The sequence below is a fragment of the Antarcticibacterium flavum genome (assembly GCF_006159205.1).
Classification (GTDB): domain Bacteria; phylum Bacteroidota; class Bacteroidia; order Flavobacteriales; family Flavobacteriaceae; genus Gillisia; species Gillisia flava.
In genome coordinates this window covers 230,686-346,028 of sequence record NZ_CP040812.1, presented here as the reverse complement: position 1 = coordinate 346,028, position 115,343 = coordinate 230,686, and the positions used below count along the sequence as shown (strand labels likewise).

Below are 115,343 nucleotides of genomic sequence, written 5' to 3'. Positions count from 1 at the left end.
TCCAGTTTATTACTTCTTATTTCCTGCACCCGGCTTATCATTGAATTAATAGGTTTAAGGATTTGATTTGCAAAGAGGAGTGAGATCAAAGCTATTATAAAGAGTGCTGTAATAATTATGATCCAAATTGTCCTCTGCAAAAAATTTAGCTGCTCTTCCCCGTTTAAATCCCTGGCAGCGAGCAGAACTATATAATTTCCCTGGTTGTCCTCATAATAAAGGCTACACACCTTTAATTTCCCTACCTCGAAAAAGTTGTAGTCCTCTTCAATGGCAGTTTCGATTTCATTGACATTTGCAAATTCTACCGGAATTTGGGAGTAATTGATCACTCCATTATTAGTCCTGAGGTAAAAAACCTTTTCGGCCGGCAACTTCTGCAAATACCTAAGGGTAATAGCTTCGTACGTACTTTCATTGAGTTCATCCTTTTCCAGAAGAATTTCAGCAGCAAGAACAGCCCTTTGAAGCAACCTTTCCTCAAACCGGTTTTCAAGGTTATCCTCAAATAAAATATATAAAAAAATGCCGGTAAGGCCTATCATAGCAGAGCAAATAAGAGAAAAGATTGCTGCTATTTTGTATTTTATTTTCAAGCTATCGTATTACGTATCCCATCCCTATAACGGTGTGTATAATTTTATCGGGCTTATGGTCATCAAGTTTTTTACGAAGATAATTAATATAAACGTCTACTACATTTGTACCTAAATCATATTGCACTCCCCAAACCATATCCAGTATATTTTCCCTGGAAAGTACCCGGTCTATATTTTGAAGTAAGACTTTAAGTAATTTGAACTCTGTAGCTGTGAGTTTTACCTCCCTGGAATCCTTATAGACTTTTTTTGCAAGATCATCCAGCTCAATTCCTTTGAATTTATATACCTCCTCTTCATCCCTTGGTCTCCCCGTACGGCGTTTAACAGCCTCTATCCTGGCAACCACCTCTTCAATTTTGAAAGGTTTTACGATATAATCATCTGCTCCCAGGTTAAGTCCTTTCACCACCATGTCTGTAGTATCCAACGCTGTGATTAATATTACGGGGGTATTATTTTTCCTTGCCTTTAATTCCTGCAGGACCTCCAGCCCTGTCATCCCGGGCAGCATAATATCAAGTAGGACCAGGTCATACGATTGACTAAGAATAAGGTCCAGTCCCATTAAACCATCCGTGGCAATCCCAATAGAGTGGCTAAGCTCAAGCAAATTCCGGTGAAGGAGGGATGCCACGTTTGGCTCATCTTCAACTAATAAAATTTTCATACCCTCAAATATGGTTAAAACCTGTTTCTTCCTTATTAAAATAGAATTAGAATTTAATTTAAAAAAATAGTTATTAACTTCGGTTTATATTACAACATTTGAAACAAAAAATGTCTCGCCGGCGGGATGGAAAATAAAATATGAGAAAACAAATTATAGAAGTTCTAATAAGTTTAAGGACACTCTTAAGAGAAAAGTTTCATCAATATAATGACAAACTTCCATTTTTTCTCATGATCCTCCTTGCGTTTATAATAATAGTGGGAGGAATTAATTTATTTGTAGATCTTTCCAATACCCTTCATACAGATGTACTGGCCAAATATGACAGTAAGGTCACAGAGTTTGTAATTTCCTTTCGTACGCCGCCTCTCAATAAGGTTTTTCAATTTATTACAGAGATTGGAGATTTTAAAGGCTATATTATTATTACAATAATTACCACGATCATATTTTTCCTAAAGTTCAGGAACTGGCGATTTGTACTTGAAATAATCTTCGTCCAGGTAATTGCCGGACTTGCAAACGTGGCTCTTAAACAGGTTATAAACCGCGCCAGGCCAGATGCAGAACACCTGGTATCTGTTGCTACATTAAGCTATCCAAGTGGGCACGCAATGAGTGCAATGGCCTTCTATGGCTTTTTAATTTATTTGTTTTATAATTTTAAATTAAATGTATGGATTAAGATCCTAACTATCCTTATTTTAGGACTGCTCATCCTGGCTATTGGTATTAGCAGGATCTACCTGGGGGTTCATTACCCTTCAGACATTGCAGGAGGATATATAGCAGGATTCATTTGGGTGATCTTCTGTATTGTCCTTTTTAATGTTGTAGACCTGCTAAGGAAAAGAAGGAAGAAAAGAAGTAGCAAGGCTCAATAGAACAAACACAATAGCAGTTGCTGTACCATAAGATATGTATTTAAAGAAAATCTATTTCTCCCCGGCCTATATGGTCCTTGAATTTCTGTTCTTCTACGTGTTCATACCATTTATTGCCGTAGCTTATCTGGATGGCTGGTTAAAAGTGCTTCCCTTACTGTTAATTGCTGCTTTTTTCTTTTTGATACTTAGAATTGATCCTTACTTTGATAAAAGAACTTTATATAGGTTAAATAAAAAGCATCTCAGGAAAAGTTTGCCCAGGATCATTATTATTTCGATCCTGCTGGTATGGTTTACCTTTTGGATTTTTCCAGACCTGTTCTTCCAGTATCCTTTGGAAAATTTCAAGAATTATGTAATTACCCTATTCCTGTATCCATTAGCCTCTGTCCTGCCTCAGGAATTGACTTACAGGGTCTACTTTTTTCACAGGTATAGAAAAATAGTCCCCGAGAAGTATTTGCTTATGCTTAGCAATGCGATCATTTTTGGGCTCACCCATTGGATATATGGCAATTGGGTAGCACCAATTGCCACTTTTCTTGTGAGCTGGATCTTTATTTTTAATTATCTCAAAAGCCAAAGCCTACTTAATGTGAGCATAGAACATTACATCTATGGCTTCATCATGTTTACGATTGGGTTTGGACATTTTTTTTCCTGATTTTTTACAGGCCAATTCCCCCAAGAAGATACCAAAGAATTATAAACACTATAATAATTCCAATGCAGCCGCAGCCACCACCCAGTTTCTTTGCTCCCCATCCAGCGAGAAGTGCTCTCAATATCTTTTTCATTTTTTAGATTGTTTAAGGGTAAAAATAATGGAAACTACCAGTGCCACCGGGAGGTTTAGGAAAACTTTAGTTTAATGGGCTAAAGATTTATTAAAATTGGGCTTTTAAAAAAATCCCCTGGGAGGAGCAAAGTTTTTGGAATTTTTAAATTACCAGTGTCTAATTAAAAATATTAAAGTTTTCCTTAAGCTTTAATTAATTTGGCTAGAGGAAATATCAACCCAAATTTTGGGGTGGTAATGAATCTAAAATAGTTTAGGATAAACCACGCTTTTTAAAATTGAGTAGAGTGTTTTTTTCTATTCACGTAGATTTTAGTCCAGGTTCTATATTCTAGCAGCGGAAGCGGTCTAAATTCTTTCAACGGATAATAATGGTTTTAGACTTCAAATGCTTCTAATTGCAATTCCATTTTTAATTTTAAGTTTACCTTATAATAATTTCAATGCTAACTTTTTAACTTTACGTTCAACTTAAAAAAGAGAAATGCAAATTAGAGATCGGGACGACAATGAATCTGAGGATTATATTTTACAGGACAATAAGAAAACCAGGTTTGGGGCTACATTCATAATAATAGTTCTCATTATCCTCGCCACAGCTGTAGCCATGACCGGGGTTTATTTTGATTACTGGTAGGCTTAGGAGATTTTTATTTCATTAAGCAATAGGAATGCCTGGTTCACATATTCTTTCTCCAGAAACAGGGCAAAGTAGTTGGATGTTGAGATCATTTCAAATACTGGAATTCCCTCATAGGCCAGTAGTTTAAATATATAGAAGTATAATCCCACCGATTTTGCACTATTCTTGGGAAGTGCTATTGTTAAACTGGATAACTCGCTTTTTACAGATACCAGGATCTCATCCTCAAAACATGCGGCAACCGTCTCTTTTAATTCAGCCGAGACAAGGATATTACTTTCCTGGTAATTACTTGAATAATTAAGATATACACCCAGTTCATCCTTCACTATGTTAAGTAGCTTTGCCTGGCTGGAAAGGATAGTTTTGGAATTAAGATAGGTATATTCTGTAATACCGGAGCGCACTACGATATCTCCCATTTCCCTGAAACTTGTATTTTTCAGCAAATTCTTCTTCGGTGCATACCTGCGCAGGGCCATAATAATGGATCCTTGTTGTACAGGTTTCCTAAGCTCTTTTTCCACATCGGGCTGCAGGTGGGCAGCAAGCGCACTAAAATTTATAAGGTCTTTGGCCAGTGCATCATCAAGAAAGGGCTGGTGCCGTAAAATATTGTGTACCACCGAGGTTATAGTGTTCATTGTTAAATAATGTACATTTTGTGCAAATGTATATAAATTTTGGCGTGTTTTTTTTCTGAAACCAATCTTTGAGTAATTATGCACTTTAATTTTTGAGCAATGAAAGTGTTGAAGTTTGGTGGAACATCTGTTGGATCTGCTGCAAGTATAAGGAACGTTAAGAATATTGTTACCGGGATAGAAGGGGAAAGGCTTTTAGTACTTTCAGCAATGTCTGGGGTGACAAATCATTTGGTACAAATAAGTGACCACTTCAGGAATAATCAAATTACTGAAGCCACAAGACTTATTGAGGAAATAAAGTACAAACATCTTAAGCTTGTAGAAGATTTACTTCCCAATGACAATTCCAGGATTAAAGAACAGGTTAATAGATTATTTGAGCAATTCACAGATATTCTTAGGCAGGAATCCTCAGAGAATGCAGAGGCCAGGATCCTTACTTTTGGAGAGAGCGTCTCTACCTATATAGTCTCAGAATATTTTGAGGCAGAGGGAATAAATAATACCCTGCTGGAAGCTAAAAAATTCATGCAGGTACCAAACCTTGAAAATCCAGATACAGACAGGGTAGGAAGACTGCTGGACCAATATCTTAAAACAAAACCCACAGCCCAGGTATACATTACCCAGGGTTTTGTACGAACAGATAAATTCAACCGAATAAATACTCTTAAGCGAGGTGGTAGCGATTTTACTGCTACCATTCTTGGAGCAGCTGTAAATGCAGAGGAGATCCAGATATGGACAGATATTGATGGTTTTCACAACAATGATCCGCGTTATGTGGAGCATACCCATCCACTTTCACACCTGTCTTTTGAGGAAGCTGCAGAACTTGCCTATTTTGGTGCCAAGATCCTTCACCCACAAACCGTATCTCCCGTAATTGACAGGAACATTCCTATTTACTTAAAAAATACCTTTACTCCTGAAGCACAGGGGACCATGATTTCCAACCAGGTAAAAAGCAGGGGGCTTAAAGCAATTTCAGCCAAGGACGGGATTACGGCAATAAAAATTAAATCCAACAGGATGTTGATGGCTCATGGATTTCTTAAAAGGATCTTTGAAGTTTTTGACACTCATGAAACGGCTATTGATATGATCACCACCTCAGAAATTGCTATTTCCCTTACCATAGATGAAAACCGAAATCTTGAGGCGATCCTGGAAAATCTTAAGGCATATGGAGAGATCACTGTTGAGACCGACCACAGCATAATATGTGTGGTAGGGGAAGGACTTATAGAGGAGAATAATACCGCAAGGCTTTTTGAGGTGTTACAGGATATCCCTGTGAGGATGATCTCCTATGGCGGGAGTATTAATAATGTGTCTCTCCTGGTTGCTACAGAGAATAAAGTGAAAACCTTGCGTGCCCTGCACACCAAGTTATTTAAGATCCCAAGCCACGCAGCAATGGCTTAAAATGCTGTACATCTGTTTTTTGTTTGTTTGGAACCACCTCTTTTGCTTTTAGAGGTGGTTTTTTAATTTTTGGAGTTTCTCGAGCTCATTTTTTAGCTCTATATATTTTGATAAAAAGTAAGTACTTTTCGAATAATGGTGCTTTAGCATGGATCCTGTAAAATTATCATTTCGGTGCTTTTCAAGATTACCCATGATGGTTTTAATCCTTGCCGTTAAGGTCTCGTGATGCTGCTCCTTATTAAATAGGTTATTTACCAAAGTAAATCCATTTCTTACAGCCTCATTCCATTTCTCTTTTGCTGTGTAAAGTGTAATAGCTTTTGCTGCAAAAGCCTCCGGTGTTGAGGCTGTGTGAATCCTCTCAAGGTAGCTACTACCCATTCCTTCTGCTCCGGCCTCTGTGGTGACAACCGGGGTGCCACAGGTCATAGCTTCGGTAAGTTTTCCTTTAAGTCCTGCTCCAAACCTAAGTGGGGCAAGACTTACTCTTGCTTTTTTTACAACCTCTGCAGCGTCCCGGACACGCCCTTTTACCAGGAAGTTTTGGCCGGGGTCATTAAGTTTTAAAATGCCTGGAGAAGGGTAGGCACCATAAATGTGCATTTGTGCCTCAGGAAGTTCTTTATGGATCAAAGGCCAAATTTTATTCTTAAGGTAATACACTGCATCCACATTTGGAGCGTGTTTAAAATTCCCAATACTTATAAAGTTCTTTCTTTCTTCAAAATCTAGAAGTTGTTGTATCTCTTCTGAAGCAAATTGCTTCTGCATAAATGGTAAATATAAAAGGAGGTTTTTGGGAACACCAAATTCATTCGACAGTAGATCTACTTCAGCTTCAGAAATAATTAAACTGAGGTCACAACGATAGATACTGGCGATCTCTCTGCGGGCAAGATCAGAATTTCTCAATGCCGATAGAGGTATTAAAGGATCTTTCAACCTTTCTTCACGAAATTTCCTAAGGAAGTGCAGGTCTTCAGTATCCAAAATGGTTAAGGCGTATGGACAACTTTGGCTAACCCGCCAGCCAAACTGCTCCTCCATCATGTACCGGTCATATACAACTATTGAAGGGGCGAGTTCTTCTACAAATTTATTAAATGAATGACTGTTGAGTTCGATTTTTTTAACTCTTATACCGTATGATTCGAGGTCCTCACTGTAAGGAGTAGGAGTGGCAGTAGTGGCGAAGGTTATTGAATAATCCTGATGCTGAAAATATTCCAGTAGCTGCATCATTCTTGTTCCTGCGGCCGATGATCCCGGCTCAGGCCATACGTATCCAATTACCAGGGCCTTTGTCATTTTTTTTTGGATAAAATTACCTTTAAATAACGAAGTTGACAAACCAATTGAAGTTATAAAATCAAAGCTGGAACCATTGCTGTTTGAGTGAAATAAAGTACAATTTTTCTCACCTGATCCTATGCATAGTCTGGGGGACCGGGGTGATTTTAGTCCAAATTAGTTTAGGAACACTATGTTTTGTCGAAGTGTGAGGATATTAGTGGCATTCAGAAATAAAGCAACTTCTAATTTCCAATAGCTGCGGGCCAGATTCTTTAACTGTAACCACGGGTTTATACCTTATATTTTTTATGCCTTTCCTCAAGAACCTTATAGTTCATATCCTTACGATTCTTAAGTACGGTTTTACCAAACCAGGTATGATAATTTTGCTTTTTCAGGAAATCCATATTGAGTTTATACCACTCCTCATCGGTATAAGTACGGTTGAAAAAATCTTCCCATTCTGCCCGTAATCTTTCGTTCCTGAAGAGATAGCTTTCAATTCCCAGGTGATAAAAATCGGCATCACATATGATCTTTTCTGCTTTGGATTTAGGTCTTTGAGGAAGTTTGGTAGCCATGATACAATCTGTCACTATATTGATCTTCGCCTCTGGATAACCTGCCTGTTTTAAATAATCCCTGGCATAAATAACGCTTTGCTCTTCATGGTCGGCATAAGTTTCAGCCATCCCGGTATCGTGGAAGAGAGCAGCAATAAGGATTGGATCAAGCTCAGATCCATAGACCTCCTCATACTGTGCTATAGTCTTGGAATAGCGGTACACCTCTTTGGTATGCTCCACACTGTGAAACGGCAGCGATTTACAACGACTATTCTCCAGCAGCCCAATACAATGATCATAGGTCTCAGAAAGCAACCCAGATCTACTTAAACCTTTTAAGAAATTGAATGCCATTCGAGGGAATATAATATATTTAAACTATGATTAATTTCTGATTTTCAGGGATTTGTGCTTAGGTTGCAAAACACCCGGAAGCATTTTAACCTGATTCTAAATTTACAAGTTTTAAGCGGATACATAAATTTCTGCACCACTTTAACCTTTTATTATGCTATTGATGCCGGTGCTACTGCCAATACATACTTTGTAGTAGGATTATCGTTTCTTCCAGTCCTCTTTGGACCTAAAAATTTCTTAAACCGCATGCGATTGCGTGGAGATTTCCTAATTTGGAGAAAAAGATAGTATGAGCAGAGGATTTGTTAAAGAGGATGACCAGGAAGAGGCACCATTTATACCACCACGTGCAGCGTTGCCACCGGGGGTAATTAATTATGTCACCCCTGCAGGGTATGAGCAATTACAGGCAGAAAGAAAACAGCTTGAGAACCAGTTGTCCAATCTTAATATTGAAGACGAAAAAGAAAAGCGCCATACCCGGGCAGTCTTAACGGGAAAACTCAATCTTCTTAATGAGCGCCTAAACTCTGCCCGCGTCCTGGATCCTGCCGAGCAGCCTTTGGATGAAGTGCGGTTTGGGGCTACGGTAACTTTTGAAGTTATTGCGGGGGAGCAAATAGGTACGGTTAACAGGTTCCAACTGGTAGGAGTTGATGAGGCCGATATAAAATTACACAAAATAGCATTTGTGGCTCCCCTTGCCCGTGCCCTTACCGGAAAAAAAATGGGAGAGGTCGCAGAATTTAAAAGAGGGCCTGCAGTACAGGAATTCCGCATCACGAAAATTGAATACGACCTCACCTCAGAAAATTAATCCTCTGCAGGTGAAAGTGTAAACTCCAAATCATCCATTAACTAAGTAGCTCTATCTATCAAGATCCATTTTCCCTAAAATATCCTATCTTGAAAACCAATTCAATTTTTAGCACCTATGGTCTATATTTTAAGCGGAGTTTCAGGGGTGGGTAAAACAACAATTGGGTTGTTGCTCTCTGCCCGCCTGGATTTGCCTTTCTATGATGCCGATGATTTTCACCCCAGGGAGAATGTAGAAAAAATGGCAGCCGGGAATCCTTTAAATGATGAAGACCGCGCCACCTGGCTGGAAACCCTGGCTGAGAAAATCCAGGAATGGAATGCCAATGGGGGAGCGGTCCTGGCTTGCTCTGCCCTTAAAGAAAAGTATCGCCGACAACTACAAACAATCCCTGAAAAAGAGTTGCAATGGATCTTTTTACATTCAGATTATGAGGTGATTCTGCAAAGGCTCTCTAACCGCAGCGGACATTATTTCAAGCCCTCTCTCTTGCAGTCCCAATATGAAACTTTGGAGACGCCGGAATATGGTCTGCATATAAATGTAGATAAACCCGAAGAAAATATCCTGGAAGAGATCATGCAGGAGGTTAAGAAGGAAAAACCCGAAATTGGATTACTTGGCCTGGGAGTAATGGGGAAAAGCCTGGCAGTAAATATGGCTTCAAAAGGAGTTCATGTCGCTGTCTTTAACCGCCACGTGGAAAAACTGGAGGTGGATATTGCCAAGAATTTTGCAGCAGAATATGCAGGTGATTTTAGCTTTCCGTGGTTTGATGATCTCTCATCTTTCGTAAAATCCCTAAGCAGGCCCAGGAATATCCTTTTAATGGTAAATGCGGGGAAGACAGTGGATATTGTCATAGACGGGCTTCTGCCTTTCCTTGAAGAAGAGGACCTGATAATAGACGGCGGGAACTCCCATTACAAAGACACCTCCCGTCGTGAAAAGGAGCTTTTGAAGAAAGGGATTCTCTTCCTGGGAGCAGGAATTTCAGGGGGAGAGGAAGGAGCAAAAAAAGGCCCTTCCATTATGCCGGGAGGATCCAAAAAAGCTTATGACCGGGCAGGGAAATACCTGGAAATGATCGCCGCCCGGGACCGCAAGGGAGATGCGTGTTGTGCCTACACAGGACCTGAAGGTTCCGGCCACTTCATAAAAATGCTCCATAACGGGATCGAATACGGGGAAATGCAATTGATAGCCGAATTCTACCATTATTTCAGGTTCGCCTATAATTTCACTCCTGAAAAGATTTCGGCAATTTTCGTCGACTGGAATAAGGAGATGAGGAGTTATCTTCTGGAAATTTCAGCCGATATACTTCTTAAAAAAGAAGAAGAGGGTTTCCTTATTGACAAGATCCTGGATGCAGCCAAACAAAAAGGTACCGGCGGCTGGTCTACCAATGCTGCCCTGGAACTGGGAGTTCCTTTTGATACAATTACAGCGGCGGTGATGGCTCGAAATATTTCAGCTATAAAAGAAGAGCGGGAAAAGGCTGCCTGGCTGTATCACAATCCTTCAGCAGAAAAAAAGACACAGCAACAGAATTTTTCCGACCTGTTTTCTGCATACAAAAGCGCGAGTATTATTAATCACGCTATAGGCTTCAGCTTATTATCTGCAGCTTCCAAAGAATATGACTGGAATTTAAATCTTTCAGAAATCTCGAGGATCTGGACCAACGGGTGTATCATACGCTCTGCCTTTATGGAGGAACTTATAAAGATCTTCAGGGAGGTTCCAGATGAAAATCTGCTGCTTCACCCAAAAATTGTTCAGCGACTTAAGGATTATAGAGGGGCTCATAGACTTGTTGCCCGGGAGGCAATAGAAATGGGATTTCCTATGCCGGTTCTCCTTGCGGCACAAATTTATTTCCTGGGATACACCTCCGGGCAATCTTCTGCCAATATGATCCAGGCGCAACGGGATTATTTTGGGGCACATACTTATGAACGAACTGATAAACCGCGCGGAGACTTTTTTCATACCGAATGGAAACCTGAGCTTTAATGGATATACAATTACTTACGGCAGTCCTTGCCGGGATAGCCCTTTTATTATTTTTAATACTGCGTTTAAAGATCCAGGCATTTCTTGCCCTGCTCATTGTATGTATTGCGGTTGGGATCATTGCGGGAATGCCTGCAACAGAGATCCTGGATACTATGCGACAGGGGATGGGCAGCACCCTGGGATTTGTAGCAACAGTAGTAGGTCTTGGTGCACTCTTTGGCGGGATCCTGGAACAGTCTGGCGGTGCGCAACGGCTGGCGTCTTTTATGCTAAAGAGAACAGGGGAGAAGAATGCCCCCTGGGCCATGATGGTCACCGGTTTTGCAGTAGCGATCCCTGTATTTTTTGATGTGGCTTTTATAATCCTGGTACCTATCACTTATGCGCTTAGCAAGCGTACAGGTAAATCCCTGCTTTTGTATGCTATTCCTTTACTGGCAGGACTTGCTATTACTCACGCTTTTATTCCTCCCACACCCGGGCCTATTGCGGTGGCAGATATCCTGGGTGCCGACCTGGGTTGGGTGATCCTGTTCGGGTTTTTCGCGGGATTGCCTGCGGCTGTGCTTGCAGGTCCTGTGTATGCACGCTTCCTGGCAAAGAAAATACATATAGAACCACAGGTTTTTGAGGAGAAGGAAGATTATAATGAAGCTACAGCACCTTCGCCATCACTTATCATCTCCATAATTTTGATCCCCATACTTCTCATAGTGGCGAACACGCTCCTGGGGAGCCCATTGTTTGACGAAATGGCTATTCCAGCCGGAGTACATTATGCCGTAGAACTGCTGGGGCATCCCTTTACAGCTCTTATAATTGCCAATCTTATCGCCTGGTATTTCCTGGGAGTGAGACGGGGAATGCAGAAGGAATATTTATTAAAAGTCGCTACCAAATCGTTCCAGGCTGCGGGAATAATTATCCTCCTTACCGGTGCAGGTGGAGCGTTCAAGGAGATATTGATCAATACCGGTGCTGGCGAAATGATCGCCGAAGGATTGAATGACACATTTTTTAATCCGCTGGTATTTGGTTTCATAGTCGCGGCCCTTGTGCGGGTGCTACAGGGATCCTCAACAGTTGCAATGATCACCGCTGCCGGGATCACAGCTCCTGTTCTCACAGAAGGATTGTACAGTGTACAGCAAATTTCTGTAATAGTGATCGCCATAGCATCTGGCGCTACAATCCTGTCTCACGTGAATGACAGTGGATTTTGGCTGGTGGGACAATACCTGGGTCTTACAGAAAAACAAACCTTCAGGTCCTGGAGTATCATGACAACTATCATAGCATTTGTAGGCCTGGTGATGTCCCTGCTAATGTGGTATCTTATTTAATGATTAATTTCCTAACTTAAGCCTATAATTAACTCCTATGAAAAAAAGTTATTCTACAATTCTCGAACTGCCGCAAGTGGACTTTGGCCTGCTCATATTTCGCCTGGGTATCTCGGGTCTAATGCTTACCCACGGCATCCCAAAGCTTATCACCTTCTTTGGAAGTGAACCTATTACTTTTGCAGACCCTATAGGCATTGGGGAAGTGGCAAGCTTTACCTTTGCTGTCTTTGCTGAGTTTGTTTGTTCCATCCTGGTGATCCTGGGACTTGGAACTCGTCTGGCGGTTATACCACTTATTGCAACTATGGCAGTCGCAGCATTGATTGTCCACTGGACAGATGGATTTGGAAGTCAGGAACTACCTCTTTTATTTCTATTTGGTTACCTTCTCTTATTTTTTACTGGCGGCGGAAAATACTCCCTGGACTGGTATATTTTATCCTCTAAGAAAAAGTAATTTTTTATTGCTGAAGGTCTTTTTTATTTCTTAACACTTGTTAGGGAAAGGATATCCCTGTTTTGGAGTAACTTATTTTCCTGAAATAGCTAAAGCTGAAATTAAGGAAGAATGAAAAAATACGGGTTACTAATTAATTTACATGCCAAAGAAGGTAAGGAAATGGAAGTGCACAACTACATACAGGAAGCCGTGAACCTTGCGAGAAGGGAACACGGGACGATCTCCTGGTATTCTTACAGGATTGATAAAACTACCTTTGGCATCTTTGATACTTTTGAAAATGAAGAAGGCCGGGAGGCACATCTCCAGGGAGAGATAGCCGGCGGACTTTTAGAACGGGCACCAGATTTCCTTAGCGAGGAACCCGAGATAAAAAAGGTGGAGATCCTCTCTGCTGTCTAATACCCGGCATTGAGTTAAATGTTTACTGCAAAGCGAATTCTTTTTCCTTTTCAGGCTTCATAATTATAATAATGATATTTCCCAGAAGAGACTTTTTAAAGAAAACGGGACTACTTGCCGCCGCAGGTATGATCCCCGGCAGCCTTTCCTCATTCTCCCCTGCAGCTGTGCCTTTACAACAAAATAGATCATTCCTTATAAACAATGCTCACATTCTTACTATGGATCCTACCCTGGGAGAAGTGAAAGGGTCTATCCTGGTGGAAAATGGAGAAATAAAGGCTGTGGGGGAAAAGTTATCTACTCCTGGTGGAATCCATCAAATTGACGGTTCAAACTGTATAGTAATGCCGGGATTCATTGATTGCCATTGGCATTTGTGGACTTCCCTGCTGCGCAGTATGTCTGGTAATACAGAAGAAACAGGTTATTTTCCAATGACCGCTCGCTATTCCAAACATTACACCGTACAGGACATGGCTGTCGCTACCCGCTATGCGGCAGCAGAGGCCATTTTCTCAGGCATCACCACTGTCACAGATTATAATCATAATGCCCGGGGAGTGGAATACGTAATGGCCGGGTGCGAGGTGCTCGCAGATATGGGCTTAAGAGCGAGGGTAGAATACAGCGGCTATAGAAATCGTCCTGCAGATAAACCTACAGATTTTGAAGGGATCGGAGAAGTATTACAACAGTTGCTAAATAATGAAAAGTTCGAGCTTCTTAAACTTGGGCTGGGTTCAAGGGGGGCAGGTTATAAAGACCTTGAAAACGACTGGAGACGGGCAAGGGAGTTGGGTATGGGAATTTCTATACACGCCAGTTCCAACCGGGAACAGGTAGGCCAGATCATGCAACTGCATAACAGAGGCCTTCTTGGGAAGGACATAAATATTATTCATGGCAATGCTATAACTTCTGAAGAACTGGATGCTGTAGCAAAAGCCGGGGCATCCGTTACAATGACTCCTTTTTCTGAAATGCGCATTGGTTTTGGCCTTCCACCTCAAAATAAACTCATTAAGGCCGGTATCAATACATCCCTGGGAGTGGATACTACAGCCCTTAGTGGGAATGCAGATTTCTTTGGTATTATGAAAGTGATACAAAACCTTGCAAATGCTGTGGCAGAAGATGAATTCTTCCTTAGTTCCCAGCAGGTACTGGAGATGGCTACAATAAACGCTGCCCGCACTCTTGGAATTGACCATATTACAGGATCCTTAATTCCGGGTAAAAGAGCAGACCTTATTATGCTGCGTCGCAATGATCTAAACTTTTCCACAGGAAACCGCGAAAAGAACCTGATGATAGAAGCCTCGCAACCTCAAAATGTAGATCTTGTGGCTATAGACGGAAAGATCTTAAAGGAAAATGGCCTGTTATTGGCAACTGATGTTAAAGGCCTGGTTAATGAAGCTGAAGAAGCATTCCATAGAATACACAGGGAAGCAAACAGGTAATAAAAAACCGGGCTACTGCCCGGTTTGGCTGGTTAGGCTTATTTCGTGGGAGGGACTTCCCGATCCGGATTTGGATGGTCCCTTTTCTTTTCCTCATCTTTCCTCACCCCACGTTCGTTATACTGGTTGTTCTCCTCATCTGGAAGATCTGTTCCTCCATGGGTGGTATCGCTTTCAGCCTGCCCGGGAATATCAAGATCTTTTCCTGTAAAATCCACCGGTCTCTTTCTTTCTGAAAGTGGTTTGTCCTGTCCCTGGTCCATACTTAAACCTTCATCATGTAAAGCCTGCCTGTCCTCTTTATTTATATTAGGATCATAGGGGAGGTCATGCTGTTCCATATTATCTGTTTCCCTAATAGGCTTATTGGCTTTTGGCCTTCGGGTTTTGCTTATTGTCTTATCCGTTTCTTTTTTCTCTTTCTCGCTCATGATTTCTATCTTTATTTAAATTTAAAAAATAGTAGGGCCAATAGCACATTCTCCCGGTTAAATTCTAGTTAAGATTGCCCGGGGTTTATTAATGACCCATAAAACATTGTTGTCCTGTGAAAGAGTCTAGACCGGTTCCGCTGCTAGAATATAGAAACTGGACTAAAATATATATCTATGGAAATCAGCGATTTGCTTAATTTTAAAAAGCGTGAATTTTCTTAAACTATTTAGATCCAAAACCACCCCCTGGTTGATGTTGAAATATCCTCTGACTATATAAATAAAGGCTTTACGAGAGTTTCACATATTTTAATCGGACGCCAGTAAACAATGAAAAATAAATTTGATCCTTTTGATATGAAAAAGTCTTCTGTTTTTTACGTTATATTCCTTTTTTTCCTTTTTCTCCTGTTTCCTCTTAACAACTTAAATGCACAGGTGGAAAAGGATTCGCCTCTTTTTCTCACTCTCAAGAAAAATGACAGCCTCTTATTTGAACAGGGCTATAATAGTTGTGATATTAAAGTTTTCGAGGAACTCGTAAGCCCAGATTTTGAATTTTATCACGATAAGGGTGGAATCACTGCGTCAAAAGAAGACTTCCTGGAATCTGTAAGAATGGGAATTTGTAAACCGGGTTCCTCCAAAGATCCACGAATACTTTTACCTGAAAGTGTGGAAGTTTTTCCACTCTATGATAATGGGGTACTTTATGCAGCTATTCAAAAGGGCATGCATATGTTTGGAAATACAACTGCAAGGTTTACTCACCTGTGGGTTAAAGAAGCAAACGGGTGGAAGGTTTCCCGGGTGTTAAGTTATGATCATATAGAGGATTAATCAATACAAATAAAAAAGGGCAAGCCAACCGGCCTGCCCTTTTTTTGTATGTATGATATTATCTCACTGCTCAGATTCCAGCAAAGCAAAGAATTTATCAAGATTTGGAAGAATTACAATACGTGTTCTTCTGTTTTGTGCTCTTCCTTCTTTTGTATCATTTTCTGAAAGTGGCGCATAGCTACTTCTACCTGAAGCGATCAATTTAGCAGGATCTACATTGTATTTATCCTGAAGGATCCTCACAATAGAGGTTGCTCTTCTAACACTAAGATCCCAGTTATCCTGAAGGTGAGAACCAGGAACCATGGTTTGAGAATCTGTATGTCCCTCAACCATAACTTCCATACTTGGTTCAGAATTAATTACATCTGCAAGTTTTTGCAACAGGTTGTTTGCTTTGCTGCTCACCCTGTAGCTACCGCTGTTGAATAATAATTTATCTGAAACGTTGATCATTACAACCGTCTTATCCACGGTAATATCCACGTCATCACTCTCTGAGTCGTCAGAGATAGATTGCTTTAAATTATAAGAAACCGCAAGGTTTATAGAATCTTCCAGGGTTCTTGCCTCAGCAAGTTCTGCAGGATCTACTTTCTTAAGGGTTTCACGCATTTTGCGCTTGTTGTTGGTAGACATGGCAGTAAGATCATTCATTTCCAGCCTGTCGTCATTAGACTCCTGCAGGGAATTTATCCTGGCATTATAATCGGCCACCCGAGCCTCAATAGCATCAAGCTTTCTTTGAGCCTCTTCCTTTTCCATTGCAGTACGCTGCAAATTAGATTGGGTGTTGGATAATTCTGTTTCCAGTTCTGTATACTTCTTTTTGGAAACACATGAAGTTAATATCCCTGCGGACATTATTGCTAATAATACTGTTTTTTTCATTTTAATAGTTTTTAAAGTTAGGTTCGCTATTTAGTTGGTTAATGAACCTTAGGTATAGAAGCGATAATAATGCCAGTACCCGTGGTTCCTAAAAAAGGTAAGAGGCCTGAAAGCCTATTTGACTTGCAAAGCCTGCTCTTCCTGCCTCACAATGTAGGATTTATGTTAAATGGAACACTATAAAAAAATGCTAAATTTCAGTTTCATTGTCCGCGCTCTAAGACCCCACAGCCAAGTGAAGATGGGGAAAAATGCAATAAAAGTGTGAATATTTGCCACAGTTTTTACTTTGAGTACATTTAAAGAAATTCAGCTTCATTATTCGAAATCTATCACTATTATTATGGGTTAAATAATTGAAATTTAATGGTTTAATGACCAATTTGTTGTAAATTCCAGCCTGTTTTTTAGAAAGATCAAAATCAAATTAATATGAAAAGGAAAAATGAAATGAGGAGTATTATTATGGTCCTGTTACTCACACTGGTAATGACAGGATGCAGTGGAACAGATAATGACGATCTTCCAGACCCTGCGGAAGGAATTGAGAACCCCGGCGAAAATGAACCAGATCCAGACCCGGATCCTGACCCAGATACAGGGGAAGGAGCTGTTTTTATTCTCATTGACGAGGAAAGTATAGACAATGGTAATGAACCCAATAATTTTTCAGAAACCGATGTAAATGACCAACTTGCTGAAGTGGGTTTGAGGCAACCCCTGGATTATTTTGAGAATAATATAGGGGAGGAGATCGAACTATATACAGGCCAGGTAGGGGATGAGGGATGGTTTGCTTTTACTGCAATTTCTTCCAGCTGGGTGAGCGCAGGACCTACACAATTGGGAGCACGAAATTTTATTGAAGCTGGTCCAGGCCTTGGGCAGGATGGCAGTGAAGACCTCCTGGATGAGGTTCCAGATGTGATACCTTTACGGGCTACAGGATTAGCTATGTTAACAGGACAAACTGTTCTGGCGGTGGTGTATGACAGTGATATAAGCATAAATTATGATCCAATTGAAGCAAACCTGCAGGGGGATAATTTGGGGATTGTGGCGTTCGAAATTCTGGAGGTAAATGCACGTACAGGAGGATCAGATTCAGATCTCCCTGTAGTAAGGGTTTTAATAAAGGATGCCGGGGAAATAGCTGCAGGGGATCTTTTATTGTTCAGTAATCCACCAATCCCTGAATCATCATCTGAACCTGAAGATATTACACCACCATCCAATGTACCGGATATTGTGGTGATCGAAGCAAATTAAAAATTTTAATGCATTGTTGTCCGCTAAAAGAGTCTAGACCGCTCTGCTACTAGAATATAGAACCAAGACTAAAATCTGACTGCCTGAAAAGTAGTTACTTAAATTTTGCTACCTAACTTGAAATTTCCTAAAACATTTTAGATCCAAAACCACCCCCTGGTTGCAGGTGAAATGTCCCCTAACTATAAATAGCAAGGTTTAACGCACATTCACCTATTTTTAATCGGAATCCGGACACCAATGATTTTAATGTTGCAATTTTGTACCGTAAGACAGATCCCCGGCATCACCAAGCCCGGGAACAATATAACCAAGGTCATTAAGATCCTCATCGATGGTTGCGATCCACAAGTGTGTATCCCGGGGAAAATGACGTGACACAAAATCAACTCCTGGTCTTGCGCCAATTATGGAGACCAAATGTATTTTAGCAGGTGTTCCCATAGGTTTTAGAGCTTCAAAAACATTCACAAAAGAACCGCCGGTTGCCAACATAGGATCTGCCAGGATGACTGTCTTTCCTTCAAGAGAGGGAGAAGCCAGATATTCAACCTTAATTTCAAACTCCTTTTCAGAAATATGGTGACGATAGGCAGATATGAATGTATTCTCGGCAGTATCAAAATAACTAAGTATCCCATTATGCAGGGGAAGCCCGGCACGAAGGATAGAGCATATGACTATTTGTTCATTAAGTTCATAAGTTATTGCCTTTCCCAGGGGTGTGGTTATGCTTTTTTCTTTATAGGTAAGGCTTTTGCTAAGTTCAAATGCCAGGATCTCGCCGAGCCTCTCAATATTTCTGCGAAAGCGCATCTGGTCTTTTTGAATATTGATATCCCGTAGTTCTGCTATGAATTTTGATGCAATGGAATGTTGCTCTAGTAAGTGGTGGATCTCCATATAGAAGCTGCTTATTTTTTTAATTTATGCTGTTGCGTAAGGCTTTTGAAACTTCCCCCTATATTTAACCGGAGTTAAACCGTAAATTTTTTGAAGGTATTCCTAAAAGCTTTGTTGTCATTATAGCCCACAAGATACATCACTTCATTTATATTTTTGAATCCAGATTCCAATTCCTTTTTGGCTGCCTCAATTTTTACCCGTTGTATATACTCTGTAACAGTATTTGCAGTTGCTTTTTTGAATCGGCGTTCCAAACTTCTGCGGCTTAAAGCAAATTTTGGCGCCAGGGATCGCACCTCGATCTTTTTGTTGAAATTCTGCTCAATGTATTCCTGCACTTTTCGAACCGGACGATCCTCATGTTCCCGCTGCCCACTGAAAATTATAAATGGGGACTGGCTGGATTTATCAATATCTATCATGAAGGTCTTTGAGATAAGAATAGCCATCTCCCTGCCTGCATATTTTTCTATAAGGTATAACAACAGGTTAAGATAAGAATAGGCCCCGCCACTGGTATATATACCGCCATCATCTGTAAGTATTTTGTCATCTACTAGCTGAACGTTAGGGAATTGTTTCCTGAAATCCCCTGCATGTATCCAGTGGGTAGCACATTGTTTGCCGTCCAGCAATCCAGTGGAGGCAAGGAAGAAGGCCCCCACGCATAAACTTGCAATTTCTGCACCGGCGGCATATTGGCCAGTGATCCAGGGAACAAAATCCTTATTCTCCTCGTATGCTTTTTTTTGGTCACCGTGAATGGCCGGGATAATAATGAGATCGGTTTTATCAACCTGCCCGGTGAGTTTACCCGGGTTTACTGTAAAAAGACCGGTACTCTGCTTGGTTTCCCTGCTAAGCCCAACCAACTCTATCTTAAACGCAGGTTCCTTGCCCTGCTGCTTTAAAAATTGGTTTACCTGGTTAAAGACCTGGTGAGACCCTTCAATATTGACCAGACTGGTGTGGCCGTAAGGTATGAGTATGGATATATGTTTCATGTTTCCTGAATTATATGAAACTTCAATAATTATACTTCCTGAGAAGGTAAAATAAAGATACTCAATGTTTTTGTCGCAATCAACCCTTTACGTTGTCGTGATCGCACCCTATAGGTTATTATTATCTGGCCTAACTTTATAATTCATTCAAAATGAACAAAATATGTTTGACGGGTCAAAAGCTTTCAGTTCCTTTTCAGTCAACAACCTTCAGCAGGCAAAGGGTTTTTATGGCAATACCTTGGGACTAAAGGTAAAAGAATTGGAGATGGGGTTATTGGAACTCAATTTGGACCAGGGTTTTAGGGTGATTATATATGAGAAAAAGGACCACCGGGCCGCAGGGTTCACAATCCTGAATTTTGAGGTCGTAAAAATTGAAAGTGCGGTTAAGGAACTTAAAGCCAGGGGAGTGAAATTTGAGCAGTATGAGGATCCTGTAGCTACAAATGAAGAAGGTATATGCGACAATGGATATGGACCAAAGATCGCCTGGTTCAAAGATCCTTTTGGTAATATCCTGTCCATTCTCGAAGATGGAAAACAGGATGAAGAGGAAAAAAAGGATAATGATTAAGATAAAAGGGAAGTATCACTTTATCCTGGAGCAGATTAAGGGAGTGCTCAGCGAATGATAAATTTTCACAGCATAAACAGGGAACCTGTCAAAATAGGTCAAACCTAAACACCTTCAGTATGCATTATTGAAACTCCAAATTATGAGAAAGCTTATTTTACAGGTTCAAATAACCCTGGATGGATTTATTGGCAGGCCGGGAGGGCAGCAGGACTGGATGACCTGGGAATGGGATTCCAACCTGGCAGAATATACCACCGCCTTTACTGAGAACGTGGACCAGATCCTCCTGGGGAAAAAACTAGCCCGTGAATTTATCCCATACTGGGAAACTGCCGCCGGTAAACCTGAGGCTGAAGGATATGCCAAACGGTTTCACCTGCTCCCCAAAGTGGTTTTTTCTCATACCTTAAGCGATAAAGATGCAGAAAAGGAGCGTTGGCCTCATACAAAAATTGCAACCGGGGACCTCGTGGAAGAGGTAAGGGCTTTAAAAGAAGAAACAGGAGGAGATATGATCGTATACGGCGGTGCCAATTTCATCTCAAACCTGCTGAAGGATGGTCTTATAGATGATTATTATTTGTTTATAAATCCTGTGGCAATCTCTGCCGGACTCCCAATTTTTCACAATCTCAAAAGAGACCTTAAGCTCAGCCTGGCTGAATCCCGGGGCTTCGACTGCGGAATAGTAGTGAATCGTTATAAAAATCCTGTTCAGAATTAAAATGGATACAATCAACTTATGATGAGTTGGTTTAAAATGAATACTAACCAAAAAAATATATAAAATGGAAAAAAAAGAATATCAAACCAGGATTGCAGCTTCCCGTAACCAAGTATGGGAAGTTTTATGGGGAGAAAATACGTACCCGCAGTGGACAGCTGCATTTAGTGAAGGTTCTAAGGTTGAGACTACCTGGGAAGAGGGGGATAAAGTCCTTTTCCTCAATGGGGAAAATGAAGGTATGGTCTCACGAATAAGAGAGAAAAAAGTGCCTGAAAGAATGGTTTTTGAACACTTAGGAATGGTAGATAAAACTGGAAAGGAAGATACCGAAAGTGAAAAGGTTAAGGAGTGGGCAGGATCGAAAGAAATATATGACCTGGAAGAGCAAAATGGGGAAACCGTTTTAAAAGTAACAATGGATACAAATGAAGAGTACAAGGATTTCTTTGATAACACCTGGCCAAAGGCTTTTGAGAAATTGCGACAACTTAGTGAATAATATAAAAAAAGTGAGATGATCAAAGTAAATCCATATTTGAATTTTCAGGGAAATACAGAGGAAGCCTTTAATTTCTACAGAGAAGTGTTCGGCGGGGAATTTCTAATGCTGCAGCGTTTCAGGGATACGCCAGATTTTGAGAAACTTCCGGCAAGGGATCACGATAAGATCATGCATGTTTCGCTACCCCTGGGACAGGGCAATATACTAATGGGAACAGATTCTCTGGAATCAATGAACCAAAAATTGCATAAAGGAAATAATTTCTATATCTGCATCAGTACAGAGTCTGAAGCTGAAGCAGATAAGGTCTTCAATGCTCTTTCCACAGATGCAAAAGTGGAGATGGAACTTCAAAGGACCTTTTGGGGAGCTTATTTTGGGATGCTAACAGATAAGTTCGGGGTGCAGTGGATGGTGGATCACAGTAGTGAAGAACAAGACCGGGACCAGATTTAATATAAAGCTTCTTGTTTGTTAATTATGTTTTGTTGGATGTTTTCCTGCATTGTGTTATCTTATATATACCATGGGCAGGAAAAATTCTCAAAATGGAAGAGATGTGATCATTATAGGTGGAGGACCTACAGGTCTTTCCCTTGGCCTTGGATTGGCGCGACAGGGAGTGAGTTCTGTGATCCTGGAGAAAAAAGAGGCTATAAGCAGGCACTCCAAGGCTCCTGTTATTCATCAAAGAACACGGGAAATTTTTAGGCAATGGGGCATAGAAGAGGAATTCCTGAAGGATGGGAATTTGGTAAAAAAGCTTACTGTAAATAAAGCCAATTCTCATAAAGTCCTATTCAGCCTTAATTTTAACCACCTTGAAAAAGAAGCCCGGGATCCAGGGATGTTAGTCATTGAACAAAATAAAACCGAGAAGATACTGCTGGAAGCGATAAGGAAGACAAAATTGTGCAGCATCCTGTTTAGTAATGAAGTCGTTCAATTTGAGCAGAATTCTGAAGGAGTAAAGGTATGGTCCCTATTCGGAGAAGAGGAGCAGGTTCATTTCGGTAAATATTTAATTGGCTGTGATGGAGCCTCCAGCTTTATCCGGGAGGGTCTAAACCTTCCGTTTAAAGGAAAAACTTATAATGTACGAACGGTACTGGCTGATGTAAGGCCGGGGGATAAAAGAAACGAACTTCCCTGGCCCCGGCTTTATAATGGGAAAAAGGAATTAACGGTGGGAATTAAGATTGCTGATGATCTCTGGCGGCTTATTCATTTGGAAACATCTGGGGATAAAAAAGAAAATAAGGAAGATGCCACTACTACTGCTGAAGTTGATAAATGGGTGAATCAAACCCTGGGAGATGGAAAATATACCCAGGTGTGGGCAAGTCCTTTTGATATTCACCGGCGATCCAGCCCTGTTTTTAGAAAAGAAAGGGTAATCCTGGCGGGGGATGCCGCACATGTGCATAGCCCTGTTGGTGGGCAAGGGATGAATGCCGGTATACAGGATTCCCATAATCTTGCCTGGAAGCTGGCAGTGGTCATAAACAATACCGCTATGGATGAGCTCCTTGATAGTTATGAGAAAGAAAGAGTGGAAGCGGTAGTGGAGGAAGTTTCGGGAAATACAGATTTCCTCACCAAAACATTTTTACAGTCCCCCAGCTTCTTTCGTAAAACTGCATTTTTCGTCTTACGGCGTATACTTTCTGTTCCTTTTTTGCGTAACAAGTTCCTGCGGCGGGCAATGATGATAAATATAGGTTATAAAAATTCGTCCATATCATCTTATAGGAGCAAGGCAGAAGGTAAACGACTACCCGATGTGCTGCTCATTCCCGGGACAGGAGAAGCGAAGCGGTTGTATGATTATCATTCCGGAAAACCACTGGTCATACTAATAGGAGGCGTCAAAGATGTCTGCAGTCCTTTTGCTGTCATAAGAATATGTCAAAAATTGAAGGATCCATCTGGTTTATTAGTCAAGCTTGTCCCCGGGGATGAGGGATATATTTTTGTGCGGCCAGATTTGCATATAGACTGGGCGGGTAAAAATCGAAAGAAATTTTTAGAGGTGTTGAAGCAGTGGAAACGTATAATACCAAATTGAAGGTGTAAATTTTTTAAAAATAAATGAGATATGGAATTTGGTGCTGTTTTTGATATATTCGCTTAACCTGTTAATTCATCCCGATGAAAAAACTTTTATTCCTTTCAGCCCTAGTTTTGTTGGCCTTCCAGGGTTTTTCCCAGGAACTACCTTCTACTACCAGGAAACCTGTCTTCGAGAGATCTGTTCCGGCAGGTTCTTCCCTGCCTTCTGTATTATTACGGGAAGCACCGAAAGAGGATTTTAAGCTTAAGGATGATCCCACAAAGCCCAAGCCTCTGGAAATGATGACCAAAAAAGAATTACTCTCAGCAGGGGATTTTATCGAAAGAAAATGGGCAGAAGACGAGAAGGCAAAGGCAGCCTATGCTGAAGGTCAGAACCTGGGCAGTTTCACAACTAAAGGAACTTTTGTGGAATTATATGCCCGCGACAATCAATATGTCGATGGCGATAGGATAAGAGTTTATGTGAATGGCAAGGTTGTTACCAATGACCTTTCGCTGGGAGCTAATTTCACTCCAATCCTGGTAGTCCTTAAAAATGGTTTTAATACAATAGAAATCGAAGCGCTTAATCAGGGTTCTTCAGGTCCAAATACTGCTGCTTTTAAAGTTTTTGATGAACAGGGAAAACCTGTGACTGAAAGTGAGTGGAATCTTCTTACCGGTGCAAGGGCCAGCATGATCGTGGTAAAAAACTAGTATACCTTTGAAAATATTTCCCTGGAAAACAATCAGGTATTTCCCTGGACCAGGTTGAATATATTAAATCCAAATAGAATAATTATTGTAATTAACGCCAGTACTGTTAACACAGGGATATTATTGATATTCCAGGGGATCCTGAAAGGCGGTCTTTTTTCTTCCTTTCCTTTCTGGTCACTTCTAAACTTTAAAAGGGAGATATTTACAAAACCAAAGACTATAAAAATAAAGATATTACTTATACTGGCTACCACTTTTAAATTCCCAATTAAGGCAAAACCAATAGATATTACAGCAATGCTTATAATAGCAAAATTAGGAGCGTTCCCAATACCTGAAATGGTGGTAAATCTTTGTAACCATTTTATTTCACTATCGCGGGCGACATCATAGAGCATTCGGGAAGTTCCCAGAATGTTGCTTAAAATTGTCTTGCTGGTGGCAAACAAAGCTATAACCACTAAACCTGTGGCTCCTATACTTCCTAGCTTTGTCTCTATTACCGCAGCCAGGCGGCCATTGGAATTTGCCAGGGTTTCCCAATCCAGCACACTTACAGCACTTATTGCTATAAGAATATAGATCACTAAAACCGCCAGGCCACTGGAAATTACAGCTTTTGGCATATTCTTCGATGGCTCTTTCGTTTCCTCGGCCATTTTCACCAGGTCTTCAAAACCTATATAGCTAAAGAAAATTAAGGCTCCCCCGGCCATAATACCGGTCCAGCCTTCTCCAGCTGTTTCCAGAAGATTAGTGCTGCCAAGATCTGGAATACTCACTCCAACTACAACTGCAAGTCCCAGCAGGGTAACAATAGTGGCAAAGGCATTGAAGTATGAGCTGTATTTGGAACCTATAATATTAAAAAAGGCCATTAAAGAAATAATAGCTATAACCATCAGCCAGGAAGGAAAATCTATGAGCCTCCCCAGATACTCGGAAAAACTTATTGCAATGGCAGCAGCAGCCACAATTCCTGTAAAGGTTATAAAAATGGACATATACAGGGCAGTTTTTGGGCCAAAAGATTGCTTGATGTATTCATAGCTTCCACCTGCGTCGGGAAACCTTGAAACAAATTCAGAGTAGGAGAGACCCGTAAGTAATGCCACTACCGCTGCTATTACAAAACTTAGCCATAATAAATTACCACTTAGGCCTGCTGCCTGGCCTATTATTGCATAAATCCCGGCACCAACAACGCCTCCTATGCCAAATAAGAAGACCTCCCAAAATCCCAGTGATCTTTTCAGTTTATTTTTACCCATTGTGATGATGAAATTAAAGGATGTGCAGGAGAAATAATATCATTTAACGCTGTTTAATAAAATTAACAGGGCCTTAAGTGAGAATGGATAGAGAAAGTAATAAATTTATGTTAACAGTCAAACTGAAAAAAAATGAAAAAAGTTCTTATTGCTATTGATTATAATCCAAATTCCCAGGAGGTGGCAGAGAAAGGTCATTCCCTGGCGAAAACAATGGGGGCAGAGGTATGTTTAATTCACGTTATGGCACAGGTAGCTCATTATGGGATGAGGTATCCTACCTTCATGGGTTATGAAGGTTATGATGCGGGCTCTGTGGACATTAATGTTGCCAATGAAATGCGGGAAGTGACAAAAAATTACCTGGAAACTGCCGCAAACCATCTCAATGATCCCGGCATAACCACTCATCTTACAGAGGGTGATGCTGCCAATGCTATTCTCGATTATGCAAAACAGTGGAATGCAGATCTCATCGTCATAGGAACTCACAGCCACTCTGTGCTGGAAAAATTATTTATGGGAACTGTAGCCTCAAAGATCCTGGAAAAAACAACTATCCCGGTGTATGTGGTTCCAGTAAAAAAGGATAATACTTGATAATAAAAAGCCCTGTACATTTTACTTGTACAGGGCTTTTAAATTTATGATGAGGTAGTTTAATCGTGACGGTCTGCCAGATCTTCAAGTGTGGATACACCGGCTATTGTTTCATTTATTTCGGCAAGGTGCTTTTGAAGCACTTTGGAAATCTCTGGGGGTAAGAATTTATTATCCAATTTTTCTTCATATTCCTTACGGCTGGCTTTTTCCCCTCTCAGGCACTCTTCAAGTACAGCTTCATCCTTATTGCTACTTAGTGCAGTTTTGATATCCATCCAGGTCCTGTGCAATCCACCGGTGGTACTTCCTTTTCCTTTAGGTTCCTCATTAAGGGAACGTATTATGGCATCAAGTTCTGTTACAAAACGGTTTTTTTGTAAGGCCTGGTTCTTAAGGAATTGTTTCAAACCCCTCTCTTTGGAATCTTCTATAGCATTTTTAAAACCTTTCTCTGCATCCAGGTTCTTTTCCAGTAATTCCTGCAGGTCATTCACCAGTTCCTTATGGCTTTCTTCTCTTGCTTCTTCTCTCGTTGTTTTCATAATTTTTAAGTCTTTAATTTTAAAGGTACAAATGTCAAGCGGCTGCAGCAATGATGTTAATCTAATATTGAGAAGGGTTTAACAGGATTGTTAATTATCAATATATATCATTCAAAAATTAAAAACAACGCCTTCCCGGGGCAGGGAAGGCGATTTGGGAGGGACTACTTTTTATGCAGCTTCACTGGGAATTTCGGGGGATAGATTGGTTTTTAATTCCTCAAGCTGCCTTTTTAGTACCTCTGCAATTTTAGGAGGGAATTTCCCGGTTTTAAGTTTCTCCTCATATTCCTGTATAGTAGCTTTTTGCCCACGTTTGGTTTCAGAAAGGATGGTCTTATCATCATTACCGCTTACCACCAGCATAATATCCATCCATATTCGGTGAAATCTTCCTACGGCACTTCCTTCCTCCAGTGGAGTGGCATTTAGGGAGTGAATGATCCTGTCCAGCTCTGTCGCATACCTGTGGTGACGCAATGCCTCTTTTTTGAAATAGTCCTTAAGCTTCTGACTTTTCACTTCTTTCAGGGCTTTTCGTATTCCTTTATCGGCATCATAATTTTTCACCAACAACTGCTGCAGATTCTGGACGAGCCTGTCATGGCTCTCTTCTTTGGCTAATTCTCTCGTTGTTTTCATAACTCAGTGATTTATAGTTGATACCTTCTACAAAAATACGGAAAAACGCAGTGTGTAAAACTGATTTTGGTCAGTAAAATCAGTTAAAATCTGTTCTTCTAATTTGAATTTTCAAAAAGGAAATTTATCCTTCAGGAGCTGTTCAAAACTCCTAAAATCCAGATTCAAATTTCCTCTTTTACAGATGCTTTATTAGCCTATATTTGCGCGCTTAATAAATTTTAATGAAACCTGAAATTGAAGATATTAAAGAAAGGAATAGCTTTACTGATATCGATTCCTGTATAAAAGTTCTTGAACAGCTCCTGGTAACCCCGGGAGAATTGTTTGCCCTGCCCGAAGAGAAGAGAATAGCGCTTCTTGCGGCGGCGGGGAGACTTAGCCGGCCCGGGAAGGAAGAATTCTCAAAGAGAAAAAAGGATGCTGAAAAGGCTGCCAAACGTAAATTGGTGGAGCGGGATAAACACGCGCGAAAAGAGACCGGCATAAGAAGTGCCCGGGAAGCAGCTGTATTTACTGCACCTAAATTACTGGCACCGGCGTCCCTGGCTGAGAAAGATGAGAAGGAATTACATTCCCCACGAAATTGCTATGTGTGCAAGGCTGAGTTTACCAGGCTTCATCACTTTTATGATACTATGTGTACCTCCTGTGGGGACTTCAATTATCTCAAGAGGTTTCAAACTGCCGATCTTACAGGCCAGGTGGCCGTAGTAACAGGATCGCGGTTAAAAATTGGTTATCACATCACACTTATGCTTTTAAGGGCAGGAGCAAAAGTGATTGCCACCACCAGGTTCCCAGTGGACTCTGCCACACGGTTTTCCCGTGAAGATGATTTTCATCAATGGGGCCACCGTCTTAAGATCCATGGTCTTGATCTAAGGCATATCCCCAGTGTGGAGATATTCTGTAATTATATAAGTCAAAAGTATGAGCGGCTCGATATCCTTATAAACAATGCCGCGCAAACCGTAAGGCGTCCTGCAGGATTTTATGCTCACCTTATGGCACAGGAAGAACAGCCTTTTCATGTTTTAAGGGAAAATGTAAGGGAACTGCTGAACGATCATCAAAATTGTCTGCAGGAACTCAGGTCCTTTTCTTCTGAAGGAACTTTAAACCGAAATAATACCCTTCCTGTCACCTGGCATGGGGTCGAGCCGGGGATTGGACTTAGAGAATCGGCCAGATTATCACAGATCCCATATAGTTTCGATAAATCACTGAGCGTAAAAGAAGTTTTTCCTGAAGGCCACCTGGATGCCGACCTGCAGCAGGTAGACCTTAGAAAAACCAATAGCTGGAGGTTGAAACTGGGAGAGATCGAAACCACTGAAATGGTGGAGGTACAGCTGGTAAACTCAATAGCTCCTTTTGTTTTGTGCAACCGCCTTGCAGAATTAATGAAGAAAGATAATACCGGGATGAAACATATCATCAATGTTAGTGCGATGGAAGGAAAGTTTCACCGTTTCAAGAAAGAAGACCGTCATCCACATACTAATATGGCAAAAGCTGCACTTAATATGCTTACCCATACATCTGCAGCCACCCTGGCGAAGGACGGCATTTATATGAATGCCGTTGATACGGGCTGGGTCACAGATGAAGATCCTGCAGAGCTTTCCAGGCGTAAAGTAGAACTACATGATTTCCAGCCACCACTGGACATTGTAGACGGTGCTGCCAGGGTTATGGACCCCTTGTTTGACGGCATCAACACCGGGAAGCACTGGTGCGGGAAATTCCTGAAGGATTATATGCCCATAGACTGGTAGTATTTTTTAATTTATTTATAAAATTTAGAAAACCTTACTAAAGAATGGCAGGCCGGAATAGAGCCTGCCATTTCCTTTTAATATTCCATAACTTTACAAAATGTCCAAAGAAATAAAAGACCGGGAAGCCATTCTTCAAAAAATGGGTATTGAGAATCTCAATAGTATGCAGCTGGCTGCACATAAAGCAATTATTGAGAATCCTGCTGTAGTGTTACTTTCCCCTACCGGCTCTGGTAAAACTCTTGCCTTCCTGCTACCCGTGCTGGAATTGCTTTCCCTGCAAGAGGAGGGAGTACAGGTCCTTATTCTTGTGCCGTCACGGGAACTGGCAATACAAATTGAACAGGTGACCCGTGAGATGGGCTCGGGATATAAAGCCAATGCCGTCTATGGTGGCAGGGCATTTTCCAAAGATAGGGAGGAGCTAAGCCATCCCCCTGCTATTTTGATCGGAACTCCAGGGCGTGTGGCAGATCATTTAAGGAGACAAAGCTTTGGGGTGGAAAGCATCCAAACCCTTGTGCTTGATGAATTTGATAAATCTTTGGAAGTAGGCTTCGAGGAAGAGATGAAGGAGATCATCCAATCCCTGCCTCATCTAAATAAGAAAATACTAACCTCTGCCACTAATGGGGTAAGAATTCCTCAGTTTTCGGGAGTAAATGATCCTGTGCAGCTTAATTTTCTAAAGGAGGAATTACCAGATATAGTTATAAAGATAGTTGCAGATAAAGGAAGTAAGGAAAAGGAAACTTTAGCCCGGCTGCTTCAGGAAAAGCAAGGACAACGCGGAATCATTTTTTGCAATTTTAAAGACAGTATACAGGAAGTGAGCGACCATTTTGAAAATAGCAGGATAGAACACGGCATATTTCATGGCGGAATGGAGCAGAAGGACAGGGAGCGTTCACTTATAAAATTTAGAAACGGGACTTATAACATTCTCCTGGCAACAGATCTTGCTGCGAGAGGTATTGATGTACCTGAAATTGATTTTATTGTGCATTATGAACTACCATTAAAGGAGCAGGAGTTTATTCACCGCAACGGGCGAACCGCTAGGATGCAGCAATCTGGAACAGCTTACGTTATAAAAGGTGAAAATAAGAAACTTCCCGATTTCATCAACGGAATACTTCATACAAAGGAACCTGGTGCCGGCAAAGCAGAGCAGAAGCATGAGACCAGCTGGAAAACTTTATTTATATCAGGCGGAAGAAAAGATAAGATCTCTAAAGGGGATATTGCCGGCCTGTTCCTTAAACAGGGAAATCTTGAAAAAGAAGAACTGGGGAATATTGAGCTTAAGCAGGATTGTGCTTTCGTCTCAGTGCCTTCAGCAAAGGCAGAAAAACTTGTAGGGATACTAAACAATAGCAGGCTTAAAAAGAAGAAGGTGAGGATCTATCCTATATAATATATATTCTTAAATGACCGTACATCAACCCAATAATCCCTTACACGGGAAGAAACTTGCCGATATCCTGGAATTCCTGGTGCAAAAATATAGCTGGCAAGGACTTGGAGAAAGAATCAATATACGCTGTTTTACCCACGATCCCTCCATCAAATCAAGTTTAAAATTCCTGAGAAAGACCCCCTGGGCAAGAGAAAAGGTGGAGCAATTATATCTGGATAGTTTATAGAAATTGAGACGATTGTTGTCCGCTAAAAGAGTCTGGATGGCATCTGCTGCTAGAATATAGAACCTGGACTAAAATCTACTTATATGGAAAACAGCACTTTACCAAATTCTCAAAAGCGTGAATTTTCCTAAACTATCCTGGATTCAAAACCACCCCTTTGTTGAGATTGATATGGTCTCTGACTATTTATAGCAAGCCTTAACGTTCATTCACCTAGATTTAATTAATCACCAATAAATTGAGACTTTCATTTATAGCTGGACGATAAAAGAGTCCAGATCGTTTATGTTACTGGAGTTTAGAGGCAGGACTTAAAACAGAGGAACTGGAGAATAGTTATTCTACAATTCTACTTAACCTGGGCTTTGCAGAACAATTTTTTATCGAGCCCCATCCCCGGGCAGGTTATTTGCGCCCGGCCCATGCAATGCCTGGTAGGATAAATTTTTCAATTACGAAAGAGTCTATTCAATTCCTTAAGATGGGGTTAAAGGTTTATGGAATATATTGTCGATTATGTACCTTGAAGCAACCATAAAATAAACCAGATGTTACAAAAGCTTGATTTAGGAAATCCAAAAGTAGTTGCTTTTCGATGGGAAGGGGATTTTACTGTAAAATCCTTTGAACAGGCAATGACAAAATTTCTTCCTGAGCTAAAAGCAAGGGAAAGAATGAATGTATACCTGGAGGTGGCTAAAATTGGAGAGTTTGAGGCTGCTGCAGTTTGGGAGGATATAAAATTCGGGTTCAAGAATATGAAAGAACTTAGGGATAAGATCGACAGGCTCGCCCTGGTAACCGATGAAGGCTGGGTGAGGACCCTTGCCAATACAACCTATAAATTCATTCCCGGTATAGATATGAAAACCTTTGCATTTGCAAACCTGCAGGAGGCCCGACTATTTGTTCAATAGTAATTTTTAAAACGGCCTGTTGGTAATGGGGATTAATTTCACGTTATTTATCACCCATCTTTATTCTGCATAACAATAATGGCTTCAAATTTTAAAAAATTAAACAGGCATCTTGATGAAATGGAAGAATATATTCCATTTATAAAAACCCGGGATGAGAACATCTCCAAAGTAGATATTGGATGGCACCTGGACCACAGTCTAAAGGTAATCAATGGGGTTTTCACGACTCTAAGGGAATCTAATCCTGAAAAATACAGGCCAAAATTCAGTTTTTCAAGGGTGTTGGTGTTCACCTTCGGAAGATTTCCGCGGGGAAAAGCCAAAGCTCCGGAGGCTGTATTGCCCGGGAAGAATATCGATCAAAAGGAATTAATAGCCCAATTACAAAAAGCCAGGGAGAATTTTTCCACATTTGAGTCCCTTCACAGCAATAATTACTTTCGTCATCCATATTTTCATCACCTCAATAAAAAAGGCGCCAAACGTCTTATGGAAGTCCATACCAGGCATCACCTTAAGATCATAAGGGATATCCTTAAATAGGATTCCACTACTGCTCTCCAGTGTTTTTCTAAAAATTTTTGGGCTGTAACCTCTTTTATATTTATTTATTACTACATTTGTAGTATAAAAACTATAATTGTGGATATAAAACAACTTAATAAAACAGAACTACAGGTGATGAAATACCTGTGGAGGATAAGGAAAGGGTTTATGAAGGATATAGTTGATCAATTCCCTCAACCCGGCCCTGCCTACACGACAATTTCTACTCTCATAGGAAGAATGGTGGAAAAGAAATACATAGGTTTCAATAAGGTTGGAAGGGATAAGGAATATTTTCCTCTCTTAAAAAAGAATGACTATTTCAATGCTCAAATGAAGGATATGGTTTCCAATTTCTTCAATAATTCGGCTTCACAGTTTGCTTCATTTTTTACAAAAAATGCCGATATGAGTATGGAAGAGATGGAAGAACTGCAGAGGATCCTTCAGCAAAAGATCAACAAAAAGAAAGAATTGTGATGCCAAATTATCTTTTATTTTCTGTAACAGGTCTTGGAATATGCTGGGGTTTATACCGGGTTTTCCTTAAAAAGGAAAAGCTTTTTGTTTTTAATAGATTTTTCCTGTTGTTTTCCTTATTACTATGTTTAATCGCACCCATTCTCCACATAGATTATGGAATTAGTTTCGACAGCCGGGTTGCAGTTGATCCTGTGAGATTTTTTGATTCAGGAGAAATACTTCCTGATGATCCAGAAAAAGTAGCTGTTGCAACATTAACCGGGCCTTCAAATAATTATTGGGACCTCATAGTGTTCTTTTATTGGATGGTTTGTACTTTATTTTTCTTTAGGTTTTCGCGTAATCTTCTCCTGCTGCTATTACAAATAAGGAATAAGAGTTTTAATGGATATAAGGGAATAAAAACAGTGGCATTAAAACACCGGGGTAGTCCCTACAGTTTCTTTGATTACCTGTTTATTCATCCACTGGACCTGGTAGAAAATAAATACCTGGATATGCTGGTGTCGCACGAAAGAGCCCACAGCAACCAATTTCATTCCATAGATATCCTCCTGCTGGAGGTAGTGGGATGTTTTTTCTGGTACAACCCTTTCCTTTGGTTCTATAAGAAGGAGGTGCTGGAAAACCACGAATACCTTGCAGATGAGGCCGTGATTAATGCAGGTGCGAACCTGGAAGAATATTCGGCTCAAATAATCAAGCCCGGGGATAAAGTAGTACAGCCCTTATTAAGCGGCTTTAGTTTTATACAAACCAAAAATAGATTGAATATGTTACACAAGAAAAGATCATCAGGAATACAAATTGCCTTAAGAGCAGGGTTAGCCTTAGCTATTTTCACTGCAGTTCTTATAATTAGTTCTTTTAGTCCCGGTAATATCAATGAACCCATAGTGGTGGTGGTAGATGCCGGGCATGGAGGAAAGGATCCCGGCAACAGGGGAAAGGGCCAAATGGAAAAGGAAATAAACCTGGCCGTTGCAAACCAATTGCGGGAATTGGGGCAACCCGGGGAGATTGAAATAATCCTCATAAGAGAGCAGGATCAATTTGTAAGTCTTAATGACCGCCTTAAGTTCCTAAATGAACAAAAAGCTGATCTTTTTCTAAGCATTCATAGTAATGCCTCTGGAGATAAGAATAGGAGTGGTGCTGAAGTTTTCTTTAGTACTGAAAATAAGCAATGGGATATCTCTAAAAACTACAGCAACCTTCTAGCCACCGGCTTGCTGCCTGCAGTAGGGAAGGCAGAGCTTAAAACAGCCAACTTTCTGGTGCTTAAAAACAGCAACATTCCTGCAGTTTTGATAGAATTGGGTTTTATGACCAATCCACAGGAGTTTGAACTGCTGCAGGATCCTAATTACCAAAAGAAGCTGGCGCGTGGTATTTACAACGGATTATTAGCTATACAAGAAAGCAAGGTTAAGTAGTTGAATTTCAATATTATAATCGGTGAAACTGCGTATTTAAACCCATAGGATGGTATTACTCATTTTCTCATATTTAGGATTGATATTATTAGTAATTCTAAATCAAAAGGTATGAAAGCGGAAAATGAGTTTATGACAAGTCTAAAGGTGGCTATAGTATTCTTTCTGTTTATAGCCGCTCCCGGCCTCATGGCCCAGGATACAGGCAATGAAAATGCTATAGTGAAAGTTCACGATAGGAAAGACATTGAGTGGAGCCCATGTCCAGATTTTATGCCGCAAGGATGTAATATTGCGGTACTACATGGTGATCCCTCAAAGAAAAATTCTGATATCTTTTTCAGGATCCCGGAGAATGCGATGGTTCCAAACCATACCCATACCTCTGCAGAGCGAATGGTGCTGGTCTCCGGGGAGATGCAGGTCACTTATGAGGGGGAGGATACCCAAACCTTAAAAGTGGGAAACTATGCCTATGGTCCCCCTAACAAGGCGCATACCGCAAAATGTATACAGGGCCCCTGCATATTATTCATAGCGTTTGAGGAGCCGGTAGATGCATTTCCTGTGGTAGTTAAGAATTAGTTATTAAGAATCATTGGTTTCCGATTAATATAATATGAATTTACGTTTAGCCTTTCTATAAAGGCAGAGGTCATATCAACCTCCACCTGGCGGTGGTGTTGAATTTAGAATAGTTTAGGAAAATCCACGTTTTTTAGAATTGAGTAAAGCGCTGTTTTCCATTGACGTAGATTTTAGTCCAGGTCTATATTCTAGTAGCGCAAGCGGTCCAGACTCTTTAACCGGACAACAATGATTAAGAATATCCATATCCGGGTGCAGGGAATGATTTTCTGTACCCGGATGTTTTTTTAGTAAGTTTCTGAAAATAAACAGGCTGGAGACAAAAATAATTCATCTAATATCCATTTTAATAGCCTAATTTCGTGCCTCGTAAAAAACAGCATAGATGAAGCGCATAAATGAATACAAGAAACTCTTTAATGTTGAAAAAGAGATCGACCTTAAGGAATTGAAGACCAGTTACAGGAATCTTGTAAAGGAATGGCATCCAGATAAATTCCAGGAAACAGATGAGCTACATGCTGAGGCAGAAATGAGAAGCAAACAGATCATTGATGGCTATCATTTTCTAGTGAGCATAGCTCCTGCCACAAAAGCAGCCAATTTAGAAGAATATAATATTACCCTGGCCACAGCTGCCATTGCAGATCTACAACACAAGGGGAATGTACTTGAGGTGACATTCAACAATGGGAGCACATACGAATATTTTGGAGTGAATAAAGCACTTTTTACCAAATTGTTGCAGGCAGACAGGCAGTTTAGATTTGCAAAGAGGAACATTTTTACTTCCTTTCTATACAGGAAATCGAAGAAAGATATGGAAATGCAACCTGCATAAAAACAAGGATGCACAGTCATAGCAAATCCCGGTGGGATACTCATTAATAAAATTCCATTTTAAAATAAGCTTAAGAAATGAAATTTAGAAAATTAAATCCTATAGCTTATCTTTACCGAAAATAAAAAACAACCAGATAAATTTTATGGCAAAATCGCAACAAACATTTAATAAAATAGAAAAGGAAAAGCAGCGCGCTAAAAAACGTGAAGAAAAGCAAAAGAAAAAAGAAGAGCGTAAAGCTAATCCTAAAGGGAGCGATTTTGATATAGCCTATGTAGACGAGTTTGGTAACTTAACAGATACCCCGCCAGATCCTTCCAGAAAGATCGAGGTAGATGCCGAGGATATTGTCCTTGGAGTTCCAAAGAAAGAGGAAGGCGAACAGGAAGACACCAAGAAGGACAAGGAAGGAAAAGTGTCCTTTTTTGACCACTCTAAAGGTTTTGGATTTATCATAGACGACAATACCCAGGAGAAATACTTTGTTCACGTTAGCGGTCTTATAGATGAGATAGATGAAAATGATCGCGTGACCTATGAACTTGAAAGAGGAATGAAAGGGATGAACGCCGTAAGGGTTAAAAAGATCTAGTCATCCTTAAGAATATTTAGAAAGCCAACCCACGAGTTGGCTTTTTTTGTTTGCATTAAGATTAATTTATGTTGAAGCTGCCTGGAACCACTCCTTAAAAAGATCTATATCTAAATCATTAAGCGTGGTGAGCTTTACATGCCTCATATCCTTCCCGGTTCCTTCCAGCCTGTTATCCTCATCTTTAAGTTTTTCAAAATTGAAGAATCCAAGAGTAACATATTTCTTTGCACGTTTTAAATAGGCAAAATCCTTTTCCTTTCGAAACACCGGCCTGCTCCATTTAAATTCTTCAGTGCTGCCTGGGACAGTTTCTTTTATGAGTTCCCTTACACGCTGCATAATTCGCTGTTGCTCTTCTGATGCTTCATTGATATAATCTGTAACCTGCGAGCTCATATACAATTTTTTAAGAGTGGAAATAAATATACATATTTTCCAGGCTTCGGAATGCTCTCTTAAAGGTTATATCTATATTTTTGGATAGCAACAAAAAAAGTAATTGCCTAATTTTGAACTTTGATCTCAATTAATTACATCCTGAAACTTATGGAGAACTTGGAAAGGGCAGGATTTGGTGGTGGCTGCCACTGGTGTACAGAAGCGGTTTTTCAAAGGCTGAAAGGTGTTGAAAAAGTGGAACAGGGATTTATAGCTTCTATTGGAAAAGCATCAAGTTTTTCTGAAGCCGTTATCGTGCATTTTGATCCAGGGGTTATCTCGTTGGACCGGCTTATCCTCATTCACCTCCATACCCACAGCAGCAGTTCTTTGCACAGGTTTAGGGAGAAATATCGTTCTGCTATATATACCTTTTCAGAAGAACAGGAAAAGCAGGCGGGAAAGATCCTTGCCAGGCACCAAAAAGAATTTAACCATACATTGATCACCAGGATACTTCCTTTCAGGGAATTCAGGCCATCGGGGGAGGAATTCAGGAATTACTATCTTCAGGACAGGCATAAACCTTTCTGCAGAACTTATATTGAGCCTAAACTTGAAATTTTATCTGCAGATTTTTCAGAAAATGTAAAGATGGAATAGAAAGATAATCCCTAATATTGCAGCTTCTTTAAGGATCTTGTTGAGAAAGACCTTCAGCAACAAAAATATCGAAGATCATAATCTGGTACAAACTGTTTATTCATGAGCAAGGCCCCGAACCCGGTTTTTATTATCCTGGCTTTTTTCTCCATCTACGTAATATGGGGTTCAACATATCTTCTTAATAAAATTGCGGTGACAGAATTGCCACCTTTTATGCTGGCATCTATACGTTTTACCACTGCGGGCTTACTTATTTTCTTGCTGTGTAAACTTATGAGAATAAGCCTGGTGATCACCCGCAGGCAATTGTTAAACACTGCTATCGCAGGATTTTTGTTTCTCACCTTTGGTAATGGGGTGGTGGTATGGGCTCTAAAGTATGTGGATAGTGGTTTTGCGGCCCTGGAGATCTCGGCACAGCCACTGGTGGTGCTTATTTTAATGCGTATCCTACAGGGAAAAAAGATCCAGCCAATGTCTATGGTAGGGGTTTTCCTGGGGATCATAGGGATCTATTTATTGATAAGTCAAAAGCAGGTAGTGAGCCAGGAGAATTCTCTCCTTGGGATATTTATGATCTTTTTATGCCTTTTAAGCTGGGCATACGGCAGCCTCTTCGTGGGGAAAGCGAATTTGCCGACCAATTATTTTGTAAACACAGCATATCAAATGCTTACCGGTGGGATCATGCTTTTTATTGGAAGCCTCTTACTTGGGGAACGCTGGAGTAGCCCAGTAGGATGGAGTGTACCTGTTCAATATTCAATGCTGCTGCTTATTATTTTTGGAAGTATAGTGGCCTTCACCTCCTTTAACTACCTTTTAAAGACAGTATCGCCTGAGAAGGTTGCAACCTCAACTTACGTCAACCCAATTATTGCGCTTTTGCTGGGATGGTATTTCCTTAATGAGCAAATCACCACTCAATCCATAGTCGCAGCAGTTGTTTTGCTTACCGGGGTTTATTTTATTAATACTAAAAAGCAGCTGGTGATCTTTTCGAGATTCACCAACAGGCTGGGAGGGAAGCTAAAATAACCTGGTTAATTTCCGGGAAATTTATAGTCTTTTATAAACCTGGGTGCCTTTTACTGTTGTTTCACCTTGCAAGCCATTCTCTGTGGTAGTATGTGTTTCTTCAAATGAAAGCACCATCCTGCTGCTGGTGAGTTCTTCTATTGTGAAGGAGGTGATATCCATAGGATTGATCTCCCCGGGTTCAGGAAATCCCGGGTTTTGATTTTCGGGATGGAACTGGTCCTCGTTAAGGACAAAACTACCGGCGTTTGCCAGATCGTTAACAACAATTTCTCTTGTGGATGTTTCTCCATCCCGGGTGGTTGTGAGCTCGAGGGTGTAATTACCCTCAGTGCTCCAGGTATTGGGATCTGTCTTAATAGTAAGTTTCACATTAAGGTTTTTTGCCACTGCGGCATAACTTGAAGTATAAGTAAAATCTTCATGAGATACTGTAGAGGAACCCGAATAATCATATTCCTCAAGCTGCCATTCTCCTTCAATTCCTGTAGCTTCTTCAATTGGCGGGTCTGGAGGAGTGTCATCATCTTTTGAACATGCAAAAAGAACGGTTACAGCAAGGAGTAGCATCAAAGCTTTAAGGAGTTTCATAGGTTTGGGCAGTTTTGGTTAGGTTTTGAAATAATGCGATGTAAGTAATCATCGAATTTTATTTCAGGAACCAAATTAAATAAAAACTATAAAATGCCGAGGGATTTTAACCATTCTGAAGATTCATTGTATTGTCTTTCCGGTTCCATAATAGGTCAGATTACTTTATAATATTCTGAAATTGAGATATATAAGTATGATGATAAAAAATTGTTGATAAGGACTTGATACAGAGAGTGGCAGTATAATTGATAAATAATTTTAACAGATTCCTGCCAGGGTTAGGAAATTAGTTTAAATAGCCAACTAAAAAATAGCGAATCATTTTTTCCTTGTTGCTGAAAAATATTTATAAATACCAAACAGCAGTATTCCTGCGAGCACCGTGATTAGCACATCCAGGAATTCTGAAAGATCTGCACTTATAAGAAGGCCAATGGAGGCCAGCATTCCTGTAATGGCTATGAAATAGCCATATTTAAGTTTAAAATAGCGTTCTTCTTTTTTTGATTTCCTTCTCATTTTTATAAGTGCTGCACACACAAGCAGGTAAATGAGCACTTTACTTATTACGGTGATTGATACGGCATAGATAAATGATCCTGTTAAGGAGGCCACAATGCTTATGGCAATAAACAGGAACAGGGAATAAACAGGTGTATGATTCCTGGGATGTACCTTTTGAAACAACTTTGGAAATTGTTTTTCCCCGGCAAGTGCATAGGGAACCCGGGAACCAATTAGCATAACCGCATTAAGGGTACCTCCTATGGAGATAACGGCACCCAGGGTGATCATGAAAGCCCCGGCAGGTCCCAGGAACAGCCTTGCAGCATCTGTTATTGGTGTATTTGAAGATGCCAGCTCCGGCAGGGTGCCCATATTAACGAAAAGGATGAGTGCATAGAAGATCGTGACAAACGTAAGGGAAACAATAAGGGCAAAAGGAATATTCTTTTTTGGATTTTTTACCTCCCCTGTATTGACCAGGACAGATTCAAAGCCGGTAAATGCAAAAATGAGAATAAGCACAGAGGAAGCAAAATTTGAACCTGGAGGCATTGCCTGGCCGGTGTTCACAAGATCCATATCAATAAAAAATGCCCCTGCCACTACAAATATCAATAAGGGCAGTATTTTGGCAATGGCCAGGGTATTGTTGAGGATTGTGGAATTTCTTACTCCAAGGTAATTGATCCAGGTAAAAAGTAAAGTAATTAAAATAATAAGACCCTCGTAATAAAAAGGAGTCACCAGGACAGGATGAAAATAACCTAAATAGGTTACCAGCAAATGTATAAGCGCAGCGTATGCTGAAACCCTTGTAATTAACAAAAGCCAGCCAATCACAAAAGCAGGCTTTTTTCCAAAAGCTGCCAATGTATAAAGATAAGGCCCCCCTGTCTTGTTGAACCTGCTGGCAACCTCTGCAAAGGCAAGAATGAGTATAAAAATTATTATTGCGCATATAAAAAGGGCCGGAAGGCTGTAGAAGCCGGCCAGGCCGTATACCTGGGAGGGAAGGCCAAAAATCCCTGCTCCAATGGTGCCATTAATAAAAAGCAGAATAAGGTCCCAACGGGAAATTTCCCTTTTAAGCATATAGATGTAACAACCAGAGGTTCATAATAATGTCCGGAAAATCCGTTATCACTTTAATAGATTAAAATTTCACCGGCTTCCAATTTACATTATGAATTTCTAATAAGGTCCCTTATATACATATATTTCCTGAAGAATTTTTGAACCTTGAATCCCAGGGACACTTCAAATATCTCCTCTCTGCTCAAAAGTTGGGGTTGATGCTCAAAAATTAACCTGTTTAAATGAAAGAGAGTTACGCTTTTTGCTATATACCAGCTAAGAGGGTCCCAGGCCTTTTTTATAGTTACCCGTTCAAAATCTACAATTGAAACCTGTCCCTCATAGGTGCAAAGTATATCCCGTTTTGGCAGGACGTGCCTGGCCACTCCCTGCCGCAGGGATGCTGTAATGATATTTTTGATCTTTGCCAGTTCTTCCGGTTTCAGGGTGGTGGGGGTGGTCCTGGGTAAACAGGTCATTTTCAGGTTAAACCTATGGTCATCCCAGTCCAGTAAGGCAGGAATGCCCTGGATATCTTTCAAAAGATTAAGTGCAGCCTTTTCTTTTTTATAACGTTTTTTGTAGCCGCGGGTATGTTTATATGTCTTTATAACGCTCGCCCCGTTAAGTCTAATACACATTTTTTCCGTTTCATAGATCGCTGTCCCCATAGCATAATCCCACACCGTTTAGGGGTCTGGAACATGCGAAATTAGACCCTGCTTCGATTTAATTATAGACTCTCACAACATTCTAACAAGATTCTAATTGAAGTTTAATTCCCGGGGTTGCACTTACAGATGATTACCATTTTTCTTCCTTCCTGGCGTATCAATCCTGGCTTCAGAAAAAAATTAGTTATTTTCAAAAAAATACCTTAATTTCATAACGTTCTGTAAGCCAAAGAAATATATCGGTTTGTAGAAGTAATCTTCCCCCTGTACATCTTCAGCATAACAGCCCTGCCTCAGAATGCTACCGTGATTTTTAATGAGTTGATATGGTTAATTAATTAGAGTATTAACAAGGTTGAGGAAAGGTCTAACAGTCAATAACCTTAACCGAAATAAAAATTTCACCTATGAAAACTATTTACATAAGCCGTGCAGGGCAATCCTTAAATCTTAAATTAAGACAAAGCGGGAGCAAAGCCAAGCCTACAGAAGAACTTACGACATTGGTGGACCCGGGCGATATTGTTCGTTGGGAGTTGGACAAAGATAGCGGACTTACCGAGATCACAGGTATTAAAGAGAGCGATAACAACAAAAAGAAATACAGAGGGTCCCAAAATCTTTTGGAAGGAGAACCTCAAAAAAAGGGGGATGTCTGGGAAGGGAAAATATTAAGTCAATCTCCGGGAAGTGAAAAGTTTGAAAATTATATGATAGGATTTAAAATCCCTAATGATCCAGAAGAGTATTGGTATGATCCAAAACTTCAAATGAGATAAGAATATGTTTTTAAAGTATAAGGGCTGGTTGCTTGCAGGCTTAATATGCCTGTTTTGCTTAACCCTTGCTGCACAGGAGGCGGCAAGGGCAGATAGCATTATTGTCCAATATGAAAAAGGTGAGTACCAGGGAAATGAACTGGAGTTTCTTGATTCTATTGCTAAAAACCAGGAAGATCCCGATTTACTGTTAAAATATGCTGATTTGCTAATTGCGAAAGCCGCAGAGGATTCTATATACGACTATTTACACCGTGGCTATTTGCATAAAGGCAATGCAATGCAATTAAAGGGCAGTTACGCATCCTCCCTTAATGCCTTTTTTTCCAGCCTAAATTATGCCCACCTTACAAATAATCAAAGAGGGATTGGCCGTCTTAATATTTCCATTGCAGACACCTATTCAAAGAGTGGTAATGCCCAGACTTCTGAAGATTATTATAACCGCGGGATCGCTGTTCTAAGAACTGTAAATGATTCCATTTCCCTGGCAACGGCACTTTTAAATGCCGGGGAGGAATACATTCGCAGGGGGAAATTTGATGAAGCCATGGAGCATATTTCAGAGTCCGGGGAGATATTTGAACAAATAAATTATCCGCTGGGGACTGCGTATACTTTAGGGAACCTGGGGATGATCTATGCAGAACAAGGCAGGAATGAGCTCGCCAAAAGACATATTTATGAAGCTATAGATATCCTGGAAGAGCTGGAACATTATTATCCCATAGCAGAATATCATACTTATATGGCTGATATATATGCAAAACAAGAGGATTTCCCAACTGCCTTTGATTATGCGGAACGGGCGCTTGATGTGGCGACCAAATACGGGTTAAAGGATGAAATAGGACAGGCTAACCTAACCCTTGCAGACCTTTCTGAAGCTGCAGGAAGATTCCAAAATGCATATTATTATTTTAAGGATTATGTGACTTACAGGGACAGTGTGAAAAATCTGGAAACTATTCAGCAAATGGCAAATATGCGTACAGATTATGAAGTTTCCCAGAAACAGGTGGAGGTAGATCTTCTCGCCCAGCAAAGGCAGAACCAAAAGATAACAATGATATCCACCATTGTCGCACTTTTCCTCATTGCCCTTCTTGCCCTGGGCTTGTACAGACGCAATAAATACATTAACAAGATGAGCAGGGTGCTTGCCAGGGAAAAGAATAGATCTGACCACCTGCTGCGTAATATCCTTCCAGAGGAAACTGCAAGGGAACTTAAGGACCGCGGCAAAGTGAAATCACAGCGCTTTGACTCAGTTACCGTAATGTTCGCCGATTTCAAGGACTTTACCTACCATTCAGAATACCTGGAGCCGGAAGTACTGGTGGAAAGTGTAGATTATTATTTTACGAAATTTGATGAAGTAATAGAGAAATATGGGCTGGAAAAGATCAAAACGGTTGGAGATTGCTATATGTGCGCCGGCGGACTTCCTTTCCCATCTCAGGACCACACCCATAAAACCTTACTGGCCGCCCTGGAAATAGCAGATTTTGTTAAAAATGCAAAAGAGAACCAGACAAACGGGGAGGTAAGATTTGAAATTCGCATTGGTATGAACACCGGGCCTGTAGTAGCGGGAGTGGTGGGTAAAAAGAAATTTGCATATGATATTTGGGGAGACACCGTCAATATAGCATCCAGAATGGAAACCAGCAGTGAGGCCGGCCGCATAAATATTTCTGAAAATACTTACCAGTTGGTAAAGCATCATTTCGAATGTGAATACCGGGGAGAAGTAGAGGTAAAAGGCAATAAAACTATGAAGATGTATTACGTTACCAAACTAAAAGAGTTCGCCCGGAAACCAAAGATCGAACGAAAACCATCCATTGAACCGGCAAAACAGGGGCCAGAAATTTTCTCCAGACCGGCTTAGCCAATTTTTTCCCTACCTTCTTTATTTCGTGATCCTTATTTCATCCAGGATATTCCCTTCTGCATCTATTTGTTTCAGTTGTAATTCATTTCCCTTGGTTTCTATCATTGTAAAAGAATGCCGATTGGAAATGAGCTTTACTGTATAAGGTACCCAATTCTCAGGAGTGCCTTTTTGCCAGAGATCGGGTTCATCGGTAAGTTCAGGATCATACAGGGCTCCACCACCGGCACCGGTCACAACATAAATAATACCTTGAGCAGTAGTACTGGTTTTGCCATCAAAGCTCTCATCAAGGATAAAACTGCCATCCACACGGCCTTCTTCACTTATAAGATAACGGGTGCCTTCTTCATTTATGGCAGGTTCAAATTTTAAAGGAAGGGTACGCTGGTAATTATGTTCATGGGCTGCAAGAACCATATCCACCCCCAATTCTTCCAGCATAGGAGACAGTAGTCTCATAATTTGATAATTAAAATGAGTGGGGCTGGCATTAAACGCCGCGTGGTGGTAGGCAACCAATTTCCATTGGGCCTTACTTTTACCCAATTCATTCCTCATCCACTCCACAAGATCGGGATCCAGGGGTTTATATAATAATTGGCGTCCAGGCACACTAAATGAACATTTCCGTTCTCAAAAGCATAGTTAGAAATACCCGGAAATTGAGGAGAGGTATTTTTCTTGAAAGTCTTAATTCGTTCCCTGTCTCCCTGGGGTTCAATATGCAGTTTTGGCACCGGGGCGTTCCTGGGGAGGTCGCTGTAATAAAAGTAAGCAAGCCCGTCCTCATATTCATCCAGATCATAGCTATATACATCGTGATTGCCAAGTAGCATATAAAAAGGAATGGTCTTCAATAAAGGCGCTCCTTTTTCCGGAGATGCGACAGGGGAGAGGTAGTAAGGAAAGAAGCGGTGGCGGTATTCCAGTTCCCTGCCGTTATTATAAGCCATATCCCCCAATACCAGTACAAATTGAGGGTCCTGAAGGGAAATGCGATAGGCGATTGCAGCCTGCTCGGGGGTGCCGGCACCAATATCTGCAAAAACTGCAAATTTGCTTTGTGGCTTTTTCGTTCTGGTTTTAAAACTATTTTCTGATAGTATACTGTCCTCAAGAATAACCCGATAGGTATAACTTTGGTCAAATTTTAAACCTTTCAGGGTGGCGCGGTATAGACGGGAAGGTTTATTAAAGAAATCAAGGGTAACAGAAGATATTCTGGCTTTTTTTCCACGGTTAAAGGCAGTTCCTTCTGTATATTCCACTTTAAAATTTGATGGTTGATCATCAGTTTGCCATATCAAAACTTTTTCTTCCTTATTGAGGCCCGGTGCATTCCCAGGTTGTAAATAAGGTTGCACCAGGATCTCCTGCGCAAATCCCGGCTGGAAGAATATAAAAACAATAGCTGTTACAAATATCCTGAAGTGGGAAAGGAAAAGGAAGTTCTTTTGCCGAAAAAGGTTCATTCTGTGGAAGCTAAAAGTTTATATTAAGTTATTCTATTTTTCGGCATTTCTGCGAAATATTTTGCTCAAATTTTTCCCTGTTCTTTATCAAAGAGAAAAACTCCATCAAATAATTTTCCACCACCTGTGCTTCTTTAGGATCCAGATGCTCCTCAACGCTTCGCAAGCTCATAAGCAAAGCGGGTTCAAGTTCGATGTACTTTATTCTTACATATTCATTAACCTCCAGGTTCCTGCAGTATCCACGAAAATGTCTTTCCCTTACATTTTTTATAGGCATTGATTCTTTCACCACAGCATAGGGTGCATTGACCAGGCCTGTCATATCATAATCATATGGGATGGGTACTTTGATCTTTGACGGCAATAGTATGACCTTTACATTGTGCTGCATCACGCTGGACCAATCTGTATTCCCAATCATGTATTGAAACACATCCTGCATCGCCGCAATGCTGTCTTGCATAAATAATGGGTTTAATTGGAATCCCTCTAAAATTTTTCCGTTTGACCTTCTTGCGACTTCTTTATCGTCCTCTATTAAAAAAGCTTTAAGCTTATAGGTTTTGGAATTTTTTTCCTGTTATCTGTAAGGGTGAGATCCAACAGCCGGGTGTTGAAATTGTAAGGAGAAATTTCTTCATACAACTTATAACACAGGTATTCCTTAACAACAAGATCACTATTGCCACTGCTTGTGAGACAGGGCATCACCATTTTTAAATTTTTATTTCCCTCAAACAATGTCCCCTTTGCATCCCTCTTTTTTATTTTAATTTTAATGGGAGTGAAAAAGCAATTCTCCCTTCTAAACTTTCCACGGGCCCTTAAACTTACATTAATTGAATCCCAGGATGAAACATTACTCCTGTAGTAAAGTTGAGTTTGCTGGTAAACGGTATCATTTTTACTTTTCTTTATATCCCTAAAGGAAAATTCCAGCCGTGTTTCCAATGCGTCATTGGTCTGGAATAAAGCTGTTCGATCCTCAAGCTGAGCGGTAGCCGGATTTGCAAAGGCAAGAAAGCACAAGAATCCAAAACGTCTAAGGGTCCAATATAAAGCCGCTTCTCTCATCTAAAAACTATTAATTCAGTAATGATTTTTCTTGTGGGGGAGAGCTTTTTACAAAACCTGCTTATTCACAAATGAAGGAAAGAGATTGAGATCCTATCCAAGAAAAAGGAATACCAGGAAAAAGATCACCCCCAGGCCAAATCCAAGCATCAGGATCTTATATGCATAGCTTACATAATTAAACTTATACTTAAGGATTATCCCCTGGCAGTGCAGGTCTATGATCATATTCTTATATATCTCTTCCCGGGAAGCTAGTAGTTCCTCCATCTTATGAAGATATTCCTCCTGGGAATGGTTAGCAATCTCTCCAAAGAACAGGAGGCTTTGTTTATCCTGTAGTTTTTTGAGTTCTGGTTTTACAAATTTTGGATTGGCGGCAAGAATAGCAAATACTGCCGATGTAAGACAGGAAACCACAATAATGGAGATGGGGATCAAATTTTCCAGGTAGACATCCATCCTGTTCGATACTATGCCATATCCCGAAATGGCAACAATAGAGGAAATTATAAGGGTATTGATGCTTATCACCATATTGGCCTTATTATCTACTATTTGCCTTAAGCTTGTCTGGTTCCTGTAAGTGACCCTGAAGAGCGTTTCTCTCTCTTTATTGGACTTAAGTTTATTTTCTGTTTCTAAAATCATAGACAAAAATTTTTGGGATCTCTTTTTCGATCAATTCTTCATGCCTTTAATAACTATGTTTCCTGTACTGTTCTTTTGACAGGGATATTGAAACTCGCTTCTTAATTTTTTCGGATCCCGAATGGTGGCATAGAAATCATCCAGGTATTTAAGGGTTCTCTGGACATATTTCTCGTCAAGCAAAGTACTGGAGGTGTAAACTGCATAAATATCATCCTTAAGACTATCATATTTGGCGATTACAGCCTCAAAGTCTTCCATGTCCTCCAGGCAAAATCCCCGGTAGCGCCTTTGCAGGGTGGAATTGAGTCTTAATTCTTCAGCAGGATGTGCGTATGGTGCCCTTACGATCCCGGCGTGGTCAAAATCATAGGGCACTGTAACAGGAAGGGTTAGGCTGTCTTCAGCAATAAGTTTAATATTTTGGCGGTATTGAACAGACCAGTCTGTATTACCAATCAAATAATTAAAAACCGCCATATTAAGGAAGTCGTCGCGTTGCATGATCTCCGGCCTTAGCAGCATTCGCTTTATTGCTATCATATTATTTCGGGTAGCCATTTGATCCTCTTCCTCCAGCAGGAACCCGTAAAAAGGCCTTCTATCTTTTGCCCTCAACCCGGGATCATCCAGGTGTACCTCCAGGAGCCTAACCCTGAAACTTCTTGGAGACACCAGGTTATAGAGTTTATAGGCATAATATTCCTGCAGCACGTATTCATCCCCGCGACACGGTGTCACCAGTTTGATCTTATCCTGTCCCTCAAAAATGCTTTTGACGGTCTTCTTTTTTGCAAAATTGAGCAAAAGAGGAGGGAAGCTGCAATTTCCCTTAAGCCTTCTAAAATTGCCACGTTGTTTTATTTTAAGCGGAATGCTTATTTTATTTCCATTAGCTTCTGAATAGGATAGTTGGACCGGAAAATACTCAGGATCTTCCGGCCGGTCAGTTATAAGGCCCGATAATTCACCGCTAAGGGTAATCCTGATGATCTCTTCTGAATCAAAGAGGCCTTGAGGCTGTGCAGAACACATCGCTGAAACAAAAAAACCAAGGAAGAAACATATAAAACTTCTACATACCAATACCGGCCCATTTCCAGCAATGCTGATGGTTTTAAAAAAAGGATTAAATATATCCCGAAGACTCCCCATGGTTTTCGGCGTTTATACGAATGAGAAAATTTGTTTCTCTCATTCCCAAAATAAATAATGCAATACCTTCGGGGGATGATTAGGGTTTTTTGTTGAAGAATTATGTAGGGCAGGATCTGTTCCTTTAAACAGATTTAATCTTCTGACTCTAAATTACTTAAAAAAATCTTCGGTTCATAGGAAAGCGGGGAAAAAGTGAAATGGTAGAGAGAGATAATACTCAAGGATGGTTTTAAGACCTTATGCAACGGGCTTATAATATTCTAACCCGCCTGTTTATATTTCTCTTGCTTCGTGGGCCGGGGGGAGTTGGAATAATTATCCAGCTCCTCTATTTCATTTTTATAAGCACGGGGTAAGAGAAGTAATTTGAATAGGAAGTCCAGGTGCAGCCTTCGGCTTAATTTATATATTCCTACAAAAGGCAGTAGAAAGGAAAATTTTCTGAAGCTCATCATTTTTCCCACTGCTCCCGGGAATACCAGTTTTTGTGCCTCCAGGAGGATAAGGTACCTTGGGATTCCCAGGCTTTTTCTGTACTTTCCGAAGAGATCTTTTGTAAAATGACTATATTTTAAGTTGTTTTCCAAATGCTGTTCGCGCATTTCCACCCATTCATTGAAAGTATTGGGTAAACCCTCAAGACGCATTCCTGTTCCCACCCTGGTAAAAACCTCAAAAACCTCCTGCTTTTCCTTCAGGGTCATTTTTCTTTCAAGAAGTTCAAAGGACCTAATGGAATAATCAATAAGCATAAAGAGTACATCCCTGTAAGCCCAATCCGGGATCTTGCTACCACGCTTTATTTCCACGCTGGAATGGATAGCATTAATAGAATCTATTGCTTTTAAAGCCTCCTGTTCTTTTGAAAATACAATTGCCCTTGCATAGGAAACAGTAGAGAACAGCCTGCCCATAGGATCTGCAGGAAGACGGCCGGTAAAGTACAGCCAATCTACTGCCTTGTTCAGGGCAAACTCCGCGGCGGCACCGGCGAATATGAACAGAATAATGTCTGCCTTACCCCAAATTTCCCTGACTACTGAATCTTTTTCTACAAAATATCGCATAACTGTATCTTTAGCAATGGATCAAATAACATCCTATCGATTACTCTTTAATTACTTTTTCATTTAATGCTCTGACCTCAAATTTCCTGCCGACTCCTATTCGAATCCAAAGATCACAGGAAAAATAAAGGCTACGATCGCTGCCCAAACAATGTAAACAGGCAAAAACCTGGCAATGCTGCTTTCTACTCTTACGGCTTTCCTGTGATCCTTAAGTGCACTTAATTGATGATAGGTAACAATAAGCAGGTTGGTAAGGATAAGGAGGTTTCCTCCCAGCACCGCCAGGCGGTTTGGTGTGAACCCCCATTCAGATATCCTGAAGATGATAGCAGTAAGTGCGATCCCGTTCACTATAATAGTAACTATTGAAAGACCCAGCAGGGTGAGGGAACCTATCCTGCCATTTTGTTTCTTAAGTGTTTCAGCAATCGAAAAAAGGATGATTGCCATTACCCCAAGGAGCAACATATTAAATATAAGAAGGAATTCCCGGTCATTATAAGGATCCTTCCCGGTGTATATCACAGCGCCCAGGTATAACAGGAGCATTATTAACACTAGGGGAGTAAATACCTTTGCAATTACTGGTGAAACCTTGTTTACCAGGTGAGGATTGGTTTGGACCAGGAAAGCTCCAAGGATAGGTGCAGCAGCGGCTCCCCATATTGCTATGTAATTAAAATAAAAGCTCTCAATATCCAGGTCAATGAGATGGAATAATCCCAGGGTAATTCCGGTAAGGAGGCCTCCAGCGATTAAGATTATTGTAGTCATAACCACCAGGTCCCCATTAAACCTCAGGAACCCCAGGCGTTTTTCCAGATCCAATGGCGAATTTCCAAGAAAAGAAAAACCAAAAAGTGCCCAAAGGAGCAGCGGTAAATGAATACACGCCAGGATAAAAGTGTCACTATTGTCATCTCCGGGTAGGAAATTTATATAAATGGCTGAAATAAGAAAAACAGCAAATACAAGGATGATTTTCTTTACAGAGGCTTTCTGCATCCAGAGGAAGAATGCAGCAAGAGCGGGAAAGATGATGAATGCAATATTCCGCGGATAAAAATATTCGGGATCCAAATTTGCGAAATGAGGGATCTTTGCTATTGTTCCTGCAATAAGTGAAGCCACGATCACGAAGAGCAATTCTTTTCCCGAACCCCAGGAGATCTCTGCAGATTCATAAGAAAGTCTTTCATTCCAGAAGTCGGCAAGCGGCTCTCCCTTCAATTCCGGATATAAATTAGTGAATTCCTCGCGGAACCGGCTTTTATTAGTTCTGTACATGCTCTCCAGCTGGCCGGGATTTGCAGTCCTGATATTGGCTATCATATCTTGTTTCATGATCTTATTTTTTTTACAATTCTTTAAATCATTAATCCCACATAGTACCATCCAATCCAAGTACCACCCCCAGCCATAAAGTTATGACATATACCAGGATATCCAGGATTACAGCGGCAGTACGGTTGAAATCACGGGAACTTTGGTATTCCATAAAGGCATAAAAAGCCCCACCGGCTGCCCCGGCAAGAGGAGTAATAATTAATGGTCTTATTATCCAATACTGCCCCCATTCAGGTTTTGGATCGTCTACCCCGAATACGAAAAAGGAGATCACCAGCAAGGCGATACCTGCTCCTATAAGAACAGGTTTCATAATAGAGACCTGCCCTTTTTGCTCATTTGATAATTGATTTTCAAGTGTCATAATAAATTGGTTTTAAAGTTAATACTATGCTTTATTAGAAGTCAAAGTTTATTAGATAATTCAAAAGTACTTTGAAATACAAAGTTTGATTATAAAAAAATAGTGCTATTCTACTTTTGCGATTTTATAAGATTTTCCAGCGCGCTTAAATGCGCTTCAAATGCTTTTCTACCATTCACTGTAATTTCATATCGGGTATTTGGTTTTCGTTTTACAAAGCTTTTTTGAACCCCGATAAACTTCTCTTTTTCCAAAGCCTTCAAGTGGCTGGCGAGATTCCCGTCTGTCACATCAAGATATTCCTTAAGTGCATTGAAATCCAGGGTCTCATTAACTGCGAGGGCAGACATGATGCCCAGCCTCACCCTGCTTTCAAAGGCTTTATGTAGATCTTCAATGATCGTTTTCATTTCGCGTACTTCAGGTGCATATATATCCCATACCCTATATGCATCCCTCCAAATCCAAAAGCCCAGAATAAAAGTCCGTAGCCCAGGAAATAAGAAGCGGCCAGTCCCAGGATCACCTGGATAAGGCCCAGTGATTTCAATTCCTCATAGGTGAAATTCCCTGCATTAAGAAGAGCCAGCCCATAAAAAAGAAGGGTAACCGGGGCGGTAAAAATAAACAACCCTTTGGAAATAAGTATAAGCACGAAAATACCGCCTGCTGCCAGGGGTATAGTCAAATTGATCACCACCCTGCGGGCCGCAGCATTCCATAGTTTTTTATTATCTTTTTGTGACTTCTTCCAGGAAAGATAAATTGCAGTACCCACGGCCAGGACAAGAACCCCCACGGCCAGCAGGATAAGGTTGACCAGGTTTCCCTGTACCTCCTGCATATCTATTGTATTGTATACGCTTCCCGAAGCATCGAGGTAAAAGAACCTGTAAGCAATGAAAGCACCTACCAGGGCATATATCCCGGCCATAATTCCAGACCAACCTGTGAGCGATAAGAACCTGCTGGAGCGTTCCATCATAGAACGTATCTCGGTAAGGTCCCTCATGTATTCCTGTTCAGATTTCATAGAAAGTACTTTGAGTTTCAAAGTTAATAAAGTTTTTCTTTGGTTTGACGTGGAAGGGTGAAAAAAAGTAGTGAGTAGTGAGTAGTGAGTAGTGAGAATTGAGTAGTGAGAATTGAGTAGTGAGAATTGAGTAGTGAGAATTGAGAATTGAGAATTAAGCTTCTTGCTATGGTCACCCTGGACTTGGTTCGGGGTCTAATGGGTTAGTCCCTTCCCTTAAAAACCCTGGAATCCTTCAGAAATATAATCTTTATACAAATCTCCTTTTTCGATGAAACATTTCAGTACCCCAAATAACAAATCCCCCAAGAAGATACATCCCCAGATCTTCATAGGAAAATGTATTTCCCAGGATGGTCTTTGCAAGGGCTGAATCTTGGAATTCCAGGAATTTAATCAAATTGAAATATTGCAATACCTCTACAACAAAGGCTATACCGAGTACCAGGAGGATTGCTGAATTAACCCCCATCCTGAGAAAAGTCCTTACAAAGCAATAAATTAGAATGACCACAAGCATATCACCTAAATAAGGCCGGATGATCCTGTCATTTACATAAACTGCAATGATGATCTCAATTGTGAGGAAAAGTATGGTGAGAAGGAAATAAACGGGATGAAATCTTAGCATTTTTGGGGGATGTATCACTGGGGTAGGAGAGTACTATTTTCTCGGTGGGTTGTTATCGTAAAATCAATCGGTCAACAAGAACAGAAGAAAAGAATTCCACTCCAAATTTGATGCTCTCCTCATCCACATTAAAATCGGGAGCATGCGGCATGGAGATTACTCCGGACTCATAATTTGCACCACCCAAAAAATAATACACGCCCGGCACCTCTTGTTGAAAATAGGCAAAATCATCGCCACGACCCTGGGGAACCACCCCATAAACCGGCACCACACTTTCTTTTCCATAGATATCCGCAAGTAATTCCAGGGTCTTAAAGGTTAGTTCCTCATCGTTATTGACTGTAATTTTTTCATAAGTATATACCACCTCCTCAAGGAGTGAGGAGTATGGGGATTCCAAAATTTTCTGTCTCACTTTGCCGGGTAGTGAATCCATCAATTTCTTATCACTGGTATTGATCAAAGTGCTCATCGTAATATTTTCAGCCGATTCTCTTATATTGAAGTTTTCGCTTACGGTAAGGAAATTTGTAAAAACCGTTGCAGGGCTTTCCAGGCCGGCCTCCGGATCTTCCAGGTTTCTGAAATCCCAGAACTTACTATCTGCCTCTACATTCTGAAAGCCTGAAACCATTTCTTTAATATCTTCAATTAAGGCATCCTTCTTACCTTCATTTTTAAAGGTGATCTTCAGGCTATTTAAATGAGAATAAACAGATCCTGACTTGGTTGCCACAGTTCCCGCCGGCCATGGGCTTATATGCAGCCCATAGATTTCCTGTGGATCTATCTTTTTGAATAACCCATTATTGATCATAGCCTTTGCTCCCTCATAGTTTTCTTCTGAAGGCTGAAAGATAAAATAAACCGTTCCCTGCAACTCCTGCTTTAGTTGTGACAGCACATTGGCTATTCCAAGCCCAACGGCGGTATGTACATCGTGGCCGCAAATATGTCTTACGCCTTCAATTTCTGAAGCAAAATCCACTACATCGGGTTCTTCTGAAGGCATCGCATCCATATCTGCCCGCCAGGCGATCCTTTTCCCGGGTTTTCCCCCCTGTAGGATCCCCACCACGCCATAGCCTCCTATATTTGTATGTACCTCCAGTCCCAGGTCTTTCAGGTAATCGGCTACTTTTGCTGAAGTTTTTTCCTCCTTTCCCGAAACCTCCGGATACCTATGAAGGTCTCTGCGCACTTCTACCAGATCATTAAAAATGGCTTCTGAATGTTGTTGCACTCTTTGATGAAGATCTTCAGCCTGTTGAGCTGATGTTTGTAATGCCGATATAATTAAGATTAACATAATTGCAGATTTATATCTTTTGATGAAGAACATTTGATGAAAATGAATTGGTTGATAAAGTGGGAAATGAAGATACATTAATAATTTTAAAAACCTATTGACAGGCTGGCTGAGGCGTATATTTAGGTTCCAATGCCTTCAATCACCTAATAATAACGAAAAATAAAATTGTCCCGTTAGGGACTACATATGGGTAGCATGGTAAAAAACCCCGTGCCTTTAGGTACGGCATATGGATACCTGGTTTATATGCTGTACCTAAAGGCACAGGTCTGGCTCTGGATAAATTTTTCTACCTGTATATAGTCCCTACGGGACAAATGAATGGTACTGAATGCAGGAATTTTGACTTTGAACCTGCACGTACTGTAAATTAGGTGCAGTGTGAGGATAATTCTCAGTATAAGGCGCTAGATGCTGAAACAAGTCCAGCATGACGTGATGATATATTTAAAGGAATTCTCGCCACCGTTACCCTGAATCGGTTTCAGGGTCTAATGGGTTAGAAAAAAGGAATAGGCGAGGAGGGGACCACTCAATGCCTCCCGGTACTACCTTCGCGTAATCCGCTAAAATCCGCGGAATCCCTGCTCCAGGATATCCGCTAAATTCCGTGAAATCCTATAATTTCAATTCCCTTTCCAGCACCTCTGTATATTCGGAATCAATAATTTGTGTGTCGATCACGAATTCATCTTTTTCCGTTTTAAGAATAATGTCTCCGGCGTATTTTTTAATCTGAAGCACGTTATCCAGGCTCACCTTTTCAGGAAACAATTTGTTTTTTATCAGGCTGTCGTTGTTTATGGTGATGTATTTCTTTTGCCTTTCAAAAAGATAAACTCCAAAAGTAAACACACCGCCCGCAATGAGGCCTGCACCGGCAGAACTTCCATACATTTCACCCGCCCCGTTATATACGGCAAAAATGATCAATAGAATTACTCCGATTGCAATAAAGTATATCGCCTGTTTAATATGGGAATTTAACCTTTGGTTGGAATAGGGGATTTTTAACATTCTTAAAGATCATTTCCAAAAGATTATTCACTTCACATAAAATTACAATTAATTTTTCTCCCTCGCAGCCTTAAACTCACTCCCTTCATACCACTTAGGAAAGTAATCCTCATTGGCCAATTTTAAGCCTATCTCATAGAACAACTGCAGGTCCTCGCGTACGCCACTAAGCTCGGTGGTTTCAGGGTCGTATTCATCTGATGGCTGGTGGTAGCGGTTGGCGCTGTATTCGTCGTTCATCGCTTTTACTTCCCCGGCGCTCATATCAAAACCTTCGTGGGAGCCGGAGGCGTAGAGGGCTGGGATACCTATTTTGGCGAAATTGAAATGGTCGCTGCGGTAGAAGAAGCCTTTTTCTGCTTCAGGATCGGGGATGATGTAACGGTCCTGTTTTTCAGCAGCTTCTTTGGCATATTCATCCATTTCAGAATGTCCGAAGCCGGTGATGGTAAGGTCTTTCATCTTTCCGGGGCTTTGCAGTGCATCTATGTTGATCACGGCAACAGTCTTTTCCGGAGGGAATATCGGATTTTCAGCATAATAAGCAGAACCCAGCAGCCCCTGTTCCTCGGCTGTCACGGCGATAAAGGCAATGGAACGCTTTGGCTGTTCCCCTTTCTTAAAGGCTTCAGCAATAGCGATCAAAGCCGCTGTTCCAGAGGCGTTATCCACCGCCCCGTTATAAATGGAATCCCCCTCAATGGGCCTACCAATCCCCAGGTGGTCCCAGTGGGCGGTGTAGAAGATATACTCGTCCTTTCTTTCAGATCCTTCCACTACGGCTATCACATTTTTGGAGGTATTGCGGTCTATTTCATTGGTGATACTTACACTGGCATTTATTCCCATTGGGGTGGCCTTAAAACCATCGCTTAATGCCAGCTCGTTATAATTCTTATTCTCCAGGGTGGAGGCTTCAAAAAGTTTTTCTGCTGCTTCCCGGGTTACCCAGCCCTGCACATCGGCCACCGGGGCATCGCTTTCCAGGTTTAGCTGCGCGCCGGTCCAACCGGACTGTACCACATTCCAGCCGTAAGATGCGGGTTCGGTCTCGTGGATGATGATCACCCCGGCGGCACCCTGTCTTCCTGCTTCTTCATATTTATAGGTCCAGCGGCCGTAATAGGTCATCTCATTACCTTTGAATAGAGTACTGTCGCCGGTTGCAAATCCCGGGTCGTTCACCAGCACCACTGCGGTCTTTCCTTCCCAGTCCACGCCTTCATAATCATTCCAGCCGTATTCCGGTGCCACAATTCCGTACCCGGCAAACACCAGTTCGCTATTCTCCAGACTTACCTCTTCCTCGGGTTTTAGGGTGAGGGCAACGAACTCCTCAAAAAATTCCAGGTCAAACTCCGTTCCCTGCCCGGAGATCTTCATAGTTTCTGAAGGGGTGCCGGTGATCTCCACCAGCGGAACTTCCTGAAAATAACTGTCGCCATTCCCGGGGGAGACTCCCAGTTTTGAGAATTCCTCCTGCAGGTAATTCACTGTTTTTTCCTCGCCTTCAGTAAAAGGCATCCTGCCCATAAAATCATCTGAAGCTAAAGTCTCTATGTGCCGCGCCAGGGTTTCCTGGTCTACCTGCACAGCAGTAGTGTCTTTGTTATTATTTTCATTGGAATTGCAACTAAAGCCCAGGGCCAGGAGGGAGGCTGCGAGATATTTTTTCATGATGGGAAATTTAAATTATAATCAGTTTTTTAAGGTTCTGCTAGTGATATTGCGTGAACCGGAGCTCTAAAGTATTGAATTTTTTGGAAAACCTATGGATAGTATTGAGAATTGAGTATTGAGTAGTGAGAAAAAAGTCATTAGCCGTTATCTTTTTGATTGTGCTCTATGATTACGAATTTCATTTTCCCGATTCTAATGGAGTCTAACCACGGAGTTTCACGGAGTTAGGCATGGAGGACACAGAGTTAATATAAAAACTCCGTGAAACTCCATTTTAACCTCCAGTAACTCCGTGGTTAAACAGAAATTATTCTCGAAAAAACCCTGAATTATTCTCGCCTGAAAAATCAAACACCAAACACCAAACAACAAACAACAAACAAATCCCAAGCACCAAATTCTAAATTCCAAACAAAAAACGGTAAACAGCAAACAGAAAACAGCAAACCCTCTAACAACTAACAACTACTTAAAACGCTGATGGAAAACCTTATTTTCCTTCTTTACCGGTGTAGAAGATTCTGTCTATGTTCCAGATTCCAGTAGCGCAGCGTTCCAGGCACTCTTTAAGAACCCACATATACATTTGTCCTATAATTTATATTATGTAAAATAGAATTTATATTAAAAAGAAAGCTCCTCCAATAATATCCCCCGCTCAATTCTCTTCTCTCAATTCTCTTCTCTCTAATCTCTTCTCTCTATTCTGTAATCCCAGAAAGCATCTAGTCTCTTGGGTCTTGGGTCTTGGGTCTTGGGTCTTGTCTCTTGGGTCTTGGGTCTTGTCTCTTGTTTCTTACATTACCACTCCTTATTCAATCATTCTCCCGGTAATCTCTTCACATTACCTCTATATGAGATTGTTTGTCTTTGAGTTGTTTGAACATTGGTATTTGCACTGCCATCAGGATAAACTGTAATAACAAATCGCAGTTGATCCTGGTCCTGTTTTCCATCGAACCTTATTTCAAGTTGGCGTTTCTGTCTTTCAGTAACACTAAAATTCTTTGCGGGGCCTTTATATGCAATTCCGCCTTCTATGTTATTGAATCCGCCACCGCCAAACCTTTCCCCAAAATATGGCAGAAAAATGTCAACGCTGTCATTCTTAACCCTTATGTAATTAGGATTCCCTATAAGGTCTATCATCCCGCCACCCATTGGCAAGGCCCAAATATGTTCTATTTCAAATGCCTTATTGTCGATCGCCTCCCGCAATTGATCGTAGTTGGTTATATTGCGTGTATTTGTGCTCCCGCAGGATAAAAACAGCAATACAGCCGTGGCAAGTAACCAAAAATAACAAATCTTTCCTGCTGCCCTCATATTGTTTAACCTTGTGATAAAGAAATTTAATGATTTTAAATTACGAAAATTTGGTGAGATACCGTTGGTTTTGGGAGATTAGCTTGAGGCACCAGCTTAAGGGAAATTTCATCATAAACTTTTCCTCAAAATATTCTTAAAACTTAGCTAAGAAAGGCCTAATTACTTTGTGCCTTCAGCTCAAATTGCCTTATTTGTGATGAATTAAAATTTAAATATATGGATGCCAGATTTCAGTATGTAAAATTAGACCGAAGCGAGAGTCTAGAAGAATTTACCCAAAAGAAACTTGATAAACTTGAAAACCGATACGACTGGCTCATTAGTGCTGAAGTGAAGTTCAAGAAGCACGAGCCCGAGGAACCAAAAGGTTATATATGCAACATCAATTTAAGTGGTCCCGGCCCTCTTGTGTTTGCCGAGTCCAATGAGGAATCATTCGAAGCTGCGGCCGCAGAGACTATTAAGGACCTGGAGAAGCAGCTGGAGAAACGTAAAGGACAAATGAAGGCTTATTAACCTGCTTTTATATATGGTAGCAAAAAACCCTTCCAGGATTTTCCGGGAAGGGTTTTTTAGTCAAGTAAAAGATGGCTAATTCCTACTTGATCTGGCTTCTCTCATTATCGGTAACAGTATTCTTATTTACCGCATCAACTTCTTCATTGGTAAGCCTTGCTTTAAATTCGTTTATTATTCCACCTTTGAGTAAAATTTGAATTTGCCTGTCGCTCATAGAGTGCTTAGTTTCTATAACCTCTGTAGTACCGGGGCTGTTCTTTTTTTCGATCTTGACCCGTATATTTTTCCTGTTCTTCACATCTTCCCTAAGATTGGAGAATTTTACAATATCCCCCTGCTCTATCTTATCAAAATCCTTAATGTCAATAAATTCCAGTGGCAGGATCCCAAAGTTCACCAGGTTTTGCCATGCGATACGGGCATAGGAATTGGCTATTACCGCGATTTGTCCTAAATATTTTGGTGCCAGCGCCGCATGTTCCCGGCTGGATCCCTGGGCATAATTATCCTTTGCAACTACAATATGGCCACCATATTCCTGCTCTGTTTTTTGAGCCCGGTCATAAAAAGTATTGTCTATTACAGAATATGAGAATTTACTTATTTCCGGCAAATTACTTCTAAATGGCAATACCTCTGCCCCTGCCCTCAGGATCTCATCTGTAGAGATATTATCTCCCATTTTAAGGAGTACAGGAACTTCACAATTATCTTTCAGGGGTTCTATTTCCGGCAGGGTTTTGATATTTGGGCCTCTTTTTAGCGTCACCTGTGAACCATCTTCTGGTGGTGCAACGAGCATATCTGTATGTATGATCTGTAATTCCGGTTCCTCAAATTGAGGATATGTCATATCGTATAATTTCTCCAGGTCCCGGGGATCTGTGATCTTTCCTGTAAGTGCAGATGCTGCTGCGGTCTCGGGGCTGCACAGGTAAACCTGGTCATCCTCTGTCCCGCTACGGCTTGGAAAATTACGCGGCATGGTTCGTAAACTTATGGTATTGGAAGCGGGCGCCTGTCCCATTCCTATACACCCCATACAACCGGACTGGTGATATCTTGCCCCGGCAGTAATTAGGTTTCCAAAGGCACCATTCTCTATCATGTTTTGAATAATTTGCCTGGAGGTAGGATTGATATCAAAAGAAACATTATTATGTGCACTTTTACCCTTTACAATTGCACCGGCTATCCAAAAATCCCTCAAACCGGGGTTGGCAGAGGAGCCTATGACCACCTGGCTTATTTCCTTACCTGCAACTTCACTCACGGGAACTACATTCCCGGGACTTGTAGGTTTCGCAATTAATGGAACCAGGTCATCCAGCACTATTTCATCGTGTTCTTCATATTCACAGCCTTCGTCCGGCAGGATCTCTCTCCAGTCCTCTTCCCTGCCCTGTTGTTTCAGGAATCTTCTTGTTTCCTCGTCACTTGGGAATACAGTAGTGGTAGCTCCCAGCTCTGCCCCCATATTTGCGATGACGTGGCGATCCATGGCGCTAAGATTATCAAGGCCGTCGCCGTAATATTCAATTATCTTTCCTACTCCTCCCTTTACATCGTATCTACGAAGCATTTCCAGGATAACATCCTTGGCGCTAACCCAGGCGGGTAATTTCCCGGTTAGCTTTACTCCCATCACCTTAGGCATCTTCACAAAATAAGGTTGCCCTGCGATGGCGGCTGCCACATCCAGTCCTCCTGTACCAATTGCAAGCATTCCTAAAGAACCTGCAGCGGGGGTGTGACTGTCACTTCCCACCATGGTCTTTCCGGGTTTTCCAAATCGTTCCATATGCACGGGATGGCTCACCCCATTTCCCGGCCTGCTGTACCATAAGCCAAATTTTTGCGAAGCAGAGAGCAGGAAAGCGTGATCATCTGCATTCTTAAAATCTGTTTGCAGCAGGTTGTGATCCACATACTGCACCGCAACCTCTGTCTTTGCTTTTTTAAGGTTCATTGCCTCCAGTTCAAGTTGCACAAGTGTTCCTGTTGCATCCTGTAGCAGAGCCTGGTCTATTTTTATTCCTATTTCTTTTCCCGGGGTCATTTCCCCTTCCAAAAGGTGTTCTTTAATTAATTTTTGAGTAACATTCAATGCTGGCATAGTTTGTTCTTTTATGCTTTAAATTATAATTTTTAAATTGATTAGCCGGAGTGTTTAACAATATCTTATACTCTCCTCCCCGCTTAAAATCCTATTTTTATTGGGTAATTAAATTAGAAAACCGCAAATAAACCAATGAAGTCATCCACCAAAACCATTATAAACGAGCTATTACCGGCGGGGTCGTTTCTACACTTTTTATGGCTATAGGCACTTTTGTACTTGGAGAGATATCGGGATACCAGGCACGCGAATTATTGACTACATCCCTCTCGGGAATCAATATGTTGTGCAATACGGTAATTCTTGGAGCCTCTACAATTCTGGCACTTATGCTTACACTTTTAAGCCTTAGCCGCGCAGCAGAATCCCAAATAAATAAAACCCATTACAGGCACGTACTTGCAATTGCAAAAGCAGATACCATTTTAATTATTGTTGCCATTATCACCTTTATGCTGTTTAATTTACCAATTACCGAAAGCCGGGAAGTTCCCAATGCCTGGTTCTCTACTATCTATTACGTAAGTCTTGGTATGGCCGCCGTGATTGGTGGTGGGTTTATAGCAGTGATCACCATGCTATACGGCACGATTGCCAATGTGATCCTTATAGTAGGCCTGCGGGTAACAGACCATCCACTGGTAGATAATGAAAATGAGGAACAGGAAACCGAAAGGTAATATCAATAAAAAAGAGACTATTCGAAAAACACTCTTCAAATTACATCAAGCTGAATTTTACTTTTTCTCTCCATAGCAGGAGTTTTAATAAAATTGTGAATGACGTGAGAATGCTTTAGAAATAGTCCCCTTTTATAAGTTAGCTAATGTTCTATTGTGGATTGTTGGTATTGAATTATTCCTGTATGCGGCTAAGTTTAGCCAGGATATCTGTTCGTTGTCCCTCATCAATATTAAAAGCCGGTTTTCCTTTTAAAGGAAATAAATAAGTGAAAGGCATCACATAAGCTCCCCAGCTTTCTGCCAGCCCATATTCGTCATTCTTACTATCCAGTTTTCCTCTTGTAAAGGTATTTAGATCACTGTCAAAAGGAGATCCATCTGCATCGGCACCGGTAAATAACATTCCGTCGTTGATATCAGAATATATCAGTACAGATCCTCCACCATTCCCGGGAAGGTCTGTAATTGTAAGGCCAAAATGTTTGATTATGTCGTGTCTTCCGGTAATATCCTTTAAAGTATCCCCATCTTTGGGAGATATCCTTGGGTGCATAAAAACGGGTGCTCCACCTGCATCTTCACTCATTGTCTTTACATCTGCATAGGCAGTCTTGTAAACAAGATGGTTGGAAATAAGGATACCTTTGATGGTATAACCATCCTTGACAAGCTTTTTCACTGCTTCTTTGGTAGAATTTTCCACCACATCAATAAGGATAATATCCTTGCGATTTATATGTCTTACCGCATACCCCTGATGTACGCCGTTTTCTCTTTCTCCTCCTTTGATAATAAAGGTATCCGGAATAAGTTTAAGAAATTTTCCGGTTTCGCCCTGCTTAATAAATTCTGCACTCTGGCTGTGCAGTATCTCCATTTTATCTACCGTCTTCATAAAATTAAAAAGTTTTTGGATTAGTGAATCAATTTACAACGGCAGGCAATTTATTCAAGGGTCTTTAATACTGTTTAACGAGTTTTTAATCTTTCATTAACGGCAGGGAAAAAGCAGAAAACTTTCCATGGTGAGAAATGCTGAAAGCCCATCCCTGCACCTCCTTGTTAAAAAAAATTACGGGTATGAAATTTTCATCTTTTTCAATGCTGAATAATGACTGCGGAAGGTCCTTCCAGCTTGAAATTCTCTCCAGAAGTATCTCTTTAATATTTGCTGAAGAAGGATAAATTTCGCTGAAGATCCCTGTCCCTGCTGATGTTGATGCAGTGGTATGTATACAGCAGTTCTTATATAGCGTTTTGGTAAAATATTCTCTCTCCTCAATTGTGACCTTCCCCGAAGCTGAAGAAGTTTCCTGTTTTAGAATTTTACATTTAAACCGGCCTGGATAGAAATTTCTCGTTAGACCACATTCCCTTTGCCGTGCCTTATATGCTGCTTCCTTCATGGACCAAATTGTCCATACTAAAAGGTCTGGATTTGCACTTTGGTAAATTTGGGTTTGTTCCTCCCGGTCAAAGATCTTTTGCAGGTATCCCGGGCGTCGCCAGTTACTTTGTGCCGCTGCTGCCTGCAGGTCTACAATATCATTGCCAATCATTCTCCCGCGAGTTTGCGTTGGATGATCTCCCTGGCATCACCGGCTGTGAGCATCCCATCCATAGAATCATTGTCGATCTCAATATTGAACTCATCTTCCACATCCAGCACAACATCAACCAGGTTGGCCGAGTTTACCTGCAAGTCATTTATAAAATCTGTTTCCTCCCCAAAATTTTCCAGGGCACTTTTCTCCTGTGCATATGGGGTTACAATAATCTTTAATTTTTCCAGGATATCATTATTGCTCATTCTATCGATATTTTATTATTAGAATTGGTTAGCTGCAGGTAATTTATCAAATTCTTTTAAAAACAACTACCGCATTAACATCTCCAAAACCAAAACTGGCTTTGGCCAGGATCTCCATTTCCCCATTTGATTGGATTGTGCTGCGCGGGACCTTTTTATCAGAGATCAAGCTCTGGATATCGGGGTGCAGATCCTCACAATTAATATTGCCAAAGATGAAATTATTCTTTAGCTGCAGTACTGAAGCCACACATTCAATGCTGCCCGAGGCACTAAGGCAATGTCCTGTCATTCCCTTAAGCGAATTGATATAGGGAAAATCATCCCCTTCCCTTTCCAGTGCCTCAACCCAGTTCTTGATCTCCACACTATCCCGCGTAGTGGCAGTGAGGTGACCGTTAATGAGGTCCACATCCCGTGCAGCGATACCCGAGTTTTGAAGAGCAGCTGTAATACAACGTTGCACCGCCTCACTATTCGCAGCGGTCATACTGCCTCCGGCCCGCTGTCCGCCGCTATTCATTTCTCCCCCCAGCACCTCGGCATATATTTTTGCCCCGCGCTCAATGGCAAGGTCGTAATCTTCCAGCACCAAAGCACCGGCACCACTTCCTGGCACAAAGCCTGTGGCAGAGGCACTCATAGGCCTCGAGGCGATTTGGGGATCCAGGTTGTATTTTCCCGGCAGGATCCTCATCGCGTCAAAACCACCCCACACATAAGGCCCGTGGTCGCCGCAGCTTCCTGCAAGCATCCGTTTTGCTTTTCCTGCTTTTATTCTTTCATAGGCCATGAGTACAGCTTCAGTACCCGTGGTACAAGCTGAGGAGTTTGTAGTTACCTGGTTGCCACAACCAAGAATTCCCCCAAGATATGCACTTATCCCGCTGGCCATGGTTTGGATCACACTGGTGCTTCCCAACCTTCGGGTTTTTCCAGCGTCAATCAAATGTATGGCTTCCCGAAATTTATCAACACCCAGGATCCCGGTTCCAAAGATGATCCCGCTGTCATATAAAACTTCTCCTTCAGGTGAGGGTTCCAGGGCGGCATCTTTCCATGCGTCCATCCCGGCAATAACTCCATATATGATCCCGCTGCTGTTAAGGCCACGAAGTTGTAATGGAGTGAAATATTTCTCCAACATTTCAGCGGGAACTTCAGGCTTCCCTCCTATCTGGCAACTGAAATTGAGTTCTTCCAGTTCCTTAAAAAACCTGATCCCGCTCTCACCTTCTCTTATTGCCTTCTCAAAAGCCTCCAATCCCACGGCATTTGGCGCCGCCACTCCCATACCTGTTATTACTACCCGGTTCATCTTTTTTATTTGGTGTTTGGGGTTTGTTTTTTAGTGTTTTCTGTTTACCGTTTTCCGTTTACCGTTTTCTGTTCCCTAGTCCGGCTTTTTTTTCTTCTCTCTTCTTTTTACTCTTTTGTCTTGTTTCTTGGTTCTTGCTTCTTGATTCTTTTCAAACAGCCACGAATGCACTAATGTTTTCTGTTTACCGTTTTCTGTTTACCGTTTTCTGTTCCCCTGGTCCGGTCTTTTTTCTCTTCTCTTTTTTCTCTGGTCTTGATTCTTGTTTCTTGCTTCTTGTTTCTTGACTCTTGTTTCTTTTCAAAATGCCACGAAGGCACTAATGTTTTCTGTTTTCTGTTTACCGTTTGCCGTTTTCAGTTCCTGGTCCGGTCTTTTTTCTCTTCTCTCTTCTCTCTGGTCTTGGCTCTTGTTTCTTGCTTCTTGATTCTTTTCAAACAGCCACGAAGGCACTAATGTTTTCTGTTTTTGTTTACCGTTTTCTGTTTACCGTTTTCTGTTTACCGTTTTCCGTTTACCGTTTTCATTTCCCTGGTTGTCTCTTCTCTCTTCTCTTTTTTCTCTGGTCTTGATTTTTGTTTCTTGCCTCTTGTTTCTTGGCTCTTGTTTCTTGGCTCTTTTCAGAATTATCCAATCATTCCCGCAATTTCACCCCTGCACACCAGTTTTCCTTCCGTATTTAGCATTTCTATTTTGCACTTGAGTTTATTAAATCTGAAATAAAGTTTTTCTGATACCACCTTTACCTCCTCTCCTGGCAGGACGGGAAGGTAGAAATCGACCGTGGTAGAACTAAGTGCAATTTTGGTTTCCTTGCGCTCCCTCAAAGAAGGTTCATTGTCCAGTAGATGAATGCCCAGGCATACCACTCCTATTTGTGCCATACATTCAGTTAATATCACACCGGGAGTTACCGGATTATCTGTAAAATGTCCCCGGTAGAAAAAAGACTCCGGCGGAAAGGTATAAGTGCCCGTGGCTCCATTCTCATCTACATAGCTAAGATCATCTACAAATAAAAAAGGCGGGGAATATGGGAGACGGGTAATGATATTTTTATAAGCCAAGATCTAATATTTTAAATTGATTAAATTGGCAGTAAAATGCCAATGAAGTTTTCAAAGACTAATTCACTGTTAGCGGGAGAACTCTAAAGCTGCAGGTCTTTTTTAAGCCAGATATTACTTTAAGTGCTCCCCGCCATTCACAGGAATGATCGCCCCGGTGATCCAGCAGGCTTCATCTTTGGAAAGCAGGTAAACAACATTTGCCACGTCATTAGGAACGGTGAGCCTGCGATAGGGATTGCGTTTTAGGGCATGTTCCTTTAGGGTCTCACTGCCCGGGATAAGCTGGAATGACCGCGTAACGGTTACTCCTGCCTGTATGCAATTACAACGAATTCCATGGGATGCAAATTCCAGTGCCATGCTGCGAGTAATGGATTCCATAGCGACTTTGGCCACAGATACTGCAGCATAGTTTGCCCAGGCCTTCTGATTTCCTTCACTCGTAAACGAGATCACCCGGGAGTCCTTTGCAAACAATTTGGCCTGGAAAACGGCTTGTGTCCAGTCGTATAAACTAAGGGCCATGGCATCCAGGGTGAGCTGAAAATCTATATTTTCAAGAATAGGGCCTTCCCCGGTCATTGGCTTTAAGTTCCCTTTGGCTATACTGTGCACAAGGGTTCTTATTTTGCCATTGCTTTTCTCAAGTATACCGGTGATCTCGGCAATAAGCCCTGCCCTTTTTTCTTTTTGGATAGCATCAATATTAAAACTTTCAAGGCGCACATCGGCATTTCTTATTTCTTCAAAGGCCTCTTCGATCTCGGGGATCTCGGCTTTCCTGTCGCGATGTATAATGATTATATTCATCCCGTGTTGTGCCAGTTTTCTAGCTGTGGCAAGGCCAAGCCCGCTGCTCCCACCAAGGATAAGGGCCCAGTAATTTTGATCTTTAAATTCTGCTACCATTTTATTAAAATTCTTTGAGCTGAAAATCCCGGTCCAAAGCTTAACATAAGCCCCTGCTCCCCTTGCGGGATATCCTGGCTTAGAAAACGCTGCAGTACATAAAGTACGGTTACACTGCTCATATTGCCATATAACCTTAAAACTTCCCGGGTATCATCAATATTCTTCCCTAAGGTACCAAAAAGATCAGAAACTGTTTGAACAATTTTTTTTCCACCGGGATGGAAAATCAGGTGATCCACTTCTTCTATAGAGGTGCCGTTTTTCTCCAGGAATGGATGAATGATATTGGGGAAATGCTGTGAGATGGTAGCCGGAACACTTTCGTCAAGTATCATTTGAAGACCGTTATTGGTGAGGCTAAAGCCCATCATATGTGTGGCATCAAAAAAGTGATACATCTCCTCTGCTACTATTTGTGGTCCCTCATCCTCCTCTCTTGAAGTCAGGAGGACGCAGGCAGCACCATCGCCAAAAATGGCAGCGCTTACCATATTGGCCATGCTGTAATCATTGAGCTGGAAAGTTGCGGTTGGACTTTCTACTGCTATTACTGCTGCACGCTTCCCGGGATTGGCTTTTAAAAAGTTACTGGCATAGATCATTCCTGAAATACCCGCGGCACAACCCATTTCTGTCACCGGCAGGCGAATTATATCCTGTTTTAAAGATAATTCGTTAATGAGGTAAGCATCCAGGGAAGGGATCATTATCCCGGTGCAGCTTACAGTGATAATATAGTCAAGGGAATCCTTATCCCAGCCGGCATTTCGTAAACTCTTCTGCAACACATTCTTACCAAGCTCCTTCACCTCACGTACATATATATTATTCTTATCCTCAAAAGAGGTAGCGGTGAAAACCTCTTCAGGAGCCATTATTGAATAACGTTTATCTACCCCGGCACCTTCAAAGATCTTCAGAACCTTCCTGCGAAAGCGCTCCTCCTGCCCTTCCAGCCATTGGTCTACAAGAGGCAGGATATCCTTAGTTTCCCTGGAGTAGCGGGGTAATTCTTTTTCTACGTGACTTATTCTTACACTCATTTTGCTTGTGGCTTTTGGATGATCCATTGGTACCTGTAGGCCCATTTCCATTTGATCTCCTGTTTGGCCGCCGGGATTTGGGCGGCAAATTTCTTTAATTCTTTTTTCTTAAATCCTCTTAGAATAGAAGTTAGCCCATCATCCCGGGCGATCTTATTATTAATAAACACCTTACAAAAGGCCTTAAAAAGTATATAGGCCTGCCTACTCCTGTGTAGATCATTGATCACGATCCCCAGCCTTGCCTGCCTGTAGAATGCTGTCATTATTTCCTCTATCTCGGGATCCTTGAAATGATGAAGGGTCAAGGTACAAAGAACAATGTCATATTCCCTGCTCCTAAAGTCATTACTAAAAATGTTTAAAGTTTCATAGTTGATCTCGGGGAAGAATTCAGATTTCCTTTCGGCTATTTCTATAGCATGCGAATTGGCATCCACACCGGTAAGACTAAGATTATAACCGGCAGCGCGGCCCCAGTTGGCTATTTCTCTCAACATGCTGCCATTCCCACAACCAATGTCCAGAATGCTGATGGGGTTTGAGCCGGGGTGTTCCAGCAAAAGCTTTTTCACCCCCTGCAGGGTGATCTTATTTCCTCCCAGCCATTTATTTACTTTGTCCAGATCATCCAGTGTAACCTCCAGCTCGGGTCCCTGCAGGTCAAAATCATCCATGATCTCCGAGTCATTCGTTCTTTTAGAAGTATTTATTTTTTTCATTCAACAGGGATTCCATGGGTTCGTTTAATAATATGTGGCAAAAGGCCGGGAAATAGCTGAACTGTATTCTGTGAAATTTCAGCCAGGGCAGGATTTAAAAGCACTTTTTGTAGCATCCTCCCGGTATTAATTCGTGATTTGAAACTCCTGTTCCATTCTGCTTCATACCTGTGCTCCAGGTTCTCTCTGCTTCCGCCGGGGGTAACCAGGTATTCCATTACCGCTTCAGAAGCCAATTTGGCGCTATGAATAGCCATAGCCATCCCATTACCGCACAAAGGGTGAATAAGGGCTGCACTGTCCCCCAGCATAAGAATATGGTCCTCAATCAAAGCTTTCCTGTCAAAAGAGATCTGGGCGATTGTAAGGTCCTTTTCAAATAGACTGGTGGCTTTGGAAAAGAATTGAGCAAGATGCCTGTTCTTTCTGAGTACCTTTTCCTTAAAGACTTCAGGATCTTTATGATCTTTAAAACTACTATAGGTAGCCAGGTAACATACATTAATGGCGCCCGTCTCTGTCATGGAGAGCCCGCAATATCCCCCTTTAAAATTGTGAAGGGAAACTGTATCCCGGGGATACCCATTCATTTGATAATGGGCTTTTATCGCCAGCCAACCGGTCTTTTTTTGGATAAAGGGACGATGTAACTTCCTGTCCAAAGCATCTCGTTTCCCATATGCTCCCAGAACTATCCCTGCCTCAGTATAACTGTGCGAAGTTTTAATCTTATGTATTCCTTCATCAAATTCAATCTCCTTTACCTCCTCTTGTTTCACTTCAATTCCCAGGCTCACCGCTTTTTTATATAAAATCTCATCCAGGGTATACCGGCTTATTCCAATGCCTCCAAGTGGAAGACGGGTATGTATTTCCTTTCCTGAAGGGGTGCTGTAAAAAAGTTTGTCGATCTCTACCGGCCCGGACGATCCCAGGTCCACTCCAAGGAATTTAAGGTAAGGGAGTACTTCTTTTGACAAATATTCCCCGCACACTTTATGGTGGGGATACATTTCTTTTTCAAAGAGGGTTACCTGTTGGCCACAAATAGCAAGATGTATTGCGGCAGACAGGCCTGCCAGGCCTCCTCCTATAACTACTATCTTGTTATTTCGTGCCAAATTAGAAATTAAGTAAAAAATCCCGGGTACAACCCGGGATCCTTCTTTTTTAAATATATAAAAAATCTAGTTTTGCTGGGCAGCCTGCTCAGCTTCTTTTTGCAATTTTTCATTAGCAACAATAGCAAGTTCTACTCTACGGTTCTTGGCGCGACCTTCAGCAGTATTATTATCATACTTCGGTTGCGATTCACCGTACCAATTGGTGGTAAAACGTCCTTGTTGCACCCCGTTGTTCACAAGGTAATTAGTAACTGCCTGCGCACGGTTCTTAGATAGTGTAAGGTTATAGCTCTCACTACCCTGGCTGTCTGTATGACCCTCTACCAAAATATTGGTATCTGGGTATTCCTTAAAGATTGCAGCAAGTTTGTTCAGGGTTTCCTGTGATCTTGCGTTGATATTGAATTTTTCAGTATCAAAATAAACTCCACTGGATTCATCAAAGGTCACATTAATACCTTCTCCCACACGCTCAACTTCAGCTCCCGGGATTTCCTGTTCTATCTCCTGTGCCTGCTTGTCCATACGATTACCAATATATGCACCTGCGGCACCACCAACAACACCACCAATAATAGCTCCAAGAGCAGTATTACCATCACCGGTATTATTACCAATTACACCGCCAACTACAGCACCACCTGCACTACCAATAACGGCTCCTTTTTGTTTATTACTCGCATTACGCGTTGCATCACAACCGTATAATAATGTAGATGCAACAAATAAAAATGCCATAAACTTATTCAATCCTATTCTCATAATTTTCGTTTTTAAAGTTTAGTAAAGTTCATTTGGATAACAAAAGGTGAACCTTCAAGGGTTACCGTTTGTTCCCAGGTCATTGAGGTCTCAGATAATTGTCTAAGGTTAATACGGAAACCCTGGTTTCCTGTTGTAGACCTGTAACGATCATCTGTAGGTTTTAACATAAGGTCATAAGCCCCATCGGGTGTATTTTCCTCATCTATGGACCAGTTAAAATAACGTTCTCCTGTTGCTTCACATCCGGGCCCCTGCAGAGTATAAGTTCCTGTATTATTATTGGAAACGAAACTCCACATACTTCCCTGGAAACAGGAGGCCGAGGCTTCGTTAAACAAGGTTACATTGAAATCCCCAGGGTTATTTGGGTAAGTAATACTGTTAAGTACCCAATCTCCCCTAAAGGTTTTTCTGGCATCTATAGCAGTTTTACTGGGTCCACAGGAGATAACCAATAATGCTGCAACCAGGATAAATAACACTTTTTTCATCTTTTTCAATTTTTGGGTTAATAAAAAAGATCCAGACATATGAATTCCTCCCATGCCCGGATCTTTTAAGTTTAATTTTTTATCGTCTAAATAATCTACTTATTAAAGAGATAACAAGAAGTACTACAAATATGTAGAAAATGATCTTTGCAATATCTGCAGCTCCTTCAGCTATACCTCCAAATCCAAAGATGGCGGCTATAATAGCGATAATTAGGAAAATAACAATTAGTCGTACCATAATATTAGTTTTTGATTAGCTTAAACTAAATTACTCTACGACTCCTCGCCACCCAAAAGATTATTAATTATTTAACAATGAAATTGTTAAGGAATACTAAATATTTCATGTTGTTCCTAAAATTTTATTAATAATCCAAAAGCTCCTGAATTTTTCCCGCCAATGAATGCTTTGGTAAATATTGATCCTCCAACGCCTTTGTGAAAGGTACAGGAGTTTCCATACTACCCAGCCTCATTACGGGAGCATCCAGAAATTCAAAGCAGTTTTCAGAAATAGAGGCAGCAATATCTGAGGCTATGCTTCCAAAAGTCGTATCCTCGGTAATAACGAGTACCTTTCCTGTCTTTTTAACCGACTTATAAATACTATCATAATCCAGTGGCTGCAGGGTTCGCAGGTCCAGGAGATCTGCCTTTATTGCCTGGTTTTCCTTTAAAGTATCCAGAGCCCAGTGCGCTCCAGCTCCATAAGAAATTATTGTGATCTCTTCTCCTTCCTGTATTAAAGCTGCCTTGCCAAAAGGGATAGTATAGTATCCCGTAGGAACCTCCTGTCTCACACTACGGTATAAAGCCTTGTGCTCAAAGAACAGCACAGGGTTTGGGTCATTAAAGGATGTGTTCAACAGGCCTTTAGCATCCAGTGGAAATGCAGGATATATCACTTTTAAACCGGGTATCTTTGTAAACCAGGCTTCATTGGTTTGGCTGTGAAAAGGCCCGGCCCCCACACCGGCACCGCAAGGCATCCTCACCACGACATCGGCCTGCTGGCCCCAGCGATAATGAACTTTTGCAAGGTAATTGGCTATTGGATTAAAACCTGAACTTACAAAATCTGCAAATTGCATTTCCACCATGGCTTTCATTCCATTAATTGAAAGCCCCATAGCAGCGGCCACTACTCCACTTTCACAAATGGGAGTATTCCTTACCCTTTCCTTTCCAAATTCCTCAAGAAAACCATCGGTTATTTTGAAGACCCCACCGTAATCGGCAATATCCTGGCCCATAAGTACCAGGTCATTATGCCGTTGCATTGATTGCCGCAAACCTGCAGAAATCGCATCTATAAACCTCACTTCTTCTTTTTCTGAATTTTCTTCAAAGTGCTCATATTCATAAGGTTTATACACATCATTTAATTCTGTACTTTCAGAAGCTATAATATTATCCTCTTCATACGCCAGTTGTAAATTGTGGTCGATCTCAGCTTTTATATCCTCTGTGAATTGTTTTTCCTGTTCTTCTGAAAGTATCTTCTCCTCCATCAAATAATTCCTGAAATTAAGGATAGGATCTTTTGAGGCCCATTCATCCATCAACTCCTGCGGGACGTACTTGGTGCCGCTTGCCTCTTCGTGCCCTCGCATTCTGAAAGTTATGAATTCCAGTAGAACGGGCCGTGGGTTTTTCCGAACGCTTTCAGCAATCTCAGAAACCCTGTTATATACTTCCAGGATATTATTTCCATCAATCTTATAAGCATCCATTCCATAACCGGCCCCACGGTCCATAAGATCTTTACAATTATACTGCTCCTTTGTAGGAGTGGAGAGTCCGTAACCATTATTTTCTATACAAAATAGCACAGGCAGGTCCCAAACCGATGCAATATTGAGTGCTTCGTGAAAGTCCCCTTCGCTGGTGCCACCTTCCCCTGTAAAAACTGCTGTAAGTTTCTTTTCCTTCCTTAGTTTATGTGCAAGAGCAATCCCATCTGCCACCCCCAGCTGCGGTCCCAGGTGAGAGATCATTCCCACGATCCTGAATTCCTGTGTCCCAAAGTGAAAGCTCCTGTCTCTGCCTTTGGTAAAACCATTAGCCTTTCCCTGCCACTGTGAGAACAATCTGTAAAGTGGGATCTCCCTGGCGGTAAAAACTCCAAGGTTCCTGTGCATAGGCAGGATGTATTCATCTTTATCCATCGCAAGGGTAACACCTATGGAAATGGCTTCCTGTCCAATCCCGCTAAACCACTTGGATATTTTTCCCTGGCGCAGCAGTATAAGCATCTTCTCCTCTATTAGCCTGGGTTTGAGCATAGCAGTATAAAGCTGCAGCAATTTGTCATTTGAAAGTCCTTCCTTATTATAAGTAAATGATATATCTGTTCCCGGTTGAGTTTCCATGTTGCAAGATTTGTTATCCAAATGTAAATAATTTTGGAGCTTTCTTCTATATCACTTAATAATTTAAACTCCGGTTATTTTCTTTAACTTTGTGTGTTAACTTTGAAAAAAACAGCATAAAATGGCTATGAATAATATTCCCAGCGTAGATCTGGCAGATTTCCTGAGCGATGACCCCAAGAGGAAACAAAAATTTGTGGAAGAAATAGGTAGAGCTTATGAGGAGATAGGCTTTGTTTCACTAAAGAACCACTTTTTAAGTGATGATCTTGTAGATGAATTATATAAAGAGGTGAAATCCTTTTTTGACCTGCCGCTAGATGTGAAGAAGAAATACGAGATCGAAGGCCTGGGTGGCCAGAGAGGATATATTTCCTTTGGAAAGGAACATGCCAAAGGCAAAAAAGAGGGTGATCTTAAGGAATTCTGGCATTTTGGACAGGAACCTTCCAAAGATGCCAATCTTATAGAAGAATATCCTAAAAATGTCCAGGTAGAGGAACTTAAAGATTTCAATCATACAGGGATGGAAGCCTACCGTATGCTGGAAAAAACAGGAATTTATGTATTAAGAGCCCTTGCTCTTTATATAGGCCTGGATGAACATTATTTTGATCATTGGGCCAGCAATGGGAATAGTATTTTGCGTCCTATTCACTATCCTCCAATCACTGAAGAACCAAAGGGTGCCGAACGTGCAGGAGCACATGGGGATATCAACCTTATCACCCTTTTAATGGGAGCTTCCACTGGTGGCCTGCAAGTGCTTAGAAAAGACGGTCAATGGATAGATGCCATCCCGCAGGAAGACGAACTGGTGATCAATGTTGGAGATATGCTGGAGCGGCTTACCAATAATAAACTAAGGTCTACCATTCATAAGGTGATAAATCCTCCTAAAGAGCAATGGGACAAACCACGGTACTCCATACCTTTCTTTATGCACCCACGCAGTGAAATGCCTTTAAACTGCCTGGAGGAGTGTATAGATGAGAATAACCCAAAGCAGTATGAGGATATTACTGCCGGTGAATTTCTACACCAGCGGCTTATTGAGATTGGACTTATAAAAAAATAAATTTCACATGGGCAGGAAGAAACTGGGACTGGAAGACCTGGGCGGGCTTGTGTTTTCCACCAACAACAACTTTAATCCAGAAAATGATCCCGGGGAGGAAATTCAAACCCCTCCTCCCGGGGAACAACGCCTGGAAGCACATTTTAGTTCCAAAGGCCGCGGCGGGAAAACCGTAACGGTTATCAAAGGCTTTGAAGGTAATGAGGAGGACCTGCAAAAACTGGGTAAAGACCTGAAGAAGAAATGTGGTGTTGGCGGCTCGGTTAAAGACGGGGAGATCATCATACAGGGGGATGTTCGCGAAAAGGTGATGCAGCTTTTAATAAATGACGGTTATAAAGTAAAACGTGTGGGAGGTTAACTTCCATCATCCTTAGTTATGGCAGAGCAACTTCATATCATCAATGGTGATGACCTTCACCACAATTTCCTGGAACTTGAAATTCCCGGTGATATTGTGGTTTGGCGGGAGATGCTTTGCGAAGGGCCCACAAGCTATGAACTGGATACAGACGAGTTTCTGAAGCTAAGAACCGGTTTTCTATATAAGCACTACCAAATTACCGCTGAAGATTATAATAGGCAGTTTATAGAAGAATTGCATAAGCTTAAAGTTTCCAATTCTTATGATGAGATCGTGTTATGGTTTGAATTTGACCTGTTCTCACATATTAATATGCTTGCAGTGATAAGTTTCCTGCAGGAAAATAAAAAGAATATTCCGGTGAGCCTGGTGTGCAGTAAAAGGCTGAAGGGGGAAAAAGAATTCACTCCTCTTTCCCAACTTTCTATGGATAATCTTAAAAACCATTATGAACAGCGTATTCCTTTGAACGAGGATGATCTGGAGATGGCAAACCTTATGTGGCAGTTGTATAACGGGGACAATCCCCAAAGGCTCATAGGCCAGATAAAGACCAAAACTAACTTCGAATACCTCTCTGCCTGCATTAGGGCACACCTGGAGAGGTTTCCAAATTCCAGGACGGGGCTCAATTCCCTGGAGCATAATGTGCTAAAGCTTATTGAAAAGAATAACATTACCAGCTTTCACCATCTTATTGGCTACACTCTTGAATACCAGGGATATTTTGGTTTTGGAGATTTACAAGTGGAGAGGATTATAAACCACCTTAAATTGTTTTTTGAAGAGCGCAACGGGATTGTGGTACTAACCCCAGCCGGTATTGAAGCCCTAAATTTTGAGAAAAACTTTTATCAACATCTTAAAGATGAAGAATATCTGGGCGGAGTTAGAAAATATGATTTCTTATATGACTCCACTACCCATAAAATATTAAAATTATAATATGACCTTAAAGGCTTCAGAATTTATACAGAACGCAGATGGAAGCGTTTACCACTTAAGACTCTTACCCCACCAAATTGCGAATACGATCATTACTGTTGGAGATCCAGACAGGGTTGCTGCAGTAAGTAAATATTTTGACATAATAGAGCACGTGGTGCAAAAAAGGGAGTTCAATACCCACACCGGCACCTACAAGGGGAAAAGGATCACAGTTATTTCCTCGGGTATTGGAACAGATAATATAGATATTGTTTTTAATGAACTCGATGCTCTGGTAAACATTGATTTCAATTCCAGGAGGATCAAAGAGGAGAGCAGCTCCCTGGATATTATACGTATAGGGACCTCAGGTGCCATACAACCAGACATTCCTATAGATTCTTTCCTTGTTTCTGAAACCGGGATTGGAATGGATGCCATGCTACACTTCTATGACAGTGAGCATATACAGGACAAGGCACTTAATAAAGCCCTAAAAGAGCAGCTGGATTTCCCATTTAACCATGTGGTTCCATATGCAGTGGATTGTGACATGGAACTTGCGTCAAGATTTGACAAAGGTTTCTATCGCGGGATGACTGTGAGCAACTGTGGATTCTATGGCCCCCAGGGAAGAGTTTTGAGGCTACCGGTACAGGATCCAGAACTTAACTCAAAGATGGAGAGGTTCAATTATAAAAACCGGAAAATCACCAATATGGAAATGGAAACTTCAGGCATGTACGGCTTATCAAAATTGCTGGGACACCACACGGTCTCCCTTAACGCAATAGTGGCAAACCGGGCAACCGGGGAATTTAGTAAGGATCCAGCAGCAACAGTAGATAAGCTTATTCGTACCGCCCTGGATCTTATAGTAGCTTAAGATTTTTATTTAACACATTATTAAATCAATCCCTGCTGCTACATAGTATTTTTGGGGAATAATTCTTTTTATGATCTCACCTAATACCATAGAATATAAGCACAGGGACCTTAACTGGCTCAGTTTTAACGACCGGGTTTTGCAGGAAGCCGGGGATCCATCCAATCCATTATATGAGCGAATAAAATTCCTTGCTATCTTCTCCTCCAATCTGGATGAATATTTTAGGGTACGGGTTTCCCAGCTTCGGCAAATAAAGAGGGTGGAAAAGAGTATTAGAAAGAAACTTGCCCTGCGACCAAACAAGATCACTAAGGAGATCCTGGAAGCAGTGAAACTTCAGCAGGACAAATTTGGCGAGATCTACCATAATGAGATCATTCCCGAACTGGAAAAGAATGGGATTATCCTGCTGGATTCAGAGCATTATAACAAGAAACAAAAACAGCTCTCACATACCTATTTTGAGGAGCACGTAAAAGCTTATCTTGAGGTAATGACCACCAGCTTTGAAACTCCCCAACAGGATCCTTTTTTGGAAAACAACAAGCCTTACTTTGCAGTAACCTTCAGCAATGAAGAAAAACTGGGCCTTATAAATATCCCCTCTGGTGAATGCGGAAGGTTTATTGAGATCGAAGAAAATAGTATTACTTTTTTAGATGATATTATTAGGAATGAGATGCAAAGCCTTTTTCCTAATGAGGAGGTCACAGGCATTTATGAAGTGAAACTTTCCCGGGATGCTGAACTTTATATCGAAGATGAATTCAATGGGGTCCTGGCTGAAAAGATCTATGAGTCCCTGGCACAGCGTACAGATGGGCAACCTACGCGCCTGCTATACGACGCCAGCATGCCACAGGATATTCAGAAGAAAATAAGGAAACTTCTTAATCTTGGGAAAATAGATATGATGCCAGGTGGGAAATACCATAACTTCATCGATTTTTTCGCTTTTCCAGATCCTACCAATAACCCTGCGCTCCACGCTAAAAAACCTGAGCCTGTGAAACACAGGGTACTCGAAAAAGCTGAAGATTACTTTAAAGTGATCGCAGAAAAGGACCAGGCAGTACATTTTCCCTATATGTCCTTTGATTATGTAGAAAAATTTGTGGCGCAGGCTGCAAATGATCCCGGGGTTGAAGCTATTAAGATCTCGCTCTACCGGGTGGCAGATGAGTCCAACCTCACCAACTGCCTGTTGCAGGCTCTTGAAAATGGAAAAAAGGTCACTGTATTTGTAGAGGCAAAAGCCCGGTTTGACGAGGAGAATAATATTATATGGGGCAGAAAATTTGAAGAAAAGGGAGCCAATGTTATTTATAGTTATCCCAAGATCAAAGTACACTCCAAGATCCTGTTGGTGGTACGCAGGGAAGAAGGGAAATTAAAGAACTATGCCTATATAGGAACAGGAAACTTTAACAGTGAGACCTCCAGGATCTATTGTGATCACGCGATTTTCACTGCAGATAAGTACATAACCAGGGAAATGTCCAGGATCTTTAGTGTGCTGGAAGGAGATCTTATTGTTCCCCGGGAAAAACGGTTATTTATTTCTCCTTTCTCCACACGCCGCCAGTTTACCCTTCTTGTTATGAAGGAAATTGAGAATGCCATGGAAGGAAAAAAGGCCGCCATAACTGCCAAATTAAATAGCCTGGAAGACCCAGAGATCATAGAATGGCTTTATAAGGCAAGTAATGCCGGGGTGAAGATAAGGCTTATAGTTAGGGGCTTCACCTGTCTCATCCCGGGGGTGAAAGGTATGAGTGAGAACATTTATATTACCAGCATTGTAGACCAATTCCTGGAGCACGGCCGTATTTATCTTTTTGAAAACGGTGGAGATGAGAAGATCTATTTTGGAAGCGCCGATCTTATGACCCGAAATCTGGACCGCAGGATCGAGGTCATTGCCCCAATCCTGGATAGGGATATCGCCCAGGAATTTAAAGAGATCCTCGAAATACAGCTTAGTGACAATGTAAAAGCTCGCATACAGGATGAAGAAGAATCCAACACTTATGTAACCCGTAAAAAAGGCGAAAAATCAATAAGGTCCCAGGTGGAGATCTATAAATATCTCAAAGAAAAGCACCAGAATTAAGTAGCCTGAGGAGGATTTCTTTTAGTTAGGGTTTATGCTTATGCATAATATTAAATTACATCAATGAAATATGAAAACAATTAGAGTTGGAGGCGTACCAGAACATTTTAATATGCCGTGGCATTTGTGTATTGAAGATGGGGATTTTGAATACGAGCAGCTAAAAATTGAATGGCGGGATTTTCCAGATGGTACCGGCGCGATGAATAAGGCCCTTAGGAATAATGAAATAGATGTTGCCATCATCTTAACTGAAGGTGTTATAAAAGATATTACAGCCGGAAACCCCGTGAAGGTCATCCAAAAATACATTGCTTCACCACTTATATGGGGAATCCATGTGGCTGCAGCCTCGCCTTTTAAGGAGGTAAAGGAGCTGGAGCATACCAAAGCCGCAATAAGCCGGGAAGGAAGCGGGTCGCAACTTATGGCTTATGTAAATGCAAAAGACCAAAAATGGGATTTGGCAGCCCTGGATTTTGAAATAGTAGGAGACATAGATGGTGCGGTGAAAGCTTTGGAGCAAGATCGTGCACAGTATTTTATGTGGGAACGTTTTACAACTAAACCATTGGTTGATAAAAGTGTTTTTAGACGAGTTGGGGACTGCCCTACGCCCTGGCCCTGTTTTGTAGTAGCGGCAAGGGAAGATTTCATTCATACCCATGAACATGATCTGGCAAAAATGCTGGATGTGGTTAATTCTAAATCGGTAAGCTTTAAGGAGGTCCCGGGAGTGGAGAAATTGGTTGCTCAACGGTATGACCAAAAGGAAGAGGACATTAAAGAATGGCTGGGAATAACGTCCTGGAGCCAGGTGCAAATAAGTGAGGAAGAAGTCCAAAAGGTCCAGGAAACATTAAAGTTATTGGGATTAATTGAGAAAGGGATGAAAGCTTCAGATTTTATTTATAATTTGGAGGCCGATAGTTTGTAAAACTCAGGAAAATTGGGTGATCATAAAAATCAAAAGGGTTTTTGCTCTTTACATTAAAAATTCATCAATCAAACATAAACTACATCTATAAATGAAGAAACTAATTACTACTCTTGCCCTTTCTTTTTTCATTGTTACAGCTTTTTCCCAGGAGGTCCAAAATGACCAGGACGCTATTTCCAATAGAGAAACCGGTAAAAATGAATTAAGCATTGGAGCTTTAAATCTTGTTGCATTTGGTGCTTTGGATGTTGCCTACGAACGAATTATTACCCCTAACAGCAGTTGGGCAGTAGAGGCTTTTATCCTGGCCCTTGACAGGGAAAGCGAAGACGCCGCAGATGCTTATTCCAAGGATTTTTCGCTCACCGGAAAATATAAATACTTTTTTGGGGAACGTACCGCCTGGGGTTTCTACGTTAACGGCCTGGCGATGATATCATCGGGAGAATATGAGAAGGATGTGCTGCAACCAGATGGCTGGTATGAATATGAAACCGAAGATTATACAGATTTCGCCCTGGGTTTTGGCCTTGGAGGTAAATTTGTCTCCAGGCAGGGGTTTTTTCTGGACCTTAGTACAGGGATTGGTCGTAATCTTTTTAGTAACAATTCGCCTACTATCATTGGGCAATTCAATGTAAACCTGGGCTTCAGGTTTTAATTACCAGTCTATAGGTTCCTTACCGTTCTCAACAAGGTAATTATTGGTGATGGAAAAGTGCCTGTTGCCAAACCAATACCCCCTTATGGCGCTTAAAGGAGAAGGATGCCCGCTGGTAAGAATGAGATGTTTAGAGGGGTCAATTTTGGCTCCTTTCTTTTTTGCAGGGCCTCCCCATAATAAAAAAACCACATTTTCTTTTTTTGCTGAAATGATCTCGATAACCTTGTCTGTGAATTCTTCCCAGCCCTTTTTTGTATGAGAACCTGCTTCATGAGCCCGAACCGTTAGAATAGCATTGAGCATAAGCACCCCTTGGTTTGCCCAATGTTCAAGGTTGCCCGTTGCAGGTATTGGTTTCCCTAAGTCTGTTTCTAATTCTTTATAGATATTCTTTAAGGAAGGAGGAAGCTTTGCATTTGGAAGTACTGAAAAACACAAACCATGTGCCTGGCCAGGGCCGTGATAGGGATCCTGGCCCAGGATAACCACCTTAACCCTATCAAAAGTTGCCCGGTTAAAGGCTTCAAAGATATTATCGCTATCCGGGAAACAGGTATTTTGATCATACTCCTCCTTTACGAATTCTATAAGGTCTTTGAAGTATGGTTTCTTGAATTCGGTTTCAAGTTCGTTAATCCAGCTGGGGTGTATGTTGACCTTCATTATAATTTAAGTAAATTTGCAGCACCCCAAAATTAGGGAAAAAATACTATGATTAAAATTGCTGAGAAAACCCTTATTGATCTTGAATTTCCTACGGTATGTGAACAAATTAGCCAGTTTTGCATTACCTCCCTGGGAAATGAAAAGGCATTGAATATCACCCCCTATTCCACTGGGAAAAAGACCATGTTTGGTTTAAACCAAACAAATGAATATGTGAAATCATGGCAGCAGGACAGTGCCATCCCCAATCATGGATTTGATAGCATAGACAGGGAGATAAAAATGCTGGGGATAGAAGAAGTGGTTTTAGAACTTGCAAGCTTCAGGAAAATAGCTGCAATATCAAATACAGCAAATACCCAGATAAAATTCTTCAATAAATTCAGTGAATTATACCCTGCGCTTCACGAGACAACAGCAGAGGTAGAATATACCAAAGCTATCACAGATAAAACAGGCGAAATAATTAACCGGTTTGGAGAAATAAAAGATGAAGCCTCTCCTCTGCTACAACAAACCCGCCGGGCAATGAATGCGGTTAAAGGAAAGATCAATTCCAGTTTTACAGCTGCCCTTTCCCGTTATAACCAATACGGTTATCTGGACGAGATAAGGGAAAGTGTGGTAGAGAATGTGCGTGTCCTGGCAGTCTCGGCGATGCACAGGAAAAAAGTAAAGGGAAGCATTCTTGGAAATTCCAAAACGGGCAGCATAGTTTATATACAGCCGGAAGCCACTATGATGCATACCCGGGAGCTGAACAACCTCGAATATGAAGAAAAGGAAGAAATAAACAGGATCCTAAAGGAACTTACCAATTTCATACGACCCTACCGGGAGTTACTCCAGGATTACCAGGAGTTACTTAGTGAGATAGATGTGATCTCTGCCAAGGCAAAATATGCCCGTGAGATCAACGGTTTGCTGCCAAAGATCACTAAGGACAGGGAATTGCACTTAAAGGATGCCTACCACCCTATCCTGCTAAGATCCAATAATCGAAAAGGAGAAAAAACCTTCCCTCAAAGTATCGAGCTAAAAAAAGATAACAGGATCATTGTGATCTCCGGGCCCAATGCCGGCGGAAAGAGCATCACCCTTAAGACGGTTGGCCTGCTGCAGGTAATGCTGCAAAGTGGGATCCTCCTCCCGGTGCATGAATACAGCCGGATGTGCCTGTTTACCCGGATCCTAACCGATATTGGCGATAACCAGTCCATAGAGAATCATCTTAGTACTTATAGCTACAGGCTTAAGAATATGAATTATTTCCTGCGGAAGTGTGATGACAAGACCCTCTTCCTTATAGATGAATTTGGAACAGGTAGTGATCCTGAATTGGGAGGTGCCCTGGCTGAAACTTTTCTGGAGGTTTTTTATGAACGGGAATCTTTCGGTATCCTAACCACTCACTACACCAATTTGAAGATGCTGGCAAACGAGCTGCCTAATATGACCAATGCCAATATGATGTTTGACTCCCGCACGCTGGAGCCGTTATTCCGGCTGCAGCTTGGGGAAGCAGGAAGTTCATTCACCTTTGAGGTAGCCCAAAAGAATGGCATTCCATACAGCCTTATAAACAGGTCCAAAAAGAAGGTGGAACGTGGAAAAATAAGATTTGATAAGAGTATAGCCAATCTCCAAAAGGAGCGCAGTAAACTTCAGAAAACAACAGATTCCCTGAAGACAAAAGAGCTTAACGCCGCAAAAGAAAAGGACAGGCTGGAGGAGATCAATTCCAGGGTACAGCAAAAGCTGGAGAGCTACCAGGAGCTTTATGACAGCAATCAACGTTTGATCTACCTGGGGCAAAAGATAAATGACCTTAGCGAGAAATATTTCAGCAATAAAAAGAAAAAGGAACTCCTTGGAGAATTCCTGAAGATCGTGGAGATAGAGAATTCAAAGCGTAAGAAAGAAACATCCAAAGAGAAACAGGTAAAAAAGGCGAAGGAGAAAAAGGTGCTGCAGGAAGCTGAAAAAAAGGTAGAGGAAATAAGACAGCGTAAGAAGGAAGAGAAAAAGAAGGTAGAGGTTGAAAAACAAAAAGAGGCGAACAAACCAAAAGCCATTCTTAAAGTTGGCGACAGGGTTAGACTGGAAAACGGAAAAGCCGTGGGATCTATAGACACCATTGAAAAAGGTAAGGCCACAGTGAATTATGGAATGTTTACCACCAGTGTTTCCCTGGACCAGTTGGAACTTGTACAGGCAAAGAAAAAATAATTAAGCTGCAGTTATTAGCTCATAGCATTCCTGCGCAAATCAATAGCTACTTATAATTATGACTGAAAGAATTCCAAAAGGTAAGAAGATCATCCTCTTTGACGGGGTTTGTAACCTATGCAACAACGCGGTAAATTTTATCATAGAGCGGGATAAAAAGGATATCTTCCTGTTTGCCTCTCTTCAAAGTGAGATTGGCCAGCAGCTAACGGCTGAAAGAGGAATAGATGTGGAGGAAGCTATGAATTCATTTTTGCTCATTGAGCCGGGGGTGGCATATTACCAAAGATCTACCGCGGCCCTGGAGGTTTCCAAAGATCTCTCTGGAGGATATTCGTTTTTAAGCTATTTTTCTGTCCTGCCTGAAGGTTTTAGGGACAGCATCTACAACCTGGTTGCGAAAAACAGGTATAAATGGTTCGGGAAAAAGGACAATTGTATGATCCCCACTCCCGAACTTAAAGCTAAATTTCTCGACTAGATTCTTTGACTTTTTCCGGCTCCTTTTCTTTTCCGGCAGGATAGTTATCATCCCATTCCACCACATTTGGAGGGCCTAGTTTATCTACAGATTTTGCCACAAGCATGGACACCGCGGCATCGCCGGTAATGTTTACCATGGTCCTGCACATATCCAGTGGCCGGTCTACAGCGAAGATCAATGCGAGTCCTGCTTCAGGTATCCCTGCCTGGGCAAGTACGATAACCAGCATTACCATCCCTGCTCCCGGTACTGCGGCAGATCCTATAGAGGCCAGCGTCGCCGTGGCAATGATCCCAAGCTGGGCGCCAAAAGAAAGATCCATTCCAAAGGCCTGCGCAATAAATACAGCTGCCACAGCCTGGTAAAGACTCGTACCATCCATGTTAATTGTGGCACCAATTGGCAGTACAAAACTCGCTACCTCTTTATGTACACCCATATGCTCCTCTACCCTTTCCATTGTCACCGGTAAAGTCGCAGCACTTGAACTTGTGGAAAAACCAAGTAACTGTGCAGGGGCGATCCCATTGATGAAAAATGCAGGGGTATTTTTTGTAAAGATCCAAACCAGCATCACATAGAACCCTATCATTAAGGCAAGTCCAATTAAAACGGTAAGGCCGTACATTCCAAGGGCGGCAAAAAGATCTGTGCTGGGTGACTCCACAACAAGGGCTGCCAACAGGGCGAAAACACCGTAAGGAGCAGTTAACATGATAAGGTCTATCAACTTAAGGATCACATCATTAAATCCATCAAAAAAGTCTTTTACCGGTTTGGCAGATTTTTCGGGAATAAGGATAAGCCCAAGTCCAAAAAATATGGCAAAGAAAATTACCTGCAGCATATTTCCATTATCACTTGCAGCTGCAAAAATGTTGGAAGGGACAATATCTTCCAGGGCCTGCAATGGCCCCGACTCCTTTTGTCTTGCCGCATCTTCTATCCTGGTAGAGGCATCCCCCGCGTAACTTGTAAGCAGGTCTTCCCGGGTCTCATCTGTAATGGTGCCCCCGGTTGAATTAAATTTACCATTCCCAATCCTATGGAAACTGCCACTACCGTTGTAAGAATGTATGTTACAATGGTACGGGTTCCCATTTTGGAAAGCTTCGAAATATCCTTAAGGTCTGAGATCCCTTTAACCAAAGAAGCCAATATAAGCGGCACTGCGATCAATTTAAGGGCATTTATAAAGATGTTTCCAAAAGGTTTTATCCAGTCACTTATAAAACCTGCCCCCCAGTCAAAATTGGAAAGTAGAAGTGCAAAGATAACCCCTGCGGCCATCCCCAGTAATATCTGCCAGTGCAGCGCTAATTTTTTCATTTTAAAGATATTTCAACTTTAGATTTTTGATATTTTATTAAGCAGGAAGAAATCGGCAATTACAAGGGCTGCCATGGCTTCCACAATGGGAACAGCTCTTGGCACCACACAGGGATCGTGCCTGCCTTTACCCTGCATTTCCACTTCCTCTCCTTTGGAGTTTATAGTATTTTGTTTTTGCATTATAGTTGCAACCGGTTTAAATGCGACCCGAAAGTAAATATCCATTCCATTTGAGATCCCACCCTGCACGCCACCGCTTAGATTGGTCGTGGTACTGCCATCTGGATTGAATTTGTCGTTGTGTTCACTTCCTTTCATCCTGGTTCCCTCGAAACCGCTTCCAAATTCAAAGCCTTTTACGGCATTAATTGAGAGCATTGCCTTTCCAAGCTGGGCATGTAATTTATCAAATACCGGCTCTCCCAGGCCTTTAGGAACATCTTTGATCACACACTGCACCGTTCCTCCTACTGTGTCTCCTTCTGCCCGAATTTCCCTGATATAAGCTTCCATTTTTTCTGCGGAAGCAGGATCTGGACATCTTACAGGATTAGATTCTATCAGACTAAAATCCAGTTCTTCCGGCCCTTTCTCCAGGCTTATCTTTCCCACTGAAGCCGTATAGGTTGTAAAGGCTATTTGTGGGATCACCTGCTTTGCAATTGCACCACCCACTACCCTGCAGGCGGTCTCACGGGCAGAAGATCGTCCCCCGCCGCGATAATCCCTCACCCCGTATTTCTCATCATAGGTATAATCTGCATGCGAAGGCCTGTAGGTATCTTTGATATGGGAATAATCCTTTGATTTTTGATTTGAATTCCTGATTATGAAACCAATTGGGGTGCCGGTACTTTTACCTTCAAAAATTCCAGAAAGGAATTCTACCATATCGGGTTCCTTGCGTTGGGTAACGATTGCCGACTGGCCCGGGCGGCGTTTATCCAGCTCCTCCTGTACTCTTTCCAGGTCCAGCTCAATCCCTGCAGGACAGCCATCTATTACACCTCCAATGGCAGTGCCGTGTGATTCCCCGAATGTTGTAAGTTTAAAGAGCGTCCCAAAGGAATTTCCGGCCATATAGTTGATTTTGAACAAATGTAATTTTTTACGTACATATTTGAAAATCTATTCCCGGTTTTATGGGAAGGATCTTCAGCAGTAGTATTTATTGGTCCTCTTTAGCATTTTCGAAGTGCAGTGCTTCCCTTAATACCGTAACGGGATGTTTGGCAGTCCTCCCTGTCCCATCAAGGATTTGGTGCCTGCAGCTGGTCCCGTTGGCAGCCACAATGGTATTTTGCGGTGTATTTCGTACTGCGGGAAACAAGCTTTGCTCCCCAATTTTCATGCTTACCTCATAATGTTCGGCTTCATAACCAAATGAACCTGCCATTCCACAGCAGCCGGAAGATATAAGTCTAACCTTGTAATTCTTCGGAAAATTAAGAACATCAAAGGTCACTGCCGAATTTGACATTGCTTTCTGATGACAGTGTACATGTATTTTCACTTCTCTTTCTTCAGAAGTAAAAGAATCCTGGATGATATTTCCAAGGGCCATTTCCTTCTTCAGGAATTCTTCTATGAGAAAGGTATTCCTGGATATATCCTCTGCAGCAGTTAGGTCATTGGCCAGGCGTAAATATTCATCCCGAAATCCAAGGATGGCAGATGGTTCTATGCCTATCAAAGGAGTCTCTGCCGTTATCTTATCCTTGAAAAGCTCAATGTTCCTGTTGGCGAGTTCCTTTGCTTCCTCAAGGAAACCTTTGGAAATATGGCTCCTCCCGCTTTCTTTGTTCTGCAATATATTTACCTGATATCCCAGGGTTGACAATAATTCCAGGGCATCAATCCCTATAGCAGTATCTTGGTAATTCGTAAATTCATCATTGAAAAGGTAAACCGTTTTTACAGGCTCCTTTACCGCCAGCCGTTGGCGGTGTTTTTTATGGTATTTGGATAAACTTTGTTTTGAAACCAAAGGAAGGGAACGTTCCCTGGCAATTCCCATAGCTTTTTTTGCCAGGGTAGATGTGAGTATATTACTGAAGAAGAAATTTGCTACTTCGGGAGCATTTGAGGCAAGGCTGTTAATGCCCGCATTACCAACAAAGGCGCGGCTACGCAAGGACTTACCGTTAGCCTTTTGATACTGGTACTGGAACTCAGCCTTCAATGCTGCCATATCTACATTGGAGGGACATTCGCTTTTACATCCTTTGCAACTAATGCATAGATCAAGTACTTCTTTGAGTTCTTCATGATCAAATTTATTGGGCTTCTCACTGTTGGTAAGGAACTCTCTCAAGGCATTGGCCCTGGCCCGTGTGGTATCCTTTTCATCCTTTGTTGCCCGGTAGCTGGGACACATGGTACCGCCGGCTTCAACAGATTTACGACAGTCCCCACTTCCGTTGCATTTTTCAGCCAGGCGCAGTATCCCTTCAGAATCATCAAAATTCATTAAAGTGGTGATAGCAGGTTCTATTCTTCCGGGTGCATACCTAAGAGAAGTATCCATAGGTGCTGCATCTACTATCTTGCCCGGATTGAAAATATTGTGCGGATCAAAGGTTTTTTTCACCTCCTTTAAAAGCCTGTAATTCTTTGGGCCAATCATGAATTCTATGAACTCTGCCCGCAGGCGGCCATCACCATGCTCTCCGCTAAGGGATCCTCTATATTTCTTTACCAGCTGGGCCACATCTTCGGTAATTTTTCGAAAAAGCAGTACGTCCTCTTTTTTCTTCAGATCCAAAATTGGCCTTAGATGTAGTTCTCCGGCACCTGCATGGGCATAGTAAACGGCATCCTGTCCATAGCCGGCCATAATCTTTGTGAATTCAAGAATATAATTGGCGAGATTTGGTAGTGCAACAGCTGTATCCTCTATACAGGCAACCGCTTTACGGTCTCCAACCATATTTCCTAAAAGACCTAAACCTGCTTTTCTTAACTCCAGAGCGAGATCTATTTGTTCATCCATAAGCACCGGGCAGGCATAGGCCAGGCCGGTGCCTTCCAGCCTTTTTAAAAGCACTTGTAGCTGTTCCTGCAGGTCTTCCTGGCTGGCGGACCGTAACTCCAGCATAAGGATCGCTTTGGGGTCCCCTTCAATGAAGAACCTGTTCTCCCTGTACATTAGATTTTGTTTTGTACAGTCCAGGATAACTTTATCCATCATTTCGCAGGTATAAAGAGGACTTTCCATAGATGGAGCCACTGCCAGCATACAACTTTCAATGGTGGTAAAATGAGCGGCTACCATTGCCGTATATTTCGGCGGGAGTTTATCGAGCTGCAGGGTAAGCTCTGTGGTGAATGCCAGGGTGCCTTCACTCCCAGATAATAATCTGCACATATTTACAGCTGGGCCAGAAGGGTTGAAAATATTTGTAGTGATGATCTCATCAACGGCATAACCTGTGTTCCTTCGATGTATGGCAGGATCTGGAAACTTATCGAGTATCTCCAGCTGCACTTCAGCAGGGGAAAGAATTTCAAATAACTGCCTGTAAATATTTCCTTCCAGATCCTGCTGTTCCCGTTTAAGCATAAATTCTTCAGCAGTCATTTCTCCAAAATTCACTTCGCTGCCGTCACTCAATAAGGTTTTCATGGAAATAAGCTTATCACGGGTGGTACCGTATCTAATAGAAGTAGTACCACTGGAATTATTTCCTGCCATCCCTCCTATCATACACCGGTTGGAAGTCGAAGTGTTCGGGCCAAAGAAGAGGCCGTGGTGCGCCAGTTGCCGGTTTAGGTCATCGCGTATAACCCCTGGTTGCACAACAGCTATTCTTTGTACCGGATCTATATGAAGCACTCTATTGAAGTACCTGGAAACATCTACAACAATACCGCTGCCAACGCATTGCCCGGCCAGGGAAGTACCTGCTGTACGTGGAATCAGGCCTATTTGATGCTGTGCTGCAAATTCTATAAGGGTTTTAAGGTCCTGCACATGTTTTGGGAAGCAAACGGCAATAGGTTTCTCCCGGTATACTGAAGCATCTGTCGCATAAATGCTTTTATATAAGTCATCTACGTGAAATTCCCCGTCTACTGCTTCTGCTAATTTTTTAAGAGAGTTCTTCATAAAGGCCTAAAATTACGTATAATTTGAGTTCCCCACTTAACAGGTTTTTAATGATTATTAACAATACATTGGCTTACCGCAGTATGGGGGTATAATTTTAACACTTAAATTTGCTCTTTCAATTTAAAAACTGAAGAGATATGAAAAAATTATTTTTACTAGTAGTATTCGTTATAGGAGCCGGTTTAACTACACAGGCACAAACCATTGCAGACAATGCCATAGGACTACGTTTTGGTGGTGGTGACGGTCTTGGAGCAGAGGTTTCTTACCAACGTGCTCTTGGAATGAACAATAACAGGCTGGAACTTGACCTTGGTTGGAGAAATGACAGCAGTTTTGACGCATTTAAGCTTGCAGCGATCTACCAGTGGGTTTGGAACATTGAAGCGGGTTTCAACTGGTACGCCGGTGTTGGTGGTGGAGTTGGAAGCGTTGAGGATAAAAGAAGACTGGAAAGACGTGGTAATGATGGAACCTTTTTATTTCTTGCCGGTAATGTAGGTATTGAATATAATTTCGACATTCCATTATTGATTTCCCTGGATTTTAGACCAGAATTTGGGTTCAATGATTACGATGTACTAAATGAATTCTCTCCAGATGTTGCACTTGGAGTAAGATACCAGTTCTAGATATATTGAAAAAGAGAATTTGAAAAGGCGCAGATCAAATCTGCGCCTTTTTTATTTTATCAAGTGCCTTTTGATAAAGATTTTCATACACCGGTACTATCTTATGAATATCAAAGGCTTTTGCCTGGTTCCTTGCAGCTGTTTTAAACCTGTTTAAGGTTTCCTCATCTTTAAGGATCTCAAGGGCATTCTCTGCCATCTCCCCCACATTTCCAACATCGCTTAAGTAACCAGACACTCCCTGTATATTCACCTCTGGCAATCCTCCTGTATTGGAAGAAATTACAGGTACACTGTTGACCATTGCTTCCAGGGCAGCCAGTCCAAAACTCTCTTTTTCTGAAGGAAGCAGGAAAAGATCACTAAAGCACAGGATCTTATCCACCTCATTACTTTGTCCTACAAACAGGATCTTATCCTGAAGACCCAATTCATAAGCCATATCCTCAGCCTTTTCTTTTTCAGGCCCCTCGCCCACCATTATAAGCTTGGCTTTTTTCTTACTGCTTATAATAGCAAAGATCTTTATCACATCCAAAATACGCTTTACAGGCCTGAAGTTACTAACGTGAGAAATAAGGAATTCATCATCATCTGCCATTAAACTTCGCTGGCATTCAGACATCACCCGTAGATATTTTGTACTGTCAATAAAGTTAGGAACAACATTGATCTCTTTTGTGATCTCAAAGGATCTAAGTGTATCCTCTTTTAAGCTTTCAGAAACCGATGTAACCACATCACTTTTGTTAATACTAAAGGTCACCGCCGGTTTATAGAAAGGATGGTTTCCAACAAGGGTTATATCAGTCCCATGCAGGGTAGTAACCATTGGTATAAAGATCCCTTCCTCCTCCAGCATCTTTTTGGCCATGTATCCCGCATATGCATGTGGAATGGCATAATGAACATGGAGTAGTTCAATGTCGTAAAGCTTTACCATATTCACCAGTTTGCTGCTCAATGCCAACTCGTACGGCTGAAAATGAAACAGAGGATACTCAGGGACATTGACCTCATGAAAATGGATGTTACCGGTGAGTTGCTCGAGCCTCACGGGTTGCTTATAGGTAATAAAATGGATCTCGTGCCCTCTTTTAGAAAGGGCCATTCCAAGTTCTGTTGCTACAACCCCGCTACCTCCAAAGGTAGGATAGCAAACTATGGCTATTCTCATTCAATAAGTTATTTATAGGCAAGGTAATTAATTTACCTAAAATTCTATGGAATCATAGATCACCTGCTGTATCTTTTCTCTAATATTTTCCCTTATAAGGGCACGGTTATCCACATCTGGATAAGTCCTGTTGGAAAGAAATACATACACTATTTCTTCATCAGGATCTGCCCAGGCAAAGGTCCCGGTGAATCCACTATGTCCAAAACTGGCCAGCGAAACGCATCCACAGGTAGGACCGCTCTGGGATAATTGAGGTTTGTCGAAACCCACACCCCTCCTTACATTGTTTTCGCAATAATAACAGGTATTGAATTTCTCGAGGGTTTCCTGTTCGAGATATTTCCTGCCCCCATAATGCCCGCCATTGAGATATAGCTGCATGATCTTGGTCACATCATTAGCATTGCTGAAAAGGCCTGCGTGGCCGCCTATACCTCCCTGCATGGCAGCACCCTGATCGTGTACAAACCCATGTACCCTTTGCCGCCGCCATAGTTTATCTTCCTCAGTAGGGACAATTTGATCCAGGGAAAAATGTTCCAGGGGAGAATATGTCGTGTAATTTGCACCAAGGGGATTATAGAACCGGTCGTAGGTAATAAGGTCCAGTGGAGCATTATGATGATCTTCCAGATAATATTTCATAATATAAAATGGCAGGTCACTGTATTTGTAACCAAGCTGTTTTTCAAGGCTACTACTTCTTATAACTCCTAATATAGAATCCCTTATATCATTCCTTATATACATTTCATTGGCCACCTGCAGGTTAAAATTCTCTACTGGTTTTTCCCTGTAATACTGTAGGGATGGCCTTTTGGTTGCCCGGTCAATGGTAGGAACATAGAACGGAAGCCAGGCTTTTAACCGGCCATAATGAAGCAACATATCCTGCAGCCGGATATTTTCCTTATTGGACCCTATGAAATATGGCATAAGCTCTCCCAACCGGGAGTCAAAATTGATAACACCCCTTTCTTCAAGTTCCATAATTAGAGGAAGGCTGGCAAGGATCTTCGTAAGCGATGCCAGGTCATATAGAGAGGTATCTGTTACAGGGGTCTTTTTTTCATAGGTGTGGTAACCTGCATTGCGGTTATAGATAACCTTTCCCCTGCGGGCAATCATCACTTGTAATCCCGGAGTCATTTTCCTGGATATTGCCAGGTCTACAAGGGAATCTATCTTGGCCAGGCCGGTGGAACGCAGCCCTACAGATTCTGGAATCCCGTAAGAGAGCCTGTTCACAGCACGGGTATAGAAGCCTGTACCTGCAGGAAATTCCTCGCCTGCACTCACCGGTAATTTCCCTCTCGCCTCCAATGCTCCAAAAAGTATTTGCGCAGTCTTTTCCTGTGCTATGGGACTATTCTGATAACCCATAATGATCCCTTCCATAAGGCTGGAGGAATTTAGATCCAGCAGCGCATAAGGGCGGGTAAATACATTCAATATGGAGAGATTGTTCTTTGCTATTTCGTGAATCCAGGTTAATTCATCACGACTAAACTTATACCTTGCCCAGGGGGAAGCATTGGATTTGTGGTAACCTATGATCACTAAATTATATTCTCTTAATTTCGAGATCATTTCATCCAGGCGTTCTGCTTTTATGTGATCAATGCGGGAATATTTGCGCAATTGGGTTAAAAAAGCATCCCCACTGTCATCCCCAAAGTGCACATAGGCAATCTTCCTTGTGTCCAGGTCTTTTACAGGCAGGATCCCCAGATCATTCTTTACGATGGTAATTGCATTCTCAAATAGTTCTTCATTGAGGACCCTGTCCTGCACTGTATGTAAATTCTCTTCGAGTCCAATAGGATTCACAGGAAGGTAATGATGTAATCCTGCTTTGTATTTTGCCTTCAGTATTTTTTTTACGGAATGCGACAGTCTTTCTTCTGTTATAATGCCGTTATTGTAGGCCTCCATAATTTTCACTGAAGCTTTCGGTACATCTTCAGATATCAAGAGTATATCATTGCCTGCAAGGAATGCTGCAAGGTCAATATCTCCCGGGCTGGTGTGATTGGAGGCTCCCTTCATATTCAGAGCATCAGTGAAAATAAGACCCTTGAAGCCCAGTCTTTCCTTTAAAAGATCTGTTACAATGGTTTTAGAAAGTGAAGATGGCAGGTTCTTTTCCCGTTCCAGGCCTGGAACATTGAGGTGGGCTACCATTATACTGGAAACCCCTTCATCTATGAGTTTGTAATAAGGAAAAAGTTCTGTACTGTCAATACGGGCACGAGAAAAAGAAATAGTGGGCAGGGTTTTGTGACTGTCACTATTTGTGTCTCCATGTCCAGGGAAATGTTTCGCACTGGAGAGGATACCCTCCCTGTGCATCCCTTTCATAAAGGCTAATGCTTTATTGGTCACATTGATCTTTTCCTCCCCAAAGGCCCTGTTCCCAATGATAGGATTCTCTGGATTGGTGTTAATATCAATGACCGGAGCAAAATTTATATGCACTCCTAATCTTCTGGAGTGACGTGATATAGAAGCTCCTGCCTCTTCAATAAGTTTAAGGCTTTGAACCGCCCCCAGGGTCATGTTCCATGGCAGGGCAAAGGTAGAATCCAGCCTCATCGCCAGGCCCCATTCAGCATCCATTCCTATGAGCAAGGGAACCTTTGCCAGTTCCTGAAATTCATTATTAAGTTTTGCCTGCTGCCCGGGCCCACCCTTTGAAAAGATCACCCCACCAATATGCTGCTCAGTGATCAATCCTCTTACTTTATTGTGGCTTGCCCTTGAACCGTTAGAAAAGAGATCTACCATAAAAAGCTGACCAACTTTCTCCTGCAGGCTAAGGTTGTTATAAATGCTGTCCACCCACATTCGCTGGTTCTCAAAATCAACGGTTTCCAGCGGATCATTGGATTGAGCGGTAACCGGTAAATTGAGAAAAAGAATGCTTATTAGAAAAAGAAAATGAAGGGGCCTTATGCTCATTTAATCCTTTATTTTAAAAACCGGTTGTGCCAGCTGTCCTTTGCCGGGACTTCCCAGTCGTTTAAATATTCATACTTGTTATTGACCAAATTGTTGAAAACTATTGTATTGGGAGAAACTGCTTTGTCCTTGGCCATTTTCCTGAAATCTATAAGGGTTTTAAAGGCCACGTGTTCCCCTTGTTTATAGCTCACATTCATCTTATCGAGAAGGTCCACATTGTAGTCCTTTTCGAGCTGCTGTATGAAAGCCACAGAAGCATCTATAGAACATCCTGTAGCTGCACGCACTTCCTGATCAAGAGCAATGATAATAAACCTCCTGTATTTAATTTCATAGGAAGCATTGAGATCACCTCCATGAGCTGTCCAGGCAGCTAAAAAAGTTTCAAGTCTAGAGGAAATCTCCGTTAGTTCGGCATCTGTAAAAGACCTGTTGGCCTGATAGATCCATACACGGGAAGTATCTGGTAATTCGTTAAAAGGTACAAACATTTAGTTGAGGATTATTTTTTCACAAAGCTACTGTATAATTGGGGTAGCTTCAAAAATAGTACCACTAAATTGGAAAGTTTAACTAATTACTTCTGAAATAATTACGACATCTTCCGGTTTGTGTTCCATAGAGAATTAGAACCGGAATTTTTTATTTTTTACAGGCGGAAGTTCTCCAGGTTATTCTGAATTAAAGATCGTGGGCATTGGCGATCATCTCTGCCACATCCATTACCTCAATATTCTTTTCCTGGTCCTTGCTTTTAACCCCATCTGTCATCATGGTATTACAAAACGGGCAACCTGCTGCTATGATCTCCGGTTTTACTTCCATTGCCTGCTCTGTCCTGGCAATGTTTACGTCCTTGTTACCGGGTTCCGGTTCCTTGAACATCTGTCCACCCCCGGCTCCACAGCACATCCCGTTCTTTTTACATTTTTTCATCTCTACGAGTTCCACTTCGAGCTTTCTAAGCAAGTCCCTTGGAGCTTCATAGACGTTATTGGCGCGTCCCAGGTAGCAGGGGTCATGAAAGGTGATCCTCTTACCTTTAAATTTTCCACCCTCAACCTTAAGCCGACCTTCTTCAAGCAAGGATTTAAGGAAAGTCGTATGGTGCATTACTTCATAGTTACCACCAAGCACGGGATATTCATTTTTTATTGTGTTAAAGCAATGAGGGCAGGCCGTTACAACCTTTTTGATCTCATAACCGTTAAGCACCTCAATATTGGTCACTGCCTGCATTTGAAAAAGGAATTCATTTCCCGCACGCTTGGCAGGATCTCCGGTACAGCTTTCTTCAGTTCCCAGCACGGCGAAATCTACATTTGCCTCGCTCAATAATTTTACAAAAGCCTTGGTAACTTTTTTAGCCCTGTCGTCAAAACTTCCCATACAACCAACCCAGAATAAAACTTCAGGTTTTTTTCCTTCGGCCATATATTCAGCCATTGTGGGGACTTTTATTGCTTCTGCCATTCTTTTATATTTTATACCCGGTTGACGATATATGTACTACCCGGTCAATTTTATAGTGTATAAATTAGATTCTTTCCTATTTTTCGTCAGCCCAGTTCAACCTGTCCATTTGATTATATGGCCAGGGCGCTCCATTGTTCTCAATATTTGTCATTGCTATGGCCAGTTCATTGGGAGCTGCACTCTCTTCCATCACTAAGTAGCGTCTCATATCCAGGATAATTGATAGTGGATCTATCCCAACAGGACAGGCTTCCACACAGGCATTACAAGTTGTACATGCCCAAAGTTCTTCTCTTAAAATATAATCATCCAGTAACTGTTTGCCATCATCTTCAAATTTGCCTTTTTTATTGATGATCGCACCCACATCCTCCAGCCTGTCACGGGTATCCATCATGATCTTTCTTGGAGAAAGTTTTTTCCCTGTTCTGTTGGCAGGACATTCAGAGGTGCACCTTCCACATTCTGTACAGGTGTAGGCGTTTAATAGCTGTACCTGGTTTAGGTCCATAACATCTGATGCTCCAAATTTGGCCGGCATCTCTTCCTCTTCAGCATCAGCCGGGGCCGCATAAGGGTCGGCTTCAGGATCCATCATGAGTTTCACTTCATCTGTTACAGACTGTAAATTATTGAATTGCCCTTGCGGTGTCAATTTTGCAAAATACACATTCGGGAAAGCCAGTAGTATGTGAAGATGCTTTGAGTAATAAAGATAATTCAGGAAGAAAAGTATTCCCAGGATATGTAACCACCAGGCGGCTCTTTCAATAACGATAAGAGTAGAGATACTCAAATCTTCAAAGATTGGAGAGAGAAATTGGCTTATAGGAAAAGAACCAATTATACCTGTTTCCCTGAAATAGTAAGGAGCCTCCTTAAGTTGTAATTGATAATCTGTAGCATTCATGACCAGAAACAGGGTCATTAATACCATTTCAAAATAAAGAATATAATTAGCATCATTCTTTGGCCATCCTTTAAGTTCATTCCCCAGGAACCTATAAATGTTCGAGATGTTCCTTCTGGTCCAGAAGACAATTACGCCAACCAGCACGAGGAAGGCAAGGATCTCAAAGGCACCAATTAAAAAATTATAAGGAGGGCCGGCGGCACCCATTACCCTGTGAGTACCAAAGATCCCATCTATGATGATCTCCAACACTTCAATATTTATTATGATAAAGCCCAGATAAACTATAATGTGAAGAAAACCTGAAAGCGGCCTCTTTACCATCTTGGACTGTCCAAATGCGATCCGGGCCATCATTGCAAAACGTTCCCCGGGATTGTCCTTTCGATCTACGGGTCGTCCCAGTTTGATATTCCTAATGATCCTTCGAATATTTCGGATAAATAGTCCAACGCCCGCTACCAGGGCGATCACAAAGAGAATTTGAGCAAGAAATTGCATATTGCTGGTTTAGTTAATTGTATCCCTTACAGGTTCATAAGGCCTTCCACTTTTACCGAATACAGAGAAATGGACATAGCGTTTTGGGTTGAGCTTGACATCCTGCAGGAGTTGTTCCAGTTCACTGGTAGCCCTTTCAAGATTTTCATATACCGAATCATCTGTAAGTAGTTTACCTGCAGTACCTCTCCCACTGTTAAGGTTATTGGAAAGCTGTTCAAAATCTGCAATTACCTTTTCGATATCTCTTGTCATTGCACCTATATTGACCTGTGCCAAAGTATCTGAAAACTTATTGAAGTTTCCGGACATTTCATCAAGATTGGTGAAGGTACGGTTCAGCTTTTCTGAATTTCCTGCTACGATCCCGTTTAGTGACTCTGCAGTGCCTTTAATAGAAGAAACTGTCAAAGCCAGATCCTCCAGGGCAAGAGCTATATTGTTGCGGGTTTCAGGATTAAGTACCTCATTTAGGGAAGTCAAAAGAGAATCTGTACTCACAATTGCCCTTTCAACTTTAATTTGAAGCGGGGTAAGCCTCTCATTCACAAGTTCCATAATACCCTCTTCAATATCGCTGGGCAGGGTATCGCCAGATTTGGCCATTTGTCCCATTTCATATTCAGGAACAATTCCAAGGGATTTCCCTCCAATAATACCACCTCCATACACCTGTGCGAGACTATTTTTAGAGAATTTAAAATCTGTATCCACGGTGAAGGTTACCAAAAGAAGACCGGTTTCATCAAGGAAACCAATCCTTGTCACCTGGCCAACCTTGTGCCCGTTAATAGTTACGGGAGAGGAGGTTGAAAGCCCTTCAACATCGGCATAAATTGCGTGAAATGTTCTGCTGGAGTCTAAGAGATTTTGTCCTTTCAAAAAACTATAACCAAATATTAGTATTAAAATGGCTATAACAGCCAAAATACCGGTTTTAACCTCTTTAGAATATTTCAAAAGCTTATTTTTTTAGAATACGTACAAATTTAGAAATAAATATAGGAATGTACCCCTATTTGCTCTGTGAATTTAACGCCTCATTAACTGTAATCTTATTGCCTTCCCTGAATGCGACTACGTAACTGCTTGGATATCCCTTTGCTTTTGCCTGCTGGTGAAGTTTTTGAATTTGGGAATAACTGGAGGTAGCTCCATAGTAATATTTATAAAGCTTTCCTTCTTTTTCCCTAAATACGGGGGTCAATCCTTTAAAGTTGGATGATTTGGGCTCAAGTTTTTTGGAACTTGCAGCCAGCTGCACCTTAAAGGTGACACCATCATAAATATCTATAACAGGCTCGGATGTAACGATCTCTGCCGCTACTTCTTCTGAAATATTTTCAAGGGTAGCCAGGTTAATAGTGTGGCTGTAATCTACAATTGCATTGGTGATAGCCTCTGCCATTTTTGACTGGCCGGTACTGCTGTTCAAATACGCTCCCTCGCTATTGTTTGTAAGGAAACCTGTTTCAATAAGCACGCTTGGCATATAGGTTTGGTGCAGTACAAGGAAACCTGCCTGCTTTACTCCCCTGTTGTTCCTCTTTAGATCATTGGTGAATTTCTTCTGTACGAAATCTGCCAGCAAAATACTTTGCTCCAGGTATTCCTCCTGCATGATCATCATTCCAATATAGGATTCGGGAGAATTTGGATCAAACCCGCCATAAGTTATATCATAATCCTCTTCAAGGAAAATTACCGAGTTCTCTCTTTTTGCAACCTCAAAGTTGGTTTGATTCCTGTGAAGTCCTAATACAAAGGTCTCTGTGCCATATGCCTGCGAGTTGTGGGCGTTACAGTGGACAGATACAAAAAGGTCGGCCTTGGCTTCATTGGCTATTTTGGCCCGCTGGTCCAGGGGAATAAATATATCCTTATCCCTTGTATAAATCACCTTTACATTGGGATCTTTCTCAAGTTGTCTTCCTACCTGCAGCACTATGTTGAGTGCAATGTCCTTTTCCTTAAAACCACCTCCCCGGTTCCCGGGGTCCTTTCCACCATGCCCGGCGTCAAGTACTACCACAAATTGTTTTTTACCCGGGCCATTTTGCGCGGGTGTGGAGGCAATAAATACAAATGCGGTCAAGAATAATACGAAAAGCTTAATGGGGTTCGTTCTCATAAATATCTAACGATATGATTAGGTCAATTATTTTAAAGTCTTATTTTTTTTAAATCCGAAAAGGAAGCTAAAAAAATATATGTAATTTTGGTTATTCAAAAAGCAAGCCATTCTGTACAAAAATAGCACGAAAACCATTGCAGACAAACTCACTTAATACTCTTTTTTTTATAGTTTTTTTGTTTGCCGGGCATGGAATTTCCCTTGCCCAGGAAATCAAGACTGCAAATGAGGTTCGTATTGAAGCCCAGCGCGATACTGTCACAGGGGTAAGTGATTCCCTTGCTATCTCCCCTTTGCTTCCTATGCCGGAGGTAAGACAGGATACTGTTTTCACAGATACCATTCGAAGACCTCAATTGCTTACAGATGTTGTGAAATATGAAGCAGTGGATTATATGCGCCTTAGCCCCAAAGAGAACCGCATGTACCTTTATAATCAGGCCCAGATCACATACGAAGATATGGTTATTACTGCCGGTTTAATCATAGTAGACAATAATAAAAACGAAGTTTATGCATTTGGAATCCCAGATTCCACAGGTGCATACTCCCAGAAGCCCATATTTACACAGGGGCAGAATACAGTAGAACCGGATTCCATCCGGTTTAATTTTAGTTCCCAAAAGGCACTGGTTTATAATTCCAGGACCAATCAGGGTTCTTTTAATGTTATAGGCGAAGTGACCAAAAGACAGAACGATTCTGTTTACTATATGCAGAATGTAAGGTTCACCACTTCTGAAGATGAAGAGAATCCAGATTATTACTTCTACGCGCGGCGAATAAAATTTGTTCCTCAAAAGAAGATCGTGAGTGGCCTGGTGAATATGTACATTGCAGATGTTCCAACTCCCCTGGGGCTTCCTTTCGGTTATTTTCCTATGACAGAGGAGCAAACCTCGGGCTTTATAATTCCTTCCTTTGGACAAACAAATCAACGAGGGTATTTCTTACAAAATGGAGGATACTATTTTGCAATAAGTGATTATGCAGATCTCCTGGTCCTGGGAGATTACTATACGAATGGAAGTTATGGGCTAAGGCTGGAATCAAATTATGCCGTGAGGTACAAATTCCGGGGGAATCTAAATTTCAGGTATGAGAATTTACTTGATAGCGAACGTGGATTCCCCGATTTTTCTCAAAGAACGGTTTACAACCTGCAGTGGACCCACAACCAGGACGCAAAAGCAAATCCAAGTTCAAGATTTTCAGCATCGGTAAACCTGGGGAGTAGCAATTATTATCAGGAGTCGGTAAACCAATCCAATACGGCCAATTTCCTTAACAACACCCTTCGTTCCTCTGTTTCCTATTCCAAGACCTTTGACGGGGAGCCAAATGTGAACATCAACATTGCCGCAACCCACCAGCAAAACACCAATACCCAGCAAATAGACATGACCCTGCCAACATTACAGGCAAGTATGGGGCGTATTTTTCCACTTGCACCTAAGCTGGGGGTTAAAAAAGGTTTGATAGAAAATATCAACCTCCAATATAATATGAGGGCAGAAAACAGGATATCTACCACAGATTCCTTATTCCTCTCCCCACAAATGTTCAGGGATGCCAATTATGGGGTGCAGCACAGTATCCCATTGTCCACCAACTTTAAATTATTCAGGCATTTTAGTGTAACCTCCAGTGCCAATTACCAGGAGAGCTGGGTTTTTAAGACTTTTGACAGGTCATATGATCCCAATACCCGGCAGGTTGTTGTAGATACTATAAGAGGTTTTGATTCCTTCAGAAGTTATAACTTCAATACCAGTGTGGGAACAACTCTTTATGGAATGAAAAGTTTTGGCAGGGATAAGAAAATTCAGGCTATTAGACATGTGATGCGTCCTTCTATAAGTTACAATATAAATCCTGCTTTTGACCAATACTGGGATGAATATGAAATTGTTAACGAGCAGGACCCGGCCCTTAACAGGATCGTGGAATATTCCAGGTTCCAGGGTTCTTTGTACAGCCCCCCGGGACAAAACTTTGCAAGTTCCCTGGGCCTGAGTATAAGTAACACGCTGGAGGCAAAAGTTCGGGATAAGGACAGCACGGCTACTGAACCCAAAAAGATTACCCTGCTTAACAACTTTAGTGTGGGGACCGCCTATAACCTGGCAGGAGATTCCCTGAGGCTGGCCCCAATAAATATGCGTGGAAGTATTCCTATCATTCAAAATAAGCTTGATATCAATGTCGTGGCCAACCTTGACATGTACGCCCTGGATAATAATAATCGAAGGATAGATAAGTTAAATATAGCAAATGGCGGGAGCCTTTTTCGATTCACCATGGCCAATGTAAGCTTTGGGTATAACTTCTCCAGCAAGGACTTTACAGATGATGCCGGGGAAAATAAGGACAGGATAGACAATGAAACCTTTAGAGGTGGTGGCCGCCCAGATGATCTCTTTGGTAAGGGAACAGATGTAGACGGCAGGTTCTTTGATGAAGAGGAAGATGTCTTTGAAGGTGATGAAAGGGAAAATGACCAGTGGTATAATTACAAGATCCCGTGGAACTTCAGGATGCAGTATACTATGACCTATAATAATACCGCAAGACAAAATGAGATCTCTTCCCACTCTATCATGTTTTCGGGGGATATAGAGATCGCTCCAAAATGGGTGGTTGGAGGTTCTTCAGGATTTGACCTTAAAGATGCCGGATTTACCTATACCCAGCTGCGTTTCCAGCGAGACCTGGACAGCTGGAGGATGAGCTTTAACTGGGTACCCTTTAGCCCACGTGCCTCCTGGTATTTCTTCATTGGGATAAAGAGTGCGATCCTAAGGGATATTAAGTACGATAAACGGAATGAGCCAGATAGGAGACTTTAGTTAGTATTGAGTATTGAGATGTTAGTATTGAGTATTGAGATGTTAGTATTGAGATGAGTTAAGAGTTAGGAGTTAAGGTTTAGGAAATCGTTAATTAGTTAATTTCTCTTTCGGTATTTTTACATTCTTACTTTATTAAAAATAAATATCGAGGTATCTTTATTCTCATGAGGGGAACAACAAACAACAAACTACAAACGCTAAACGGAAAACAGAAAACAGTAAACAGAAAAACTCATGAAAAAGATCATCAAAACCAACAATGCCCCTACGCCTATAGGTCCTTACAATCAGGCGGTGCTTTGTGGGAATATGCTTTATACCTCCGGACAAATCGCAATAAATCCTGAAACCAATGAACTCGAGGTGGAAAATCTTGAAAGAGAGACTACACTTGTAATGGAGAACCTAAAAGCTATTTTGACAGAAGCAGGAATGACCTTTGAGAATGTGATCAAAACTTCCATTTTCATTAGCGATATGAATAATTTTTCACGGATCAATGAGGTCTATGGGAAGTATTTTGATCCCGAGACAGCCCCGGCAAGGGAAACGGTGGAAGTGGCTAACTTACCCAAATTTGTAAATGTGGAGATAAGTGCAATTGCAGTTAAATAAATAACGATAAAAAGGGCTCTGTTTCTCTTTATCGAAACCCTCCTGCATATACCTTCTAAAAATCCTATATCCCCTTTATCAATAAACCTGCAGTAGCCGGATTGGTAGCAATGGGGATATTGTGAACATCACATAACCTTAGCAGCATAATGATATCGGGTTCATGTGGATGTTTATCGAGGGGATCCCTGAAGAAGAAGATCATATCTACTTTCCCCTCTGCCAGCCTTGAAGCTATTTGTGCATCCCCTCCTACCGGGCCAGAGAGTAGTTTCTCTACCTGGAATCCGGCGGCTTCAGCCTTAAGGCCGGTTGTGCCCGTGGCTATAAGATGCACGTTTTTTCCTTTTAATGTGGTCTTGTTCTCATTGAGGAACTGGACCATTTCGGCCTTTTTGCCATCGTGGGCTATAATTGCAATTGTCATGGGCTAAGTTGAAAGTATATCTGAAATTCTTAAAAGGTCCTTATTTATGTCGGGTTTTGATTTAAGAGCGTCCTCCAGACTGCAGGATTCCACTTTATTATTTATAAAGCCAACCATCATATTGGTTTGCCCGTCCAGGAGCAGTTCCACCGCCCGCACGCAAAGCCTGCTGGCCAGTACCCTGTCAAAACAGGATGGGCTTCCTCCCCTTTGTATATGCCCCAGGACTGTTACCCGGGCATCATAGTCAGGTAAATTCTGAGTAACATATTCTGCCAGCTGGAAAACGTTCTTTCCTATTTTATCACCTTCAGAAACCACAACTATACTGGAGGTTTTACCAGATCTTCGGCTTCTTTCCAGTGAAAAAAGCAATCTTTCCAGCCCAAGGTTTTCTTCAGGAATTAGAATTTCCTCTGCCCCTGCTCCAATTCCGCTGTTAAGAGCGATGAAACCGGCATCACGCCCCATTACTTCCACAAAGAACAACCTGTTATGGGAGCTTGCTGTATCCCTTATTTTATCAATAGCTTCAACCACGGTATTTAGAGCTGTGTCATACCCTATGGTATAATTTGTTCCGAAAATATCATTATCAATAGTTCCCGGAACTCCTATAACAGATATATTGTGCTCTTCGTTAAAGATCTTCCCGCCGCGAAAAGTACCATCACCACCAATGAGGACCAGGGCATCAATTTCTGCCTTCTTAATAGTATCGGCAGCTTTTTGCCTGCCTTCTTTGGTAAGGAACTCCCTGGAACGTGCAGATTTTAATATGGTACCGCCTCTTGAGATAATATTTCTTACACTACGTGCATTTAATTCTTCATAATCTCCTTCGATCACACCCTGGAATCCCCGATAGAATCCTACACAATCTGTATGATAATAGGCGCATGCCCTTACTACTGCTCTTATTGCTGCATTCATACCGGGAGCGTCCCCCCCAGATGTTAGTACTCCAATACGCTGTATTTTTTTTGCCATTTAGATAATTTATGAATTAAAATTACAAAGATTCAGCTAAACCCCGGTGTGGCCCAGTGCTTTTAACCGAAATTTAATTTCGATTAATCCTTTTCCGGAAAGACTACATAATTGGGAGCAAGCGATCTTGCCCTGTTTGGCGGCACCTCTTCTTCCTCCTCTTCCTCTGTAAGTACTGCCTGGGTATTAACGATCTTCCTTATCAATTCTTTGAAAGTGTCAAAGTCTACGGAATAAGTTAAACCTATTCCCTGAGTAAAACCTATTTCCTCTCCTATAAACTGAATATTGTTTTCGCGGTTGAAGACCTTAGCTCTCAACGACCCGTCCTCATTTAGCAAGAACTGGATCTCCACATCTCCAACTATAACTGACTCTGTCATCCCTCCTACTGGCACACCCACGGCCCCGTTGATCAACACCCGGTCGCTTATCTGGGTTTGAAGGCTTAAGCCAAACCTGTCCACGGTTTGTTGATCTGGAGTGCGGTCTCCCTGCACATAGTTCACTCCTACCTGGAATTTCCCGTCCTCATCTGCAAAAATATCGTTTACAAGGCTGGAAGCTCTTTCTACAAGATTTCCTGTAATAGCATTTTGACCAATGGCAAATTCACTGTAGAACGAGCCCTGGGTAACCAGGAATAATGCCTGTAATTCCCGGCTGGCGCGGTCATTCATCCTGTATTCCAGTTCAGACCGTACCACAGAACTTGCATTGGGGAAATTGACATCAAAGGTAAGGTCCGGCTGGGTAATTTGCCCTTGCAGAAGGATAACTACCTCTACCGGGATCTTACGGTTAAGACTTGGATTTTCAAGTAATACAGCAGGATTGGCATCAACTTCATATACCGCACTTACATCGAGCTGGGCATTTGTAGGGCTTCCATCCCAGTTTATACTCCCGCCAGATTGCACTCTGAATGTCTTTTGTACCAGGCCGGCATATTTAAAGTTATAAACTCCCTCATACACCACAAAATCGCCCCACATATTGAACTTACCATTGGTGTTGATCTCGATAAGCATGTTCCCGGCTCCGCGGCCGCGAAGGGTACTACCGCTGGTTTGGTCTACAACCACTTCAACTTCAGCAGCATTGGTGATATCCAGATCAAAATTTAGCTCGAGGCCTTTTACATCAGGTATGATGATCTCTTCCCCTGCCAGGCGTGAAGCTTTTTCCTCGGGACTCAAGAAATGTATATATGAATTATCCCCAATAGATTCGGCATCACTTAACGGGATCTTGAAGATGGTACCTTTTTCTGTAGTTGCGTTGACATTGATCACCAGCTCATCTGTAGGGCCTTTGATGGTAGAAAATCCTGAAATGAACGCTGTCCCGTAATACAGGGCATCTTCCTCTGCCTGGGTATCCAGTACCAGCATCCTGTCACTGTTTATTTGAAGGTCCAGGAACCATTCCCTGAAATTCCTATGAGAAATATTTCCGTCTATGTTTGCGCGGGTCCTGTGCTTAATGTCCAGGATCTCAACTTTATTAAAATTGAACTGCTGGTTGGTAAGGTCTACAATAGCAGTGTTGTTAAGATTATAATCTATATTGAGATATGGGATCCTGAACCCTGCGTCTTCAAGTTCCAGCTGCCCCTCGATATCGGGATTTCGGTAATCTCCTGTAACCTTTGCATCACCCGTTGCATAGCCTCTTATATTGTCTATGGCCTCTCCCCCCAGCGGACTAAAAGCCGTAAGGTTTACATTGCGCAGGTTAACATCCAGGTCTATAGTAGGAGTTTCTCCTGCAGCATTAATAGCCCCTACAGCACTAAGGGACTCAAAACCTCTCCTGGTGAGAGTGGCGTCTACATTGTAAAGCGTAAGGTCTTGATTTCCCTCCACATCAAGATTAAGCCTTCCCATTGGGACATCATTTATAGCGAGGCCATCGATAACCATGGAAGTATTGGGAAAAAACGCTCCTTCTTCCTGCAGTAGCTGGAGCCTTCCATCTATGATCCCGTCAAGCTTAAGGCTATCAATTTCAGGAGTAACCTTTGCGATATCTACATTATCAAATTCTATCCTGAAATTCTTATAAGTAGAATCCCGCATTTCCCCACTAAGTCGAATTTCCTCATCCTGATGAGTCAATGTCAAGGAGTCTATTTCCAGGGTTCTCAGGTTGTTCTCGAATATGATCTTATTGCTTTTGTTGCTGTTCTCATTTAAATACCACACATTATCCCTGAATTTGACATCAGATCGCTGTATACCCACTACAGAGCGGTTTTCTTCATTGATGGTGTGAAACAGGTTAATATTGAAGACATCTTCATTTGTTTTCCCTCCCTGGAACTCAGACCTTATGAAAAGTGTGTCTCGAAGGGTTACATTGATTAAGCTGAATTCAGAAAAATTATATAGGGACGTGGATACACTGTCTGCCTCCACGAAGGTATTATAGATTGGGTTGGTGTTATCTACCTGTATATTGATGTCCTGCATCATATTCCCAAAAGCCTCAATCCTGGGTGAGCGAAAAGTAAGGCGGAATTCAGATTCGTCAGATTCTACCCTGCCACGAATAAAGGTGTTTGGTGCCAGTTCAATTTCAGGATAGAATACTTCCACGATCTTGTTATAAATATCAAAATCAAATTCCATGTATTGGTTGCTGGTAATGGTATTTGGCCGGTAATTGGTATAAATACTCCCAATAGAATTCTCCATTAAAGCCCCTACTTCAGCCAACCGGAATCTTCCGGTCACCACGCCGCTTATAACATCTGGCGAATTTACCGTAATAGTCCTTATGCCCTCCTCGTCAAATGTGGAAGAAACATTAAGGTCATCAAAATAGTAAAGGTCATTTTGGTTTTGATATGTGGTATTGATAAGAAAGATCTCACCAGATATATTGTCCAGGGTATTTCCCTGCATATTCATAATTATATCCCCTTTAAGTATGGAAAGGGAATCCCTGGAAACAAAATTAAGTTCATTTAGATCTGCATATCCCACAGAGGCTTCAAAATCGTATTTATTTTCAGCAGCAGAGATATCTACGAGTCCGTTGAATTCCATCTGAAGATTCGGATCCTGAGAAACCAGGTTTCCGTTGAAAATAGAATTTCGAACCGTACCCATTACCAGGATACTGCTATAGCGGTAATCGTTATATCTAATTCTGGAAATGCGGCCTCGAACATTCGTATTAAGACTTTCAGCAGTAAAACCCTTTCCATCTATATTAAGGTCAAAACTTGTCCTTCCAAGATCTTTATTATCGAGCAGCCTGCCCAGGTTAAAATCATTGAAAACAAGGTTACCTTTATAAGTTGTTTGAGTGGAATTACTGAAATTGCGAAGCACAATATCTGCCCTTGCACTACCAAGTTGCGTGTTTATAGACACATCTGCATCCAGGGAATTGGCGGTAATAATAGTATTACCTTTAATTTGTAAATTTCCAAAATCCCGAAGAGTAACCGGAAGACTTTCCCCAAGGATGGATGGCAGTAAATTCACGAGGTCATAATAGTTGGATGCCAAACGATCAAGATCTCCTTCAAGCCTAAAAGCATTCTCTTCCTTTGAAAAGGCACCCTGTACCCGCAGGTTTCCTTCAATGGAGCTACGGTCCATCCCCGAGGCTACCAGGTCCTCCAGCAAGAAATCATTAAGGGTACCGGTGATCCTGCTTTCTAGAATAAAATCCCCATCTTCCCCAAAAGGTTCATAGAACAGTTTAAGGTCATTGGTTGACACCTTAGACTCCCTTATTGTTCCATTGAGGTTTACTTTATTCTGAAAATCGGAAAAATCGGAAATCACGTACACCAGGTCAATATCTGCATTTAGCTGCGAGTGGGGAGTTTCAAGAATAAGCCCCTCCAGTCCCATAGCTGTGGGGCTATAGGAAAAATTTGTCCTTAGGTTTGTAATATCCAGCCCTCTGCCTTCTTTAGCTGCAAGGGAATTTACTTTTACCGTAAAGCTGTCATCCACGACCTTAAGCATCTCTGCCTGCAGGTCGAGGTCCCTTAGAACAATGATCTCGGGGATATCAAGGTTTTCGTCTATATAACTATAATGTCCATTGGTAATAATGATATCGCGTATGGAAAGTTCAAACGGCGTTTTCTCACCGGTAGGTTCTGTTCTTAATTTATCAAGAATGATACTGAGGTTATCTGAATCCTCCCCGGCATAACGCTTCATCTTGAAGGTGAAGCCCCGGGCAGTGGTATTTCCCAGGCGTGGAGTGTTATTCATAAGGTTTGAGACACTTAATAGAGAGGAACGTAGCTCCTGAACATTGAGGAGGGTGTCATTATGATGATCTTCAACGTAGACGTCGTTGAGTTTGATCTTCCCAAAATAGGAGAAGCTTACCCTGCCAATGGAGATATTAACGCCTGATCGCTCCTGTATGGAATTTGTTAACTTCTTTGCCACCGATGTTTGTACGGCAGGGATGGAAAATAAGATCAATAAAAACACGAAAAACAAAAGCAGTCCCACGACTGTCCTAATTAGTATTTTCCAGAATTTTTTGATACGCTTTTATATTATAACTTTGTGAACTGTATAAACAATAAATATGCCCCTTCAAATTTAATGATAAATTCCCGCGACATCTATATTCTCGCCATTGAATCTTCCTGTGATGACACAGCCGCGGCTGTCCTGCACAACGATAAATTGCTCTCAAATATTGTGGCCACCCAGGAGGTACATAAAAAATATGGCGGTGTGGTACCAGAACTGGCATCCAGGGCGCATCAACAAAACATTGTTCCTGTAATCCATCAGGCCCTTGCAGAGGCAAATATCGACAAAAAAGACTTATCTGCAATTGCTTTTACCAAAGGACCGGGACTAATGGGTTCCCTTCTGGTTGGTACTTCTTTTGCAAAATCTCTTTCTATGGGATTGAATATTCCGCTTATAGAGGTAAATCATATGCAGGCGCACATTCTGGCTCATTTCATAGATGAGGAGGATTTTCCCAAGCCCACATTTCCTTTCCTGGCTTTGACCATAAGTGGCGGTCATACCCAGGTTGTGAAAGTTTCTAATTATTTTGAAATGGAGGTAATAGGGCAAACAATTGATGATGCCGTAGGGGAAGCTTTTGATAAAAGTGCCAAGATCCTTGGCCTTCCCTACCCGGGAGGACCTCTTATTGATAGATATGCCAGGACCGGTAATCCTAAAGCTTATAAATTCACCAAGCCAAAGGTGGACGGTCTGGATTTTAGTTTTAGCGGACTCAAAACCGCGGTGCTATACTTTATTCAGAAGGAAGTAAAGAATAACCCAAATTTTATTGAAGAGAACAGGGATGATATTTGCGCCTCCATTCAATACACCATCGTGGAGATCTTAATGGATAAGATCAAAAAGGCAGTAAAACAAACCGGGATAAATCAAATAGCCATAGGTGGCGGGGTTTCTGCCAACAGCGGCATAAGAACCGCTTTAAAAGCGGGGGAGCAAAAGTATGGCTGGCAAACCTACATCCCCAAATTTGAGTATACTACAGATAATGCTGCAATGATTGGAATTGTGGGCTATTACAAATACCTGGAGGAGGAATTTACAGATATGGGAGTAACCGCCCAGGCCCGTTATAAATTTTAATATGCAGTTATTCTATCATCCTGAAATCGATGAAAATGACCGGCAGGTGATCTTTCCGAAGGTAGAAAGCAGGCATATTGTAAAAGTTCTCCGGAAGAAAGAAGGAGATATCCTTAACGTTACCAATGGGAAAGGATTTCTCTTTAAAACCGAGATCCTTAGCATTGATTCCAGACAATGTACCGCCACTGTCCTGGAAACGGAAAAAGAAGCTAAGCCGGCCTATTATTTACATCTTGCAGTGGCCCCAACAAAAATGAATGACAGGTATGAATGGTTCCTGGAAAAAGCAACTGAAATTGGGGTACGGGAGATCACTCCTGTAATATGTGAGCATAGTGAAAGAAAGGTGGTAAAGCTGGAAAGATATGAGCGGGTACTCCAGAGCGCTATGAAACAATCACTTCACCTTAGCATCCCTAAACTTAATAAGGATCAGGCGTTTTCAGATTTTATTTCTTCTGAAATAGAAGGAGATAAATTCATTGCGCATTGTGAAGAAGGTGACCTGAAGAAATCTCTCAAAAGCGTTTTGAACCCGGGAACTCGCAGTACGATCCTTATTGGCCCCGAAGGCGATTTCTCCAGCAATGAGATTGCCCAGGCTCTGGAAAACAATTGGATCCCGGTGAGCCTTGGCAATAGTAGATTGAGAACAGAAACCGCAGCCATCGTTGCCTGTCATACAGTCGCCCTGGCGAATGAGGAATAATCTCACCTCTAGGCCTAACTTAATTTAACCTGTTTTTTCTTTCCTATAAATTCTTATCTTCGGTAAAAGTTTGGCATTCACAGTACATCCTAAAAATATGCAGCGAATTATTTCGACACTAATAGTTTGCCTGTCGATCAACATTGCCATATCGCAGGAAATTGCTGTGCTTAAATATCAGGGTGGTGGGGACTGGTATTCCAATCCAACATCCCTCCCCAATTTAATTAACTTTTGCAACGAGAATATCAATACGGCCATAGACCCTAAACCCGCTACAGTAACTCCAGGAAGTACAGACCTTTATCAATTCCCTTTTGTGCACATGACAGGGCATGGGAATGTTTACTTTAGTGATGAGGAGGCAAAGAATTTGCGTACATATCTTCAAAGTGGCGGCTTTTTGCATATAGATGACAATTACGGTATGAATGAATACCTAAGAAAAGAGCTTAAAAAAGTGTATCCAGATAAGGAGCTGCAGGAACTACCTGCCTCCCACCCTATTTTTAATACCGCTTATACCTTCCCCAATGGACTGCCAAAGATCCACGAACACGACGGGCTACCCCCACAGGCGTTCGGGATCTTTGAAGACCAGAGACTGGTCCTGCTTTTTACATATGAAAGCGACCTGGGAAATGGATGGGAAGATCCAGCAGTACATAATGACCCGCCCGAGGTTCGTTTAAAGGCATTGCAAATGGGCGCCAATATCATTAAATACGCTTTTGAGAATTGAGCAACCAGCTATCCCATAAAGAGCACCACTCCCCCGGCTTAAAATTTCCTGTTGTGCTGCTTACAGATAATTTAATGGGAGATGCCAATATTGGCAGTCTTTTTCGCCTGGCCGATGCTTTTAATATTGAAAAACTGGTTTTTTGTGGGACTCCCATAAATCTTAACAGCAACAGGCTTAAAAAAACAGCAAGAGCAACTTATAAAACTGTAGCCTATGAGGAATGGGAAGATCCTGTGGCAGCAATAAGAAAATACAGGCAGGATGGTTACATCTCCTATGGGCTCGAAATAACAAATGACAGCACACAAATAGATTCGATCGACTTCAGCAATAAAGAAAAGATCATTTTAATTGTTGGAAACGAGCGGCATGGAATATCCCCCAGGCTGCTGGATGAAGTTGAAAATAAGGTACATATAAGGATGTTTGGCCATAACAGCAGTATGAACGTATCCCAGGCTACTGGGATCGCTTTTTATGAAATTACTAAAACCCTTCCTCCCTTACGTGAGAAATAATATCTTTACAAGGTGAACGCAAAATCCTTTTCTTACGGAATTCTACGTGCAGTAGGGATATTAATTGGAATATTCCTGCTGCTGTATTTTTTATATACCATTCAAAGTGTACTGGTTTATATAGCAGTAGCAGGAGTTATCTCGCTTATAGGACGTCCTGTAGTGATCTTTCTAAGATCCAGCCTTCGTATTCCAAATCAGCTCGCTGTAATTATAGTTTTATTGCTGGTACTGCTCATTTTTGTAGGGATCATCCTGGTCTTTGTGCCTATAGTGATAGAACAGACCTATCATTTAGGGCAAATAGATATCGAGGCATTTAAAAACGATATCAATGAACTAAATACCCAGATAAATGCTTACCTGGGCGTAGAAGAGATCAATATCCTGGAAAGTATACGCCAAAGTGAGTTCATGCGAAGCCTGGATATGAATATGATCCCCAGGTTCCTTAACAGTGTTTTTGGGATCCTGGGCGCTACATTGATCGCTGTCTTCTCTATAATATTTATTTCCTTCTTTCTATTGAAGGACAGCAAGTTAATGCTTAACAGCATCCTGGTCTTTGCCAACAAAGGCGAGGAAGATAAATTCCAGCGGGTTTTCAATAAAATCAAGATCCTGCTTTCACGTTATTTCGTAGGTCTTACTTTACAAATAACAGTACTCTTTATCCTTTACGTGCTTTTACTCAGCATCTTTGAAGTCAACAACCCGGTAGCTATTGCTTTTATATGTGCCATTCTAAATTTGGTGCCCTATCTGGGGCCAATTTTTGCAGGAATATTAATGGCTCTTTTTGTGATCTCAAGCAATCTGGGGGCCGATTTCCAGACCATTATCCTGCCAAGGGTGATCTATGTAATGCTTGGTTACGGGATCGCCCAATTGATAGATAACTTTATAAGCCAGCCACTCATCTTTGGAGCAAGTGTGCGTTCACACCCACTTGAGATCTTCCTTATAATCTTAATTGCAGGTTTAATGTTTGGAGTAGTGGGAATGGTAGTGGCCATACCTTTTTATACAGCCCTAAAGGTTATAGCAAAAGAATCTTTAAGTGAATATAAGATCGTCAAACGACTCACAAGGGACCTTTAAATATTTTAAGAGTGAATAAAGCTCTCTTACAGCAGGATGTTCAAAGTTTTATAAAAGAAAATGCCGGGCTGGATATTTCTAAACTTTTACTGAAGGGCAGCCCGTTCAAAAAAGTTACAGCGAGCGAACTGGCCACCCAGATCACAGCCAGGAAAAAAGCCGAAAAGAAACTTCCTACCTGGTATAGTTCCTCCAATATTATTTATCCGCCCGGGCTCAACCTCGAGCAGACCTCCTCTGAGGTGACTGCCCGTTATAAAGCCCAACTTATTAAAGGGGAAAGCCTTATCGACCTTACCGGTGGCCTTGGTATCGACAGCTTTTTTCTTGCTGAAAAATTTGAACAATTAACCCATTGCGAAAAAGATAGTTCTCTTTCTGAAATAGCCACACATAATTTTAAAGAACTGGGGGCTAAGAATATTACTACTGTAACGGGAGACAGTCTCGAATTCCTGAGATCCTCAACTAACAAATTTGACTGGATCTACATAGACCCTGCAAGAAGGGATGATTATGGCGGCAAGATCTTTCTACTGGAGCAATGCACGCCAAATGTGCCACTCAACCTGAACCTCTTTTTTGAAAAAGCCCAGAGGATACTTATCAAGACCTCGCCCCTGCTGGATCTAAAAGCCGGACTGGGAGAATTGGAACAGGTTAAAGAAATCCACATAGTAGCAGTTGATAACGATGTTAAAGAGCTAATATGGCTGCTGGAACCCGGCACAACCGGGAAAGTCCGGCTCAAAACAACCAATTTTAGGAAACATGATATTCAGGAATTTGAAGCCGATTTTTCAAAGCTTACAATAGAGCCCGTTTTAAATGAACCGGGGACCTTTTTATATGAACCAAATGCTGCCATTATGAAGAGTGGGCTGTTTGGAGAACTAAGCCTGCAAACCGGTACGGCAAAATTACATGCCAATAGCCACCTTTACACCTCAAACAGTTTATTTGATTTCCCGGGAAGAAGGTTTAAAATCGTAGATGTCCTACCTTATAACAGAAAACTATTAAAAAAAGATCCACGCCTTAAGAAGGCCAATATCACCACCCGTAATTTCCCAAAATCTGTAGAAGCAATTCGAAAAGAACTTAAGATCGAGGATGGGGGGACAGTATATGCTTTTTTCACCACCAACCTGCACAATGAAAAGGTGGTACTCCTTTGTGAAAAAGTCTAAGTTAATACTTCTGCCTTTTATTTAAAAACCTTTTCTACCAGTGTGAATTAATATAAATCTAAAATGGGAGGTAAATATTAATCAAGGAATAATGGATTAACTTAATGATAGCTATACCCACTTATATTATGATAAGGAGGCAGCCATTCTATCTATCGCAAGTCCCTGAAGACCTCCGGCTTTCTTTTTTCTTCCGGGGAGCGAAGCAGTTCAATTTCTTCTTTCTTTACCAATTCAATATCGGGGGTTACCTGTAATCTGGATTTAAAGATTTCAGTAAGTGTATCGATTCGTTCAAGAGATACATTATCAGGGACCTTTACGGTTATCATATCCATCTCAAGATCATTTCTTCGAGCCTCGATCACGAAGGTATCCAGTCCTTTAAAATTCGTAAGGATCTCGATGATATTTTGAGGATAAATGCTAGTTCCCTTGAGTTTTATCATTTGTTGTTTCCTGCCCATGACAGAGCTTAAACGCTGCGTATTTCTCCCGCATGTACAGGGGGAATCTGTAAAGGTAAGCATATCTCCTGTCGCGAACCTTAGTAAAGGCATCGTTTCGTTTTGGAGAGTGGTGATAACAAGCTCTCCAATTTCCCCCGGCTTCACATGCCTGCCATCATCATCCAGGATCTCTGTAAATATGAGATCTGGTTGGGAATGATTTCCCATATGCACCTCACATTCGGTAAAAGCAGTGGCCATTTCTGTAGAGGCATAGGTAGAGAAAAGGTCAATATTCCAATCCTCTGTTATCCTTTTTCCCAGTGTATTGAGGGAATAATCCAGTTCCCTAATTGGTTCTCCAATGCAAATAGCCGCTTTTACAGACGTTTCAGATATGTCAATATTGTTATCTTTTGCATATTGCAGCATCTTTACTAAAAATGAAGGAACCGCCACAATATATTTTGGACGAAAGCGCTCAATAGAATCCCACTGCAGTTGCGGCAAACCGCTACCAGTTCGCACAATGCCGGCCCCAAGTTCCCTTAAACCCATAAAATAAGCCAACCCGGCCATAAACCTTCTGTCCAGGGTGGTAGTGATTTGAACTACATCTCCTTTTTCTACCCCAATAAGCTTAAACGACTCGAGTTCATTGCGCGTGAGGCGTTGCAGGTCGGCCTCATTAAGGCCCAGGCTCACCGGGATGCCAAGGGTACCCGAAGTTGTGACGTGATCAATGATCTCCTCCCGGGGAACACATATAAAATCCTCATTATGTTCCTGCAAATCCTCCTTAGTGGTTATAGGCAAATGCCTAAAGTCATCATAGGAGAGGATCTTTGTAACATCTGTAACACTTTTCCTGAATTTATCCTGGTAAAACGGGGAATGCAGGTCCAGGTATATTAGCTGTTTCTTAAGTTGCAGCCATTGCAGTTGTTTTATCTCTTCTATGGAACTTCTGTGTAGATTGGACATAGCTTAAATTTTTCTATAGCTCTTTTTAATTCTCTTTTTCAATAATTTCTCGTCGGGCAAAGTTGTTACTTCCCTTTTGAGTGCCTGTTTAAAATAAACGATCGCATTCTTATAATCCCCTTGTTTATAAAAATATTCCCCCACCAGGAAATATGCTTTCCAGTAGTGGGGGTTAAGGGCAGGTAAGCTTAGCAATTTTTCCTGCGGAAAAGACTTTCCTTCCTTGATCGCTTCCTGTATTTCTAAACTTAATGTACGAAATTCTGAATAATTTTTAAAATCCCTGCTCTTCACAAAATCATCTTCAGGAATTGTTTCTTCTTCCAGTGCCACGCTTTGTAGCATATTCACCTGCTGAAATTTTTTGAAGGCTTCATTAAGATCATAACCTACAAAGGCTCCCAATTGATAGGGATTGGCAGAGATCCACATCTTTTTTTCCCCAGGTTTAAAGATCACCCCATGGTGGGCAAGGAGTTGATTGATGGCCATCTCATTTCCATAACCTATCCTGCTGTCGTTAAGGCCGTTGGTGTTACGTAAAATATGCGCTGCTTTAACAGGATCAAGTTTATCTTCCCTGGCCACCAGTTCCGTCATT

Annotated in this window: 115 protein-coding genes and 1 pseudogene (2 of these 116 only partly in view); 53 read left to right on the top strand and 63 right to left on the bottom strand. The window is 41.6% G+C overall.

What is annotated here, in order from left to right:
* Both FHG64_RS01615 and FHG64_RS01610 read right to left on the bottom strand, forming a co-directional pair.
* Positions 1 to 596, bottom strand: the 5' portion of a protein-coding gene (locus FHG64_RS01615; protein ID WP_139064774.1) for a HAMP domain-containing sensor histidine kinase. Its footprint begins 781 nt before the window's first position; only the first 596 of its 1,377 coding nucleotides appear in the window; it begins with the start codon at positions 594 to 596; its stop codon lies off the left edge, out of view.
* A 1-nt stretch (position 597) separates the two neighbouring features.
* Positions 598 to 1,269 (bottom strand): response regulator transcription factor, encoded by a 672-nt coding sequence (locus FHG64_RS01610; protein ID WP_139064773.1) that lies wholly within the window; start codon positions 1,267 to 1,269, stop codon positions 598 to 600.
* 140 nt (positions 1,270 to 1,409) lie between these two features.
* Here FHG64_RS01610 and FHG64_RS01605 point away from each other — a divergent pair, with 140 nt between their 5' ends.
* A complete protein-coding gene (locus FHG64_RS01605; RefSeq protein WP_139064772.1) occupies positions 1,410 to 2,156 on the top strand; it encodes a phosphatase PAP2 family protein in 747 nt (248 codons plus the stop codon).
* A 34-nt stretch (positions 2,157 to 2,190) separates the two neighbouring features.
* Positions 2,191 to 2,823, top strand: coding sequence for a CPBP family glutamic-type intramembrane protease (locus tag FHG64_RS01600; RefSeq protein ID WP_139064771.1), 633 nt, complete (start codon positions 2,191 to 2,193; stop codon positions 2,821 to 2,823).
* Positions 2,824 to 2,827: 4 nt separating this feature from the next.
* Here the strand turns inward: FHG64_RS01600 and FHG64_RS19765 are convergent, their stop codons facing one another.
* Complete coding sequence (locus FHG64_RS19765) at positions 2,828 to 2,956, bottom strand: hypothetical protein (protein ID WP_262710274.1); 129 nt, start codon at positions 2,954 to 2,956, stop codon at positions 2,828 to 2,830.
* A 486-nt stretch (positions 2,957 to 3,442) separates the two neighbouring features.
* Between FHG64_RS19765 and FHG64_RS19070 the strand changes: the two genes are divergently transcribed.
* The gene (locus FHG64_RS19070) at positions 3,443 to 3,595 is read left to right on the top strand and encodes a hypothetical protein (protein ID WP_168191296.1); all 153 of its coding nucleotides are present in this window, start codon (positions 3,443 to 3,445) and stop codon (positions 3,593 to 3,595) included.
* A gap of 2 nt (positions 3,596 to 3,597) precedes the next feature.
* On the opposite strand, the gene FHG64_RS01595 is transcribed toward FHG64_RS19070, so the two are convergent.
* Positions 3,598 to 4,245 (bottom strand): hypothetical protein, encoded by a 648-nt coding sequence (locus FHG64_RS01595; protein WP_139064770.1) that lies wholly within the window; start codon positions 4,243 to 4,245, stop codon positions 3,598 to 3,600.
* A 99-nt stretch (positions 4,246 to 4,344) separates the two neighbouring features.
* Here FHG64_RS01595 and FHG64_RS01590 point away from each other — a divergent pair, with 99 nt between their 5' ends.
* Positions 4,345 to 5,676: an aspartate kinase gene (locus FHG64_RS01590; RefSeq protein WP_139064769.1), complete on the top strand. Its 1,332-nt coding sequence runs from the start codon at positions 4,345 to 4,347 to the stop codon at positions 5,674 to 5,676.
* Positions 5,677 to 5,724: 48 nt separating this feature from the next.
* On the opposite strand, the gene FHG64_RS01585 is transcribed toward FHG64_RS01590, so the two are convergent.
* Together FHG64_RS01585 and FHG64_RS01580 are read right to left on the bottom strand one after the other, a co-directional pair.
* Positions 5,725 to 6,987, bottom strand: a complete 1,263-nt coding sequence (locus tag FHG64_RS01585; RefSeq protein WP_139064768.1) for a glycosyltransferase — start codon at positions 6,985 to 6,987, stop codon at positions 5,725 to 5,727.
* Positions 6,988 to 7,262: 275 nt separating this feature from the next.
* The gene (locus FHG64_RS01580) at positions 7,263 to 7,892 is read right to left on the bottom strand and encodes an HD domain-containing protein (protein ID WP_139064767.1); all 630 of its coding nucleotides are present in this window, start codon (positions 7,890 to 7,892) and stop codon (positions 7,263 to 7,265) included.
* A 292-nt stretch (positions 7,893 to 8,184) separates the two neighbouring features.
* Here FHG64_RS01580 and FHG64_RS01575 point away from each other — a divergent pair, with 292 nt between their 5' ends.
* From FHG64_RS01575 to FHG64_RS01550, 6 genes are all read left to right on the top strand, one after another.
* On the top strand, positions 8,185 to 8,712 hold the full coding sequence (locus tag FHG64_RS01575; protein ID WP_139064766.1) for a GreA/GreB family elongation factor: 528 nt from the start codon (positions 8,185 to 8,187) through the stop codon (positions 8,710 to 8,712).
* A 117-nt stretch (positions 8,713 to 8,829) separates the two neighbouring features.
* Positions 8,830 to 10,734, top strand: coding sequence for a decarboxylating NADP(+)-dependent phosphogluconate dehydrogenase (gnd, locus tag FHG64_RS01570; protein ID WP_139064765.1), 1,905 nt, complete (start codon positions 8,830 to 8,832; stop codon positions 10,732 to 10,734).
* Positions 10,734 to 12,080: a GntP family permease gene (locus FHG64_RS01565; RefSeq protein ID WP_139064764.1), complete on the top strand. Its 1,347-nt coding sequence runs from the start codon at positions 10,734 to 10,736 to the stop codon at positions 12,078 to 12,080. The genes gnd and FHG64_RS01565 overlap by 1 nt, the downstream gene beginning before the upstream one ends.
* A 37-nt stretch (positions 12,081 to 12,117) precedes the next feature.
* Positions 12,118 to 12,540: a DoxX family protein gene (locus tag FHG64_RS01560; RefSeq protein ID WP_139064763.1), complete on the top strand. Its 423-nt coding sequence runs from the start codon at positions 12,118 to 12,120 to the stop codon at positions 12,538 to 12,540.
* 111 nt (positions 12,541 to 12,651) lie between these two features.
* Positions 12,652 to 12,945: a putative quinol monooxygenase gene (locus tag FHG64_RS01555; protein ID WP_139064762.1), complete on the top strand. Its 294-nt coding sequence runs from the start codon at positions 12,652 to 12,654 to the stop codon at positions 12,943 to 12,945.
* Positions 12,946 to 13,016: 71 nt separating this feature from the next.
* Positions 13,017 to 14,411, top strand: coding sequence for an amidohydrolase family protein (locus tag FHG64_RS01550; RefSeq protein WP_139064761.1), 1,395 nt, complete (start codon positions 13,017 to 13,019; stop codon positions 14,409 to 14,411).
* A gap of 38 nt (positions 14,412 to 14,449) precedes the next feature.
* On the opposite strand, the gene FHG64_RS01545 is transcribed toward FHG64_RS01550, so the two are convergent.
* The gene (locus tag FHG64_RS01545) at positions 14,450 to 14,842 is read right to left on the bottom strand and encodes a hypothetical protein (RefSeq protein ID WP_139064760.1); all 393 of its coding nucleotides are present in this window, start codon (positions 14,840 to 14,842) and stop codon (positions 14,450 to 14,452) included.
* A 333-nt stretch (positions 14,843 to 15,175) separates the two neighbouring features.
* On the opposite strand from FHG64_RS01545, the gene FHG64_RS01540 reads away from it, so the two are divergent.
* Entirely contained in the window at positions 15,176 to 15,685 is a 510-nt protein-coding gene (locus FHG64_RS01540) for a nuclear transport factor 2 family protein (RefSeq protein WP_246054239.1), read from the top strand.
* A gap of 63 nt (positions 15,686 to 15,748) precedes the next feature.
* Here the strand turns inward: FHG64_RS01540 and FHG64_RS01535 are convergent, their stop codons facing one another.
* Positions 15,749 to 16,579, bottom strand: a complete 831-nt coding sequence (locus FHG64_RS01535) for an OmpA family protein (RefSeq protein WP_139064759.1) — start codon at positions 16,577 to 16,579, stop codon at positions 15,749 to 15,751.
* 432 nt (positions 16,580 to 17,011) lie between these two features.
* On the opposite strand from FHG64_RS01535, the gene FHG64_RS01530 reads away from it, so the two are divergent.
* Positions 17,012 to 17,848 (top strand): hypothetical protein, encoded by an 837-nt coding sequence (locus FHG64_RS01530; RefSeq protein WP_218937541.1) that lies wholly within the window; start codon positions 17,012 to 17,014, stop codon positions 17,846 to 17,848.
* 246 nt (positions 17,849 to 18,094) lie between these two features.
* Here FHG64_RS01530 and upp read toward each other — a convergent pair whose 3' ends face one another.
* Together upp and FHG64_RS01520 are read right to left on the bottom strand one after the other, a co-directional pair.
* Entirely contained in the window at positions 18,095 to 18,751 is a 657-nt protein-coding gene (upp, locus tag FHG64_RS01525; RefSeq protein ID WP_139064758.1) for a uracil phosphoribosyltransferase, read from the bottom strand.
* 74 nt (positions 18,752 to 18,825) lie between these two features.
* Complete coding sequence (locus tag FHG64_RS01520) at positions 18,826 to 19,758, bottom strand: GlxA family transcriptional regulator (RefSeq protein ID WP_218937540.1); 933 nt, start codon at positions 19,756 to 19,758, stop codon at positions 18,826 to 18,828.
* Positions 19,759 to 19,921: 163 nt separating this feature from the next.
* On the opposite strand from FHG64_RS01520, the gene FHG64_RS01515 reads away from it, so the two are divergent.
* The 6 genes from FHG64_RS01515 to FHG64_RS01490 all read left to right on the top strand — a co-directional run bounded on the left by FHG64_RS01515 (position 19,922) and on the right by FHG64_RS01490 (position 24,339).
* Entirely contained in the window at positions 19,922 to 20,335 is a 414-nt protein-coding gene (locus FHG64_RS01515; RefSeq protein ID WP_139064757.1) for a VOC family protein, read from the top strand.
* A gap of 142 nt (positions 20,336 to 20,477) precedes the next feature.
* Positions 20,478 to 21,062, top strand: a complete 585-nt coding sequence (locus tag FHG64_RS01510) for a dihydrofolate reductase family protein (RefSeq protein WP_139064756.1) — start codon at positions 20,478 to 20,480, stop codon at positions 21,060 to 21,062.
* Positions 21,063 to 21,126: 64 nt separating this feature from the next.
* Complete coding sequence (locus FHG64_RS01505; RefSeq protein WP_139064755.1) at positions 21,127 to 21,564, top strand: SRPBCC family protein; 438 nt, start codon at positions 21,127 to 21,129, stop codon at positions 21,562 to 21,564.
* A gap of 15 nt (positions 21,565 to 21,579) precedes the next feature.
* The gene (locus tag FHG64_RS01500) at positions 21,580 to 22,023 is read left to right on the top strand and encodes a VOC family protein (protein WP_139064754.1); all 444 of its coding nucleotides are present in this window, start codon (positions 21,580 to 21,582) and stop codon (positions 22,021 to 22,023) included.
* A 70-nt stretch (positions 22,024 to 22,093) separates the two neighbouring features.
* Positions 22,094 to 23,635, top strand: a complete 1,542-nt coding sequence (locus tag FHG64_RS01495; RefSeq protein WP_139064753.1) for an FAD-dependent monooxygenase — start codon at positions 22,094 to 22,096, stop codon at positions 23,633 to 23,635.
* 83 nt (positions 23,636 to 23,718) lie between these two features.
* Positions 23,719 to 24,339: a hypothetical protein gene (locus tag FHG64_RS01490; RefSeq protein ID WP_139064752.1), complete on the top strand. Its 621-nt coding sequence runs from the start codon at positions 23,719 to 23,721 to the stop codon at positions 24,337 to 24,339.
* A gap of 32 nt (positions 24,340 to 24,371) precedes the next feature.
* On the opposite strand, the gene FHG64_RS01485 is transcribed toward FHG64_RS01490, so the two are convergent.
* A complete protein-coding gene (locus FHG64_RS01485; protein WP_139064751.1) occupies positions 24,372 to 25,613 on the bottom strand; it encodes an APC family permease in 1,242 nt (413 codons plus the stop codon).
* 132 nt (positions 25,614 to 25,745) lie between these two features.
* On the opposite strand from FHG64_RS01485, the gene FHG64_RS01480 reads away from it, so the two are divergent.
* Positions 25,746 to 26,213, top strand: coding sequence for a universal stress protein (locus tag FHG64_RS01480; protein WP_139064750.1), 468 nt, complete (start codon positions 25,746 to 25,748; stop codon positions 26,211 to 26,213).
* Between the two features lie 59 nt (positions 26,214 to 26,272).
* Here FHG64_RS01480 and FHG64_RS01475 read toward each other — a convergent pair whose 3' ends face one another.
* Both FHG64_RS01475 and FHG64_RS01470 read right to left on the bottom strand, forming a co-directional pair.
* Positions 26,273 to 26,758 carry a ferritin-like domain-containing protein gene (locus FHG64_RS01475; RefSeq protein ID WP_139064749.1) on the bottom strand — a complete coding sequence of 162 codons (486 nt, stop codon included), beginning with the start codon at positions 26,756 to 26,758 and terminating at the stop codon, positions 26,273 to 26,275.
* A gap of 171 nt (positions 26,759 to 26,929) precedes the next feature.
* Entirely contained in the window at positions 26,930 to 27,400 is a 471-nt protein-coding gene (locus tag FHG64_RS01470; protein WP_139064748.1) for a PA2169 family four-helix-bundle protein, read from the bottom strand.
* A gap of 224 nt (positions 27,401 to 27,624) precedes the next feature.
* On the opposite strand from FHG64_RS01470, the gene FHG64_RS01465 reads away from it, so the two are divergent.
* The 10 genes from FHG64_RS01465 (at position 27,625) to FHG64_RS01420 (ending at position 36,239) form a co-directional block, all read left to right on the top strand.
* On the top strand, positions 27,625 to 29,181 hold the full coding sequence (locus FHG64_RS01465; RefSeq protein ID WP_139064747.1) for an SDR family oxidoreductase: 1,557 nt from the start codon (positions 27,625 to 27,627) through the stop codon (positions 29,179 to 29,181).
* A gap of 100 nt (positions 29,182 to 29,281) precedes the next feature.
* Complete coding sequence (locus FHG64_RS01460) at positions 29,282 to 30,601, top strand: DEAD/DEAH box helicase (protein ID WP_139064746.1); 1,320 nt, start codon at positions 29,282 to 29,284, stop codon at positions 30,599 to 30,601.
* 13 nt (positions 30,602 to 30,614) lie between these two features.
* Complete coding sequence (locus tag FHG64_RS01455) at positions 30,615 to 30,830, top strand: VF530 family protein (RefSeq protein WP_139064745.1); 216 nt, start codon at positions 30,615 to 30,617, stop codon at positions 30,828 to 30,830.
* A 548-nt stretch (positions 30,831 to 31,378) separates the two neighbouring features.
* Positions 31,379 to 31,747 (top strand): SpoIIAA family protein, encoded by a 369-nt coding sequence (locus FHG64_RS01450; protein ID WP_139064744.1) that lies wholly within the window; start codon positions 31,379 to 31,381, stop codon positions 31,745 to 31,747.
* Positions 31,748 to 31,825: 78 nt separating this feature from the next.
* Positions 31,826 to 32,293, top strand: coding sequence for a DUF1569 domain-containing protein (locus tag FHG64_RS01445; protein ID WP_139064743.1), 468 nt, complete (start codon positions 31,826 to 31,828; stop codon positions 32,291 to 32,293).
* Positions 32,294 to 32,392: 99 nt separating this feature from the next.
* A complete protein-coding gene (locus FHG64_RS01440; protein WP_139064742.1) occupies positions 32,393 to 32,776 on the top strand; it encodes a BlaI/MecI/CopY family transcriptional regulator in 384 nt (127 codons plus the stop codon).
* The gene (locus FHG64_RS01435; RefSeq protein WP_139064741.1) at positions 32,776 to 34,215 is read left to right on the top strand and encodes an N-acetylmuramoyl-L-alanine amidase; all 1,440 of its coding nucleotides are present in this window, start codon (positions 32,776 to 32,778) and stop codon (positions 34,213 to 34,215) included. The genes FHG64_RS01440 and FHG64_RS01435 overlap by 1 nt, the downstream gene beginning before the upstream one ends.
* 111 nt (positions 34,216 to 34,326) lie before the next feature.
* Positions 34,327 to 34,800 (top strand): cupin domain-containing protein, encoded by a 474-nt coding sequence (locus FHG64_RS01430; RefSeq protein WP_139064740.1) that lies wholly within the window; start codon positions 34,327 to 34,329, stop codon positions 34,798 to 34,800.
* Between the two features lie 388 nt (positions 34,801 to 35,188).
* On the top strand, positions 35,189 to 35,644 hold the full coding sequence (locus FHG64_RS01425; RefSeq protein WP_139064739.1) for a KTSC domain-containing protein: 456 nt from the start codon (positions 35,189 to 35,191) through the stop codon (positions 35,642 to 35,644).
* Positions 35,645 to 35,789: 145 nt separating this feature from the next.
* Positions 35,790 to 36,239, top strand: a complete 450-nt coding sequence (locus tag FHG64_RS01420) for a cold-shock protein (protein ID WP_139064738.1) — start codon at positions 35,790 to 35,792, stop codon at positions 36,237 to 36,239.
* A 66-nt stretch (positions 36,240 to 36,305) separates the two neighbouring features.
* Here the strand turns inward: FHG64_RS01420 and FHG64_RS01415 are convergent, their stop codons facing one another.
* Complete coding sequence (locus FHG64_RS01415; protein WP_139064737.1) at positions 36,306 to 36,638, bottom strand: DUF1801 domain-containing protein; 333 nt, start codon at positions 36,636 to 36,638, stop codon at positions 36,306 to 36,308.
* Positions 36,639 to 36,788: 150 nt separating this feature from the next.
* On the opposite strand from FHG64_RS01415, the gene FHG64_RS01410 reads away from it, so the two are divergent.
* Positions 36,789 to 37,283, top strand: coding sequence for a peptide-methionine (S)-S-oxide reductase (locus FHG64_RS01410; protein ID WP_139064736.1), 495 nt, complete (start codon positions 36,789 to 36,791; stop codon positions 37,281 to 37,283).
* Positions 37,284 to 37,385: 102 nt separating this feature from the next.
* The gene (locus tag FHG64_RS01405) at positions 37,386 to 38,324 is read left to right on the top strand and encodes an EamA family transporter (protein ID WP_139064735.1); all 939 of its coding nucleotides are present in this window, start codon (positions 37,386 to 37,388) and stop codon (positions 38,322 to 38,324) included.
* 21 nt (positions 38,325 to 38,345) lie between these two features.
* On the opposite strand, the gene FHG64_RS01400 is transcribed toward FHG64_RS01405, so the two are convergent.
* From FHG64_RS01400 to FHG64_RS01390, 3 genes are all read right to left on the bottom strand, one after another.
* Positions 38,346 to 38,915 (bottom strand): hypothetical protein, encoded by a 570-nt coding sequence (locus tag FHG64_RS01400; RefSeq protein ID WP_139064734.1) that lies wholly within the window; start codon positions 38,913 to 38,915, stop codon positions 38,346 to 38,348.
* 321 nt (positions 38,916 to 39,236) lie between these two features.
* Positions 39,237 to 40,517 (bottom strand): APC family permease, encoded by a 1,281-nt coding sequence (locus tag FHG64_RS01395; RefSeq protein WP_139064733.1) that lies wholly within the window; start codon positions 40,515 to 40,517, stop codon positions 39,237 to 39,239.
* 89 nt (positions 40,518 to 40,606) lie between these two features.
* Positions 40,607 to 41,140, bottom strand: coding sequence for a hypothetical protein (locus tag FHG64_RS01390; RefSeq protein ID WP_139064732.1), 534 nt, complete (start codon positions 41,138 to 41,140; stop codon positions 40,607 to 40,609).
* A gap of 440 nt (positions 41,141 to 41,580) precedes the next feature.
* On the opposite strand from FHG64_RS01390, the gene FHG64_RS01385 reads away from it, so the two are divergent.
* Together FHG64_RS01385 and FHG64_RS01380 are read left to right on the top strand one after the other, a co-directional pair.
* A complete protein-coding gene (locus FHG64_RS01385; RefSeq protein ID WP_139064731.1) occupies positions 41,581 to 41,952 on the top strand; it encodes a hypothetical protein in 372 nt (123 codons plus the stop codon).
* 4 nt (positions 41,953 to 41,956) lie between these two features.
* Positions 41,957 to 43,846 carry an adenylate/guanylate cyclase domain-containing protein gene (locus FHG64_RS01380; protein ID WP_139064730.1) on the top strand — a complete coding sequence of 630 codons (1,890 nt, stop codon included), beginning with the start codon at positions 41,957 to 41,959 and terminating at the stop codon, positions 43,844 to 43,846.
* 21 nt (positions 43,847 to 43,867) lie between these two features.
* Here FHG64_RS01380 and FHG64_RS01375 read toward each other — a convergent pair whose 3' ends face one another.
* From FHG64_RS01375 to FHG64_RS01300, 16 genes are all read right to left on the bottom strand, one after another.
* A complete protein-coding gene (locus tag FHG64_RS01375) occupies positions 43,868 to 44,464 on the bottom strand; it encodes a metallophosphoesterase (RefSeq protein ID WP_139064729.1) in 597 nt (198 codons plus the stop codon).
* Positions 44,407 to 45,324 carry a purple acid phosphatase family protein gene (locus FHG64_RS01370; RefSeq protein ID WP_139064728.1) on the bottom strand — a complete coding sequence of 306 codons (918 nt, stop codon included), beginning with the start codon at positions 45,322 to 45,324 and terminating at the stop codon, positions 44,407 to 44,409. The genes FHG64_RS01375 and FHG64_RS01370 overlap by 58 nt, the downstream gene beginning before the upstream one ends.
* A 28-nt stretch (positions 45,325 to 45,352) precedes the next feature.
* On the bottom strand, positions 45,353 to 45,790 hold the full coding sequence (locus FHG64_RS01365) for a hypothetical protein (protein ID WP_139064727.1): 438 nt from the start codon (positions 45,788 to 45,790) through the stop codon (positions 45,353 to 45,355).
* A gap of 74 nt (positions 45,791 to 45,864) precedes the next feature.
* The gene (locus tag FHG64_RS01360) at positions 45,865 to 46,401 is read right to left on the bottom strand and encodes a hypothetical protein (RefSeq protein WP_139064726.1); all 537 of its coding nucleotides are present in this window, start codon (positions 46,399 to 46,401) and stop codon (positions 45,865 to 45,867) included.
* Positions 46,402 to 46,494: 93 nt separating this feature from the next.
* Positions 46,495 to 47,052, bottom strand: a complete 558-nt coding sequence (locus FHG64_RS01355; protein ID WP_139064725.1) for a Pycsar system effector family protein — start codon at positions 47,050 to 47,052, stop codon at positions 46,495 to 46,497.
* A gap of 30 nt (positions 47,053 to 47,082) precedes the next feature.
* Positions 47,083 to 48,207 carry a hypothetical protein gene (locus FHG64_RS01350; protein ID WP_139064724.1) on the bottom strand — a complete coding sequence of 375 codons (1,125 nt, stop codon included), beginning with the start codon at positions 48,205 to 48,207 and terminating at the stop codon, positions 47,083 to 47,085.
* Between the two features lie 263 nt (positions 48,208 to 48,470).
* Entirely contained in the window at positions 48,471 to 49,277 is an 807-nt protein-coding gene (locus tag FHG64_RS01345) for an oxygenase MpaB family protein (RefSeq protein ID WP_139064723.1), read from the bottom strand.
* Positions 49,278 to 49,373: 96 nt separating this feature from the next.
* Complete coding sequence (locus FHG64_RS01340; protein WP_139064722.1) at positions 49,374 to 50,624, bottom strand: DUF4153 domain-containing protein; 1,251 nt, start codon at positions 50,622 to 50,624, stop codon at positions 49,374 to 49,376.
* Between the two features lie 31 nt (positions 50,625 to 50,655).
* On the bottom strand, positions 50,656 to 50,991 hold the full coding sequence (locus tag FHG64_RS01335) for a potassium transporter KefB (RefSeq protein ID WP_139064721.1): 336 nt from the start codon (positions 50,989 to 50,991) through the stop codon (positions 50,656 to 50,658).
* 110 nt (positions 50,992 to 51,101) lie between these two features.
* The gene (locus tag FHG64_RS01330; protein ID WP_139064720.1) at positions 51,102 to 51,401 is read right to left on the bottom strand and encodes a winged helix-turn-helix domain-containing protein; all 300 of its coding nucleotides are present in this window, start codon (positions 51,399 to 51,401) and stop codon (positions 51,102 to 51,104) included.
* The gene (locus FHG64_RS01325; protein WP_246054236.1) at positions 51,398 to 52,045 is read right to left on the bottom strand and encodes a hypothetical protein; all 648 of its coding nucleotides are present in this window, start codon (positions 52,043 to 52,045) and stop codon (positions 51,398 to 51,400) included. The genes FHG64_RS01330 and FHG64_RS01325 overlap by 4 nt, the downstream gene beginning before the upstream one ends.
* Positions 52,046 to 52,274: 229 nt before the next feature.
* Positions 52,275 to 52,655 (bottom strand): ribosomal maturation YjgA family protein, encoded by a 381-nt coding sequence (locus tag FHG64_RS01320; RefSeq protein WP_139064719.1) that lies wholly within the window; start codon positions 52,653 to 52,655, stop codon positions 52,275 to 52,277.
* A 52-nt stretch (positions 52,656 to 52,707) separates the two neighbouring features.
* Positions 52,708 to 53,967 carry a M20 metallopeptidase family protein gene (locus FHG64_RS01315; protein ID WP_168191295.1) on the bottom strand — a complete coding sequence of 420 codons (1,260 nt, stop codon included), beginning with the start codon at positions 53,965 to 53,967 and terminating at the stop codon, positions 52,708 to 52,710.
* 621 nt (positions 53,968 to 54,588) lie between these two features.
* Positions 54,589 to 54,987: a hypothetical protein gene (locus FHG64_RS01310; protein WP_139064717.1), complete on the bottom strand. Its 399-nt coding sequence runs from the start codon at positions 54,985 to 54,987 to the stop codon at positions 54,589 to 54,591.
* Positions 54,988 to 55,035: 48 nt separating this feature from the next.
* Positions 55,036 to 56,664 (bottom strand): M28 family metallopeptidase, encoded by a 1,629-nt coding sequence (locus FHG64_RS01305; protein ID WP_139064716.1) that lies wholly within the window; start codon positions 56,662 to 56,664, stop codon positions 55,036 to 55,038.
* Between the two features lie 822 nt (positions 56,665 to 57,486).
* Positions 57,487 to 57,993, bottom strand: coding sequence for a DUF4251 domain-containing protein (locus tag FHG64_RS01300; RefSeq protein ID WP_139064715.1), 507 nt, complete (start codon positions 57,991 to 57,993; stop codon positions 57,487 to 57,489).
* Positions 57,994 to 58,212: 219 nt separating this feature from the next.
* On the opposite strand from FHG64_RS01300, the gene FHG64_RS01295 reads away from it, so the two are divergent.
* Positions 58,213 to 58,512 carry an HPF/RaiA family ribosome-associated protein gene (locus FHG64_RS01295; protein ID WP_139064714.1) on the top strand — a complete coding sequence of 100 codons (300 nt, stop codon included), beginning with the start codon at positions 58,213 to 58,215 and terminating at the stop codon, positions 58,510 to 58,512.
* An 82-nt stretch (positions 58,513 to 58,594) separates the two neighbouring features.
* Here FHG64_RS01295 and FHG64_RS01290 read toward each other — a convergent pair whose 3' ends face one another.
* Positions 58,595 to 60,631: an aconitate hydratase gene (locus FHG64_RS01290; protein WP_139064713.1), complete on the bottom strand. Its 2,037-nt coding sequence runs from the start codon at positions 60,629 to 60,631 to the stop codon at positions 58,595 to 58,597.
* Positions 60,632 to 60,831: 200 nt separating this feature from the next.
* Between FHG64_RS01290 and FHG64_RS01285 the strand changes: the two genes are divergently transcribed.
* A complete protein-coding gene (locus FHG64_RS01285) occupies positions 60,832 to 61,314 on the top strand; it encodes a hypothetical protein (protein ID WP_139064712.1) in 483 nt (160 codons plus the stop codon).
* A 175-nt stretch (positions 61,315 to 61,489) separates the two neighbouring features.
* Here FHG64_RS01285 and FHG64_RS01280 read toward each other — a convergent pair whose 3' ends face one another.
* From FHG64_RS01280 to FHG64_RS01215, 13 genes are all read right to left on the bottom strand, one after another.
* Complete coding sequence (locus tag FHG64_RS01280; protein ID WP_139064711.1) at positions 61,490 to 62,212, bottom strand: hypothetical protein; 723 nt, start codon at positions 62,210 to 62,212, stop codon at positions 61,490 to 61,492.
* An 85-nt stretch (positions 62,213 to 62,297) separates the two neighbouring features.
* The gene (locus tag FHG64_RS01275) at positions 62,298 to 62,876 is read right to left on the bottom strand and encodes a 4'-phosphopantetheinyl transferase family protein (RefSeq protein ID WP_139064710.1); all 579 of its coding nucleotides are present in this window, start codon (positions 62,874 to 62,876) and stop codon (positions 62,298 to 62,300) included.
* Complete coding sequence (locus FHG64_RS01270) at positions 62,873 to 63,127, bottom strand: acyl carrier protein (protein WP_139064709.1); 255 nt, start codon at positions 63,125 to 63,127, stop codon at positions 62,873 to 62,875. The genes FHG64_RS01275 and FHG64_RS01270 overlap by 4 nt, the downstream gene beginning before the upstream one ends.
* Before the next feature lie 46 nt (positions 63,128 to 63,173).
* Complete coding sequence (locus tag FHG64_RS01265; protein ID WP_139064708.1) at positions 63,174 to 64,445, bottom strand: beta-ketoacyl-[acyl-carrier-protein] synthase family protein; 1,272 nt, start codon at positions 64,443 to 64,445, stop codon at positions 63,174 to 63,176.
* 626 nt (positions 64,446 to 65,071) lie between these two features.
* Positions 65,072 to 65,512: a 3-hydroxyacyl-ACP dehydratase FabZ family protein gene (locus tag FHG64_RS01255; RefSeq protein ID WP_139064707.1), complete on the bottom strand. Its 441-nt coding sequence runs from the start codon at positions 65,510 to 65,512 to the stop codon at positions 65,072 to 65,074.
* Positions 65,513 to 65,626: 114 nt separating this feature from the next.
* Positions 65,627 to 66,424 carry an enoyl-ACP reductase FabI gene (locus tag FHG64_RS01250; RefSeq protein ID WP_139064706.1) on the bottom strand — a complete coding sequence of 266 codons (798 nt, stop codon included), beginning with the start codon at positions 66,422 to 66,424 and terminating at the stop codon, positions 65,627 to 65,629.
* Positions 66,418 to 67,470, bottom strand: a complete 1,053-nt coding sequence (locus FHG64_RS01245) for a type III polyketide synthase (protein WP_139067860.1) — start codon at positions 67,468 to 67,470, stop codon at positions 66,418 to 66,420. The genes FHG64_RS01250 and FHG64_RS01245 overlap by 7 nt, the downstream gene beginning before the upstream one ends.
* Positions 67,467 to 68,192, bottom strand: a complete 726-nt coding sequence (locus FHG64_RS01240) for a methyltransferase domain-containing protein (RefSeq protein WP_139064705.1) — start codon at positions 68,190 to 68,192, stop codon at positions 67,467 to 67,469. The genes FHG64_RS01245 and FHG64_RS01240 overlap by 4 nt, the downstream gene beginning before the upstream one ends.
* Positions 68,189 to 69,313 carry an NAD(P)/FAD-dependent oxidoreductase gene (locus tag FHG64_RS01235; protein ID WP_139064704.1) on the bottom strand — a complete coding sequence of 375 codons (1,125 nt, stop codon included), beginning with the start codon at positions 69,311 to 69,313 and terminating at the stop codon, positions 68,189 to 68,191. Before FHG64_RS01235 ends, FHG64_RS01240 begins: the two co-directional genes overlap by 4 nt.
* A 66-nt stretch (positions 69,314 to 69,379) precedes the next feature.
* Positions 69,380 to 70,078 (bottom strand): OmpA family protein, encoded by a 699-nt coding sequence (locus FHG64_RS01230; protein ID WP_139064703.1) that lies wholly within the window; start codon positions 70,076 to 70,078, stop codon positions 69,380 to 69,382.
* 11 nt (positions 70,079 to 70,089) lie between these two features.
* Positions 70,090 to 70,572, bottom strand: a complete 483-nt coding sequence (locus FHG64_RS01225) for a lipocalin-like domain-containing protein (protein WP_139064702.1) — start codon at positions 70,570 to 70,572, stop codon at positions 70,090 to 70,092.
* A 79-nt stretch (positions 70,573 to 70,651) separates the two neighbouring features.
* A complete protein-coding gene (locus FHG64_RS01220; RefSeq protein WP_139064701.1) occupies positions 70,652 to 70,813 on the bottom strand; it encodes a DUF1328 family protein in 162 nt (53 codons plus the stop codon).
* Positions 70,814 to 70,940: 127 nt separating this feature from the next.
* Positions 70,941 to 72,947 (bottom strand): alpha-ketoacid dehydrogenase subunit alpha/beta, encoded by a 2,007-nt coding sequence (locus tag FHG64_RS01215; protein ID WP_246054234.1) that lies wholly within the window; start codon positions 72,945 to 72,947, stop codon positions 70,941 to 70,943.
* 127 nt (positions 72,948 to 73,074) lie between these two features.
* On the opposite strand from FHG64_RS01215, the gene FHG64_RS01210 reads away from it, so the two are divergent.
* From FHG64_RS01210 to FHG64_RS01180, 7 genes are all read left to right on the top strand, one after another.
* A complete protein-coding gene (locus tag FHG64_RS01210; RefSeq protein ID WP_139067858.1) occupies positions 73,075 to 74,025 on the top strand; it encodes an isopenicillin N synthase family dioxygenase in 951 nt (316 codons plus the stop codon).
* Between the two features lie 7 nt (positions 74,026 to 74,032).
* Complete coding sequence (locus FHG64_RS01205) at positions 74,033 to 74,386, top strand: translation initiation factor (RefSeq protein WP_139064700.1); 354 nt, start codon at positions 74,033 to 74,035, stop codon at positions 74,384 to 74,386.
* 18 nt (positions 74,387 to 74,404) lie between these two features.
* The gene (locus FHG64_RS01200; protein ID WP_139064699.1) at positions 74,405 to 75,334 is read left to right on the top strand and encodes a DUF1835 domain-containing protein; all 930 of its coding nucleotides are present in this window, start codon (positions 74,405 to 74,407) and stop codon (positions 75,332 to 75,334) included.
* Position 75,335: 1 nt separating this feature from the next.
* Positions 75,336 to 76,202, top strand: coding sequence for a nucleoside phosphorylase (locus tag FHG64_RS01195; RefSeq protein WP_139064698.1), 867 nt, complete (start codon positions 75,336 to 75,338; stop codon positions 76,200 to 76,202).
* A gap of 70 nt (positions 76,203 to 76,272) precedes the next feature.
* Positions 76,273 to 78,318, top strand: coding sequence for a polyphosphate kinase 1 (ppk1, locus tag FHG64_RS01190; protein ID WP_139064697.1), 2,046 nt, complete (start codon positions 76,273 to 76,275; stop codon positions 78,316 to 78,318).
* Between the two features lie 70 nt (positions 78,319 to 78,388).
* Positions 78,389 to 79,255 (top strand): substrate-binding domain-containing protein, encoded by an 867-nt coding sequence (locus FHG64_RS01185; protein WP_139064696.1) that lies wholly within the window; start codon positions 78,389 to 78,391, stop codon positions 79,253 to 79,255.
* A 91-nt stretch (positions 79,256 to 79,346) separates the two neighbouring features.
* Complete coding sequence (locus tag FHG64_RS01180) at positions 79,347 to 79,919, top strand: hypothetical protein (RefSeq protein WP_139064695.1); 573 nt, start codon at positions 79,347 to 79,349, stop codon at positions 79,917 to 79,919.
* Here FHG64_RS01180 and ung read toward each other — a convergent pair whose 3' ends face one another.
* On the bottom strand, positions 79,920 to 80,585 hold the full coding sequence (gene ung / locus FHG64_RS01175; protein ID WP_139064694.1) for a uracil-DNA glycosylase: 666 nt from the start codon (positions 80,583 to 80,585) through the stop codon (positions 79,920 to 79,922).
* Positions 80,586 to 80,633: 48 nt separating this feature from the next.
* Here ung and FHG64_RS01170 point away from each other — a divergent pair, with 48 nt between their 5' ends.
* On the top strand, positions 80,634 to 82,817 hold the full coding sequence (locus FHG64_RS01170; RefSeq protein ID WP_139064693.1) for an endonuclease MutS2: 2,184 nt from the start codon (positions 80,634 to 80,636) through the stop codon (positions 82,815 to 82,817).
* Between the two features lie 58 nt (positions 82,818 to 82,875).
* Positions 82,876 to 83,298, top strand: coding sequence for a thiol-disulfide oxidoreductase DCC family protein (locus tag FHG64_RS01165; RefSeq protein ID WP_139064692.1), 423 nt, complete (start codon positions 82,876 to 82,878; stop codon positions 83,296 to 83,298).
* Here FHG64_RS01165 and FHG64_RS01160 read toward each other — a convergent pair.
* The 3 genes and pseudogenes from FHG64_RS01160 to FHG64_RS01150 form a co-directional block, all read right to left on the bottom strand.
* A pseudogene (locus FHG64_RS01160) lies at positions 83,282 to 84,630 on the bottom strand (dicarboxylate/amino acid:cation symporter). The gene FHG64_RS01165 and the pseudogene FHG64_RS01160 overlap by 17 nt on opposite strands.
* Positions 84,631 to 84,648: 18 nt before the next feature.
* The gene (gene aroC / locus FHG64_RS01155) at positions 84,649 to 85,713 is read right to left on the bottom strand and encodes a chorismate synthase (protein WP_139067857.1); all 1,065 of its coding nucleotides are present in this window, start codon (positions 85,711 to 85,713) and stop codon (positions 84,649 to 84,651) included.
* Positions 85,714 to 85,801: 88 nt separating this feature from the next.
* Entirely contained in the window at positions 85,802 to 88,741 is a 2,940-nt protein-coding gene (locus tag FHG64_RS01150; protein WP_139064691.1) for an FAD-binding and (Fe-S)-binding domain-containing protein, read from the bottom strand.
* Between the two features lie 140 nt (positions 88,742 to 88,881).
* Here FHG64_RS01150 and FHG64_RS01145 point away from each other — a divergent pair, with 140 nt between their 5' ends.
* The gene (locus FHG64_RS01145) at positions 88,882 to 89,376 is read left to right on the top strand and encodes a hypothetical protein (RefSeq protein WP_139064690.1); all 495 of its coding nucleotides are present in this window, start codon (positions 88,882 to 88,884) and stop codon (positions 89,374 to 89,376) included.
* Positions 89,377 to 89,410: 34 nt separating this feature from the next.
* Here the strand turns inward: FHG64_RS01145 and bshA are convergent, their stop codons facing one another.
* The 7 genes from bshA to FHG64_RS01110 all read right to left on the bottom strand — a co-directional run bounded on the left by bshA (position 89,411) and on the right by FHG64_RS01110 (position 98,541).
* The gene (gene bshA / locus FHG64_RS01140; protein WP_139064689.1) at positions 89,411 to 90,553 is read right to left on the bottom strand and encodes an N-acetyl-alpha-D-glucosaminyl L-malate synthase BshA; all 1,143 of its coding nucleotides are present in this window, start codon (positions 90,551 to 90,553) and stop codon (positions 89,411 to 89,413) included.
* A gap of 36 nt (positions 90,554 to 90,589) precedes the next feature.
* Complete coding sequence (locus FHG64_RS01135; protein WP_139064688.1) at positions 90,590 to 93,517, bottom strand: glycoside hydrolase family 3 N-terminal domain-containing protein; 2,928 nt, start codon at positions 93,515 to 93,517, stop codon at positions 90,590 to 90,592.
* Between the two features lie 8 nt (positions 93,518 to 93,525).
* Complete coding sequence (locus FHG64_RS01130; protein WP_139064687.1) at positions 93,526 to 94,011, bottom strand: ABC transporter ATPase; 486 nt, start codon at positions 94,009 to 94,011, stop codon at positions 93,526 to 93,528.
* Positions 94,012 to 94,201: 190 nt separating this feature from the next.
* The gene (locus tag FHG64_RS01125) at positions 94,202 to 94,993 is read right to left on the bottom strand and encodes a (Fe-S)-binding protein (RefSeq protein ID WP_139064686.1); all 792 of its coding nucleotides are present in this window, start codon (positions 94,991 to 94,993) and stop codon (positions 94,202 to 94,204) included.
* Positions 94,994 to 95,069: 76 nt separating this feature from the next.
* Positions 95,070 to 96,410: a (Fe-S)-binding protein gene (locus FHG64_RS01120; RefSeq protein ID WP_139064685.1), complete on the bottom strand. Its 1,341-nt coding sequence runs from the start codon at positions 96,408 to 96,410 to the stop codon at positions 95,070 to 95,072.
* A gap of 9 nt (positions 96,411 to 96,419) precedes the next feature.
* Positions 96,420 to 97,370, bottom strand: a complete 951-nt coding sequence (locus tag FHG64_RS01115; protein WP_139064684.1) for an MlaD family protein — start codon at positions 97,368 to 97,370, stop codon at positions 96,420 to 96,422.
* Positions 97,371 to 97,425: 55 nt separating this feature from the next.
* Entirely contained in the window at positions 97,426 to 98,541 is a 1,116-nt protein-coding gene (locus FHG64_RS01110; RefSeq protein ID WP_139064683.1) for an N-acetylmuramoyl-L-alanine amidase family protein, read from the bottom strand.
* 137 nt (positions 98,542 to 98,678) lie between these two features.
* On the opposite strand from FHG64_RS01110, the gene FHG64_RS01105 reads away from it, so the two are divergent.
* Together FHG64_RS01105 and FHG64_RS01100 are read left to right on the top strand one after the other, a co-directional pair.
* Complete coding sequence (locus tag FHG64_RS01105) at positions 98,679 to 101,393, top strand: putative LPS assembly protein LptD (protein WP_168191294.1); 2,715 nt, start codon at positions 98,679 to 98,681, stop codon at positions 101,391 to 101,393.
* 237 nt (positions 101,394 to 101,630) lie between these two features.
* Positions 101,631 to 102,011, top strand: a complete 381-nt coding sequence (locus FHG64_RS01100; protein WP_139064682.1) for a RidA family protein — start codon at positions 101,631 to 101,633, stop codon at positions 102,009 to 102,011.
* Between the two features lie 64 nt (positions 102,012 to 102,075).
* Here FHG64_RS01100 and FHG64_RS01095 read toward each other — a convergent pair whose 3' ends face one another.
* From FHG64_RS01095 to FHG64_RS01085, 3 genes are all read right to left on the bottom strand, one after another.
* Positions 102,076 to 102,438, bottom strand: a complete 363-nt coding sequence (locus FHG64_RS01095) for a methylglyoxal synthase (RefSeq protein WP_139064681.1) — start codon at positions 102,436 to 102,438, stop codon at positions 102,076 to 102,078.
* Positions 102,439 to 102,441: 3 nt separating this feature from the next.
* Entirely contained in the window at positions 102,442 to 103,428 is a 987-nt protein-coding gene (gene pfkA / locus FHG64_RS01090; protein WP_139064680.1) for a 6-phosphofructokinase, read from the bottom strand.
* 83 nt (positions 103,429 to 103,511) lie between these two features.
* Positions 103,512 to 107,855, bottom strand: a complete 4,344-nt coding sequence (locus tag FHG64_RS01085; RefSeq protein ID WP_246054232.1) for a translocation/assembly module TamB domain-containing protein — start codon at positions 107,853 to 107,855, stop codon at positions 103,512 to 103,514.
* Positions 107,856 to 108,020: 165 nt separating this feature from the next.
* Here FHG64_RS01085 and tsaD point away from each other — a divergent pair, with 165 nt between their 5' ends.
* The 6 genes from tsaD (at position 108,021) to FHG64_RS01055 (ending at position 113,309) form a co-directional block, all read left to right on the top strand.
* Positions 108,021 to 109,043, top strand: coding sequence for a tRNA (adenosine(37)-N6)-threonylcarbamoyltransferase complex transferase subunit TsaD (tsaD, locus tag FHG64_RS01080; protein WP_139067854.1), 1,023 nt, complete (start codon positions 108,021 to 108,023; stop codon positions 109,041 to 109,043).
* Between the two features lies 1 nt (position 109,044).
* Entirely contained in the window at positions 109,045 to 109,755 is a 711-nt protein-coding gene (locus FHG64_RS01075; protein WP_139064679.1) for a 16S rRNA (uracil(1498)-N(3))-methyltransferase, read from the top strand.
* Between the two features lie 97 nt (positions 109,756 to 109,852).
* Positions 109,853 to 110,497, top strand: a complete 645-nt coding sequence (locus tag FHG64_RS01070; protein WP_139064678.1) for a DUF4159 domain-containing protein — start codon at positions 109,853 to 109,855, stop codon at positions 110,495 to 110,497.
* Positions 110,494 to 111,018, top strand: a complete 525-nt coding sequence (locus FHG64_RS01065) for a TrmH family RNA methyltransferase (RefSeq protein ID WP_139064677.1) — start codon at positions 110,494 to 110,496, stop codon at positions 111,016 to 111,018. The genes FHG64_RS01070 and FHG64_RS01065 overlap by 4 nt, the downstream gene beginning before the upstream one ends.
* 12 nt (positions 111,019 to 111,030) lie before the next feature.
* Positions 111,031 to 112,119 (top strand): AI-2E family transporter, encoded by a 1,089-nt coding sequence (locus FHG64_RS01060; RefSeq protein WP_139064676.1) that lies wholly within the window; start codon positions 111,031 to 111,033, stop codon positions 112,117 to 112,119.
* Between the two features lie 11 nt (positions 112,120 to 112,130).
* Positions 112,131 to 113,309: a THUMP-like domain-containing protein gene (locus tag FHG64_RS01055; RefSeq protein WP_139064675.1), complete on the top strand. Its 1,179-nt coding sequence runs from the start codon at positions 112,131 to 112,133 to the stop codon at positions 113,307 to 113,309.
* Positions 113,310 to 113,461: 152 nt separating this feature from the next.
* On the opposite strand, the gene FHG64_RS01050 is transcribed toward FHG64_RS01055, so the two are convergent.
* A complete protein-coding gene (locus FHG64_RS01050; protein ID WP_139064674.1) occupies positions 113,462 to 114,742 on the bottom strand; it encodes a phenylacetate--CoA ligase family protein in 1,281 nt (426 codons plus the stop codon).
* A gap of 3 nt (positions 114,743 to 114,745) precedes the next feature.
* A protein-coding gene (locus FHG64_RS01045; RefSeq protein WP_139064673.1) for a C45 family autoproteolytic acyltransferase/hydolase crosses the window boundary here: on the bottom strand, positions 114,746 to 115,343 show its final stretch. 1,067 nt of this gene lie beyond the right edge of the window; only the last 598 of its 1,665 coding nucleotides appear in the window; the start codon falls outside the window, past its right edge; the stop codon is at positions 114,746 to 114,748.

Excerpts from the sequence above, each read along its gene's own strand:
- FHG64_RS01610 (WP_139064773.1), bottom strand. The coding sequence starts at position 1,269 with ATGAAAATTTTATTAGTTGAAGATGAGCCAAACGTGGCATCCCTCCTT.
- FHG64_RS01605 (WP_139064772.1), top strand. The coding sequence starts at position 1,410 with ATGAGAAAACAAATTATAGAAGTTCTAATAAGTTTAAGGACACTCTTA.
- FHG64_RS01600 (WP_139064771.1), top strand. The coding sequence starts at position 2,191 with ATGTATTTAAAGAAAATCTATTTCTCCCCGGCCTATATGGTCCTTGAA.
- FHG64_RS19765 (WP_262710274.1), bottom strand. The coding sequence starts at position 2,956 with ATGAAAAAGATATTGAGAGCACTTCTCGCTGGATGGGGAGCAAAGAAA.
- FHG64_RS19070 (WP_168191296.1), top strand. The coding sequence starts at position 3,443 with ATGCAAATTAGAGATCGGGACGACAATGAATCTGAGGATTATATTTTA.
- FHG64_RS01595 (WP_139064770.1), bottom strand. The coding sequence starts at position 4,245 with ATGAACACTATAACCTCGGTGGTACACAATATTTTACGGCACCAGCCC.
- FHG64_RS01590 (WP_139064769.1), top strand. The coding sequence starts at position 4,345 with ATGAAAGTGTTGAAGTTTGGTGGAACATCTGTTGGATCTGCTGCAAGT.
- FHG64_RS01585 (WP_139064768.1), bottom strand. The coding sequence starts at position 6,987 with ATGACAAAGGCCCTGGTAATTGGATACGTATGGCCTGAGCCGGGATCA.
- FHG64_RS01580 (WP_139064767.1), bottom strand. The coding sequence starts at position 7,892 with ATGGCATTCAATTTCTTAAAAGGTTTAAGTAGATCTGGGTTGCTTTCT.
- FHG64_RS01575 (WP_139064766.1), top strand. The coding sequence starts at position 8,185 with ATGAGCAGAGGATTTGTTAAAGAGGATGACCAGGAAGAGGCACCATTT.
- gnd (WP_139064765.1), top strand. The coding sequence starts at position 8,830 with ATGGTCTATATTTTAAGCGGAGTTTCAGGGGTGGGTAAAACAACAATT.
- FHG64_RS01565 (WP_139064764.1), top strand. The coding sequence starts at position 10,734 with ATGGATATACAATTACTTACGGCAGTCCTTGCCGGGATAGCCCTTTTA.
- FHG64_RS01560 (WP_139064763.1), top strand. The coding sequence starts at position 12,118 with ATGAAAAAAAGTTATTCTACAATTCTCGAACTGCCGCAAGTGGACTTT.
- FHG64_RS01555 (WP_139064762.1), top strand. The coding sequence starts at position 12,652 with ATGAAAAAATACGGGTTACTAATTAATTTACATGCCAAAGAAGGTAAG.
- FHG64_RS01550 (WP_139064761.1), top strand. The coding sequence starts at position 13,017 with ATGATATTTCCCAGAAGAGACTTTTTAAAGAAAACGGGACTACTTGCC.
- FHG64_RS01545 (WP_139064760.1), bottom strand. The coding sequence starts at position 14,842 with ATGAGCGAGAAAGAGAAAAAAGAAACGGATAAGACAATAAGCAAAACC.
- FHG64_RS01540 (WP_246054239.1), top strand. The coding sequence starts at position 15,176 with ATGAAAAATAAATTTGATCCTTTTGATATGAAAAAGTCTTCTGTTTTT.
- FHG64_RS01535 (WP_139064759.1), bottom strand. The coding sequence starts at position 16,579 with ATGAAAAAAACAGTATTATTAGCAATAATGTCCGCAGGGATATTAACT.
- FHG64_RS01530 (WP_218937541.1), top strand. The coding sequence starts at position 17,012 with ATGAAAAGGAAAAATGAAATGAGGAGTATTATTATGGTCCTGTTACTC.
- upp (WP_139064758.1), bottom strand. The coding sequence starts at position 18,751 with ATGGAGATCCACCACTTACTAGAGCAACATTCCATTGCATCAAAATTC.
- FHG64_RS01520 (WP_218937540.1), bottom strand. The coding sequence starts at position 19,758 with ATGAAACATATATCCATACTCATACCTTACGGCCACACCAGTCTGGTC.
- FHG64_RS01515 (WP_139064757.1), top strand. The coding sequence starts at position 19,922 with ATGTTTGACGGGTCAAAAGCTTTCAGTTCCTTTTCAGTCAACAACCTT.
- FHG64_RS01510 (WP_139064756.1), top strand. The coding sequence starts at position 20,478 with ATGAGAAAGCTTATTTTACAGGTTCAAATAACCCTGGATGGATTTATT.
- FHG64_RS01505 (WP_139064755.1), top strand. The coding sequence starts at position 21,127 with ATGGAAAAAAAAGAATATCAAACCAGGATTGCAGCTTCCCGTAACCAA.
- FHG64_RS01500 (WP_139064754.1), top strand. The coding sequence starts at position 21,580 with ATGATCAAAGTAAATCCATATTTGAATTTTCAGGGAAATACAGAGGAA.
- FHG64_RS01495 (WP_139064753.1), top strand. The coding sequence starts at position 22,094 with ATGGGCAGGAAAAATTCTCAAAATGGAAGAGATGTGATCATTATAGGT.
- FHG64_RS01490 (WP_139064752.1), top strand. The coding sequence starts at position 23,719 with ATGAAAAAACTTTTATTCCTTTCAGCCCTAGTTTTGTTGGCCTTCCAG.
- FHG64_RS01485 (WP_139064751.1), bottom strand. The coding sequence starts at position 25,613 with ATGGGTAAAAATAAACTGAAAAGATCACTGGGATTTTGGGAGGTCTTC.
- FHG64_RS01480 (WP_139064750.1), top strand. The coding sequence starts at position 25,746 with ATGAAAAAAGTTCTTATTGCTATTGATTATAATCCAAATTCCCAGGAG.
- FHG64_RS01475 (WP_139064749.1), bottom strand. The coding sequence starts at position 26,758 with ATGAAAACAACGAGAGAAGAAGCAAGAGAAGAAAGCCATAAGGAACTG.
- FHG64_RS01470 (WP_139064748.1), bottom strand. The coding sequence starts at position 27,400 with ATGAAAACAACGAGAGAATTAGCCAAAGAAGAGAGCCATGACAGGCTC.
- FHG64_RS01465 (WP_139064747.1), top strand. The coding sequence starts at position 27,625 with ATGAAACCTGAAATTGAAGATATTAAAGAAAGGAATAGCTTTACTGAT.
- FHG64_RS01460 (WP_139064746.1), top strand. The coding sequence starts at position 29,282 with ATGTCCAAAGAAATAAAAGACCGGGAAGCCATTCTTCAAAAAATGGGT.
- FHG64_RS01455 (WP_139064745.1), top strand. The coding sequence starts at position 30,615 with ATGACCGTACATCAACCCAATAATCCCTTACACGGGAAGAAACTTGCC.
- FHG64_RS01450 (WP_139064744.1), top strand. The coding sequence starts at position 31,379 with ATGTTACAAAAGCTTGATTTAGGAAATCCAAAAGTAGTTGCTTTTCGA.
- FHG64_RS01445 (WP_139064743.1), top strand. The coding sequence starts at position 31,826 with ATGGCTTCAAATTTTAAAAAATTAAACAGGCATCTTGATGAAATGGAA.
- FHG64_RS01435 (WP_139064741.1), top strand. The coding sequence starts at position 32,776 with ATGCCAAATTATCTTTTATTTTCTGTAACAGGTCTTGGAATATGCTGG.
- FHG64_RS01430 (WP_139064740.1), top strand. The coding sequence starts at position 34,327 with ATGAAAGCGGAAAATGAGTTTATGACAAGTCTAAAGGTGGCTATAGTA.
- FHG64_RS01425 (WP_139064739.1), top strand. The coding sequence starts at position 35,189 with ATGAAGCGCATAAATGAATACAAGAAACTCTTTAATGTTGAAAAAGAG.
- FHG64_RS01420 (WP_139064738.1), top strand. The coding sequence starts at position 35,790 with ATGGCAAAATCGCAACAAACATTTAATAAAATAGAAAAGGAAAAGCAG.
- FHG64_RS01415 (WP_139064737.1), bottom strand. The coding sequence starts at position 36,638 with ATGAGCTCGCAGGTTACAGATTATATCAATGAAGCATCAGAAGAGCAA.
- FHG64_RS01410 (WP_139064736.1), top strand. The coding sequence starts at position 36,789 with ATGGAGAACTTGGAAAGGGCAGGATTTGGTGGTGGCTGCCACTGGTGT.
- FHG64_RS01405 (WP_139064735.1), top strand. The coding sequence starts at position 37,386 with ATGAGCAAGGCCCCGAACCCGGTTTTTATTATCCTGGCTTTTTTCTCC.
- FHG64_RS01400 (WP_139064734.1), bottom strand. The coding sequence starts at position 38,915 with ATGAAACTCCTTAAAGCTTTGATGCTACTCCTTGCTGTAACCGTTCTT.
- FHG64_RS01395 (WP_139064733.1), bottom strand. The coding sequence starts at position 40,517 with ATGCTTAAAAGGGAAATTTCCCGTTGGGACCTTATTCTGCTTTTTATT.
- FHG64_RS01390 (WP_139064732.1), bottom strand. The coding sequence starts at position 41,140 with ATGTGTATTAGACTTAACGGGGCGAGCGTTATAAAGACATATAAACAT.
- FHG64_RS01385 (WP_139064731.1), top strand. The coding sequence starts at position 41,581 with ATGAAAACTATTTACATAAGCCGTGCAGGGCAATCCTTAAATCTTAAA.
- FHG64_RS01380 (WP_139064730.1), top strand. The coding sequence starts at position 41,957 with ATGTTTTTAAAGTATAAGGGCTGGTTGCTTGCAGGCTTAATATGCCTG.
- FHG64_RS01370 (WP_139064728.1), bottom strand. The coding sequence starts at position 45,324 with ATGAACCTTTTTCGGCAAAAGAACTTCCTTTTCCTTTCCCACTTCAGG.
- FHG64_RS01365 (WP_139064727.1), bottom strand. The coding sequence starts at position 45,790 with ATGCAAGACAGCATTGCGGCGATGCAGGATGTGTTTCAATACATGATT.
- FHG64_RS01360 (WP_139064726.1), bottom strand. The coding sequence starts at position 46,401 with ATGAGAGAAGCGGCTTTATATTGGACCCTTAGACGTTTTGGATTCTTG.
- FHG64_RS01355 (WP_139064725.1), bottom strand. The coding sequence starts at position 47,052 with ATGATTTTAGAAACAGAAAATAAACTTAAGTCCAATAAAGAGAGAGAA.
- FHG64_RS01350 (WP_139064724.1), bottom strand. The coding sequence starts at position 48,207 with ATGGGGAGTCTTCGGGATATATTTAATCCTTTTTTTAAAACCATCAGC.
- FHG64_RS01345 (WP_139064723.1), bottom strand. The coding sequence starts at position 49,277 with ATGCGATATTTTGTAGAAAAAGATTCAGTAGTCAGGGAAATTTGGGGT.
- FHG64_RS01340 (WP_139064722.1), bottom strand. The coding sequence starts at position 50,624 with ATGAAACAAGATATGATAGCCAATATCAGGACTGCAAATCCCGGCCAG.
- FHG64_RS01335 (WP_139064721.1), bottom strand. The coding sequence starts at position 50,991 with ATGACACTTGAAAATCAATTATCAAATGAGCAAAAAGGGCAGGTCTCT.
- FHG64_RS01330 (WP_139064720.1), bottom strand. The coding sequence starts at position 51,401 with ATGAAAACGATCATTGAAGATCTACATAAAGCCTTTGAAAGCAGGGTG.
- FHG64_RS01320 (WP_139064719.1), bottom strand. The coding sequence starts at position 52,655 with ATGCTAAGATTTCATCCCGTTTATTTCCTTCTCACCATACTTTTCCTC.
- FHG64_RS01315 (WP_168191295.1), bottom strand. The coding sequence starts at position 53,967 with ATGTTAATCTTAATTATATCGGCATTACAAACATCAGCTCAACAGGCT.
- FHG64_RS01310 (WP_139064717.1), bottom strand. The coding sequence starts at position 54,987 with ATGTTAAAAATCCCCTATTCCAACCAAAGGTTAAATTCCCATATTAAA.
- FHG64_RS01305 (WP_139064716.1), bottom strand. The coding sequence starts at position 56,664 with ATGAAAAAATATCTCGCAGCCTCCCTCCTGGCCCTGGGCTTTAGTTGC.
- FHG64_RS01300 (WP_139064715.1), bottom strand. The coding sequence starts at position 57,993 with ATGAGGGCAGCAGGAAAGATTTGTTATTTTTGGTTACTTGCCACGGCT.
- FHG64_RS01295 (WP_139064714.1), top strand. The coding sequence starts at position 58,213 with ATGGATGCCAGATTTCAGTATGTAAAATTAGACCGAAGCGAGAGTCTA.
- FHG64_RS01290 (WP_139064713.1), bottom strand. The coding sequence starts at position 60,631 with ATGCCAGCATTGAATGTTACTCAAAAATTAATTAAAGAACACCTTTTG.
- FHG64_RS01285 (WP_139064712.1), top strand. The coding sequence starts at position 60,832 with ATGGCTATAGGCACTTTTGTACTTGGAGAGATATCGGGATACCAGGCA.
- FHG64_RS01280 (WP_139064711.1), bottom strand. The coding sequence starts at position 62,212 with ATGAAGACGGTAGATAAAATGGAGATACTGCACAGCCAGAGTGCAGAA.
- FHG64_RS01275 (WP_139064710.1), bottom strand. The coding sequence starts at position 62,876 with ATGATTGGCAATGATATTGTAGACCTGCAGGCAGCAGCGGCACAAAGT.
- FHG64_RS01270 (WP_139064709.1), bottom strand. The coding sequence starts at position 63,127 with ATGAGCAATAATGATATCCTGGAAAAATTAAAGATTATTGTAACCCCA.
- FHG64_RS01265 (WP_139064708.1), bottom strand. The coding sequence starts at position 64,445 with ATGAACCGGGTAGTAATAACAGGTATGGGAGTGGCGGCGCCAAATGCC.
- FHG64_RS01250 (WP_139064706.1), bottom strand. The coding sequence starts at position 66,424 with ATGGTAGCAGAATTTAAAGATCAAAATTACTGGGCCCTTATCCTTGGT.
- FHG64_RS01245 (WP_139067860.1), bottom strand. The coding sequence starts at position 67,470 with ATGAGTGTAAGAATAAGTCACGTAGAAAAAGAATTACCCCGCTACTCC.
- FHG64_RS01240 (WP_139064705.1), bottom strand. The coding sequence starts at position 68,192 with ATGAAAAAAATAAATACTTCTAAAAGAACGAATGACTCGGAGATCATG.
- FHG64_RS01230 (WP_139064703.1), bottom strand. The coding sequence starts at position 70,078 with ATGAGAATAGGATTGAATAAGTTTATGGCATTTTTATTTGTTGCATCT.
- FHG64_RS01225 (WP_139064702.1), bottom strand. The coding sequence starts at position 70,572 with ATGAAAAAAGTGTTATTTATCCTGGTTGCAGCATTATTGGTTATCTCC.
- FHG64_RS01220 (WP_139064701.1), bottom strand. The coding sequence starts at position 70,813 with ATGGTACGACTAATTGTTATTTTCCTAATTATCGCTATTATAGCCGCC.
- FHG64_RS01215 (WP_246054234.1), bottom strand. The coding sequence starts at position 72,947 with ATGGAAACTCAACCGGGAACAGATATATCATTTACTTATAATAAGGAA.
- FHG64_RS01210 (WP_139067858.1), top strand. The coding sequence starts at position 73,075 with ATGAATAATATTCCCAGCGTAGATCTGGCAGATTTCCTGAGCGATGAC.
- FHG64_RS01205 (WP_139064700.1), top strand. The coding sequence starts at position 74,033 with ATGGGCAGGAAGAAACTGGGACTGGAAGACCTGGGCGGGCTTGTGTTT.
- FHG64_RS01200 (WP_139064699.1), top strand. The coding sequence starts at position 74,405 with ATGGCAGAGCAACTTCATATCATCAATGGTGATGACCTTCACCACAAT.
- FHG64_RS01195 (WP_139064698.1), top strand. The coding sequence starts at position 75,336 with ATGACCTTAAAGGCTTCAGAATTTATACAGAACGCAGATGGAAGCGTT.
- ppk1 (WP_139064697.1), top strand. The coding sequence starts at position 76,273 with ATGATCTCACCTAATACCATAGAATATAAGCACAGGGACCTTAACTGG.
- FHG64_RS01185 (WP_139064696.1), top strand. The coding sequence starts at position 78,389 with ATGAAAACAATTAGAGTTGGAGGCGTACCAGAACATTTTAATATGCCG.
- FHG64_RS01180 (WP_139064695.1), top strand. The coding sequence starts at position 79,347 with ATGAAGAAACTAATTACTACTCTTGCCCTTTCTTTTTTCATTGTTACA.
- ung (WP_139064694.1), bottom strand. The coding sequence starts at position 80,585 with ATGAAGGTCAACATACACCCCAGCTGGATTAACGAACTTGAAACCGAA.
- FHG64_RS01170 (WP_139064693.1), top strand. The coding sequence starts at position 80,634 with ATGATTAAAATTGCTGAGAAAACCCTTATTGATCTTGAATTTCCTACG.
- FHG64_RS01165 (WP_139064692.1), top strand. The coding sequence starts at position 82,876 with ATGACTGAAAGAATTCCAAAAGGTAAGAAGATCATCCTCTTTGACGGG.
- aroC (WP_139067857.1), bottom strand. The coding sequence starts at position 85,713 with ATGGCCGGAAATTCCTTTGGGACGCTCTTTAAACTTACAACATTCGGG.
- FHG64_RS01150 (WP_139064691.1), bottom strand. The coding sequence starts at position 88,741 with ATGAAGAACTCTCTTAAAAAATTAGCAGAAGCAGTAGACGGGGAATTT.
- FHG64_RS01145 (WP_139064690.1), top strand. The coding sequence starts at position 88,882 with ATGAAAAAATTATTTTTACTAGTAGTATTCGTTATAGGAGCCGGTTTA.
- bshA (WP_139064689.1), bottom strand. The coding sequence starts at position 90,553 with ATGAGAATAGCCATAGTTTGCTATCCTACCTTTGGAGGTAGCGGGGTT.
- FHG64_RS01135 (WP_139064688.1), bottom strand. The coding sequence starts at position 93,517 with ATGAGCATAAGGCCCCTTCATTTTCTTTTTCTAATAAGCATTCTTTTT.
- FHG64_RS01130 (WP_139064687.1), bottom strand. The coding sequence starts at position 94,011 with ATGTTTGTACCTTTTAACGAATTACCAGATACTTCCCGTGTATGGATC.
- FHG64_RS01125 (WP_139064686.1), bottom strand. The coding sequence starts at position 94,993 with ATGGCAGAAGCAATAAAAGTCCCCACAATGGCTGAATATATGGCCGAA.
- FHG64_RS01120 (WP_139064685.1), bottom strand. The coding sequence starts at position 96,410 with ATGCAATTTCTTGCTCAAATTCTCTTTGTGATCGCCCTGGTAGCGGGC.
- FHG64_RS01110 (WP_139064683.1), bottom strand. The coding sequence starts at position 98,541 with ATGAGAACGAACCCCATTAAGCTTTTCGTATTATTCTTGACCGCATTT.
- FHG64_RS01100 (WP_139064682.1), top strand. The coding sequence starts at position 101,631 with ATGAAAAAGATCATCAAAACCAACAATGCCCCTACGCCTATAGGTCCT.
- FHG64_RS01095 (WP_139064681.1), bottom strand. The coding sequence starts at position 102,438 with ATGACAATTGCAATTATAGCCCACGATGGCAAAAAGGCCGAAATGGTC.
- pfkA (WP_139064680.1), bottom strand. The coding sequence starts at position 103,428 with ATGGCAAAAAAAATACAGCGTATTGGAGTACTAACATCTGGGGGGGAC.
- FHG64_RS01075 (WP_139064679.1), top strand. The coding sequence starts at position 109,045 with ATGCAGTTATTCTATCATCCTGAAATCGATGAAAATGACCGGCAGGTG.
- FHG64_RS01070 (WP_139064678.1), top strand. The coding sequence starts at position 109,853 with ATGCAGCGAATTATTTCGACACTAATAGTTTGCCTGTCGATCAACATT.
- FHG64_RS01050 (WP_139064674.1), bottom strand. The coding sequence starts at position 114,742 with ATGTCCAATCTACACAGAAGTTCCATAGAAGAGATAAAACAACTGCAA.